Source organism: Betaproteobacteria bacterium (assembly GCA_016720925.1).
Classification (GTDB): domain Bacteria; phylum Pseudomonadota; class Gammaproteobacteria; order Burkholderiales; family Usitatibacteraceae; genus UKL13-2.
In genome coordinates this window covers 115,344-230,686 of sequence record JADKJR010000004.1, presented here as the reverse complement: position 1 = coordinate 230,686, position 115,343 = coordinate 115,344, and the positions used below count along the sequence as shown (strand labels likewise).

Here is a 115,343-nt window from a genome sequence, read left to right as displayed (position 1 = left end):
GGGCGCGGCTAACAATTACGCTCATCGCATAATCGAGAAAACTCTTTCGCATCTCCTCTTCGATACTGACAGGAAGGGTTTCTTTGGCGAATTGCGGCAATAGCGGTTCAGTCACGAGGTTGCTCTTCTGTAAGAACTTGATTTATAATGGCTTTTTAGGCCGGATAACACTTAATTTTAGCATAACGTCCGTCAAAAGAACATTCCTTCGTGCAAAACCACAAGGCGTTTGGTCATGTCACCGCTAACGCACACCACAGGTTGTGTTTCCGCGTCAAATTGCACCAATGTCACTTTTCTTGTTGTTTATTTGCAACTTCGACACCATGCGCGTTGCAAATCCACCAACGTAAGGTTGTGTCTGGCAAATCGATTCGTGTATGATTTCGTCAGTAATTTATAAAGATTCGCCCCCAAATCCGCTTTTAACGACAATAATTCCTTCAATCCTCTTGGGAGTACGAAATGAAGAGTTCCCTGTTCGCCAAATTCCTCGCAGCCGCTTCGGTTGCTGTCGTTAGCGTCGCGTACGCAAACGACCTGCCGGTCGTGACTGATTCTTCGGGTGCCCCGATACGAGACGCCTCCGGAAATTGTGTATTGTCCAGTGGCATCAATCACCCGGATTGCACCACAAAGAAAGCGGAACCGGCAAAACCCGCTGTGCCAGCAAAGCCTGCTGAGCCGGCGAAACCCGCAGCCCCGGCCGCTCCCGCTACTCCGGCCGCACCGGCTGCTCCTGCTTCCGTCAAGAAGGCCATCACCATCCAGGCAGAAGCCCTGTTCGATTTCGACAAGTCCGTACTGAAGCCTGCTGGCAAGAAGTCGATCGACGACGCCGTGGCGAAGATGGCGGGAATTGACGTGGAAATCGTTATCGCAACAGGTCATACAGATTCAATCGGTACTGATTCGTACAACCAGAAACTTTCCGAGCGCCGTGCCACTTCCGTCAAGGAATATATGGTATCCAAGGGAGTTGCGGCAGCGAAGATCACGACGCTGGGCAAAGGTGAAACCCAACCGGTCGCCACCAACAAGACCGGCGAAGGTCGCGCCAAGAATCGCCGTGTGGACATAGAGTTCAAAGGCGTAACATCGAAGTAAGCTATTCAATGTTCGACAAGAGCCCCGCTTCGTGCGGGGCTTTTTGTTTGTAGACGGGATTATGGCAACTACGCGGTAACGACGCGGCAACCACATGGCAACACCATGACAAGCACACAGATCATCGCACCACGTTGGCTGGTTCCCGTCGAACCCCTGGGCAACCATTCTTACTGACCACGCGGTGGTCGTTGACAACGGTCGCATTTCCGCCCTGATGCCGGCCGCACAAGCCCGCAGCCAATTCCAGCATGCCGAAGAGATTTCGCTACCGCATCACGTGTTGATTCCCGGTCTCATCAACCTGCACACCCATGCGGCGATGACGCTGATGCGCGGCCTCGCCGACGACCTGCCACTGATGACATGGCTCAACGATCATATCTGGCCCGCTGAACTCAAGCACCTGTCCGAAGCTTATGTATTCGACGGCACAGAACTGGCTGCGGCTGAAATGATCCGCTCAGGTACGACCTGTTTTGCTGACATGTATTTCTATCACGACGTTGCTGCCCGCGCGGCGCGCAAAGCCGGCATGCGCGCCGCACTTGGCGGAGCGATCATCGACTTTCCGACGCCCTACGCCGGAGATGCTGAAGCGTATATCGCCAAGTGTCTTGCGCCGCGCGACGAATTCGCCAACGATGCGCGCCTGAAACTGATGCTGGCGCCGCATGCGCCCTATACCGTTGGAAACAGGACGCTCGAGCACATCCTGACCATCTCGCAGGAAGCCGATTTCCCGATCGTGATGCACATTCACGAAACGGCGGATGAATTGACACAGAGCGAACGGGACCACGGCTGCCGGCCGATCGCGCGCCTGGAACAACTGGGGATACTTGGGCCGAACCTGATCGCCGTGCATTGCGTTCACCTTACACCGCAAGAAATTGAGTTGTTCGCGCGACGCAGCGTTCACGTCGCCCATTGCCCGGCGTCCAATCTCAAACTCGGAAGCGGAATCGCGCCGATCAAGGCGTTGCTCGACGCCGGCGTAAACGTTGGCGTCGGCACCGATGGCGCCGCCAGTAACAATCGGCTGGACATGCTCGCCGAGACTTGCCTCGCGACCCTGCTGCAGAAAGGTGTTACCGGCGATGCCTCGGCGTTGCCGGTCCATCAGGCATTGGAAATGGCGACACTCAATGCCGCGGCCGCTCTCGGATGGGAAAGTGAAATTGGTTCGATCGTTCCCGGCAAAGCCGCAGACCTGACCGCCATCGATTTGTCATCGGTAGAAACGCAGCCGGTCTATGATCCGGTATCGCACCTGTTCCATGCCGCCAGCCGCGAACACGTTTCGCATGTCTGGGTTGCGGGGGAACTGTTGCTTGACAATCGCGTCCTTACTAAACTTGATCTCAACGAACTCAACGCCAAAGCCGCGATGTGGCAACAGCGGTTTGAAGAACACTGACGAAAAATACTTAAATTATCATGACAACACATACCCACCCACACGATAACGTCGACCCTGCAGAGCTTGCCAAGTTTGGCGCGTTGGCAACCCGCTGGTGGGACCCAAACAGCGAATTCAAACCGCTGCACGAAATCAATCCACTGCGATTGAATTACATCGATCGACTCGTGGGACTCGCCGGCAAGCGCGTCATCGACATCGGTTGCGGCGGCGGCATTCTTGCCGAAAGCATGGCCGCAAAGGGCGCGATCGTGACCGGCATCGACCTTTCTGAAAAACCCCTGAACGTTGCAAAACTGCATTTACTCGAAAGCGGACAAACGGTGGACTACCGATTGATCGCGGCCGAGGATATCGCGCGCGAACAACCGGGCAGCTACGACTGCGTCACGTGCATGGAATTGCTTGAGCATGTTCCGGATCCGGCATCAACGGTACTAGCCTGTGCCAAATTAGCCAAGCCAGGGGCGCAACTGTTCTTTTCTACCCTAAACCGGAATCCAAAATCATTCCTGTTCGCCATCGTCGGCGCTGAATATGTTTTGAACATGCTGCCAAAGGGTACGCACGAGTACCGGCGTTTCATCACACCCGCCGAGTTGGCCGGCATGGCGCGCGATGCCGGTCTGACCGTGAATGAGTTCACCGGAATGACCTACAATCCCATCACCAAACACTACGCGCTGGGCTGTGATGTGTCAGTAAACTACATCGTGGCCTGCCACAAACCCTTGTGAACATGAACCCCCGTCGCCGAAAATTTCTCTCGCTCGCCTCCGCGGCGCCGCTGCTGGGAATGCCGTGGCAGTTTGCGAGCGCAGCCACTCCTGCTACGCATGCCGAATCCCGCTTGCTGGTTTTGATCTATCTCAAAGGCGGCAACGATTCGTACAACACGTTCGTGCCATACACCAACGAGCGATACGCGAAGCTGCGACCAACACTCGCATTGAAGCGCGATCAGGTCATCAAGATCACTGACCGGCACGGTTTTCACCCTGGCATGAGCGCGATCATGCCGCTATGGGAATCGCGTGAACTGGCGCTTGTTCAGGGCATCGGTCAGCAGGAAGTCACCAACCAGCACTATCGGGACCTGGAAATGCAGTTCACCGTGGCAAGCATCGACCAGTACCTTACCGATGTCTGGCTGACCCGCGCGCTGACCGCGAATTCCACCGCCCGCCATATGCCGTTGGCAACGACCGGCACCTGACGCAATTGGCTTCGGTGACCTCGATATTCGCGAAGGCGATCCAATGGGCCCTTTCCGCGGCAACAAAGTCCGCGTTGTAAACATGCAGCATCCGTCAGAATGGCTCGCGCTTCAGAAGGTGGAAGGTACGCAGTATTTGACGTCCACACCTGCTCGCGAGGTGGCAAAATCATTCATGCAAAGCAAACGTGTTTCACTGAAAACGCCATTTCCGGTCGGCGAGTTCGGCGATGCATTAAGAGCCACGGTACAACTCGCTGCCGCCGGCATGGCGCCGCCCGTGGTCCATATCACGATCAATGCGGCAAACGGCGATCAACACGACGCCTTCGACACTCACTGGAACCAGCTCAAGTTTCATGGTGCAGCGCTTGAACGTCTCGCAACCGGTCTCGCCGCATTTCGACATGGCATGCAGGAAATCGGCCGATGGGACAGGACGTTGGTCGCCACCTATGATGAGTTTGGCCGCAGCCCGAAAGAAAACGCAGAAAGAGGAACGCACCACGGCTGGTCTTCCGTGCACATGGTTACAGGGGGCCGCGTCAACGGCGGGCTGTATGGCGAGGCGATACCGGTGATCGATGTCTTTTCCATCGATGGACCGGCACCGGTCATCGACTATCGCTCGCTTTACACGACCATGATCGAAAATTGGTGGGGCGGGTCGGCTCGCGGAATATTCGACCGCGATTTCAAACCGCTCAACCTGCTGCGCGCCTGATTTCACACCATGCAGTTGGCGTCCAGCGCGACGGTCCGCGCGGTTCTGTTTGACCTGGATGGCACTTTCGCGGACACCGCACCGGATTTGGCGCGGGCACTGAATGCCGTCCGCCACCAGCGCCGTCTTGAACCGCTACCGCTGTCGATACTACGGCCACATGTATCCAACGGTGCGCGCGGCATGCTTGAGGCGGGATTCAATATCAGACCCGCCGACGCTGATTTCCTTACCTTGCGCGATGCATTTCACGAAGAATACGCGCGCAATCTCTGCATCGACAGCCGATGGTTCGACGGTATCGCCGATGTCATCGATGACCTTGAGCAGCGCGACATTGCCTGGGGAATCGTTACTAACAAGGCGACGCGATTTACCGTTCCCCTGCTCGACGCACTGGGGATTTCGCCACGCGCTGCCTGCGTGGTTTGCGGTGACACCTGTGCGCGCGCCAAACCTCATCCTGACCCACTTTTGCACGCTGCCGGGCTGATCAAGATCGATCCCGCAAATTGCCTTTATGTTGGTGACGATGTACGCGATATCGATGCCGCGAATGCGGCCGGCATGCGTGGAATCGTTGCGTTGTATGGCTACCTGGGTGTAACGTCCGCGCCGCATAACTGGCCGGCCGCCGCGTGGATGAACTCACCCGCCGATATCACGGCATTTATCCAGGCGTCACGTGCCGGCTGATCCGGCGCTTGGCGATATTTGGCTACATAGCGCTACACACGCGCACTTTTCCCCACGTATCCTTGATAATTGCACAATCCTGTCGGAGACAGCCATGCTGCAAGGATACGCAATGCCATCCCCCACGACCCCCACTTCCCTTGCATCCTCCCCACGCCGCGAACACGATCCCGATAGCCTTCATACAGCTACCGGGCAAGCCTATCGCGTACTGGTCATTGAAGACGATGTCGAACTTGCGCGCCTTACTGCTGAATATCTCGGCAAGCGCAACATTCAGGTAACCATTGAGCATCGCGGCGACGCGGCCCTGGCGCGCATCGCCGCGGAACAGCCACATCTGATTGTGCTCGATGTGATGCTCCCGGGCATGGATGGTTTTGACATCTGCCGTGCGTTGCGAACCCAAGGGTCGGAAGTACCGATCATCATGCTTACCGCGCGCGACGAGGACATCGACCAGGTGCTTGGCCTTGAGATGGGCGCCGACGACTATCTCGCCAAGCCGGTTCAACCGCGGGTACTGCTGGCGCATATCAAGGCAATCCTGCGCCGTTCAGCCACGCAGGAAAAAATTGCCGCCAATGGCGACGTACTACAGTTTGGCCAGCTACGCATCAGCAAGAGTTCGCGCGACGTGAAGATCGGCGACAATAAAGTGGACCTCACCACGGCGGAGTTCGACTTGCTCTGGCTGCTGGCCTGTAACGCCGGACGCGTGTTGCCACGCAACGAGATCCTCAAATCGCTGCGCGGACTGGACTACGATGGAATCGATCGATCCATCGATTCGCGCGTCTCGCGCCTGCGCCGCAAGCTCGGCGACGATGCGATCGGCTCAGCGCACATCAAGACGGTTCGTCCACACGGGTATCTTTTCAGCCCGTCTGCCTGGTAAATATTGCGCGCCGTGGGTAAGCTATTTCTCAAGCTGTGGGTGTTCATCCTGCTCACGTCGCTGACGTCGTTCCTGATCCAGAAACAGGTATTCGACCACACCACTCGTGAAACCGCCGCGAACGCGAGCCAGGAGCGCGTGCGGCGGACGTTTGTCTTTCTCGAAGAAGCCCTGCGCCCATATCCACAAGCCGAGTGGTCCGCGCGCGTCGAAGTGCTGCAGAAACGTATCGGCGCCCCGGCGCACCTGCAAAAGCTGGATAGCCTCAGATCCAGCGGCGAACTCCCCAGCGGCGCCATTGAGCAGATTGCCAGTGGCAGCGTACATTTGCATACGCTCCCCGACAATGGCGGGCTCATCATGTACCGCACGCTTTTTGACACCGATTTTGTCGCGGTGCTGGTCGCACCCGCGCCGCCCATGCCACTCATCTTCGGCGTTTTCCGTCCCATTGTATTTACCTGGATGGTGGAATCGTCCCTTTATGCGATCGCCCTGCTTCTTTGGTTGAGGCTGTTCTGGCGCGACATGAAAAAACTGGAGTCCGCTGCCGAAAAAGTCGGCGAAGGCAACTTCGCAATCGACCTGCAAATGCGCGCAAGCTCTGCCCTGCGACCGATCGCAAACTCCTTCAACCGCATGACGGAACGCATCGGCCGCCTCGTCGATTCGCACCGAGATCTCACCAACGCCGTCTCGCACGAACTGAAAACGCCACTGGCGAGATTGCGTTTTGCCATCACGCTGGCCGAGGATGCACAGACCACGGGCGAGCGCGAACAACTTCTAAAGAAAATGCATCAGGACGTGGACGAACTGGATGCACTGGTCCAGGAAATGCTGCTGTACTCGCGCCTGGAACGCAACACCGCCGCACCCGACATGATCCTTGCACCCGTACCGGTCGAGAGTTGGTTGCCAAACGCAATTGAAGACGAAATCGAAGCTGCGCAGGCAAGCGACATCAGCATTCCCGTCGCGGTGGAGTCGCACGTGACCGATGCCGCGTGCGAGCCAAAGTTTATGGCACGGGCCGTACAGAATCTGGTGCGTAATGCGCTGCGGTTTGCGAAATCGCGCGTCGAAGTCCAGGTCGATGCACGCAACAACCGCTATTTCATTCATGTCGATGACGATGGCCCCGGGATTCCGGTAGCCGATCACGCGAAGCTGTTCGTCCCGTTTGCGCGCCTCGACGAAAGCCGCACCCGGAATACTACTGGCGGTGGCACCGGACTTGGGCTTGCCATCGTGCAACGCATCGCCGAATGGCACGGCGGAAAGGCGGTAATCTCCAAGTCCACTATGGGCGGTGCCCGAATTACGATCGAATGGCCCCAAGGCGCTATTGTGGCACCTGCCGCCGTGCCCGCTTGAAATCCCAGCCAAAGTCCCCATATCCACGTAGAATCACACCACATATCGAATTCGGGGCCGACCTGGTTTCGACGTGGGCTACAAAGCAGAACCGTGCATACCGAGGGGTGGTCACCTCGTAAATACAACCGCAAATCAATAGTCGCAAACGACGAAAACTACGCTCTAGCCGCTTAATACCGGCTGGACTCTGCACCGGTGGGCCTCAACGCCGGGTGTAGCAATACACAGCAGAGTCATTAACGAGGATCGCTACCGGTCGGGTCACTTGGCCGGCGGTTAAATCAAGGTGACCCGCTGCACATAAGCCCGCCCCTTGGCGTGTGTGTGGTCAGAATCAAATATGGGGATCTAAGTATGTAGAGCGGCCTGTAGAGGGCTTGCGGACGCGGGTTCGATTCCCGCCGGCTCCACCAGCAAAAGGAAATGCCACCCAGCTTTATCGGGTGGCATTTCTTTTTGATATTGCAGTTTGCGGGAATCGAATCCGCGTCCGGACCGGACGCGGGATGAGCGTGGACACTCGACATGCCCTGCGGCATGTCGAGTGCCTCGCGAATCCGAGGCGCCTGCAAGTGCCGAGGCGGCTTTTTCGGCTCCGCCGAAAAGGGATTCCCGCTTCCTACCTCTGACACAAAGTCAAAACTCAAGAACCCGCGCGCCTCTCCGGGCTATTTCGCCCGAAAATCCGCACCAGTGCTGGAGTTTTCGTCGCAATACTCTATGATCCGCCGTCTCAAAACTTCTCCCGCACCCGCCAATAACTCGCAAATCGCGGCACACCGGTTCGCGTGAGCCCGCGATAGGTGTAGGTAATCGTCGACCCCACCGGCGGCGGATCCCTGCGCACGGCATCCGTAAACCCCGTACCGATCGTGAAGCGTTTGCCATCGGGCGCCTCCACCCGCAATGCGCCAAGCATTCCCGCGTACTTGCCCTTGCCGGGAATGTGCTCGACGACGATCGCTTCGGTATCGTCGAGTGGTTTCAACTTGAGCAATACATCACTGCGCCCGGTCACATACAGCGCGTCGGCACGATGCAACATCAGGCCCTCTCCTCCTGCTTTCACCACCCCATCAAACTTGCGCTTCAGTTCTGCGCGGTCGCTCACTCGAAATTGGTGAACCGCCACCAACTGTGGCCAAGCGGCTTGTTTGACGATGGCCTGAATTCGCGCATAGCGTTCTTCAAATCGACCGGGCGCGCCAGGCAATTCGAAAATCTGGTACTTGATCTGGCGCCACTCCTCGTCGACCGGATCGGTCTTGCGCACGTAGCCGGATAGGACTTCAAATGTTTCGCGCGCGAGCCAAAGTTCGCCATCGAGCGATTGCTTTGGCAATTTGGCGATGAACCACGCCGGCGCATTGACTACATTGCCGCTGCGGAATCGCAGCACCTCGCCATCCCAGATGGCGCGCACGCCATCAAATTTTTCGCTGACGAAATAGTCCGCCGGGTCGACGGATGGGTCAAGGACCTTGGCGAGAACAATGGCGGGCGGCGAGGCGGCAGCCGCCGCAGTCTGCGCCGTTTCGATGCCATTGAGGCCCAGGCTGAACATCATTACGACGAATACCCTGAATATGTTTGCTCGCATGCGCTGCCTTCAAAACACCGATTTTGAGAGGGCCAGTATATCGATCACGCGCGACAGGACAAACTCCAGCACTGGTGCGGTGCTTCAGGCATTTTTGCCCTGAGAAGCCCGCCAGTGCTGGCGTTCATCCACAAATTGCGAGAGACGCGCGATCATCACGCGACAGCTTTAGAGTAAACTTCGTGCGACAACACTTGGGCGCTCACTCGATAAACCGCATTCGCGCTGGGAGGCACGGTTGATGCTGAAGAATCCAAAAGGTCGCATTTTTCATGCGGGATTTCACCTGCGCAATCGCGCGGCCCGATCTGCTGAATACCAAACTTTTCCATGAATAAACTCTCGGCGCTGTGGACCAAGTATTTTTCTTCGATCAACGCGATTATTCGCGCGAGTCTGGGTTTGGGAATTGTCGTGCTGTTTGTTTTCTATTACGTCCTGGATTTCAGCTACAAGTTTTACAGTACGCAAAGCAGCCCGATTACATTTCTTCAGCGCCTGGAAGAACAGGCCTACGACATTCGCCTCCGCGCCACGATGCCGGAAACAATCGATCCTCGCGTCGTCATCATCGATGTTGATGAACGTACGCTTGCCGCCGAGGGCCGCTGGCCGCTTTCGCGCGACCGCTGGGTGTTATTGCTTAAACAGCTCTTCGACACTTACAAGCTCAAGGTCGTGGGATTTGACGTTTTGTTTACGGAACCCGACAACAGCTCAGGCCTCGACACACTTGAAATGCTGGGCAAGACTGCATTCAAGTCGAACGCGGAATACCAGGCGAAGTTAAGCGATCTGCGACCTTCGCTGGACTATGACTCACAGTTTGCCGAGGCCATCAAGAAATATCCGGTCGTCCTCGCTTTCGCCGGCATGAATGAACGATCCGGAGAAGGCCTGGAAAAATTGCAGCTTGGAAGCCTCCCGGTACCTGTATTTCGCCTGGCCCCTGACAAGAAGCCAATCGCGAGCATGGAGATCGAGGGTTACAGCGGCAATTTGAAAATGTTGCAGGACGCAGCGTCGGCAACCGGGCACATCCTTCCCCAGATTGATTTTGATGGTGTTTTGCGACGTATCCCCATGCTGGTCAAGTTCAAGGACGGATACTACGAATCGCTTTCACTGGCGACATTCCGTACCTTTATCGACAACGAACCGCTGAAGGTGGTGTTTCGTGATGAAGAGGGTGATGGCATTCCAAAATTCAAGTTTGCGCAAGTTCGAGACATTGTTATCCCAATCGACAGTTCTGGCGCCGCATATATCCCTTATCGCGGTCGCAATCCGATGTTCCGGTACATCTCAGCAACCGACGTCATGCGCGGCAAGCTCACTCCCGGCGAACTCGAAGGCAAGATCGCGTTTGTCGGGTCTTCTGCGCAAGGACTCCTCGATCTTCGGAATACACCAGTCAACGAGGCGTATCCAGGCGTAGAAACACACGCCACCATGGTCTCCGCATATCTGGATGGGAGCCTGAAGCGCCGGCCACCCTATGAAGTGGCGATCAGCAGTTACATTATCCTGCTATTGGGCATTCCGTTGGCGTTGGCTCTCGTTAAATTAAGTCCACTCTGGGCGACGGTCACCGCCATTGCAACCGCATTGGCGTACACCGCATTTAATATGTATTGGTGGTCATCCTATTACGTCTTGCCGATCGCCATGCCGCTATTGATGATCGGCGTCCTTTACCTACTTAATATGACCTATGGCTTCTTCATTGAAGCGCGATCCAAACGCCAGATCACCGGCATCTTCGGCACCTATGTGCCAAAAGAACTGGTCGAGGAAATGGCCAAGGATCCGGGCACCTACACGACCAAAGGTGAAAGCCGCGACATGACGGTGCTGTTTTCCGACGTGCGTAACTTCACCACGATCTCCGAAGGACTGGCGCCAACCGAATTGACAGCGTTGATGAACGCCTACCTCACGGCGATGACCGAAGTCATTCAGCGTGACCGCGGTACCATCGACAAGTACATCGGCGACGCCATCATGGCATTCTGGGGTGCGCCATTGAAGGACGAAAAGCACGCCGAACATGCGCTGTTTTCGGCGATGGCGATGCAGAAGAAGGGCAAGGAGATCGGGCCGGATTTCATCAAGCGCGGCTGGCCCAAGCTGGAATTCGGCGTCGGCCTGAATTGCGGGATGATGAGCGTCGGCGACATGGGCTCGTCATTCCGCCGCGCGTACACGGTGATGGGTGATACGGTGAATCTGGCGGCACGCCTCGAGGGGCTCACCAAGGAATATGGCGTGGGCATTCTGGTGACGGAAAATATTGTCCAAGCTGTGACCAGCGTGGTCTACCGTGAACTCGACCGCGTGCGCGTCAAAGGCAAGCTCGAACCGATTTCAATTTATGAGCCGGTGGGAAAGAAAGGCGAAGTCGCCGACCAGATACTCGACGAGATCGACCGCTTCCACCGCGCGATAGAACGGTATCGCGCGCAACGCTGGGACGACGCAGAAACCGCGCTCGTCAAACTTGCCCAGGCAGACCCGCATCGCAAGGCGTATCAACTCTATATTGATCGCGTGGCCAATCTGCGCATGAAGCCCCCCGGTGCCAACTGGGATGGCGTGTTTACGTTCACGACCAAATAAACCGCGCCACTGACACACATTCGAATTGCCCGTGCCAATGAGCGGCAATTCTTCACTGCTTTCCCACTCCAATCACCCATGATCTCCTACCCACACGAAACACCGCCCGCTCCCGGCGAATCGATCCGCGTTGCCGACGGCATTTTCTGGATTCGCATGCCGCTGCCATTCGCGCTCGACCATATCAATCTTTGGCTGCTTGAAGATGACGATGAGTCAGGACCCGGCTGGACACTTGTCGACACCGGCTACGGCGTACCGGAGACGCATGCGCTGTGGGAACAGCATTTTCGGGAAACCATGCAGGGCAAGCCGGTCAAGCGCATCATTGTCACGCACTACCATCCTGACCATGTCGGTTGCGCCGCATGGTTGCACGAAAACACCGGCGCGCCGGTATGGATGACGGCTGCCGAGTATTTATCCGCCCACGCCGCCGCTGAAGATGTCGCCGGATTCGATCGCGAAAATTCCGCGCGCCTGTTCCTGGAACATGGCCTCGCCAAGGCACGTCCGGATTTTGCCGACGCGCAGAAAGCGCGAACCGGCGCCTACAAGCGTGGCGTGCCGACAGTACCCAAACAGTATTTCCGCATGATGGAAGGTGATGTCATCCGCATCGGCAAGCGCGACTGGCGCGTCATGACAGCGTTCGGCCATGCGCCCGAACACGCAACCCTGTTTTCATCGGACGCAGATATTCTGATCTCCGGTGATCAGGTACTGCCGCGCATCACCACCAATGTCGGCGTATGGGGCAATCAACCCGAGGCGAATCCGTTGAAACTGTTTCTCGATGGGATGGGCAAGTTCGAGGCGCTGCCGGACAATACGCTGGTGTTGCCTTCGCACGACCGGGTATTTTCCGGCCTGCACGCACGCATTGCCGAGCTTCGCGCGCATCACGCGACGCGCCTCGCGGAACTTGAAGCAGCGCTCGATACCCCGAAATGCGCGGCAGAAATTCTGCCGGTGTTGTTCCGCCGCCCGTTGAATGATCACCAGCTAATTTTCGCCATCGGCGAAGCCATTGCCCATTTGCACTATCTCTGGCGCGCCGGGCGCGCAGTGCGTTCACGCGGGGAGGATGGGATCTACCTGTTTCAGCGACGCTAATCGGCCGGCGCCACGACCGCGTCCAGGGTAAGCGTAAAGGTGGTGCCGTGCGTATCGCCATCCGAGGCAGCCACTTTGCTTTGCACACCGATTGCACCGCCGTGGCGTTCCACCACCGTCTTGACGAACACCAGCCCCAATCCGATGCCATCCTCTTCCGGCTGTGTGTTGTGCTTCAGACGAGTGAAGCGCGTAAACAGCTTGGGCAAATCCGTCTCGGCGATTCCGTAGCCCTGATCGGCGATGCGCACGCACCACGTCTGCAATCCAGCAGAAAGCGTGCAGCGAATCGTGGTTCGTGGCGGGCTATATTTGATTGCATTGGAAAGCAGATTCATCATTGCGCGTGTCAGCAGATCGCGATCGCCTGACACCCACGATTCTTCCTGCGCAATATCGAGCTCGATGCTGATTTCCTTGGCCGTTGCGGTCGACCAGGCCTCATCCACGGCGTCGCGCAGGAGTTCGCACAGGTTCAGCGGCTCAAAATCCCTGCTGTTGACGCGTTCCGCCTTGGCGAGCCTCAGGAAATCATCGGCGAGATTCAAGGTCCGCCGCGCATATTTACCAATCCGGTCGGTCAATTTGGGAATTGGCATGCCGGCGGGATCGTCGTGATACATGTCCAGCAAGGTGATAATCGACGCCTGTGGCGAGCGCATATCGTGCGACAGGAAACGCAGCGCTTCGTCGCGGCGGCGCTCGGTTTCCCGCAAGGGTGAAATGTCAGTCAATGTCACGATCGAGCCGGTTTGCGTGCCGCGCGCGGAAAACGCCGGCGCAATTTGCACCAGGTATTCGCGGTCGTCCGGCCCCTTGGCCTCGAGCGACATCATGCGCGTTTCATCGTGCACATCCATCCAGATGTCACGCCAGCTGCGCGCGGCCTCATGCCGGAATGCGGTCAATTGCTCAAACAGGTCGCGGCCCTCCAATGGGCGATCGACTGCCCGCTCGGTTGCTTTGCGGCGCGATTTGAAAATGCGATCTGCCGACGAGTTTGCCAGCAAGATGCGGCCTTCGGCATCGGTCACCAGTGCCGCGTCTGGCAGGCTTTCCAGACTATCGGCCACGAAGCGGTTCAGATTCCTGAACCTCTCGGTGGTGGCCTGCAAGGCAGCAATTCGGTTCTCAATTACGTCCGGAACAAATGTGTTCGCCATCGAGCGCGGCGAGATCGAACGGGCAGTTTCCTCCGGCACGATACTGGGTTCGCGCTCCAGCCGCGCCAATTCCGCATCGAAATAGCGCTGGGTCGCTTCGAGCTTCCGCCAACTCCACAACGGGTACGCCAGCAGCAGGCCAAGGAGTGGCACCGCCGGCGACAGCCACAGCAACTGATAGCGGAAAAGCAACGCCGGCCCGGCGAACACGGCAACACACATCAGGCCGGTCGCGGCCAATGCGCGACGAGGTGTCAGCCACAGGTAGCTGAACATCAACAACAGGATCAGTGCGCATGCCACGAGAACGGACGCGGTCATCGACACGAGCCGAATATCAATTCCTTCGCGCAGGCCCTGCAAAATATTGGCCTGCACCTCGATCCCCGACATCGCCCGCGTGCGCCCGGATACCGGTGTCGGGTATTCGTCCCGCAATCCGGAGGCCGTGACGCCCACCAGCACGATTTTGTCCTTGAAGGCGGCGGCGGGAACGTCCCCGCGCAATACATCGACATAGGCAATGGTTCTGAAATGTCCGGGCGGCCCGGCGAAGGGGACGTGGTACCAGTTATCGCGTACCCATGCTCGGCTGAATGCAGTCCGTCGGGGATTGGATTCGCCCGGCAAGACCACTGTTGCCGGCCATCTGGCCGGCTCCGCAATCCGCAATGCCGCCAGCGATGAAATATCATGCCGCGCCTCGCCGATGCCGCTACGCAGATAAACGGAGCGCAGCACGCCGTCAGGATCCAGTTCAAGACTGATGTGGGAGAGCCCCGCAGCGGCGGTGGCAAATTCCGGCGCCGGAGGCGCCTCGCCGGTGCTCACGCCATCCACCGCATCCGTGGCAATCGGCAGGATTACCCGGCCGTTGGCTTTTATCGCCGCGGCCAGAACGCGATCCCCCATTGGGTCAAGCCTGTCGGCTTCACTGAGGATCACGTCAAACATCACGACCTTGGCACCCGCCTCGGTCAGCCGATTCAGAATCGTCGCGTGAATGCCGCGCTTCCAGGGCCAGCGACCAATCTGCTTCAGGCTCTGTTCGTCCACGCCGACGATAACGATTTCGGACTGGGCGGGCCGCTGTATAAGACCGATGGACGAATCGTAGAGCGTTTGATCGACGCGCCAGAACCATTCGCCGCGTTGCGCAAAAAACGCCAGCAGGCACAGTGCAAGCAGAATGGCCAGCCATTCGCGAATGACCGGATGGCGCAACCGCGCGACAATTTTCAATTGACCCCTCACGCAACCCCGGTCACACCGCCAGAGGCCTTATCCTGCGGCGGCAAAAGTCACACGCCGGGTCACTACTGCGTGACCTTTTCGAGGCGATATCCGAAGTTGTAGACTGGCGTCAATCGCAGCCCGCGCTCGGGACCGAAATCGAGCTTCTTGCGTACGCGACTGACGTGCGTGTCCACGGTCCTCGACTGGATATCGGCGGAGCGCCCCCAGACACTTTCGGACATATGGCCTCGCGACAAAAGCCGGCCGAGGTTGTTAAACAGGAAAAGTGTCAGTTCGTATTCCTTGTCGGTCATCTCAATGGCCGCGTTGTCCATCTTGACGACGCGGTTGACAAGATCAATGTGATACGGCGGCAGGTCAATGGCCTCGGCTTCCGGCTGGCGGGGGCGCACGCGGCGCACCAGCGCCTCGACGCGGGCCAACAGCTCCATACGCCGCACCGGCTTGATCATGTAGTCGTCCGCGCCCGCAGTCAGTGCCGCGACGATGTCTTGCTCCGAATCGCGGCTGGTGGCGAACAACACTGGCACCGTTGATTGCTGCTTTTCGCGCAGAAATTTCAGTACCTCCGCGCCCGACAAGTCCGGCACGTGCCAATCGAGAAGGAACAGATCAAAACTCTCCCGCGCCGCTTCGCGAACAATAGCCTTGCCCGACGCGAAATTGTGCACGGTATGTCCACCTGCCTCAAGCCATTGCTGCATGGCCGCGCCCACATCCAGATCATCTTCCAGCATGGCTATTCGCACTCTTACCTCCGATTGTTTACTATTTTGTCGTCATTGTAATCGAACGATTCGATCCGACTGGGCATTGCTCGAAGTTGCGTCGCGCGCTCTGCTGCTGGTTCGAAAACGCAGATCGCCATTGGGCGCGGTTTCCCGGGCAATAATGCCCTGCGAGGCTCGCCAATGCTGGTGTTTTTGCTTCCTGCCGAATGAAGTTAACCACCGAGACCACGGAGAACACGGAGGAAAGGCAGAACAAATTAAGGGTTTCTCCGTGGTCTCGGTGGTCTCGGTGGTTCAAGTTTTTTTTGTTTGATGCGACGCGGACTTTTCAGCAAAGCTCGCGCATCGCCTTTTCCAGCCCAGCGACCGTCATTGGGAACATACGGTCCTCCATGAGTTCGCGTGCAATCTTGATCGATTGCGTCCACGGCCAGTGCGCTTCCGGCGTGGGATTGACCCATACCGAGTGGCGATAAAAGTCCGTCATGCGTTTAAGCCAGACGACACCGGTTTCTTCGTTCCAGTGCTCAACACTGCCACCCGGCTGCAAGATTTCGTAGGGGCTCATGGTGGCATCGCCAACGATAATCAACTTGTAGTCCGGCCCGTACTTGTGGAGCACGTCAAAGGTCGATAATTTTTCGGCGTGCCGCAGGCGGTTATTGCGCCACACGCCTTCATAGATGAAGTTGTGAAAATAGAAGTACTCAAGATGCTTGAATTCGGTCTTGCACGCCGAGAACAATTCCTCGCAACGATGCACATAATCATCCATTGAGCCGCCGACATCCAGAAACAGCAATACCTTGACTTTGTTGTGGCGCTCGGCGACCAGTTTCAGGTCGAGATAACCTGCGTTGTTGGCGGTCGCGCGGATGGTGCCGTCCATATCAAGTTCTTCCTCGGCGCCCTCACGCGCGAACTTTCGCAGCCGCCGAAGCGCCAGCTGGATATTGCGGATGCCCAGTTCGACATTGTCATCGTAATCGCGAAAGGCGCGCTGGTCCCAGACTTTCACCGCGCTGCGATTGCGGGAACCTTCCTGGCCGATGCGGATGCCTTCCGGGTTGTAACCGTACGCGCCGAACGGCGACGTGCCTGCCGTGCCGATCCATTTCGAGCCGCCCTGATGTCGGCCCTTCTGCTCTTCCAGGCGTTTCTTCAGCGTCTCCATCAACTTGTCCCAACCGCCGAGCGCCTCGACTTGCGCTTTCTCTTCCTCGCTCAGTAATTTTTCGGCGAGTTTTCGCAGCCACTCCTCAGGAATATCGGCCGGCAGAACCGCGTCCAGCGCCTCAACGCCCTTGAAGTAGGCCGCGAAGGCGCGGTCGAAGCGATCGAAGTTGGCTTCGTCCTTGACCAGGCAGGTGCGCGAAAGGTAGTAGAAGTCGTCGACACTGCCGTGAATCACGCCCTTGTCCATCGCTTCGCAAAGCGTCAGGTACTCGGTCACCGAAACCGGCAAGCCGCCCTGCTTCAACGCAAGGAAAAGTCGATCAGCATGTCTGAAAACTAGCGGTTCCGCTTCGACAGGAAGACCAATTTCTCGAACAAATGCACATCCTGCTCATTCTTCAGCAGCGCGCCGTATAGCGGTGGAATCAACTTCGCGCTGTCGCCGGACTTGAGCGCCTCCGGCGGAATATCTTCCGCGACAAGCAACTTGATCCAGTCAAGTAATTCGGACGTCGAGGGTTTCTTTTTCAAACCCGGCATCTGGCGAATGTCGAAGAACACTTCCAGTGCTTGCCGCAACAGGTTTTTTTTCAACTCCGGGAAGTGTACATCGACGATACGCTGCATCGTGTCCGCATCCGGAAAGCGGATGTAATGAAAGAAACACCGCCGCAGGAACGCGTCCGGCAACTCTTTCTCATTGTTGCTGGTGATGAAGATAATCGGCCGGTGCCGGGCGACAATCGTTTCGCGTGTCTCGTAGCAATAAAATTCCATGCGATCGAGTTCGCGCAAAAGGTCGTTGGGAAATTCAATGTCGGCCTTGTCAATCTCGTCGATGAGCAACACCACTTGTTCATCGGAATCAAAAGCCTGCCAGAGCGTTCCCTTGGAAATGTAGTTCCTGATGTCCTTGACCTTCTCCTCGCCCAACTGCGAATCGCGCAGGCGCGAAACCGCGTCATACTCGTACAGGCCCTGTTGCGCTTTGGTGGTCGATTTGATGTGCCATTGCAGAAGCCGCTTGCCGAGCGCGGTGGCGACTTCCTCGGCCAGCATGGTTTTGCCGGTACCCGGTTCGCCTTTGATCAACAACGGCCGCTGCAAGGTAACGGCGGCGTTAACCGCCAGCATCAGGTCGTCGGTCGCAATATAGTTTTGACTGCCGGTAAACTTCATGATTAACCCGAATTGAGAATTGAAACGTTAAAGCAATTATACGTTCCCACCAAAGGAGTCATTCATGCCCTACCGCCCCTCCCCCGTCACTGCAATTGCCCTCGTTGTCGTCGGCCTGTTTGCACCGCTTGCTACCGGCCAGACCAGCGTCACCATATACTCCAGCGCTCAGCCGGGGACCTTGTCGACCGCGACCTTTCAGACGGGCGGCGAAGGAATGGCCGTGCCCGGATACGCCATGGTCAAGCAGCAGCGCGATGTCATGCTCGGCAAGGGCCGCACGGTCATTCGTGTCTCGGATGTTCCGGCACTGATCGATCCGACCACGGTCGCGTTCGAGTCCCTGCTCGACCCGGCCGGGACGCGCGTGGTCGAACAGAGTTTTGAGTTCGACCTTACCAACACCAATAAATTGCTGCAGAAGTATCTCGATCGCGAAGTCACCGTGGAGCAGGTCCGCGGCCAGAGCATGGAATCGATCACCGGCACTCTGATTGGCACGCAAGGCGGGTTGATCCTGCGTGCAGCCGATGGCTCGATACGCACCATCAGCAACTACGTCGGCGTGCGGTTGAGCAGCCTGCCCGGCGGCCTGATCAGCAAACCGACGCTCGTCTGGGATATCGCCGCCGAACGCGCTGGCACACACCCCTCACGCATGAGTTTCCAGACCGGCGGAATCACCTGGTGGACCGATTACAACCTGACCTTGAGCGACGCAACTGGCCTGGGCGCCAATGCGTGCAAGCTGGATGTAGGCGCGTGGGTGACGATCATCAATCAGAGCGGCGCGACATTCGATGATGCCAAACTGAAACTGGTGGCCGGCGATGTGCAACGCGCCAAACCCCAGCCACAGTACGCACCGGCGATGCTTCAGCGCAGTGTCGGGGCGATGGCAGAAAAGGTGGAAGGTTTTGCCGAGAAGGCGTTCTTCGAATACCACCTCTACACGCTTGGCAGACCCACGACATTGCGAAATAACGCCACCAAACAAATTGAGCTATTCCCGGTGGCACGCGGCGTGGTGCGAAAAAAACCTTGCTGTACTACGGCCAGGCCGGCCAGTACTTCGGCAACTACGGTAGCCCGATGACCGATCGCAATTTCGGCAACCAGTCGAACAAAAAGGTGGATGTATATCTGCGCTTCAAGAATCGTGAAGACAATCGGCTGGGCATTCCACTTCCCGCGGGCAAGGTACGCGTGGCCAAGCTCGACACCGCCGATCAATCGCTGGAGTTTATCGGCGAGGACCTTATCGACCACACCGCGAAAAACGAAACCATCCAGATCAAGCTCGGCAGCGCATTCGATGTCGTCGGCGAGCGCCGCCAAGTGGATTTTCGCTACGACAGCACCGGCAAGGTGATGGAAGAGGAAATTGAAATCAAGTTGCGTAACCAGAAAGACGAAGCGGTCACCGTTATTGCGAAAGAAAATCCCTATCGCTGGACGACCTGGGCAGTCACGAAGAAATCACAGGATTTCGAGAAGGTCGATGCACGGACCATTCACTTTCCGGTGCGGTTGGCCAAGGGCGCCGAGGCGGTAATACGCTATACCGTCCGGTACACCTGGTAGCCCGCGTAGGTAAGGCAAACACTAGCACTGGTGCGCATTTCCGGCAATAAATGCCTGGAAAGGCGCGCCAGCGCTTGTGTTTATATGTCGCGAAGCGTGTCCTGTCCCATCATTTTCGCGCGGGCGGGAATGACGGATTCAGCATCATTATTTCGGCTTTACGGGCTGTACCGCGACCGGCTTGATCTCGCCCATTTCCACAATCGGCAGCGCCTCACCGACACCGCGCGCCACGGATTTTTCGACGAAAGTAGTGAAAATCTGTGCAAGTTTTGCGACCGGTATGCTATTGGCCACATTCAGCGCGGTCGACTCCTGGTCAAAGATTTTCTGAAACTCATACCGCGCGCTTGTCTCCAGCACCTTCAGCGTCTTGGCATCGAATACCCAAGTTTGCGTGTAATTGTAAGGCGCGACAAACGTACTGGATCGCCTGCCTGGCTTTCCATCCGGCGTGATGGTTTCTTCGCCCTCGTCACCGAGAAAGTCGACGCCGGCATCGTCGGTCAGTTTTCCGCTCTCAAGCGGTTGAACATAGACGCCGATGCCTTCCAGCTTGCTGCCCATTCCCTTGCGCTCGGAAAACTGGAATTTTGGCGTCACAACGATGATCGTGTCCCATTCCTGACGCTGCGGAAATCTCTCGAGCGTTGCAATCAACTTGCCCATCGCGATCTTTTCGCGATCAGCCGGGCGCACGCCGTCCATTTCCAGCGGATTCAACCGGGCCAGAATTCGCGTGCTGCCGGGATCGCGCTGCGCAATGGCGTTGTCCAGGCCCTTCAACACCGACGCGTTGATCGCGTCATTCGGAATCTTAATGACCTTGCGATCATAGTGATCAAGAACATTTGAGCCCACCGATTGTTTTTGCGTGACGTAGGTGAATTGATCGCCGACCGCGGAAATCAGGGCATAGACCTTTTGCTTTGGTACCGCGGCGGCATCGCTTGGGGTCTGAGCGAATGCGCCCGCGCCCGACAACGTCAGGCAAGTGACCACCAGAATTTTCATGCCAATTTTCATGGGGAAGTCCTTTTCATTTTTGGAAACGATTCTCCTGCTATGGATCGCGCAGTCGCCTGGTTCCATCGCGACACTCGACAATCTGCCAACTGAAACCGGATATCGCGGTTATGGCCTTGCGGCAACTTTTCCGGCGTCCGTACTGCGAATTCTCGGCAGGCCGTCCTGCCGGCGCCAGCGGATTGCGACCAATCGCAGGAAAAGCGTCGTGAATCGACAGTCACCATTGACCGCCATCTGGAAAGCCGAATGGGAAAAACTGTGCAACACCGCTCAACGCCACGTAACCGCATTCTCCAGGGTTTCCTGTGTAAATAGCTGTAGCAGTTTGTCACCGCCAATACTCTCTTGGTCAATCTGTAAAGGGGCGATGTGGACAACTGATGTCGGTAGCTGCGGAGTACCGCGATTCTCGCGTCTCGCAACGTCAGGCGCGCACCGCAGGTTCGAGCAGGGTCAGCGTTTGCTCGGCCGTATTCAGCCGGGCGCGGACTCCGATCGGGAGCGTGATTTGATGTGCGACGTGGCCAAACGAGTATCCATACACCGTCGGGATCGGCAGATTTCCCAATTGTTCATCGATCACTTCGCCGAGCGTCAGGGATGCATCACCATCCCGTGCGCGGACCTTGCTGAACACGCCCAGCATCACGCCTGCTGCAAGCCGGAGGCCATCCGGCTGGCCTAATTCCCCCACGCTTTGCTGCAATTGCGTGAGCATGCGATCAATACGATAAGGGGGCTCACTGACGTCTTCCAGAAAAAGGAGACTGTTCCTGATCGGCGCGGCGAACGGCGTACCGATCAAGGCGCTCATGACGCTGAGATTACCACCGATCAACCTGCCTTCAGCAATGCCGTGGCGCAAGGTGCGCAGCGCAAATTCTGACTGCGCAATCGCCTTCCTGCTGTTCTCGACGGACATGTTGATCTCGGTTTCCGGCCGGGGCGACATTAAAACCGCCATCATCTGGCTGACCGAGTAATCTGAAAATGTCGACCACGCCGGTCCATGAAACGTGACCAGCCCCGCTTTGCGGTATAGCGCGAGATGCAGCGCGGTGATGTCCGAATATCCGACGAGAATTTTCGGATGCGCACGAATGAGCGGATATCGAACATGAGGCAATAGCGCAGTGCAGCCCGAACCACCACGCGCGGTCCAGATGGCTTTGACTTCATTGTCGAGAAACATGTCGTGCAGGTCAGCAAGGCGCTGTGCCACGGAGCCTGCATAGCCACCGTGCGCGGCGCGGATATTTTTCCCGAGCTTGACGGCAAACCCCACCGATTCGAGGTTGCGCACGGATTTCTCGATGATAGCATCGTCGACGACGCCGCCAGGGGCGATCAAACCGACGACCGCGCCGCTGCCCAGCGCATGCGGCTTGATGAGCGGGAGCGCTTTGACGCGAACCGAAAGATCATGCTCACGCGACACCATATCGGGCGCCTGCGCCTTTGCCTGTGTATCGCCGGGCACACCCATTGCCGTAGCCGCAAGTGCGCCCAATACCATGCCAAATTCACGGCGATTGCCATTGATGTTCATGCGTCAATCCGAAAATATTCGAAATATCACGACGAACGGTCCGAAGCCAGTCACGTTGGTGATATGACAAAAAAGGCCCCTGATTTCAGGGGCCTTGATTGTTGTGGCGTAAACAGAAACTCAAGAATTCACGTTTTACAGATTAAAAGAAAGTGTATTTGACCAGCAGAGTAAACGAACGGCCGCGCGGATCGGCAACACGTGGCTCCCACGAACTACCGGCGCCGGTATTGGTGTCATATGCCGCGCTGAATGGTGGATCCTGGTCAAACAAATTCTTGATACCACCGGTGAGGCTCAGGTTCTTGATTCCGGTGTAGGTCACACTGGCGTGATACGTCGTGTAACTCTTGACGTTCGGATCCCAGTTCGGGGGCACCACACTACCGTTGGCGACGCCAGGCAATACCGCATCCTTATAGCCAGAACGGTAGAACTGATAAAGCGAACCGCTCCAGTCCCCTTCCGTGTAAGTGAAGGAAGCGGCATGCTTCCAGCGCAGCCCCAAATCGCCGGCGCGCGTGAAATTGGCAATTTCGCTGGCGCCAAACGCAGCGCTCGCCACCAGTTTCGACTTCTTCTCGAGAAGGTAGGTGCCATCGATCGTTGCCGAGTATTTTCCAGTCAGAATCTTACCGTTGAGCTTCGCGCCAACGTCCACACCTTTGGTAATGGTCTCACCGGCGTTTACCCAACGGGTGTCAATAAAGGCAATATTTCCTGCTGCATCACGAATGAAGTTCGACGTGAACAGTTCGTAATTCGCAATCAAAGTTGCCACAGGGAGAGCCTGAATCGTGCCCGTCTTGCGAATCTGCCACCAATCGATATTGGCACTTAAGTCGCGCGTCGGCGCCAATACTATCCCCAGCCGCCTTGCTTGGATTCCTCCGGCCCCAGATCTGGCCTCCCGCCAACAGCGTATTCGGCAAGATTGATTCGCAGCCTGGCGTTGCACTGACAAGCTTTGCCGGACACTTGACGGGATCAACAATCGTCGCGCCGGATGTTGGCGACTCCGTGATTCCGTTGAACAACTGGTTGAATGTTGGCACGCGGAAGCCGGTACTGTAAGAACCTCGGACCAGCACTTCGTCCATTGGGACGTAGCGCATCGAAATCTTTGGATTAAAGGTGTTGCCAAAACCCGTGTAGTTATCCTGGCGCCCGGCGACCGTGATATCCAGCGATTTGAATACCGGCACCAGCACCTCTGCATAAACCGCCTTGATATCCCGTTTCACGCCGCTCAGCGCATTGCCATTGTCGAATGGGACATTGAAGATGGCGCGCTGGTTGGCGAGGTCGCGCTCGTCACCCTGGAACGTCCACTTTTCCGACCGGAAGTCTGCGCCGACGGCCGCCATGACATCGCCGGCCGGCAGTTTGTAGACTGATCCTGATGCAGACGCATCCACTTGGTCAAGTGTGAATTTGCCGCCATAGAGCGTCACGCCGCGAGCCGATGCGGCTTCCAACGCCGCCAAGGCTGCCGGTGTTTGCGATTGGCCGGGTAGCAGGAACGGGTTGAGCGTTCCGGACCTGAGCAGAGGGAAAAACAAGTCATTGTAGTAATAACCCCCGCCAATCTTCGACCGCGTATCGCTGTAAGCTTGCGACGCACCGACTCGATAGTCCCATGAACCAATACTACCTTCCGCACCAATCAAAAGGCGTGCCGTCTCCGAAGTCGTCGTCAACTCACGGCGACCGCATTCCATACAGCGCCAGCGAAATGCGATGCCCTGACCGCGGTTTTCTTCGATTGAGGGAAACACGGCCACGAGTTTGTTGAACACATAGTCGTAGCTTGAGCCTGTGCTGGGATAGGTCAGATTGAATAGCGCGCTCGTTGAAGCGGTGCTGCTCGAGATTTGGTTATTTGAAAACGACTTGGCGGAGTCTGCTTTCGAACCAGTGAATTCGCCATACACCACGTGATTGCCGACGTTAAAGGTCGCTTTGGCAACCACGTTGGTATTCTTGATTGGTTGTTGCAATGCAGCGGCGCGTCCGGTGTCCCATGCGCAGGCATATTTTGCCGCTGGAGTCGCCCACAGGACTTCGTCGTAAGCACCCATGCCATCAATTGAGTTGCAGCCTGTCCCGCCTGGCAAGTCCAGTATGTTAATACCACCATTGATTCGCAAGGTGGTCCCCGGCTGAATTGGCGAAAGGGTGTTGTTGATCGGACCGGTCGGTGTCGCCCGCGAACTCAGAACGGTCCGAACAACTGCCGCATTGGTCGAGGAAAGTGGAAAAATTGTCGCGAATGGCGTCCCTCGCGTATCCACCGATAAGCCGCGATCGGGCTGGAAGGTATTGACGAAATCACGTTCATCGCCACGCAGAATTTTGCTGTCGCTGTGCGCCAGCGAAACCATCACGTTGTAACCATCCTTTGCAAGATCGCCCATGCCGCCGACCATCGCAAAGCGGTTAATATCGCCACCACCCGCCTGCGTCTTGTCCGTTGACGCCTGCATGGTAAGGCCAGTGAAGTCCTTGCGCAGAATGAAGTTAATAACGCCGCCAATGGCGTCCGTACCGTAGATCGCGGACGCGCCGTCCTTGAGAATTTCGACGCGATCAACTGCCGCGAGCGGGATGGAACTCAGGTCGACTATTCCGCCGTTCAATCCGTGCGACGCAACACGCCGTCCGTTCAGCAATATCAGGTGGCAGCAGATCCCTGTCCGCGCAGGTTTGCGGAGCTTGCGCCATTGTTGCCGCGCGACGCGCCATCGACGACGTCCGAATTGCTGGCCAGATTATCTAGACCGTTGCCGTTGCTATTCAGAGTCGCAATGAGTTGCTCGGTAGTGGCAATGCCCTGGCGGTCAATATCGGCGCGCGTGATGATCTGGATTGGCAGTGCGCCCTCGGTCTCAACGCGTTTGATACTACTTCCTGTGATGACCACGCGCTCAACTGACTGCGGCTTCCTGGGCTCATCAGTGGTCTGGGCGGCTGCCTGTTGTGAAACAACCGGTCCAGCAACGCAAATGAGTGAGATAACCTGAGCTAGCTTCTTTATTTTCACGGCGAGTTCTCCCTGTCTTGACGTTAAGTGATTCTCACAACAAAGGGAGCGCAGACCAAGCTGCATCGTCAACCTCGCCGACTCATGCGGCGCGGAAACGTTGCAAAGGTACTCTCCCCAAAAAAAACGCTTGTCCGAATATTGGCCAAGCGGCTTTAATACCCATAAACTATTATTGATGTGCCCTACTGTGCTACCGGTTTGGGATAAATGCAATATCCCAGCGCAATTTTTGGCATGTTTACAACAGAAAAGGCACTGCAGAAGGTAGCCGTCCACTGACGTGCGCTTGTTGCTGCGCCATCTTTCCGTCATTTTCCCAAGGCTTCGACATGCTCCGATGCAGCATCATCGCCAGTTCAGCCCTGTTGTTTTTAGGCGCCTGCGTTTCGCCCACGACCGTGCAGCGAGCAGAACACGCGCCACTTGGCTTGCCCACTGAGGTGGTTAACATGCTGAACACCGCCAACATTCCAGTCAATGCCATGGGCGCGCTGGTCGTCCGTGTGTCAGACGGAGCTACGCTCCTTTCGCACCAGTCTGGCATTCCCCTGCAACCGGCCTCAACACTGAAATTGCTCACCGCAATCGTCAGTCTGGAGCGCTTGGGGCCGACCTATCGTGGTCGAACCGAGTTGCGTACCGACGCCGTGCTCGTAGATGGCGTTCTGGCAGGAAACCTGGTCCTTCGTGGCCTTGGCGACCCTGACCTCGACTGGGAGGCCTTTCAGGCGATGCTGCAAATGCTTCGGAATAAAGGAATCCGCGACATTCAAGGAGATCTTATCGTTGATCGTCTTGCGTTTAACCCTCCGCGCATGGACATTGGCGTTCCTCCTTTCGACGAGGCACCGGAATTTCACTACAACGTCATCCCCGACGCGTTGTTGCTTAATACCAATCTGCTGAAATTCGACTTTGAATCCAGTGACAACATCATTGCCATGAGAATGACACCGGCACTCGACGGCATAACTGTTGATTCGAAAATGACAATGATTGATCGCTCGTGCGACCAATGGGAGGATGGCTGGAAAATACCCACCACCATCAGAAATGGAGATGGTTCGATCGGCATTCAACTGACGGGAGAGTTTCCAAGAAATTGTTCGATTTCAACCAGGCTTAACGTGATTGACCGAGCCGATTTCACCGATCGAATGTTCCGCACCTTGTGGCGCAGCCTCGGCGGCACGATCCGCGGCGTCACGCGTGATGGCGCGATGCCTGCCGATGCGCGACTGCTGGCTGAGCACAAGTCGCGAACATTGGCAGAAGTTGTGCGCGACATCAACAAGCGGTCGGATAATCCGATAACGCGATTGGTATACCTTACGCTGGGAAGATTGGGAACACAGAATACCGATGTCCCCGTCGCGGCGCTCGCGAACGAACATACCGCGATGCGTTCGGAAAAAGAAGTGCGCGCCTGGCTACAGATGCGCGGAATCGATGATGCCGGACTGATACTGGAAAATGGCTCTGGCCTGTCAAGAAAGGAACGTATTCGTCCACAGCAACTTGCGGCCGTCCTGAGGGCGGCAGCCAGTAGCGATTGGGCACCCGAGTTCATGGCCAGCCTTCCGATTGTCGGCGTCGATGGCGCGATGAAAACCCGTTTGCGGGACAGCCCTGGCGCGCAACATGCGCGGATCAAGACAGGCACGCTCAACAATACCGCGGCGGTGGCGGGCTATGTGACCAATGCGGCGAAGGAGCCCTGTATCGTCGTGGCGATGATCAATCACGCGTCTCCCAATGGGCCGGTTAGCCCGATCGCCAAGCCGATACTGGATGCAATGATCGACTGGGCGGCACGCTCCGGTACCGCACTTTATTAGCGCGGAAACATTTCCGCGTTAGTAAATTGTTACATGACACGGGGATATGTCGCGCGAACCAGATTGCGATCGCCGCAATCGAAATGCCACCACTCTGTGTTAATGCCGGCAAAGCCTCCGTGTTTCATTGCATCGCGAAGTAAACGGCGATTGTCGACTTGCTGCATGGTCAATCTACCACTCGTCAGGAACTCACTTTCACTGGCGGGATGCGACAACCCGCTAAGGTCATCAAACGGCGTACCCATATCAAGCTCGCGTCCTTGGTGATCAACAAGCGTAACATCGACAGCCATCCCAAATGAATGGATCGAGCCACGCGCGGGGCTCGCCAAATACATCTGCAAATCGGTGCCTTGCAACGCGGCCCAAAGCTGTTCCTGTACTCGCTGGGGACGAAGCGCATCGAGCACCAACAGACTCAAGTCGGCGCGTTGCGAGAAAAGCCACGCGAGCGATTTTTCCAGCCCTTGCGCCGCGTCTCGATGCAGCCAGGCACAGTCAAGCGGCGAATACAGATCCCGGCCAATGAAATTTTTCGGACTTGCGTAACGCAAATCAACCTGAATGCGCGCAATGCTGCCAAGGCACCGAAAATCCGGATTGCCTGGCACAGTTTCACATGGGATGGCCGTGATCATGATTCAACATATTAAATCAATCCGATCCGACTTTTGATCCGCGAAGGCACTGATCGCGTCACTTTGCTTCAGTCAATTGGCTGCACCTGCCGTGACCACATAGTCTGGTCGTACAACGTCGGTAACTTTGGTATCGGTCGTAGCGCATTACAATGAAAAAAGCCTCGCAAAACCGCGAGGCTTCTTGTATTGGCGGAGTGGACGGGACTCGAACCCGCGACCCCCGGCGTGACAGGCCGGTATTCTAACCAACTGAACTACCACTCCATGAACCGGTCTGCACTTAAAGCAAAACCAACTTACTGCTTGAAACTATCTGGTGGGTGCTGAGGGGCTCGAACCCCGACATTCGCCTTGTAAGGGCGACGCTCTACCAGCTGAGCTAAGCACCCGAAGCCGACTAGTTTAGCGCATCTTTCAGCGCTTTACCAGCTCTGAACTTCGGGACTTTTGCCGCGGAAATCTTGATCGCGTCACCAGTACGTGGATTGCGTCCGGCGCGGGCTTTGCGCTTGCCTACATAGAACGTGCCGAATCCCACCAAGGTCACCATTTGTCCGCGTTTCAGGGAAACCCTGATTGCGGTGACCATTGAATCCAACGCTCGCTGTGCTGCGGCTTTCGAAATATCGGCGGATTTTGCTACTGATTCAATTAATTCGGATTTGTTCACGTGAAGGACCCTTCCTCAAAGATTTTCTTGATGACGCCTGTTCAAAACACGCACAGACGGATTGACGCTTGAAACTGATTGCAATGGCAAGATTCTAATCCATAGAGACCGCAAATGAATGCTTGGGCTGATTTGTTTTTATAGCAATTTGCAAATCAATGTGTCAAGCACGGAAATCAAGACCCAACGCGATTGGCCCGATCAGGAGCGATGATTGACAACACACCCGCCTACCATCACCGAAAAGGCGCGCTCAATGTTTGGTAACCGCCGCTGCATCTTTCACCGGTGCGACTGATGCACCAGGCACCTCGACAGATTCAACAAGCGGAACCGGCAGGCGTTCGAGCGCCATTTCGAGTACTTTGTCAATCCAGCGTACCGGCACAATCGTAAGGTCCTTGGTGATTTCGTTCGGTATTTCCACCAGGTCTTTCTGATTTTCTTCCGGAATCAGAACTGTCTTGATGCCCCCACGTGCAGCTGCCAGCAATTTTTCCTTCAGGCCGCCAATTGGCAATACCTCTCCCCGCAAGGTGATCTCGCCCGTCATCGCCACATCGCATCGAACCGGTATGCCCGTCAATACGGATACCAGCGCTGTCGTGATGGCGACGCCCGCGCTCGGACCATCCTTCGGGGTCGCGCCCTCCGGCAGGTGGATGTGAAGATCATTTTTTTCGTAAAAATCTTCCGCAATACCCAACCCCTTGGCACGCGAGCGTACGACCGAGATCGCGGCCTTGATGGATTCCTGCATAACTTCGCCGAGTTTGCCTGTCGTATCCACTTTGCCTTTCCCCGGCAATTTGGCCGCTTCCACGGTCAACAATTCGCCACCTACTTCAGTCCATGCGAGTCCTGTTACCTGTCCGATCTGATTGGCCTTCTCAGCGATGCCATATGAATAGCGACGCACACCAAGATATTTGTCGAGATTCTTGATCGTGACCTGCACCTTGCCTTCTTTTTTCTTGGTGAGTTGCGATTTCACCACTTTGCGGCAAATTCTTGCAATTTCCCGATCCATTCCACGCACACCTGCCTCGCGGGTGTAATAGCGGGTGATGTCGCGAAGCGCGTGATCGGCAATATTCAGCTCTTCTTCTTTGACGCCATTGGCCTTCATTTGCTTTGGCAGCAAATACTGGCGGGAAATATGCACCTTTTCGTCTTCCGTATATCCGGAAAGGCGGATGACTTCCATGCGATCAAGCAAAGCCGGCGGAATATTGAAAGAATTCGACGTAGCCACGAACATTACGTCAGATAAATCAAAATCCACTTCGACATAATGATCCTGAAACGTATGATTTTGTTCCGGATCGAGCACTTCGAGCAACGCGCTCGCGGGGTCGCCGCGGAAGTCCATTCCCATCTTGTCCACTTCATCAAGTAGAAATAACGGGTTTCTGACCCCCACCTTGCTCATGTTCTGCAAAATCTTCCCCGGCATTGAGCCGATGTAGGTGCGTCGGTGACCGCGAATCTCGGCTTCATCACGCACACCACCCAACGACATGCGTACAAACTTTCGATTGGTGGCTTTGGCGATTGACTGACCGAGCGAGGTTTTGCCGACGCCGGGCGGCCCGACAAGGCAGAGGATTGGGGCCTTCAGCTTTTCAACGCGGCTCTGCACTGCAAGATACTCAACGATCCTCTCCTTCACCTTTTCAAGCCCATAGTGATCGGCATCGAGGACTTTCTCGGCGTTTGCCAGATCCGAACTCACTTTCGTTTTTTTCTTCCACGGCAACGCAACGACAGTATCGATGTAGTTCCGCACGACGGTCGCTTCCGCAGACATCGGCGACATCAACTTGAGTTTTTTCAATTCCGCCTCGGCCTTGGCACGTGCCTCCTTGGGCATGTGCGCCGCCTTTATCTTCTTTTCCAACTCATCGATGTCGGCACCTTCCTCGGTTTCGCCAAGCTCCTTCTGGATGGCCTTCACCTGTTCGTTCAGGTAGTACTCACGTTGCGACTTCTCCATTTGGCGCTTGACGCGACCGCGGATGCGCTTTTCGACCTGCAGAATGTCGATTTCCGTTTCAAGCAGGCCAAGCAGTTGTTCCAGACGCGAAGGCACATCGAAATTCTCCAGGATCTGTTGCTTCTGTTCGAGCTTCAACGGAAGATGCGCGGCGATAGTATCGGACAGGCGGCTCGCGCTCTCAATTCCAGACAGGGAGGTCAATACTTCCGGTGGAATCTTCTTATTGAGCTTGACGTACTGATCGAATTGGGCAAACAAACTGCGTCGCATCGCCTCGACTTCGTTGTTGTCGCCATCTCCCTGCAGTATCGGCGTAACCTCGGCCTCGTAGTTCTCCTTCACATTCAACACCTGCTTGATGCGGGCGCGATGGACGCCCTCCACCAGCACCTTGACCGTACCATCCGGCAGCTTCAGCATTTGAAGGATGCTTGCGACTGAACCTACATCGTATAAATCCTCTGGCGTCGGGTCGTCGTTTGCCGCCGACTTCTGGGCAATCAGAACGACGTTTTTCCCCTCCTCCATTGCGGCTTCAAGCGCCTTGATTGACTTTGGGCGCCCGACAAACAGCGGAATTACCATATGCGGAAACACGACGACATCTCGCAATGGCAATAGCGGCAGGATTATGGATGCGTCGGATTCAGGGATAGGGCTCATGATTGCGTCCTTGGAAAAACAAAGTGAAAGACAATAATCCGGTAGATGGAGGCGACGCGACAATTCACAAGGGTTTTGCCCGAGGCAGGGAGAATCCGGATCTGCTGCGCCATGGATGGCTGCTCCGCGAGGCTTGGCGCGCAATCGCCCTGCAGTGGAAATTCGCACTTTGATGACTGGGGCGCGAACAATCCATCGCGCATTTGCGTGAAGTGCGCTCGGCTAGGACTGCGCACCCGCCACCTTGTGCTTGTCCGAATAGATGAGCAGCGGCTGTTGCTCGCCCTTGATGGTTCCCTCGTCGACAACAACTTTTTCGACGTTACTCAAGGAGGGCAATTCAAACATCACATCCAGCAAAGCGTGTTCAATGATAGAGCGCAGGCCACGTGCACCAGTTTTGCGCTCAAGCGCGCGCTTGGCGATGGCGCCCAAAGCCCCCTCACGGAACTCCAGATTGACATTTTCCATCGCAAACAGCTTTTCATATTGTTTGGTCAGCGCATTTTTCGGCTCAGTCAGGATTCGCACCAGCGCCTTGATATCCAACTCTTCAAGCGTCGCCACAACCGGCAGGCGGCCCACAAATTCAGGAATCAGACCGTACTTGATCAGGTCTTCCGGTTCAACATCGCGAAGCAACTGGTTGCGGGCCTCGCGGTCTTTTCCGCTGCGAACATCCGCGCCAAAACCGATCCCGACTTTGTCCGTGCGGTTCTGAATCACCTTTTCCAGACCACCGAACGCCCCACCACAGATAAACAAAATGTTGGTGGTGTCAATCTGCACAAATTCCTGATTGGGGTGCTTCCGCCCACCCTGAGGGGGAACCGATGCGATCGTGCCCTCGATCAACTTCAATAATGCTTGTTGCACGCCCTCGCCACTCACATCCCGCGTAATAGAAGGGTTATCTGACTTACGTGAGATTTTGTCGATTTCATCGATATATACAATGCCCCGTTGCGCTTTATCGACGTCGTAATCGCACTTTTGCAGCAGCTTCTGAATGATGTTTTCGACATCTTCGCCGACGTAACCGGCTTCGGTCAGCGTCGTCGCATCGGCGATAACGAACGGTACATTCAGCAAACGCGCCAATGTCTGCGCGAGCAAGGTTTTGCCTGAACCAGTGGGTCCGATCAGCAAAATATTTGATTTCGCCAGCTCCACTTCACCATCTTTGGCGCCGGTTTTCAGTCGTTTGTAGTGGTTGTATACCGCTACCGACAATATTTTCTTGGCCTGAACCTGATCGATTACGTATTGATCGAGGATATCGCAAATTTCCAGCGGTGTCGGCAGATCGCTCTTGGTGGATTTCGTGTTCGGATCGCTTTGTGCTTCCTCGCGAATGATGTCATTGCACAGGTCGATGCATTCGTCGCATATGAATACAGATGGACCGGCAATCAGCTTCCTGACCTCGTGCTGGCTCTTGCCGCAAAAGGAACAATAAAGCAGTTTTTCGCCAACTTTTTCCGTCATTGATGCGCCCGTTTCAACCCATGCCAATCTATTGCCACGCTGTTCGCTCTGTCCGTTCGATTACATCTCAACGAGAAAGCAAAAAACGCGCTTGTTTCACGACTGGAACCCGTCACAACTGGTGGCGACTTTCCAGGATTTTATCGATGATACCGTATTTCAACGAATCCTCCGCGGACAGGAAATTGTCTCGATCTGTATCCCGTTCCACCACCTCAATCGACTGGCCCGTATGCTTGGCCATGATCTCATTGAGGCGATTCTTCAGGAACAGAGTCTCCTTGGCATGAATCGCAATATCCGACGCCTGCCCACGAAAGCCACCCGAGACCTGATGAATCATTACACGCGAATTCGGCAGGCAATAGCGTTTGCCCTTTGTACCGGCTGCCAGCAAGAACGCACCCATGCTTGCTGCAAATCCTGTACAAAGCGTTGCGACGTCGGGCTTGATGAACTGCATGGTGTCGTAGATCGCCAAGCCTGCGGTGACAGAGCCACCCGGGGAATTGATGTAGAGCGAAATTTCCTTGTCCGGGTTGTCGGATTCCAGGAAAAGCATTTGCGCAACAATCAAGTTGGCCGTGGCGTCATTGACTTCGCCCACCAAAAAAACCACGCGCTCCTTCAGGAGGCGCGAATAAATATCAAACGCCCGCTCGCCCCGTCCCGACTGCTCAATGACCATCGGGATGTAACCAAGTCCACGTGTCTCGGCAAAATCACCGTCACCCGGTGCCATCCCGGTCAAGTCATAGGCGTGAGACTGGAAGTCGCTGAATCCTCTGTTGCGCTTCATGTGCGGATGATCTCCATGATTTCGTCGAACGATTGCGTAACCGTTGCCACATCCATGGATTGCGCGGCCCACTCCACGACATTGTCTTCAAGCACCATCGCCTCAACCTCAGCCAATCGCGATTGGTCGCTGTAATACCAGCGAACCATCTGCTTCGGATCCTCAAAACTTTCAGCGTGCTCTTCGACAATCGCCCGGATTTGTTCCGGCTTGGCTTTGAGATCATTCTGCTTGACCACTTCACTCAGCACCAACCCCAGCTTTACGCGCTTTTCAGCCCGCTCGACAAACAATTCCGGAGGCAACTGCAAATCCTTGGTGGTCATGCCGCGAGATTCAAGATCCTTGACCGCCTGCTCTTGCAGACGCCCGACTTCCATGTCCACCAATGAACGCGGCAACTCCAATTCGGAAACAGATGCCAAGGCCTCCATCACCTGGTCCTTAGTTTTGGACTGAATACGTTTTTTCAACTCGCGTTCGAGATTTGCCTTGATTTCGGCGCGCATCGTCGCGATATTGCCATCCGTCACGCCAAGCGTTTTCGCGAAATCCGCATCCACCGGGGGGAGTTTTGGTGCATTGACCACTTTCACCGTCACCGAAAACTGCACGGTTTTGCCGGCGAGTTCTTCCTGGTAATCAGCGGGAAAAGTCAGGTCAAATGTTTTCGCATCATCACCCTTCATGCCGAGCAAGGCGGCTTCAAAATCGGGCAACATCCGGCCTTCACCCAATACCACACCGAAATTCTCAGCCTCGCCGCCCTTGAACGGTTCGTCATTCAGGGTGCCGCGAAAATCGACCACCAGGAAGTCGCCTTTTTCGGCAGCGCGATCGGTCTTGTCGTAACTCGCTCGCTGTTTACGCAGCGTTTCAAGCGTGTTGTCGACGTCCTTGTCCATCACCTCGGCCACCGGGCGATTGAGCTTCAAGCCGGAAAGCGACCCCAGTTTCACATCGGGATAGACTTCAAACGTCGCCGTGAATTCAAACTTGTCCGCGGAGTCCCCGGAATTGGCAGGTGCAAAGCGCGGATAACCAGCGACCCGAAGATTTTGTCCCCTGACTGCATCAGCAAAGCACTTCTGCACCGCATCCGACATGACTTCCTGCCTGACCTGGAAACCGTATTGGTTGGCGACAATATTGAATGGGACCTTGCCGGGACGAAAGCCTGACATCTTGGCGGTACGCGCAATCTGCCTGAGCCGCGTCGTGATCTGTGATTCGATCTCAACCGCCGGCAACGATAGGATCAGATTCCGCTCAAGGCGACTCGCTGTTGTGGCGATGGGGGTATTGGCTTGTGCTTGCATGAAATTCCTTAGTACATTGGCACCTTGCGCGGTGGCAGGAATTGCAGGCCTTATCGACCGCAATCGTGATATGCGCTGAGAGGTGAAAGATTGTTCGTGGTGCGAAAGAAGGGACTCGAACCCCCACGCCGTAAGGCGCTGGAACCTAAATCCAGTGCGTCTACCAATTCCGCCACTTTCGCCCAGATTTACGAATTGCTTTTTACCGCTTTTTTGCAGCATTAACGCGCGCATTTTACCGCAAACCACCCCCGTTCGCGTATAAGAGCCGCCTTTTTTGTTCCCAATTGCGGCGCGAAAGTGCTTGTTTTGCAAATATAATTCGCCAACTCATCCAACTCTGCCCGCAAGTGCCTGTCGACCATTACGAGAACTTCCCGGTAGCGTCCTGGCTCCTGCCTCGGCATCTACGGCCTTCTGTCGAGATCATTTATGCGTTTGCGCGCTCCGCGGATGATTTTGCAGACGAGGGATCGTTGACAATTCCTGAGCGCCAGGCAATGCTCAATGATTACCACCGCGAGCTGGATCTGATCGCCACAGGTGTTGAGTCCTCGAATTCGCTGTTTGTGCAACTTGCGGAGATCATCCGCGAGCATGCATTGCCGATTCAACTATTTCGCGATCTCATTGATGCATTTCTTCAGGACGTTACCAAGACGCGATACGCCGATTTTGCGGAGTTGATGGACTACTGCCGCCGGTCTGCGAATCCGATTGGCCGGCTATTACTGCACCTGTATCGACTGGCGGCCCCGCAAAACCTGATTTGGAGCGATTCAATTTGTTCCGCGCTGCAACTCATCAATCATTGGCAGGATGTGGGCATCGACTGGAAAAAAAATGCCGGTGGTCGCGTCTATTTGCCACAGGAAGACCTGGCCCGGTTTGGATTGAGCGACCACGACATTGCGGCGCAATGCAGCAGTGAGTCATGGCAACGCATGATGGCATTTCAATGTGAACGGGCACGCGGCATGATGGACGACGGTCGCCCGCTTGGCCGAACTCTTCCGGGTCGCATGGGCGCAGAATTGCGAATGATCATCGCCGGCGGCAGGACGATTCTCGACAAGATTGACGAGGCACACGGGGACGTATTCAGACACCGACCACAACTCACCAAGTGGGACTGGCTAAAAATTGCGCCACGCGCACTGGTTTTACAGTGACAACCGACGAGTACCGCCGAATATCAGAATATTCGCGAAGCAGCGCGCGTTTCGAGCGCGCGCAAAGTTTTGGCGGAAGCACCGCGCCATGACGCCACACGAATACTGCCGTGCAAACGAAAGATCACAAAGCCATGCGCGTGGCGCGCAAGAGCCTTTTTTTGGCGGACGAACCAAACCATGACGCCAGACGAGTACTGCCAAAACAAAGCCGCCAAAAGCGGCTCCAGCTTCTACTACAGCTTTCGTTTTCTGACGGCGGATCGAAGACGAGCGATCACGGCGCTTTATGCGTTTTGCCGCGAGGTCGACGATATTGCCGATGAAGTCGCCGACATCGACGTGGCACGCGCGAAGCTTGGCTGGTGGCGCGCCGAAGTGGCCAATTTATTCGCGGGTCATCCGCAACATCCCGTTACCCAGGCGCTCGAGTCGGCAACCCGACTATTTGGCGTTGATCAGAATCGCCTGAACGAGATCATCGATGGCATGGAAATGGACTTGACCTGGCATCGATACAACGATTACGAATCACTAAAGCTGTATTGTCATCGCGTTGCCGGCGTCGTTGGGCAACTTTCGGCAAGTATTTTCGGATATTCAAATCCACAGACTTTGGACTACGCAGAGAACCTGGGCCTCGCATTTCAATTGACCAATATCATCCGCGATGTCGGCGAAGATGCACGCCGCGATCGAATTTATTTGCCTGCCGAAGAACTACACCGGTTCGGCGTCACAGTGGAAGACATCCTTCGCGCACGCCACTCGGCGAACTTTGAGCAATTGATGGCATTTCAGGCCGAGCGGGCAAAGTCCTTGTACGACGAGGCTTTCCGGGTACTTTTGCCTGAAGAACGGCGTCCACAGCGGCCCGGACTAATAATGGCCGCGATTTACAGAACATTGCTAAACGAAATTGAACGCGATGGTTTTAAGGTTCTCACTCAGCGCACATCACTCACCCCACTTCGCAAATTCTGGATCGCATGGCGCACCTGGATGACGCCGTGACGGCAGTTGCGTCGTCAAGGGTAGCGATCATTGGTGGCGGATACGCGGGAATCGCGGCCGCTGTTTCACTCGCCGAACGCGGCGTCCGGGCAACTCTGTTTGAAGCCGGAAAAGAGTTGGGTGGCCGAGCCAGGCGCATCGAGTACCGCGGCGAGACTATCGATAACGGGCAGCATATCCTGTCCGGTGCGTACACGGAGTTGCTGCGCATGATGGCGCTGGTCGGTGTGCCGGATACCGCAAAATCGCGAATTCCGCTGACGCTTGTCATGCCCCCGGATTTTTCCTTGCAGGCTCCGAGGTGGGTCGCGCCGTTCCACCTGGCCTGGGCGCTGCTGTCCGCAAAAGGGCTTGGCCTCGCAGACCGGCTTGCGGCCATTCGTTTCATGCAAACACTGAAGCGGTTGAAATTTCAGGTCAACGCCGCTGACACGGTAGCAACGTTGCTTGCGGCACACACCCAACCGGAAAAACTCGTCCGATATTTGTGGCAGCCGCTGACCATTTCCGCGCTGAACACACCCATCGCCACGGCATCCGGGCAAGTGTTCGCCAATGTGCTGAGGGACGCGCTCGCATCCTCGCGCGAAGCGAGCGATTTGATACTGCCACGCATCGACCTTTCGGCGCTCTTTCCGGATATCGCCGCCAACTGGCTTGTCGCCCGCGGTAGCGTGGTCAATCGCGGCCTGCGCGTCGACAGCGCGATGGTAACGCAGGGCACGTTTCAACTCGCCACGAATGAGGGTCAGGCGACTTTCGCCGCGATGATTGTTGCGGTCGGCCCCCACCAGTTCCACGCGATCTCGCTGCCCGCGGGTTGCAACCCTGTCGTGCCCTTCACCTATGAGCCAATAGTGACGATTTATCTGAAGTTCGACCAGCGCGTGCGCTTGCCACGGCCGATGCTCGGGCAGGTTGACGGCATGGTGCAATGGTTTTTTGACCGGCGCCCGCCTGGCGTAAGCGCTGCCGGCAGCACTCCTGACGATGGCCTGATTGCAGCGGTCATCTCCGCATCCGGCCCGCACGATTGTTTGTCACACGAAGAACTGGCGGCACACGCGTTGGCAGAATTGGGCAGACACACCGGCCCATTGCCAGTGCCAGCGTGGTACAAGGTCATTGCCGAAAAATTTGCAACGTTTGCCTGTACTTCCTCCATCCAGGCGAGACGGCCTTCGTGCCTGACGACCACGCCGGGCCTCTTCCTGGCAGGGGACTACACGTCCGGTCCCTATCCGGCCACTTTGGAAGGCGCGGTGCGTAGTGGTATTTGTGCCGCCGATCAAGTCCTGCACTACGTATCCAGGCCGAAACCATGAACCAAACCACCATCAACTTACCGATTGATTACCAGCCTGCAACGGACTTGCTCAAAGATCGCGTCATCCTCGTCACCGGGGCAGGACAAGGCTTGGGCAGGGTCGCCGCACTCGCGTACGCGCGGCGCGGCGCCACGGTCATTCTTCATGGCCGCAATATCCCGAAGCTTGAGGCGGTCTACGACAAGATCGAGGTAGAGGGGTTGCCGCAACCGGCGATTCTGCCGCTGGATTTCGCCAAGGCCACGCAGACGGATCTTGATGGTTTTGCGCAGGCGATACATAGCAGCATGCCGCGGCTGGACGGGATCTTTCACGGTGCCAGCCATTTCGTCTCGCCGATGCCGATGGGGCTTCACGATCTTGACGTGTGGATGCAGCACGCCAGAGTGAATTTGGTCGTGCCGGCAGCGCTTACCAAGACATGCACGCCGATGCTGAAGCGCTCCGATGATGCCTCTGTGATCTTCCTCACCGAAACCCATGCATTGCAACCCAAGGCATATTGGGGGCCTTTCGCCGTCGTGAAAGGCGCGCTGACAGTTTTGACGGCAATTTTGGCCGACGAATCCGACGCTGTCCCCAATCCGCGCTTCAATCTCTGCCTTCCCGGACCGGTCGCCAGCCCAATGCGCGGGCAGAGTCATCCAGGGGAATTGGCTTCCAGCTTGCCTCTGCCGGAGTCGCTGGCGGCGAGTTTCCTGTACCTGATGGGCCCGGACAGCGCCGGGATTACCGGACAATTACTCGATTGCCAACCGCGCGCTGCCGGACTTTGAAAAGATTGAATTCCTTGATCCTGTTTCTCGCCATAGACCGGCAGGACGCAATATGTTCCGAATCTCCCTCAGTTTTCGGTAACATATGGAAAAAGATCAATAACATCCGAGACAAACCTCCAATCGTACGCAAGAGAATCGGCAATCATTCATCGTGAGCACCATGCTTGATCAGGGAAATCGAACTTTTATCGGCAGCGTCGTATTTGTCGATATCGTCGGTTATTCAAAGAAATCGGTGTCAGAGCAGATCGCTTTCAAGGATCGTTTTACCGAGCTGCTTTCTGACTCCCTAACTGATATTCCACCCGAACAACGGCTGATCCTCGATACGGGCGACGGTGCCGCGTTAAGCTTCCTTGGCGATCCTGAAGATGCTTTGTTTGTCAGCATGAATCTGCGGGACATGGTCAATCGCGCCGATGCGGCAGCGGGTAACCCTCAACCTTCCGGCATCGAAGCCGTAGATGCAATCAGCGCCGATACATCAGGCGCATCAGGTGGATTGCCCCTGCGAATTGGCATCAATCTCGGGCCAGTCAAACTGGTGCGCGATATCAATGGACACCCGAATATCGTCGGCGACGGAATCAATGTTGCGCAGCGCATCATGAGTTTTGCGCGCCCCGGGCAGATTGTCGTGTCGCGATCGTTTTTCGATGTCGTGTCGGTGATCTCGGAAGAGTATTCAAAGCTCTTCAAGTACGAGGGCTCCCGCACCGACAAACATGTCCGCGAACACGAAATCTATATCGTGGGCGACTCGGATGAAGCGTTCAAGACCGCCAAGGCAGGGACGGTCGATCGGGCAGCGGCGACAAACCCGAACGCGCGCGCACAACGGCAGGCAGGCATTGACACCGGCACTTACGGCGCCAGACAGCTCGGCGAAACGGGCTCGGTCCCATTTTTGCAGGATCGAAGGAAGCTGACGATTGCCAGCGGCGCACTCGCGGCGGTCGTCCTCGCGCTAGCGCTGACATTGATTCTGAAGCAGCCCGCCGTAAAGCCGACGGGCGCGAACCTTGCCGCAAAGATCAGTGCGCCTACACAATCGGTCACGACCGCGCTGCCACCTGACACGCCGGCTCGCGCGCCTGCCGATTCATCCAAATTCGCCGATGGGCCGGCCTCTGTCGCCGCCGTGCCGGCAGCCGCTTCCTCTTCAGCGCCGATCAGCCCGCCTTTCATCAGTGCCGCCACGGGTAAGCCGGACACCACCAAGGCGGACACGGCGAAGCTTGCATTGTCCGAGGGACGCCTGAATCTGAGTATCCAGCCGTGGGGAGATGTATTCGTCAATGGCAAGTCGATCGGTGTCTCACCCCCCTTGAAGCAGCATAAACTGCCAACGGGAAAATATCGCATTGAAGTAAAAAACACTTCGTTCACTCCATTTGTCCAGAACGTAGAGGTCAAGCCGAAGGAAGATGTCAGCATCAAACACAAGTTCCAGTAATTTTCGCGGCAGACCTGCGCGATTATGCATAAAACTTTCCCGCTATTGCCGCAATCAGGGTCAATTCATGTCGTTCTTCTGTTCTCGGGCAATCATTCGGCATCTCTGCGCGTATATCCGCAACAGCGTGACGCTTGGGCTCATCGCAATATTGGCCGGCTGCGCGGTCAACCCGCCCGCACCTGCCGTATCCGCACCGGTCGTCTCTGCACCGGAAGAACTGGTGAGGGTGCATCGTATCGCGCGCATCCAGGCCAACCTCAATGAGGGATTGAAGCAATATGAAGCGGGCAGCTACGAAGAGGCCTTCAAGAATCTGCTCATCGCGCTCGACAGCGGGATATTGACGGTGCCCGAACAGTTGCGTGCCCGCAAGCATGTGGCATTCATACAATGCGTCAACAACCGGGAACTGGTCTGCAAGGAAGAGTTTGAAAAGGCCTTCGTCCTCGATCCCGCATTCGACTTGACGCCAGCCGAAGCCGGACACCCGACATGGGGTCCGATTTTTCGGCTCGTCAAAACGGAAATTGAATCACGAAAATCGGGCAAACCGCTGCCGGCTCCGGTTGTTCGCCTCCCGCTGCCAGGCGAAAAACTGTTCACGGAGGCAATGAAATCGTACGACGACGCCGACTATCCCAAAGCCGTCAGACTCTTTCAGGAGAGTTTGAAAGTGACGCACGCACCTGCGGAACAAATACTTATCCACAAATTTACGGCATTCAGCTATTGCCTGACAAACCGCCAGACCTTGTGCCGCGCCGAGTTTGAAAAAATCCTGCAGCTGAATCCGGCATTCGAACTCGATGCCGCCGAGGCGGGCCATCCTTCCTGGGGCCCGCCGTTCCGCACGGTCAAGGCCAAACAAAAACCGGCGTCCGCAAAGAAATAACATGATCGAAACACTCGGCCGCTACAAGATTCTCTCCATCATTGGCCAGGGCGCAATGGGCGTGGTCTATAAAGCCGTCGACCCGATGATTGACCGCACAGTCGCCATCAAAACGGTCAATTTGCATCTCAACAAGGACGAACTGGCCGAATACGAACTACGCTTCCGCCAGGAGATCAAGGCGGCTGGCCGTCTAAACCACCCCAACATCGTGACGATTTATGACGTCGGCCGCAACGACGACATGGCGTATATGGCGATGGAGTTCCTTGAAGGCAAGGAACTCAAAGACATCCTTGCCGATGATGGACGCCCCGCCGTGGCGATGTCGGTTGACTGGATCGCGCAAATTGCGCAAGGGCTATCGTTTGCACATGATAACGACGTCGTTCATCGCGACGTGAAGCCTTCAAATATCATGATTGTGCGCGGCGGGCTGGCAAAAATTACCGATTTCGGCATTGCCCGCATGCCCGCCTCGGCCGTCAAGACCATGACGGGATTGATCCTCGGCAGTCCTCGCTACATGTCGCCGGAGCAGGTGATCGGGCGCAATCTCGATCACCGCACCGATATTTTTTCGCTCGGCGTTGTCCTTTACGAATCACTTACCGGCCTGCCGCCTTTTGATGGCGACAACGTAAACGCCATCATGTATGCGACGGTAAATACCATTCCACCCGCGCCCTCGAATGCCAACGCCGGCATACCCACCATGCTCGACCTGGTCGTCGCCAAGGCGCTGGCAAAAACGGTTGACGAGCGCTATCAGACGATGCGCGAATTTGCCGATGATCTTGCGCAGGTCAAGCGCCTGCTGCATGCAAAACAGCCGGCTGGCGACGTGCTGGCCAAGCAGGCGCCTCCGTCGGCAAAACCACCGGTGCTGGATGCGCTGGGCATTGGCCGGTTTCAAAAAGCGGGCGGCGCGGAAGAAGAGTCCAAGCCACTCAAGCTCTCCAAGGCATTTGACTCCTTCGATGCCACCGTGAAACTCGCCGCGATGACCAACCAGATCAGCGATTTCGGCGATTACATTTCCGAAACCCAGAAAATGCGTGCCTACCAAGGCAGCATTACCGGCGCGCTGGCGGATCAGACAATGCAGTCGAACGCTGGTAACAATCGAGGTGGCACCTCAACGCCTGGCATGTCCCCGGAAGATTCCGGCACTTCAGGCACGTCCATTACCCTCGGCCAAATGCGCAGGATGGAAGCAGAGAGGGTCGCCGAGGAAAACCTGCCCAGCAATCTGTTGCCAATCGTAATCATCGTGCTACTGGCTGCGCTCGCGGTGGGCCTCTCGGTGGCGCTAATCATTCGCTAGCCTTTCCACTCGGCCAGAAATACAAAAACAAGCACTGGCGCGGATCTTCAGGCATTATTGGCCTGAAAGGCGCGCCGGTGCTATGGTTTTCCTGAAAAACAATCAACTTTTCCGTGCCGCGCGCGGAGTCAATGGATTGCCGCAATACCCAAATGAACCGCACACGTTTTTTTCGCGTCGCCAGCATCGCCGTCCTCATTGCCGTCTGGGCGCTTTCGTTGCTGCCCGGTCCCGACGTACCGGCTGTACCCGGCGGTGACAAATTGCACCACGCACTCGCCTATTTCGCGTGCATGTTCTGCTGGGGCCAGTTATACCGGCGTCCGGTGCAGCGGCTGAAACTCGCTATTGGATTTGTCGCCATGGGCGCGCTGATCGAATGCATCCAGTATTTGACGCCGACACGATCCTTCGAATTTCTCGATATGTTGGCCGACGCACTCGGTGTCATTGCCGGGTGGTTTGTTGTGACCGTGCAACTGTCGGTTGAACGGCGGTTGGCCAGTCGGGCGCTGTCCTCTCATCCGGCGGATTGATTTGCGTTGGTGACGACACTCGATCACCTGGTCCTTGGCACCTCCGACCTTGTCAAGGGCGGCGCCTGGCTGGAGCGATTCCTGGGTGTCAAGCTGTCGCCTCGAGGCACGCACCCGCGTATGGGGACACACAACCGCCTGCTATCGCTTGGTCCGCAAAGCTACCTCGAGCTGATTGCCATCGATATCGACGCGGAACCTCCATTCAAGCCGCGCTGGTTCGGGCTTGACACCCGAGACGTGCAGGAACGTATCGCCGCGCGTCCGCGCTTGATCGGCTGGGTGGCCCGAACCGGCGACGTCGATCAGCTAATGCAGAAAACCGGTGGCCTGCTGGGCGGCATATATTCGATGGAACGCGGCAACGAACCGGAAAAGTACCGATGGCGCATTACGATTCCGGAAGACGGTCATCCGGTCGAAGGCGGTTTGGTGCCGCATCTGATTCAATGGGACGTGCCGTTTCACCCATGCGATCGGCTCCCTGACCAGCAATGCCGCTTCGAGTGGATGGAGGCAGCGCACCCTAACCCAGCCAAGGTGAACTATCTGCTCGCGGAACTGGGACTGCAAAACACGCTAACCTTGACATCGACTCCACCTTATTCCGGCATGACCCTGTGCGCATATATCCGCACGCCACAGGGCGTGAAAACATTGATGAGCTAAACTGAAAGCCAAACATGAAGATACTTGCGTTGCGCATTTTCTACATCTTGCTTGTGCTCATTGCCTTGGTGGCGGCGATCGTCGGCATTGAATACCTTGGAGGACAACCCATGGGTCTGTTTTCTGGTTCGCGTCCAGCCAACCTCGGCTTCTCGGCGGGGAAATTCGCGCCTCTGTCCTGGAAACCAAATAGCGTCTCGTCGACCGTGGAAAATAGCGACGCCCACTTCATCGCCCCACTCGCGTTCAGTGCCCCGTCCGCTGACGCATGGAAGAAGCTTCAAGTCATCGTCAAGAGTTCGCCAGGGATCAATGTGGTCACAAACAGCGCCAATTACCTGTACGCCGAATTCAAGAGTGCCGGCATGGGTTTTGTCGATGACGTGGAATTCGCGCTGGACGAAAGCGCGAGCACGATCCACGTGCGATCGGCGTCGCGCCTGGGTGTGCGCGACTTCGGCGTGAACCGCGCACGTATCGAATCCCTTCGCGCACAATTCGCAAAATAGCGGGGAGTATCGACGTGAAGTGGCTTGCCTGGCTGTGGGCTGCGCCGGTCAGCATGTTCGGCCTGATGTTCGCGGCAGTCATTCGCGCCACCGGAGGTCAACTGTGCCGCCACGGTAACGCCTGCGAAGCCACGGGCGGTTGTGCGCCCCGGCTACTTTGGCTGATGAATCCGTGGATGCACATCGAGGCCATCACATTCGGTCACGTCATCATTGCCGGCGATGCAATGATTGCCCGGCGCCTGCGCGCGCATGAGCAAATTCACGTGCGACAGTACGAGCGCTGGGGAATGTTGTTTCCGGTCGCGTATCTTGCCGCCAGCGCCATGGCAATTCTGCGCGGCGAATGCCCATATCGCGGAAACCGGTTCGAGCAGGAAGCCTTTTCAGGGAAGAACGGCAGGGGCCACTAGCGCCATCGCCACGATCACTGCCTGCCGATCCGCATTGAAAAAGCTGGTGGGCGAGGCCTCCGCATCGATTATGCCCAAGAGTTTTCCATCCGCATCCAGAATCGGCACGCAGAACTCCGATTGCACCATATCGTCGCACGTATAAAAACCACCGCCCTGCGCGGTGTACGCAGCTACATCGTCGATCAGTTTTGCTTGCCCCGACAATCCGACAGTGCTGTTGGTACTGCCCTTGGCGAACTCTGCATTGAGCGGAAACTCCGCCCGACTGGGACGGCCGCGATAGGCAAGCTTGACCAGCACATCGGAACCCGCCGCGTTTGTGCGGCGCTGATATATGCCGACCCAGTCCGCTCCGGTCACCATCGTGGCACGTGTGACAAGAATGTTGAGCAGCTTGAGTTTTCGCGTCACGGGATCGCTTTCACCGCCCAGCACCGGCGCAAGATCAAACAGGACCGGATCCATTTCATCGTTAAGTGAACAAGCACCACCCTCCGCCGTGACCGGCACCTGATAGCGATACAACGCGTCGTTCGACACCTCCATCGGCGTGGCCAATTGCGCGATGAAATCATGAATCGCCTTTTCGACGACCGGCGCGTGGTCAGCCAATGCATCCAGACCGGCGCCGAACAGATAACTGCGAATTTTCTCCGGTGTGCTCATCCATGGCCCCGAATCAATGCCTGATCGAGATCGTCGATCAGATCATCGACGTTTTCGATTCCGGCCGACAACCGCAACAAATCGCCCGGCACCGGAGATCCCGCACCTTCAACACTGGCACGATGCTCAATCAGGCTTTCCACCCCACCCAGCGAAGTCGCACGCTTCCAGACCTCCACGTTGGCTGCGGTTGCAATCGCTGCAGCTTCGCCACCCGCATTGCCACCTTTAACGCGGATCGACAACATGCCGCCAAAGCCGCCCAGCATTTGCCTTGCGGCAATGTCGTGACCCGGGAAACTCTTGAGCCCGGGATAAAGCACTTCCGAAACCAATGAGTGGTTGCAGAAGAAATCGGCAATGCGCTGCGCCGAGCGGCACGCCGCATCTACCCGCAAAAACAGGGTACGCATTCCGCGCAATAACAGCCACGCCTCGAACGAACCGAGCGTGCCGCCCATTTGCGCGCGCACCGCCTTCACTCGCGTCCAGTAATCCGAATCCGCGCGCGCCACCAGTGCTCCGGCGATCAGATCCGAATGTCCATTCAGATACTTGGTTGCGGAGTGCATGACGATATCAGCACCGAGAGTGAGCGGGCGGGTGAGGACGGGCGAGGCAGTCGTGGAATCCACCGCCAGCATCGCGCCACCGGCGCGCGTGATTTCCGCCGCGGCGGCAATATCGGTGATGGTCCACAACGGATTGGCGGGGGTTTCAATCCACACCAGCTTGGTCTTGCCGAAACGCAGGCTGCGTTTCAGTTCATCGAGATTTGACATGTCGATAAACTCGACCTGCAGTCCCCATTGCGTCGCAAAACCTGCCAGCCAGTTGCGAAGCGACCAATACATGACCTTGGGCACGATGACGTGATTGCCCGGCTTTAACGCCAAAAATGCCGCGGTCGCCGCTGCCATGCCGGACGCAAACAGGGCCGCATGTGCCCCTTTTTCCAGCGCGCAGAGAACCGCTTCTGCCTGATCGAAGGCGGGATTGTGATCCCGCGCATAGACGCGACCGCTACGATACTGATTGTCCGGGTCACGCACGAAAGTTGTTGCCGTGTGAATCGGCGGGGAAATCGCCTTGGTCGCCTCGTCTACCCAGCCCAGTGCCTGCGCGGCGACGGTTTCCGGCATTACTCTCTTGGCATCCATATCAACCCTTCCGGTCAGGCGAGGCGGCTACATTGATGGGCGGCAGATCCCGGAAGATCACTTCCAGCCCGCGAGATTTCATCCAGTCCGCCACGGCGAATCCCGTGGCGCGCGGCCAGGGCCGTAGTTCGTGCGGCTGGTAGCGCCGGTAATCGACCAGTTCCGGGCTCAAGCGGATTTCGCCGGTTGCGATCACGTGGTAGCACAGCATGATCTCGTTCTTGCGCTCAAAGATGTAATTGCCGATGAGATTCGTTTCAACGACATCGAGATTGAGTTCTTCCTTGACCTCACGCGCAACCCCGAGCTTCGGATCCTCATGTTTCTCAAGATAGCCCGTCACCAGCGCATAGGCGCCCTCTGGCCAACCCGCGCCGCGCGCGAGAACAATGGCGCCGTCATGCTCAACCAGTGCGCCGACCGCGGGCGTCGGGTTTTGCCATTGCACAAAACCACAGGCTTCGACAGGGCAAGCGCGACGTATTCGCGTTCCGCCGTCATCCGCGATTTCGCGGTCAATCAGCTCAGTTGCGCAACGCGGACAATGTTTGAAAATTTCGAACATGTGTACCGGGGCGCCCTACTTGCTGGCGACCCAGTCCTTGACGCTGGCCAGCGCCGACGGCAAGGCCGCCGCATTGGTTCCCCCCGCCATCGCCATGTCCGGCTTGCCGCCGCCTTTTCCGCCGACCTGTTGTGCAACATGGTTGACCAACTCACCCGCCTTGTATTTGGCGATCAGATCATTCGTTACGCCCGCAGCCAGGCTGACCTTTTCGCCATCGGCGACGGCGAGCACGATGATGCCGGACTTGAGCTTGTTCTTCAATTGATCCATCGTCTCGCGCAAGGTCTTGGCATCCGCGCCGTCGAGTTTGGCCGCCAGCACTTTGACGCCGTTGACTTCAGTGGCCAGATTCACAAGGTCATCTCCCTGCGACGCGGCGAGTTTGGACTTCCACTGCGCCAACTGCTTTTCCAGCACCTTGACGTGGTCCATCAACTGCTCAATTTTCGTCTCCACGTCTTGCGGCTGTGCTTTCAGCAAGGCCGCCGCATGATTGAGCTGTGATTCCATGTTCCGGACATAGTCGAACGCGACCGAACCAGCCACCGCTTCGACGCGACGCACACCGGCGGCAACACCACCCTCGGCAGTGATCTTGAAAAAACCGATATCGCCGGTGCGAGTTACGTGGGTACCCCCACAGAATTCGCGCGATGTGCCGATATCGAGCACACGCACGATGTCGCCATACTTCTCGCCAAACAGCATCGCCGCGCCCGTTTTCTGCGCGTCTTCAATCGGCATCACGCGCGATTGCGCGGCCTCATTCTTCAATATCTCCGCGTTGACGATTCGTTCCACCCTGGCGATTTCTTCCGTCGTCATCGGCGCATTGTGCGCGAAGTCAAAGCGCGTCTTGTCGGCGTCGACGAGCGAACCTTTTTGCTGTACGTGTGAGCCGAGGACGTCGCGCAAGGCCTTGTGCATGATATGCGTCACTGAATGGTGGCGCATCGTGCGATTGCGTTTGTGAATGTCGACATTGGCGGCGACGGTGTCACCCACCGCAAGTTCGCCGGTCGTGAGCGTGCCGTAATGACCGAACACGTCGGACTGGATTTTTTGCGTATCCTGCACCTGGAACAATGTGAGGCAGGTTCCACCTTTGGTCAGCTCACCCGAGTCGCCCACCTGTCCGCCCGACTCCGCATAGAACGGCGTCTTGTCGAGCACCACGATGCCCTCGTCACCGGCGCCGAGCCGTTCGACCGGCGACCCACCACGATACAAGGCCACCACACGGCCCTCTTCCGAAAGTGTGTCGTAGCCACGAAATTGCGTCTTGGGCCCGTTGTATTCAAGTGTGGCACCGGCCTTGAACCGGGAGCCCGCACGTGAACGTTCCTGCTGCTCGGCCATCGCCTTGTCGAAACCCGCCATATCGACGTCAAATCCGCGTTCGCGACCGATGTCGGCGGTCAGGTCAATCGGGAATCCGTAGGTGTCGGAAAGTTTGAACGCGGTCACGCCATCGAGCCGCTTGGGATTGGCTTTCAACGCTGTTTCGAGGATTTCCATGCCCTTTTCCAGCGTCTCGCCAAAGCGTTCCTCTTCCTGTTTCAACACGGCCTTCACGCGATCTTTCGATTGCGCGATTTCCGGGAATGCATCACCCATCACGTTGGAAAGTTCGTCCACAAGCTTGTAGAAAAATGGCTTCTTCTGGCCAAGCTTGTAACCGTGCCGCATGGCGCGACGCGCAATGCGGCGCAGTACATAGCCACGACCGGCATTTTCGGGAATCACCCCGTCGCATACCAGAAACGCGCAGGCGCGAATGTGGTCGGCAATCACACGCAAACTTGGCAATGTCAGATCTTTCACGCCCGTCTCGCGCGCGGCCGCCTTGATCAGCGCCTGGAATAAATCAATCTCGTAATTGGCATGCACATGCTGCAATACCGCCGACAGTCGCTCCAACCCCATGCCGGTATCCACTGACGGTTTAGGCAGCGGAATCATCGGGCCATCCGCCACTTCGCGGTTGTACTGCATGAATACGAGATTCCAGATCTCGATGAAACGGTCACCGTCTTCTTCCGGTGAGCCGGGTGGTCCGCCCGGAATATGCACGCCGTGATCGTAGAAAATCTCGCTGCATGGCCCGCAGGGGCCGGTGTCGCCCATCATCCAGAAGTTATCGGACGCAAATTTGCTTCCCTTGTTGTCGCCGATACGCACGATGCGTTCCCTGGGCACGCCGATTTCGTTGGCCCATATGTCGTAGGCCTCGTCGTCGTCCGCATAGACCGTTACCAGCAGCTTTTCCTTCGGCAGCTTGTAGACCTCGGTCAGCAATTCCCAGGCGTACTGGATGGCCTCGTGCTTGAAGTAATCACCGAAGCTGAAGTTACCCAGCATTTCGAAAAAAGTGTGATGACGCGCGGTGTAGCCGACATTTTCAAGGTCGTTGTGCTTACCGCCGGCGCGCACGCAACGCTGGGACGTCACCGCGCGGACGTAGGCTCGCTTTTCCTTGCCGAGGAAGCATTCCTTGAACTGATTCATCCCGGCGTTGGTGAACAACAGCGTTGGATCGTCCCCCGGCACCAGTGAACTGGAGGCCACATGAGTGTGACCTTTGGAGACAAAATAATCGATAAAAGCCTGGCGAATGCCGGTTACGGTGGTGAGATTCATGGTGTCTTTTGCGGAGTGGCCCGACGATGGGGCATGTGTGGCGGCGGAGAACCGGCATTTTACCTCAGACACCCACTCAACACGAGCGCCAATGTCCCGCCAATGACGCAGCAAGGGTCAAGCTGGAGGTTCGATCGAGGAACCCGACTAACCGGTTTCAAACCCAAGCATTTGCTTGACCACTTGATACTTGTCTAGCAGGTTTTCGTCGGATTGCCCGCCCATATTCAGCGTCGCATAGCGATGGCTCCCAAGCCATTTCATCTCGCGCTTCAGTCCGCCACCGGTCTTGATGAACAGCGCCAGAAATGCGTCCGGGTCGAATTCCCTAAGCCAACTGAGCTTTTCATGCGTGGGCGGGTTGGCAAGCGGCGTGCCATCGAACTTGCGGAACACAAAGCTGGTGGCCAACTTGTACTTGCCATGCCCGCGCGTCAGGTCCGGCTCGTCGCCAACAGCAATTTTCAGCGCGATATCGTGCAAATTGATGCCATCGACCTTTTCATAAAGGTCCGAAAATTGCGCGGCCATGCGCGGGTTGACTTCAATCATGCGGCATTCGCCTGTCGCCGGGCAGACACGCATTTCAACATTGAACATTCCATGATCGAGCCCTAACGCCTCGATGATCTTGCCCGCTGTTGTGCGTGCCCGCTCGGCATGCGCCTGTGGCAGGCGGGTCGGATATTCAAAGCGCATGAACTGGTCGGTTCCCGGATACATCACCGCATCGACAATGCCCAGCACATGGATTTCGCCATCGATCACCACGCCATCGACGTTGATCTGCTTCCCGTCGATCAGTTCCTCCGCAATCATCCAGTGCGCATCGACATCAAAGTCGGTGAGCTTGCACACGACGTCGTTGAATGGACGCACCAGGCGCTTGATGATGTATTGCTCCCACGGATGGAACGTCATGTGCTGCTGAAGTTCTTCAAAGTTATCGACCCGTCGCGCCAGCACGGAATAGGCCGCCTTGACCGGCTTCACGTAAAACGGAAATCTGAGCGGAATTTCATCCGCCGACTTAAACGTATAGGGAAAGGCATGAAACGCCACATTTGCTTCCGGCAATGCCTTTTCCAGAATTCGCCGCGCAATGTATTTGTGCTGCGACGCGATCAGCGCCTTGGGATTGGCGCCCGGCAAGTCAAGCCGTTCCGCGAGCAATGCCGCGACCAGCGCGCCAAATTGTTCATTGCTGGAGGTGATTCCATGCAGCGGCAGTGAGCCGTACGTTTTCGCCAGCTTGTCGACGAACTTGAAGATATCAAAAGTGAGCAGCCGGGCATTGCTGGGGAAACTGAAGAGATCAAACCCGTCATAGAAAAACCGGTAGCCCTTTGCGCCATTGAGATCAGCAGCTTTTTGCAGTTGCAAGCGGTCCCAGTCGGCGTCAAACAGCACGAGAATGTTTTTCAACAGTGAAATACCCTATTGTTGTTTTGTCCCGGAATATACGCGCACGCCGGATGACTGGATTCTAGCAGCCGATCAACGAAGGATTCCGAATGGATCCAACTGCGAGCACGCCGCGCACACGACCTTGTATAACGGGCCAAGTTTACTTACCAGTATGAAACCACCATTTTCGTCGCCAGCAAAACCATCAAAACGGCAAAGATCCTCTTCAAGGTCGACACCGGCAAGCGATGCGCCGCGCGCGCGCCCATAGGCGCCGTGATGATGCTGCCGGCCACCAATGCGATGAGTGCGGGTAGAAAAACAAAACCCAGGTGATATTCCGGCAGATCGCGGACACGCCATCCAGCCGCGATGTAACCGAGCGTCCCGATGAGAGTTACCGGAATGCCGATCGCGGCACCGGTACCGATAGCGCGATGCATGGCGATACCGCAATAAAGCATCACCGGCATGACGAGAAATGTGCCGCCCGCCGATACCAGTCCGGATAGAACGCCAATGAACATACCGACCAGAAACAGCGGCCCGGCGGAGGGTAAGGACCGCGAGGCGTGCGGTCTCTTGCCGAGCAGCATCTGGATGGCGGCGAGAAATACGATGAGCGAAAACGCCATCGCCAGCGTGCGCTGCGAAATCCATCCGGACGCAAAGGTCGAGAGCAACGAGCCGGCCATCATGCCGGGTACCATGCGCTTGACCACGTCCCAGTCAACCGCGCCATGCCGGTGATGTTCGCGTACGCTCGCGCTCGAGGTAAAAGCTGCGGATGCCATCGCGGTGGCCAGCGCCATGTGCACGTTATGGTCAGTCGTGAGGCCCTGCGCGGTGAACAGTGCCGCCAGAATCGGCACCAGCGTCATGCCGCCGCCGATTCCAAGCAGGCCCGCAAGGAACCCGACCAGTGCGCCAGTCAGCACGTAAGTGGCGAGCCAGATCATGACACCATGAATCTCCGTATTAAGAACAATTAGCGCATCTTTCAAATGCCCTTCAATGTACCGCAATTCAGCCGGGAGGCACGTTCACTTTTCCGGCTTCGGCATTGTGTCCATCATGAAGGCGCGACGTGTTTCAGGCTTCAGATCCTTGGACTCTTCCATGGCCTGCTGACGCTCTTTGCAGCCGGCTTTCATTTTTTTCGCTGCAAGACCGAATTTGTAACAAAATTGTTGCCTCTGTCATGCCCCATAAGATCGTCAACATGTATCGAGACAAAATAAAATCCCTTATCCGTACGATTCCCGACTTCCCCAGGCCAGGAATCCAGTTCCGCGATATCACGACGCTATTGAAGGATGCTGAAGGCCTGCGCCTGACCATCGATGCGTTCGCGGCCCGCTGCCGCGGCAAAACGATCGATGTCGTCGCCGGCATCGAATCGCGCGGCTTCATCGTCGGCGCACCCCTGGCGCTCAAGCTCGGCGTGGGATTTGTGCCCATTCGAAAACCGGGCAAATTGCCAGCCGGCAAGGTCGGCATCGACTACCAACTGGAGTACGGCAGCGACCGCGTCGAGTTGCACGTGGACGCCATCGCGTCGGGAAGCAACGTCCTGTTGGTCGATGATCTCGTCGCAACGGGCGGGACGGCACTGGCCTCGGCGGCGCTCATTGAGAAAGTCGGCAGCCGGATAGCGGAATGTCTGTTCGTGATCGATCTGCCTGACCTGGGGGGACGCAAACGACTGGAAACCCAGGGCTATCGCACGTTTGCGCTCTGCGAATTTGAGGGCGACTGAAAATCAAGGCCGCTGACTGCGTTTGCCGATTGCCTCGGGATTAAGCACGTTGACTGGCGTGCCCGCGGCGAATCCCAGGATGCTTTCAATCGCCCCGCCATAAAAACTTTCCAGCGCCTGCGTCTCAACATAGCCCAGATGCGGCGTGCACACTACATTCGGCATGGCGAGCAGAGGATGACCACCACCCAGCACTGGCTCGTCTTCAAACACATCAATTGCTGCCGAGCCGGGCCGGCCCTGCCGAAGTGCCGCGACCAGCGCGCCATCTTCGATCAATTGTGCGCGGCTGGTGTTGACGATCAAGGCGGTCGATTTCATGCACGCCAGATCGGCGCCGGTGACGATTCCGCGCGTGTCCTTGTTCAGCGGAATATGCAGCGAGATTACATCGCAAGACTCAAAAAATTCCTCGCGCGAATCGGCCACTGCAAAACCCGCCCCGCGCGCCTTCGCGAGCGACCCTTCGCGCCCCCAGCACAGCACTTGCATGCCAAACGCGCGGCCAATACCGGCCACCAGACTGCCGATGCGGCCGAACGCATAGACACCCAAGGTCTTGCCATGGAGCCCGGTGCCCACGGTGGTTTGCCACTTGCCCGCCTTCAGCGCCGCTACCTCCCGCGGAATATGGCGAACGCTGGAGAGTATCAATCCCCACGCCAGTTCTGCCGTGGCATGCGGACTGCCGCTTCCCGCCGCCGCGACGACAATGCCGTGTTCAGTGCAGGCCACCACGTCAATATGCGCAGTATGCCGGCCCGTCTGGCTGACCAGTTTCAGGCGGGGCAGCCGCTCAATGACGGCGCGTGGAAAGTGCGAACGTTGCTGGGTCAGTATCACCGCATCGGCATCGTGCAAACGCTCCGCCAACTCCACCGGGTCTTTCTCGGTATCGCGAAAAACCGTGACGCGATGTTCCTTCAGCCGGGTAAAGCAGTCCAGCGACCACAGCGCATCCGGGTAATCGTCAATGGCGATGATATGCATGAGTTTCGACGAAGCCTTTCAACAATTCAGTCATTCATTTTGCATCTGTAAACGATGGCGACGTAAGCATTTTGGCGCATTTTGGTGCATCTTGGCCCGGCGGTCATGAAACCCTTTTTTTATCGCGTGCGCCCGGATGCCGTGGATTTCAGGGGTGCCATTCTGATGTGCACCACCTGAATCCGAACGCCGCCCGTCACAACTTGCCGCTGACCTGAAGATAGGCCCGGTCGATGCCGGGAATCGCGACATAGCTGTTGAAGAGCATGCTTCGCATTGCGCTCCCGCCCGAAAATGCGTTGCGGAATTCGCCCAGGTTCACGCTCTTGCGCGCCTGTTCGGCAGTCTCGCCACGCGCAAACGCGGCACGCGTTTGCGATTCGATCGACTTCAGCAGCGCCAGCATTTGTCTGACGTAGGCATCATCCCGCATGACCGGCCCGTGGCCCGGCACCAGAACTGCGGGCTTCATCGCCAGCAATTTTTCCAGCGTGGCAATGTAATCGATCGGAAATGACGTACTGCCAAACAACGGAATCGGCCACACGACCACATCGCCCGCGATGACGATATTCTCTTTCGGCAAATGAACAACGATATCCGCCGCCGTGTGTGCCCGGCCAAGATAGCGGATATCGATGACTCGATCGCCGCGCACCAGTGTCAACTGTTCTTCAAAAGTTATCGTTGGCGCAATCAGTGAAAAGCCGGGCGCCTCGGCGAAATAGCGCTCGGCCCATGCAAGATCGCTCCGGTAGGCGAGGCGCTCCTCATGTGAAATCGGTTTGCCGGCAAGATTTTCGTTCTTTGCGATGGCATCTCGAATCTGCCGGGCAAATGCCGGCCCCTGATCGAGAAGCTGCTTGCGATTGACGATACCCGTGGACATCATCCCGGCGCTGGATTGCGCATGACCAATGAATTCCACCCCCGGGAAAGCGGCACGATAGGACGCGTTGCCCATCACGTGATCATCGTGCCAGTGTGTATTGATCACGAACTTGACCGGTTTGGCGGTCAATTTCCGCAGCGCGGCAATCGTCGCGCGCGCCGTCGACGGACCGACGCCTGTATCGACCACCACCACGTCCTCGTCGTTGACGATGAATACCGTGTTCGACACAAAGGTGAGGCCCGGTGGCTCGCCGCGTATGCCCACGTAAACACCATCGGCCACCCTGGAAAGGCCAAATTCCGCCTCCTGCGCCGGCACTGTCAGGGAAATCGACACCAGCATGCTCAGAAGGGTTTGGACGCAGTATCGCAACATGACGCGACCTCAATGGGAATAACCTGGAAGACGTTAACCCACGCACGGGAAACCATGTGTAACCAAAGGTACCTGCGCGGCATCACGTTAACGCGCAATTGCAAACTCAAGCACTGGCGCGGCTAAACTGGCAATATCGCCTGTAACACCGCGCCAGTGCTAGAGTTTGCATGTATGATCGATACCACTTACGCAACTCACTCCGCAACCCGCTCCATAACACGCTCCAGAACCGGCACGCAGTTTGCGCAAGGTCAACAATTGCGCCATTGCCATTGCTAGACTGATCCTGTCACCCGGAGATGAACGCCCATGAATCACCCAAATACTTTTACCTCCATCGACGCCGCCATCGACGCACTGATCGCGCATGTTGGCAGCCGGATCGTGATCGCCATTCCGCTCGCCATTGGCAAGCCCAATCCCTTCGTCAATGCACTGTACCGGCGAGTGAAAGAGTCGCCGGTGCTGCATTTGAAAATTCTGACCGCGCTGTCGTTTGAAAGACCGCGCGGCCACAGCGATCTCGAGCAGCGCTTTCTTGGTCCATTCGTCGAGCGCGTGTTCGGCGACTACCCCGATCTCGACTACGTGGCCGATTCGCGCCACGGTCGGCTGCCGCCAAACATCGAGATCTACGAATTTTTCATGAAGACCGGCGACTATCTCGGCAACGCGGTCGCGCAACAACACTATATCTACTCCAATTATTCGCACGTTGCCCGCGACATGGTGGTACACGGCGTGAACGTACTGGCACAGGCCATTGCCGTCGATGAAACCGGGCCGGAGAGACGTTACTCGCTGTCCAGCAATCCGGATGTGACGATCGATTTACTCGAGCTGTACCGCAGCCAGCCGGAGCGGGGCGCCATTTCCGTCGGCGTGATCAATCGCAAGATGCCGTTCATGCCAAACGACGCCGAGGTCGCCGCGGATCTGTTCGACATCATGATCGACGACCCCGCCAGCACCCACGACCCGTTCGCGCCGCCGAACATGAAGGTCGACCTCCAGGACTATGCGATCGCCTTGTGGGCGAGCACCATGGTTCCGGATGGCGGCACGTTGCAGATCGGAATTGGCTCCCTGGGCGATGGTGTCGCGCACGCGCTGATTGTGCGCGAGCGCCACAACGCTGAATTTCGCCGCATCATCTCCGGCCTGGCGAGGGCGGATCAACCCACGCTGCCCGCGTTCTGCCATGTCGACACCTTCCGCAAGGGGCTGTATGGCTGTTCGGAGATGTTCGTCAACGGTTTTCTCTGGCTCATCGACGCGGGCATAGTGCGGCGCGATGTCTACCCTGACATCGCTCTGCAGCGACTGCTCAATCTGGGGACAATCACCAAGGAAATCACGCCGGCGACACTTACTGCGTTGCATGCGGCCGGCCGGATTTCCGATCCGCTGACAACCAATGATGTCGCCTTCCTCCAGCGCTTCGGCATTCTGCGGGCCGACGTGAAATGGCAGGCGGGCATGCTCGCCAGGGACGGCCTCACCTTCAGTGCGACACTGGCGCCGGGCGCCATGTTCGATACGATGTGCGCGAACTGCCTGGGAACCACGCTTGCCGGAGGCGTTTTTTTGCACGGCGGATTCTTCCTCGGGCCTCGACGCTTCTACCAGGCCCTGCGCGACATGCCGCCGGAACGCCTGGCCCACATCAATATGAGCCGCATCCGCTACATCAACGAACTGCTGGGCCACGAAGAAATTGCCGCGCTTCAGCGCACCGATGCGCGCTTCATCAACACCACCATGATGGTCACGCTGCTGGGGGCCGCCGTGTCCGACGGCCTCGACTCGGGCCAATTGGTCAGTGGCGTCGGCGGGCAATACAACTTCGTCGCCATGGGGCACGCCCTGCCCGACGCGCGCTCGATTCTGCTGATGCGCGCCTGGCGCACCAAGAAGGACAAGGTTCATTCCAACATTGTCTGGAGCTATGGCCACACCACCATTCCGCGGCATCTGCGCGACATCGTCATCACCGAATACGGCATCGCCGACCTGCGCGGACACGCCGACGAGGAAGTGATCAAGCGCCTGCTGGCGATTACCGATTCACGATTCCAGGCGGAACTTGCCGCCCTGGCGAAAGCCAATGGAAAGCTCAACGCCAGCTATGAAATCCCCGACGCGCAGCGCCACAATCTTCCCGAGCGCATCGAGAAATCCCTTACGCCCTGGCACGATGAGGGCCTGCTGCCGGACTTTCCGCTCGGCACCGATTTCACCGACGACGAGCTGGTCATTGTCCGCGCGCTCGCCCGCCTCAAGCGTTCATCCGAGCATCCGTTGGAACTGGTGAAAATGCTCATTGAAAGCACGGTGGAACAAGTATTCGATCAGAAAGACGTGCCCGATCGCTATCTGGATCGCATGGGCTTTCATGAAGCGCATGGGTTGAAAGACAAACTGATGCGGACGTTGTTTGTGGGGAATATTTAGGCCGTCAGCCTCTTTCGGTTCTCAAACCATCGAAACCACAATGGGCGCTGAACAGTCCAAATTGCATCGGCAACTCCCGCGTAGCTTAAGACTTTTGTGGTTCACTCGGCGGGACGAAGCCGCGCACGATATATAGGCCATTGACATCGCGAATCGTGTAATGGCGTCCCGGTTTGCGAATCGATAAGGGTCATGCCCGTGCGAGCGCACGCATAACCCGGCAATCGGTACGATCTGTGTACTTACTTGCATTCGCATCTTTCCATTGGCCATGCGCGCAAGGTCGCGCGCATGCGCGTACCTCGTTCCTGAAAGGGATTTCCAGACAAGACTCCTTGACAACATCTTTCGTCGCGCTCACAATATAGTTCTAATGCGAACTATCTTCATCCCATGACAACCCGACACAAGCAATTCATGCCGCTGGTGCGAGAGCTGATCGAATGCGCACGCGCGTTCGAGCTTTGCTCCAATGCCCACATTCGCGAACTTGATATCACGCCGGCGCAATTCGACATCATTGCCACGCTCGGCAATACCCGCGGCATGACCTGCAAGGAGTTGGGCGAGAAGACCTTGATTACCAAAGGCACCATGACCGGCGTGCTGGACCGGCTGGAACAAAAAGGCCTGCTTGTGCGCAAACCGTCGACCGAAGATGGCCGCAGCTGGATCACGCAACTGACGGGCAAGGGGCAGGCGCTGTTTGAAGAAATTTTCCCCGCGCACCTTGAACATCTTGATCCGCTCTTCGACAGCATCAGCAATGCCGAGCTGAACACCATGCGCACGCAGCTCCGGCGCCTGCGCGAGGCCTTTGAACTTCATGCCGAGCAGGATCACGCGAGCGCCGCATGAAAACCGAGCGCTTTACCTCGACCGCGATTACCCTGCATTGGCTGGTTGCCGCGATGATGGTGATTTCTGTTGCGATCGGTTTGTACATGACCGGGCTGAAGTTGTCACCCGACAAGCTGAAACTCTACAGCTGGCACAAATGGGTAGGCGTGACAATTTTCATGCTGGTTGCGATTCGCGCCGCTTGGCGACTTTCTCATGCGTCTCCTCCAATGCCCGCATCAATGCCCGCCTGGCAGCGGCACACCGCCAACGCTGCACACATCCTGCTCTATGTTTTGATGTTCGCCATTCCCCTGAGTGGCTGGCTGATGAGCTCGGCGAAAGGATTCCAGACCGTCTATTTCGGCGTGATTCCGCTCCCGGATCTGCTCGGCAAGAACGAGGCTCTCGGCGAATTACTGCAGGAAGTTCACCGCTTGCTCAACTACACGTTTATCGCGATCGTCGCCGTACATGTCGCGGCGGCACTCAAACACCACTTCATTGACAAAGATGATGTGATGCAGCGCATGTTGCCGCACAAGGCTCCACAAAAGGAAACACACAAGCGCGCCTGATTTCTGGTCCGCCCTGCTTACAAATACTTTTGAACATATGAAAACATTGCCTTCCTCTCTGATTGCTGCACTGATTGCCTTCGTCGCATTCGTGTCGACAAACGCAAGCGCCACCGAGTATTCAGCCGTGCAGGCCGAAAAATCCAGCCTGACCTTCATCGGCAAACAGATGGGTGTCGCGGTCACCGGGCGCTTTCCAAAGTTCACCGCGCAGGTGGCGTTCGATCCCGCCCGGCCCGAGTCCGGCAAGGTCAGCATCAGCATTGACCTCGCCAGCATCGACGCCGGCTCCAAGGACGCCAACGATGAAGTCGTCGGCAAGGAGTGGTTCAACGCGCGCATGTTTCCGACAGCGACGTTTGTTTCGTCGAGCCTGAGATCGCTGGGCGGCGGCAAGTATGAAGTCGCCGGGCCACTGACCATCAAGGGCAAATCGCAGCCGGTCGCCGCCACATTCGCGTTCAAGGCTGAAGGCAACAGCGGAATATTTGACGGCGGCTTTATCGTGAAGCGCATCGATTTTTCCGTCGGCGAAGGCGCATGGACCGATGTATCGATGGTCGCCAACGATGTCCAGATCAATTTTCACGTCGTGGCGGCGGCATCCGCCACACCCGCGAGCACGAAAGCGGTCGCAGCACCGAAGTCGAAGTAATTTTTCCCCAATCCAAGCAACCAAGGAGCACCATCAACATGAAACGTATCGCCATCCTCGCCGTTACTGCCCTCACCGCCGGCCTCAGCATTCCGGCATTTGCCGCCCCGGACACTTACGTGATCGATGGCGGACACACCTTTCCGAAATTCGAGTACAGCCACTTTGGCTATTCGCTGCAGCAAAGCCGCTTCGACAAGACCAGCGGCAAGATCACGCTAGACCGTGCGGCCAAAACCGGTTCCGTCGATATCACCATCGACACCAAGTCGGTCAACACTGGCTATGACGTATTCAACGGCCACTTGAAGGGCGATGGCTTCTTTGATGTCGAGAAATTCCCGACCATTACCTACAAATCGACGGGTGTCAAATTCGTCGGTGACAAACCAGTCGCCATCGACGGCAACCTGACCGTCAAAGGCATCACCAAGCCGGTAACGCTGACGGTGACCGCATTCAATTGCATGCCGCATCCCATGCTGAAAAAAGATGCGTGCGGCGCCAACGCAAGCGCCAAGGTCAAGCGTTCGGAATTCGATCTCGCCAAATACGTGCCGAATGTCGGCGATGAAGTCACGCTCAGCATCGCGGTTGAGGCGATCCGCGAATAAGCATTCGCGGCAACTCAAGGTAGTAAACTCCAGCACTGGCGCGGCGGTCCGGGCCTTTTCGCCTGGTGATGCCCGTCAATGCTGGGGTTTTATTCGCGAAATTGGACACTCGCGGCTACGGCAAAGCACACGGCGCCCCTTATCCCAGCCCTTTTCCCGAGGGACAAGTGTAGTAGGCCTATAAACCTGCGCATGGGACTATTTTCGTTCGAACTTGAAACTCGCCGAAATCGGCACCTCGGTATTGTCAAGACAGCTTCCGTTCTTGCCCACGCTCACCAACGAATTCTTGCCGAGCCGGATCGTGTACGACGGATCCTTCGCCGTTGCCAACGGACGAAAGGTGAACAACACCAGCACCTGATTCGCAGACGGCTTTAGCGGGTTGTCGCGCGTGCCGCCGAAATCATTTGGCGAGGGCGGCTGGGTGATGGCAATCGGCGCCGGGAATTTATCCAGCGTCGGATCCGGATAGTGCTCGCCCATCTTGTGCGTAACGACCAGGATTTGACCGCTGGCCGCGACTGATTCCGCCTCGAGCTGGATGGAGTGTCCGCAAATGGATTCCTCGGTGGCGCTCATGCACAAGGTCACATTTGCGTCCGGCCCACCCGCGCTGAACGAGGCGACCGGTTTACCCGCGCAGGTTTTCCCGGCCGCGAAATGGGCGGTGACCGCGGCGCTCGCGGGTGCGCAAGCAAGCATGGCGCACCCGGCAAATGCCATCATTGGCAACAGGCGGCGAAATCTCATGCAAATCTCCCTGTGGTTGTTTCCATCGGTTGCTTCCAACGGTTGCAGTGAGATGATGATATACGCGCCGCTGCGAAAAAACACTGTTCACATCTGAACGCAATAGATCAAAACTCCAGCTTGTCGCCAGGATTGATGGGAAACACTTTGGTCGCCGTTTTGCCCAGCGCGTCCATGTATTCCGCTGGCGTGCCCTTCAGCAGGGGAAACGTGCCGTAGTGAATCGGAATCGCGAACTTCGGCTTCAGAAATTCGCGCGTCGCGAACGCGGCATCTTTCGGGTCCATGGTGAAATTGCCACCGATCGGAATCAGGATGAGATCGGGTTTGTAGTATTCGCCGATCAGCTTCATGTCACCGAACAGGCCGGTGTCGCCCATGTGATAAATCTTGAATCCGTTCTCCAGCTCGATGATGAATCCCAGCGGCTCGCCGCCGACATGCATTTCATCCTTGCCGGTGGCCGGGTTTTTCCACGACAGTTCGGAAGAGTGCTCGGCGCGCACGGCGATCACTTTCACGCCGGGGCCAACGGGCGTCAGCGTGCCGCTCTTGTTGAAGCCCGGCATCGCATCACCGGGCACGATGCCCAAACGCGTCGCGGATGCGCCCAATCCCGCCGGGCCATAAATCTTCGCGCCGGTCTTTGCCGCCAGCGCCGGCGCATCGGCCCAATGATCGAAATGCGCATGCGTCACGAGGATGGCATCGGCCTTGCCGAGTGCATCGAGATCCTTGTACGCCGCCGGTGTTTTCGGATTGCTCGTCACCCACGGATCAATGACGATAATTTTTCCGCCGGGCGTGGTAATTTTGACCGTCGCCTGACCGAGCCACTGCACTTCAACTTTCTTGGCGGGCGCGGTCTGCGCGATTGCGCCGGTCAGCAGGCACGCGAACGCGGCGCAGGCAATTCTTGAAATCAGTTTCATGGTTGGGCTCCTCTTGGTTGATGTTGAAACGATGTCGGGTCGGAACAACAAGCCATCGCGTGTGGCTGGCGCGAGTATGACATTGCCACGAAAAGTGATCCAAGCACTTGGATGAAGAATGGTTTTCGATCTTTATGGGGCGGCGTATGTCGGCCGTTTGATGCGGCGGGCAGTATCGGCAACCGACCTCCTGCCGCCTTGCCATACCCTTACCCTAACCCTTTCCCTTACCCTTACCCTTACCCTGCACGCCTCAACAAATTGATGGCCAATCCCCCATGACCAGCGCCATGGCGATGAACTTCCATGCCGGCATCGATTCGCCCAGCCACCAGCTCGACGCCGCCATGCCGAACACGGGCACGAGTAACGCCATCGGCGTCACCGTCGCCGCCGGATAGCGGCCCAGCAACCAACCCCAGACCGCATAACCGAACAGCGAATTTCCGATCGTTTGCCAAAGCACGGCGGCCCACGTACCGAGGTCGGCTTCCTGCAATCCGGCGGAAATGGCCGGCCAGCCCTCAAACATCAACGACAGCGCAAATAAAGGTGGCGCGGCAAACAGGCTGGACCACGCCACATAAGCCACCATGTTCACCCTGCCCGCCTGCTTGTTGACCATGTTCCCGCCCGCCCAACTGGCGGCCGCGATCAGGATCAGGGCCAGCCCGGCAATGGTGGTGGTGCCGTCGGTGTGTGCTCCGATGACACCGATTCCCGTCATCGCCAATGCCAGCGCCACCCACTGCATCGGTTTCACGTGCTCATGAGAAATGCGCATCGACAGGAAAATGGTGAACAACACTTGCGTCTGGATTACCAGCGAGGCGAGTCCCGGAGAAATACGGCCGTTCATGGCGATAAATAACAGGCCAAATTGGCCAACGCCGATCAAGAGTCCGTATGCCGCCAGATTGCGCCACGACGCCGCCGGTCGCGGCAGAAAAAATACGATCGGCAATGCGGCAAGCGTGAATCGCAATGCACCAAACAGCAGCGGCGGCAGGTGGCCAAGCGCCAGTTTGATGACGACAAAATTGGTGCCCCAGATGGCGACCACCGCAAGCGCCAGCAGGAAATGACGCAGTGGGAGGACGTGGGCAGGCATCGGCAAATTATAAGGCGTGGACGTGAGTGCGACGGTTGCCGCGCTTTCCCATCGCCGCGAAAAAGTCGAAAAAACTATCAGCCCCGCCCGAAAAACTCGCGGATCAGAAACGCTTCCAGGCCCGCCGTATCTTCCATGCGCGCCGACAACACGATGACGCGGCCGAGCCGGTGAGACTCCCAGTTGAAATTGCCCTGGTAATGCTGGCGGATCAATTCAATCATCTTGCGCACGATGGCTAACTCGATATCCCCCTGCGGGCCGGCGTCAACCTCGATGACCTCTTTCCAGTCGCCGCGCGCACCGGTCGTCCATCCACGAAACGCGAATTGACCGGAGCGATGACCTTTCTGCAGGATCTGGAAGACACCGCTGGTGCCGCCCTTTCCGGACAGCGATTGCAGGTTGCGACTGATATTCGCAATCGCCGCATCGCCACTCGAAGGATTTTCGCGTCCGCGCATTTCCGAAGTGTACTGACGCAGGGCTTCTTCTTCGGCGCGACGCCGTGCGCGCGCCGCCTCCACCATCGCCATCATGCTGGGTGGCTCAACCTTGTCAGGTGGAACCTGCGCTTCCTCGCGTGGCGGCTGCAGCGGCACCACGGGATTCTGCGGGACCGGTTTGGGTACTGCCATCATGGTCGGGGCAGCGGGTGGGCGCCGGGGCGGCGAGCGTGCAGGCTCCTTGAGGGCGTCTTGCACGGTCGGCAACGATTTGGACGCGGCCGCCGGGGGCGTGAGGCGCACGACCATTGGCCCTTTTACCGTCGACGCCACTTCGTCAGGCGGGTTTCCTGTCTCCAGCTTTCTCGGCATGAACACAAACAGCAGCGTATGACAAAGTACCGATAGAACGATTCCGACATAAAACCGCCGCATTGAGCGAGCACGCTTCTCCTCGACATCAGAGGTCTTCCACAGAATCGGAATTGGCGTGTTGGAGATAGTTATGTCTTGCATCGAGTAAAGGTGAAATGGCGTGTCCGACCGTGGCGCTTGCCGGATTCAAGCGCCAAGGTGTCGCCGCTACGGCCACAAGCGGTGAGCGTGACGTTCACCACGCTGTAAATACTTTGACCTTCGTCCGGCCCAAACGTTACATTTTACGCGAGCGATCTTGTGCACGTACCTCGTTCCGACGCAGGCTTCAAATTTCATCACCAACATTTTCAGTTCGTCGCATTGCCGCTATACTCCTTTGATCTCATTGCTTATTTTTCGTCATGTCCGAACAATCCTCGGCAAACCTCGTCCGCTCGCCCTTAGCCTGGCTCACTTTGCTCGCCGTTATAGTGATTTCTGTGGGACTTTTTTGGCAGAACGAACGCGAATTGGCGAAGCAGCGGTTTGAGCAGGCGCGTGTGGCCAGCGAGCAGGCGGAACTTCGCCGGGTCAAGGAGTCCGAGGAACGACGCGAGAAAGAACGTCTGCAGGTGTTACAAGACATCCGCGCGCAAAAAGAAGCGGAAGATACGCAGCGTGAAAAAGCGATCGCCATCCGCCAATCAGAAGTGCAAAACAAGAAATTTGTCGCGGACGAGCGGTACGTTTCGCCACAACAGACGGCCTACCAGAGTTATCAAATGCTGGTGGATCAGCGGCGGCGTGATTACGATGACCGCAGGCAGCGCTTTGAGGACGAATACAACCTGCAGAAAGCCCGCCAGGAAGTTGAACGGCAAAAGCGATATCTCCAGGAACGGGAACGCGAAGAACAGGTGGCGCGCTTGCGTCGCGATGAAACGGCAAGGTATGGCCGCTAGGCGTTTTCCGGCAGCCCGTATATCCGGCGCCTGGCGGGCATCATAACTTCAGCTTGTCCCAGCCTGCCTTTCCCAAGCCGCGCATCGTCAGAATATTTTTCTCGAAAATATCCTCCGCCTCCGGAAAAGCCGCAACCGCGCGGTCCACGCTTGCCTCGCGCAACAAGTGCAACGTTGGGAATGGCGAACGATTGGTGAAATTAGTGATGTCTTCCGCGTCCGTATTGGCAAACTGATACCGCGGATGCAGACTGGCGATCTGCAATTCGCCTTCCAGACCCAGTTCACCTATCACCGCGTCGAAAACGTCCAGATAATCGTTGTACTCGAGAAAATCCGCGAACACGAAAGGATGTATGAGCAACGTGGTGTCGATCAGCGCAGGATCGGCGTCCGCCAGAAACTGAAGTTCGCGGACCAGGGTCTCCAGCAATTCATCGGGTGTTTCGGCGCGGCAGACGGCATAGCGAATCTGCTTTTTTACATGCACGGCCTTGGCGAATGGGCAGAGGTTGAGACCGATCACGGCGCGCTCCAGCCAGGCGGTCGTGGCGGCAATGATGCTCGTGTTGTTCAACGTATCGGGTTGCATCGGGATTCCGGACTTGCAATGCAGGTAAATCGCATCTGATTTGTCGCGACGCTAACAGCCGTGACGCGAAATCGTGAACCTGTGACTTGTGATACGCCAAACTATTCGACGACCTTGATGCCGACAATCAGAGGCACCGTTTCGGTTTTCTTGCACTTGGGATCGCCGTAGCATGACGCCGCCTGGATGGTCTCGACGCTGTACGCCAATGCCACCTTCTTGCCTTTCAGGGGTGGCTTCAGGCTGCAGAGTTCAAACCTGCCGAGTTCAATGAATTCAGCACCCTTTTCATCCTTGAACGTGACGTAGCAGCCATTGTCACCCTTGTCGGTATCCGTCAAAACGCCCAATGATTGTTTCATCTCGGTACCGACCTTGATGACCCCTTCTTTGTAGACAATTGCGGGCGGCGCCGGTGGCACCGCGGCTGCTCCCGGTACACCGGGCGCGGGAACTGCATTCGGCACGGTGGCGGCGGCGGGGGCAGCAGGCGCGGGCGGAGTCGCCGGCGTTTGCGCGACGACTTGCAATGCCGCGGTCAACGTTGAAAGAGCGCATGCAAACAGCAACGGGCGGATTTTCATGGTGAGTTCCTCACACGTTTTTTTGATTTGATTATATTTACGCGCTTAGTGCGAGCGTGACCATTTTCAGCTCATTTCAGAAACGTTCTTTGATTTACCTCAAACCCTCAACTACTCAGGCGCCAAACCCTCACGCCCAGTTGAGAATGACCTTTCCCGATTGCCCGGAAAGCATGGCGGCAAAGCCCTTTTCGAAGTCTTCGACCGCAAATTCGTGGGTGAGAATCGGGGCGAGATTGAGTCCGCTCTGTAACATCGCCACCATCTTGTACCAGGTCTCAAACATTTCACGGCCATACACGCCCTTGATCTCGAGTCCCTTGAAAATGACCTGGTTCCAGTCGATGGGCGTATTCGACGGCGGAATGCCGAGCAGCGCGACCTTGCCCCCGTGGTTCATATTCTCGAGCAGGCTCTGAAACGCCGATGGCACGCCGGACATCTCCATGCCAACGTCGAATCCCTCGACCATGCCCAGTTCGGCCATCACATCCTTCAGCGGCGTCTTGGTGACGTTCACAGCGCGCGTCGCGCCCATCCTTGTTGCCAAACCCAGACGATAATCGTTGACATCCGTGATCACCACATGGCGCGCACCGACATGACGGGCAATGGCCGCGGCCATTATGCCGATTGGTCCTGCACCCGTGATCAGCACATCCTCGCCGACGAGATTGAAAGACAACGCGGTATGGGTGGCATTGCCATAGGGATCGAAAATTGCGGCAAGATCGTCGCTGATGCCCTCGGGAATCTTGAAAGCGTTGAAGGCGGGGATCACCAGAAAGTCGGCGAAGCACCCCTCGCGATTGACGCCCACACCAGTCGTGTTGCGGCAAAGATGCCGGCGACCCGCGCGACAATTACGGCAATGGCCGCAGGTGATGTGACCTTCTCCGGATACCCTGTCGCCAATCTCGAAGCCGCGAACCTCCTGTCCCATCTCGACGATCTCACCGACGTATTCGTGGCCGACGTGCATCGGCACCGGAATCGTCTTCTGCGCCCACTCATCCCATTTCCAGATGTGAATGTCAGTGCCGCAGATGGCGGTTTTCCGGATACGGATCATGACGTCGTTGTGGCCGACGGTCGGCTTTTTTACCTTGGTCATCGTGAGGCCGGGACCGCGTTCGAGTTTCGCAAGTGCTCTCATTTCATGTTCCTCTAGATTGCACCAAGTGATTTGCCCACCTTGGCAAAGGCTGCCACCGCGCGATCAATCTGCTCCGACGTATGCGCAGCCGACATTTGCGTGCGGATGCGTGCCTTGCCTTTTGGCACCACGGGAAAGCTGAAACCGATGACATAGATTCCTTCCTCCAGCAGCGCGTCCGCCATTCGACTCGCGAGTTGCGCATCACCGAGCATGACCGGCACGATGGGATGTTGCCCGGGCACCAGCTTAAAGCCCAGCCGCGACATCTCGCGGCGAAAATGAGCGCCGTTGGCATTGACGCGCGTTCGCAGTTCAGCGCCTTCATCGGATCGCAACAACTTCAGCACCGCGAGCGACGCCGCCACAATCGATGGCGCCAGTGAATTGGAAAACAGGTACGGTCGTGAGCGCTGCCGCAGCAAGTCAATGGCCGGCTGCCGGCCGGCAATGTAGCCGCCCGATGCGCCGCCCAGCGCCTTGCCGAGCGTACCGGTATAGATATCGATGCGATCCGCCACGCCACAGAACTCCGGCGTGCCACGTCCGTGCGCACCGATGAAGCCGACCGCATGAGAATCATCGACCATCACCCGCGCGTCGTATTTGTCTGCGAGATCGCAAATGCCTTTCACGTTGGCGATGATGCCGTCCATGGAAAAGACGCCATCGGTGGCGATAAGCTTGAAGCGCGCGCCAGCGGCATCGGCCGCCTGTAACTGCGTTTCGAGATCGGCCATGTCGTTGTTGCGATAGCGGAAGCGCTTGGCTTTGCACAGACGCACGCCATCGATGATGCTGGCGTGATTGAGTTCATCACTGATCACGGCATCTTCTTCACCGAGCAGCGTCTCGAACAGGCCGGCGTTGGCATCGAAGCAGGATGAATACAGAATCCCATCCTCGGTTCCCAGGAACGCCGCGATGGCGCCTTCCAGCTCGCGATGACTGGTCTGCGTGCCGCAAATGAAACGAACCGACGCCATCCCGAAACCGTATTCGTCAAGCCCCCGCTTCGCGGCGGCAATCAGGCGCGCGTCATCTGCCAGGCCCAGGTAATTGTTGGCGCAGAAATTGATGACCTCGGCTCCCGATGCCAGTTTGATGGTCGAGTTTTGAGGCGTGGCGATCTGGCGCTCATTTTTGAAAAATCCGTCACTGCGAATTTGTTCAAGCGTTGCGGCCAGATGCTGATAAAACAAGTCGCTCATGCGTGCACCTTTTGGAGGCGTTATATGGAGGCGCTATGTGGAAACGTATTGTGAAGACGTAATGTGAAGGCCGGATGGGACCCGCAATGGGAAAGTGCGCAGCCAAGCGGCATGCGATTACACATTTTAGGCGCAATCACATCGTCCGGGCACTGCTGCTAGCGTGGAATTTCAGTGCCGCCATTCGTATGCTTCGCAAATGGGACGGCCCTGCAGCGGCAATATATCGGTGGTTTCGGCGCCATTGCCTAATTCCACTTTTGACAACGCCAACAGCTCGATTGCCTCGGGGTGCTGACGCGCCGGCTATCGCCCCATTGCCGCGCGGATTTGCGCTGTTGTAATTAACGCTGAGCCGAAAGGGATCCCGGGCCCGCCACGGAAATCCCACCGGCTGCACATTTGGAACGACGTTGGTTGGCGTTGGGCAATCGATACAGACGATTTCAAACCGGAACATCGGGCGCGGTACCTGCCATCGATGGGCGCTGGCTTGCCGCGTCAAACCACGATGCCATTGCCGGCCAACTCGCACGCCAGGCGATGGCCGGATGGCGAAAATCCAGGTACCCGAGCAGGCACGCGAGACTCACATCGCCGAGGTCGAACCGATTCGCCGGCCGCGGCCATGCGGCAACGACGTCCAGCCCGCGCTCGACCGCGCGCTGCTGGCGTGCAATCAAGTCGGCCGACTGTTGCGAAGCCGGGCGGCGTAATTCAATGACCGCATCGAACGCGGAATCGATCATGCCTTGCATCAGCCCCATGCGCGAAACGACCTCGGTGCGTTCGGCGAAATCCTGGGGCAGCATTAGTGGCGCGGGGAATCGCTCGTCGAGATAGCGGCTGATGGCGTCGCTCTCGGTGAGCACCTGGCTCTCGTCTGTCACCAGCACCGGCACCCTCGACAGCGGTGAAATCTCGCGCAGCGCCGCCGGCGCCTTCCATGGATCGACATCAAATAGCTTGACGCGGGTATCGAGTCGCTTTTCTTTTACCACCACCCGCACTTTTCGCGCATAGGGAGAAGTCTGATTGATGTATAGCTTCATGGCCAAATTTCCACTCCTGTAAACAACAATACTCCAGCACTGGTGCGCTTTTCCGGGCATAACTGCTCCAAACGCCGCGCCAGTGCTTGATTGTCATTCGCCTGTCGTCGCATTGACAGCGGTTTTGTCAACAAGTGTGTCACAGGGCCATTTTGTGCAGCAAGTCACAGCTTATGGCCGGCTGGAGGAAGAAGATGAAGTCGTTGCAGAACACGCGACAAATGAGAAAAAGCAGCGAAAGCAACATGGCATTTTCAAACACTAGGCGCACTCCTAGGATCTCTGGCTTGGGATAGTTTTCACCCGAGAGGAAAGTCGAGACTGAACCGACGCAGGTCAGACCTGCTCCTCGATGCCAGAAAATCAAAAGGGCACCATTCGGTGCCCTTTTTTTTTGCGCATGCGGCGCGCAGGAACGGCACATAGCCGCTTACATGAAGCCGGTGAATGGCATGCCCGTCGAAACACGCTGGTGCGATTGGCCGATTCCTCAAAGTAGGCGTATTTGTGGTGGCGATTGTCACGACTGGAAAACGCCGTGCGGGAAGCCGCGCGCGCATGCTCGGCGACCAATTCCAGCGCTCTCTGTTTCAACAGGACGCATTCCGCCGCCGGCACAAAATCTTCGCGCACAATCACCCCGTCGCGGTCAAAGGCTTCGCGAACCTCGATGGCAAGGCTGTTTACGGCGTCAAATCTGGAGCGATGTACCATGTATTTTCCCGATGAGATCGGGCCGGTAGCTAACGCCGTGTTGCAAGGTTCGCGCTAACCCGCTGCTGGAAGTAGCCATTTTCCAGATAGCGATACAGATTCTTTCCCGGACAGACGGTTTGAGTCGAAAAATCCTTGTGGCCCTTGATGGCGTCGACGGGAATGGCATATTTTGCCGCAAGCAAGGTCATTAGTTCGACGATCGCATCAAGCTGAAATTGACTCGGCTCCGCCTCCTCATAATTGCCGACCAATTCGATGAGGGCATGACCGGTCGGGTCATATTCGGTGTTGGTGTCACCCGCAAACCGGATGTCGCGGCCCGCGTAAATATTGCCGTCGAGATCGATGACGTAATGGTACGGAATGTCCAGCCATTTCTGCGTGTTGCGGGACCACAACTGCAAATTTCGCAAATACTGCGCGGCGTCACGTCCGCGCGGGAACGCCTCACCCTGATGATGCAGCGTGATACGGGTAACGGAATGTTTGCGCGCCACCGATTCATCCGCCGGTGTTCCGCCCCACTGGCTAACCGTGATTATTCTGTTTTCAACCTTGGCCGCGTGGAATTCCGCGCGCGCAGCACAACCCGCCAACGCACACACAGAGATGAACAGCACGAGCCGCGCACGCAATGCATTTGATCGGCTCATTGCAGGGGTGAGCATTCGGTCTCGGCATTCAATTTACGATCCCGCCCACCCGATTTTGAAATCATCCACAAACCCGCAAAGGTGATTGCGCCATTGATGATCAGCAATTCAAGCCCGACCCGATAGTTGCCGAAGAGTGCTGCCTGCCATGTATCGATGCCCAAACAGATTAGCGGTGCCGCCAGCGCAACCCCCGGCGCCAGCCGGTCATTGATCGTGCGGCGGGTGAGGATGCCGAACGCAAACAAACCAAGTAGCGGGCCATAGGTGTAGCTGGCGAGTTTCAGGATGAGCCCGATCATGCTTGGATTGTCGGCCCACTTGAAGACCATGATCAGCAGCAGGAACAGCGCCGCAAAGGTGAGATGGACGCGCTGACGCAATGTCTTCTTTTGCGCTTCGTTCATGTCCTCACGGCGCTTCATGCCGAGTATGTCGATACAAAAACTCGAGGTAAGCGCGGTGATGGCGCCATCCGCGCTGGGAAACAGGGCCGAGATCAACGCGATGATGAAAATCACCTGCACAAACGCGGGAAGGTGACCAAGCACGATGGCCGGGAAGATTTTGTCGCCTGTCGCGGCGACGCCCACCGCCGGGGCGTACAGATAAAGCAATCCGCCCAGAAACAGGAACAGCAACACCACGCCGAGCATGATGATGGAAAGCGTGATGATGTTCTTCTGCGAATCCCCAAGGGTTTTCACGGAAATATTCTTCTGCATCATCTCCTGATCCATCCCGGTCATGGCGATCGCGATAAACATGCCGGCAAGAATCTGCTTCAGCCAGAACTGTTTGCTGTTGATGTCGGTGACGAAAACGGTTGAAAGGCCGCGGCTGTCCATCTGCGCAAGACTCTCCAGGAACGACAGCTTCATGCCGTCCAGCAAATAGATCACGCAGATCACCAGTCCGAGCAGCATGCAAGTAGTCTGCAGCGTGTCGGTCCAGACAATGGTCTTCACGCCGCCCTCGTAGGTGTAGAGCAGAATCATGACGATGATGATCAGAGCGGTCAGCCAGAACGGCACATGCAAGCCATCGAGGATGGCGTCCTGCAAAATCTTTACCACCAAGTAAAGCCGCGCGGTCGCACCCAGCGTGCGTGACAATATGAAGAACGCCGCACCGGTCTTGTAAGCACGACGTCCGAGGCGCGTATCGAGATAATGATAGATCGACGTCACATTGAGCCGGTAGTAAATCGGCAGCAGCACAAACGCAATCACGCAATAGCCCAGCGACTGCCCAAGGACGATCTGGAAATAGGTGAATGCGGTCGTGCCCACGGCGCCCGGCACGCTGATAAAGGTCACGCCACTCAGCGACGTGCCCACCATTCCGAACGCAACCAGCATCCAGTTGCTGTTCCGGTTGCCGATGAAGAAGCTGTCGTTGTTCGAATTCCGCGACGTTACCCACGCCACGGCGAGCAGGAGCAGGAAATAGGCGATGACGAAGAAAAACAGGAGGTGCGGTGACATTACATCGCCCCGCGCCAGGACTCGTCAGCGTTCACGGCGCAATTGTCGCGGCGCTGCCGATGAGCACAAGATTTTCATGTTCATTACCGCCAAGCGAAAAGTAGGCAACGCCAATTCTGTTATAGCCACGCCGCGCATAAAACGCGATTGCCTTGTTGTTTCTGGCATTGACCTTGAGCCAGAGCGGATGGCCCGTCCGCTGAACCGCCACCGCTTCGGCGTGCTTGAGTAGCGCAGAACCCGCGCCCTTGCCGATGAAGTGCGCCTGTACATAAAGCGTTGCAAGTTCTGCCGTGGCGCTTGCCGCCTCCGCGCACGACGCGCCGACATCCACAACCGCATAGCCGACGAGACTGACACCCATCTCGGCAACGAGAATGTTCGCGGCAGGCCGCGTGAGCATCGCCCGAAATCTCTCGGGCGTGAACTCGGCAAGCACATATTGTGCAATCGTGGAAGAAATTCCGTCGGTCGCATAGGTGTGCAACCATACCTGAATGGCCAGCGCCGCGAGCTTCTCAGCGTCCTCTGGCTTGCCTTGACGAATAAGCCACTCAGATTGCATTGCGCGTCACGATCATCGGCGCGCAAGCCCCATTGAGCGGCTGATCACTTCCTTCATGATCTCGTTGGTACCCCCGTAAATGCGCTGCACGCGAGCGTCGGCGTACGCGCGCGCAATCGGGTACTCCCACATGTAGCCATAGCCGCCGTGAAGCTGCACGCATTCGTCGATCACCTTGCATTGCAGGTCGGTGGTCCAATACTTGGCCATTGAGGCGCTGGCGGTATCGAGTTTGTCCACCATCAGCAGCTCGATGCACTTGTCGAGAAACACTTGCGCGATCTGCACTTCGGTCTGCATCTCGGCCAGTTTGAATCGCGTGTTCTGGAAGTTCGCCACGGCCTGGCCAAAGGCTTTTCGCTCCTTCACGTAGGCGCTGGTCCAGTCGATGGCGGCTTGCGCACTCGCGACCGCCGTGATGGCGATTTGCAGGCGCTCCCAAGGCAGCTGTTCCATCAGGCAGATGAATCCCCGGTTCTCAAATGCCTCGCCACCCAGCAAATTTTCGACCGGCACCTTGACGTCGTTGAAAAACAATTCTGCCGTGTCCTGGGCTTTCAAGCCAACTTTCTTCAGCCGCTTTCCAGTCTCAAACCCGGGCATGCCGCGCTCCACCAGAAACAGACTGGTGCCTTTCGACCCCTCGGCCGGGTTGGTTTTCGCGACAACAACCACGAGGTCGGCGTGCCACCCGTTGGTAATGAACGTTTTGGAGCCGTTCAGCAAATAAGTGTCGCCCTTCCTGATTGCACTCGTTTTTACGCCCTGCAAATCCGATCCGGCTGCCGGCTCGCTCATGGCAATTGCACTCACCATCTCGCCGCTGGCAAGCTTCGGCAGATACTTTTTCTTCTGCGATTCCGTTCCGTAATGCAGGATATAGGGCGCGACTATTTCGCTATGCAGCGAGTAGCCGATCCCCGAAAAGCCCGAGCGCCCGAGTTCTTCCATTTCGATCACGGAGAACAATTTGTCGGCACCGGCACCGCCGTATTCCTCCGGCATGCTCGTGCACAGGAAGCCATTCTCACCTGCCTTGTTCCAGACCGCGCGATCCACATAGCCCTGCTCTTCCCAATCTGCATGAAAGGGCGCCACCTCGCGGTCCAGGAAACGGCGAAAGCTGTCGCGAAACGCTTCGTGCTCGGTGGTGAAAAGTGTTCGTTCAATCATGTAGCGCCTTTATTCAAGTAAATGGTTTGTTGATGCGTCCAGGAAATTGATGAGTCGGCTAGCGGTAGACCAGTGAGAACGCAGAATCCGTGCCCGCCGGGACCGTCTTAATCTGCTCGAGCCGCATGCTCGCCGGAATTGTTGCCTCGCGAGCGCCGGCACCGGTAATCAGGATGTCGCCCGCCTTGGCGATATCTTCGCCCAGTTTGCACGCCGCGTTGACCTCTGCCCCGAATATGTCCGTGTCACCAATTCGCAGCACTTCACCATAGCCGATGCCAACACACAGCAGCACCTGCTCGGCGTCAACGCGGGTTGCATTGTATTCGTGCGTACAGCGTTGCATTGCCAATGCGCAGCGCACGGCATCGCTGACATGACGAAACATGACAATAAGGCTATCGCCTTCGGTCTTAAGCAGAATGCCATTGTTGTTCTCGATGATCGGCACCAGCAGTCGATGGGATTCGTAAATCGTCTGCAGGAAGTGGACGATGCCAAACTCCGCGACGTTGCGCGAAAAACCCGCCAGATCGGAATATAGCACCGCCCAGGTTTCGCCGAACAGGCGCCAGATACGCCGATCGATCGCCTTTTTATCCGCACCGGCGACAAGCCGTTCCGCGATGAGATTTTCCAGCCGGTCGGCCGAGGCGCCGGAGACGACATTGTAGGTAAATGGCATGATTTTGTTCCGTGATTGGATTGCACACTGACTTAAACGCACTGCCCTAAACGCACCGCCATAAACGCACCGCCATAAACGCACCACCTTAAACGCACCACCTTAAACATTGATCGCGCGCGGATTTTGCCTCAGAACGCGCCCAACCGCATCGCGGTTTCAAACTCGCGTTGCTGACCCGTAACGGGGTCGCGCAACGCAATGAATTCAGCCAGCAACTGCAAGGGTTGACTGAAATCATCTTGCTCGATTTGCGCTTTCGTCAGATGATCCGGGTAGATCTTGTCGTTAAGAATGGGCATGCCCAGCGCGGCCATTTGTACCCTCAACTGGTGTCGCTTTCCGGTCAGCGGCAGCAGGCGATAGCGCGCCAGGTTACCTCGGGCCTCAATCAGCTCGATGCGCGTCTCGGCATTCGGCTCGCCTTCGATTTCGCGCATGCGCATGAAGTGCTCAGTGCCGACAAGCCGGCTGCGATACGTCATCGGCAATGCAAGACCCTCGCGCAGAGGTGCGATCGCCTGATAACGCTTGATCACCTCACGCTGGGAAAAAAGTGCCTGGTACCTGCCGCGCGTGTGCGGCTGCTTGGTGAACAACACCAGCCCCGCCGTCTCACGATCGATGCGGTGCATAGGCGCCAGCGTATCCAGACCCAGTTTTCGCTTGAGGCGAACCAGCAGTGTTTCCTGCAAGTATCGCCCGCCCGGCGTGACCGGCAGGAAGTGCGGCTTGTCGACCACGACGATGAACTCATCTTCAAACCGCACCACTTCGTCAAACGGAATGCGCGCCTCGGCCTCGATGGCGCGGTAATAGTAGAGCTTGGCGTGCGGCTGGTAGGTTCGGCCGGGCAAGACAAATTCCCCTGTCGCATCTAGCACGTCACCGCGCAACATGCGCGCTTCAATCTCAGCGAAGGGAATGGTATCGAAACGCTCCGCGAGGAAATCAATCACCCGTGGCCATGGACCGGGAGGGAGTGCGATGCAACTGGCGCCGACGCCGTTTTTGGTCGGCAGCCGCAGGCTATCGCGAGCCTTCAAGCTCTTTTGCCCGGTTCAATCGCCACTCGCCGTCCGGCTCACCGGCGTAGACATCTTCAACCGTCGTATTGGTCTCGCGCAACTTTGTATCGAGCGCAACGCGATTGTCAAACACAAAGCACTCGCCTTCCCAATCCTTCTCCGCGTCGGGCATTTGCAGGAAATAATTGAGGATACCGCCTTCCAGTTGAAACACAGGGATGTTCATGTCGCGCATCCATGCGGTCGTTTTCTCGCAGCGAATGCCGCCGGTGCAATACATCGCCACGCGCTTGCCCTCGGCCTGCCATTCGGGAAGGTGTTGCATGACGTAATTGGGGAAATCGCGAAAATTCGTGACTTGTGGATCGATGGCGTTCTTGAATCGCCCCAGCTTGTATTCAAAACTGTTGCGGTTATCCAGCAGCACCACATCCTCGTCGGCAATCAGTTTCCGCCACTCTACCGGGCTGACATTGGTACCGGTTTGCGTCCCATCCACGCCGGCAATCCCCAGCGGGACGATCTCCGGTTTTCGATAGACCTTCATTTTGCCAAATGGTGCCGTCTTGCACGGGCTGCGCTTGAAGATGATGCCGGCAAATTTGCCGGTGAAGTATGAATCGTTCCGCAGGGCTTCCTGAAAAGCATCAAGTTGGGCTGCCGAACCCGCCACCATGCCATTGATGCCTTCGCTGGCCACAAGAATGCTGCCCAGGATGTCTTTGGTCAGCGCGCGCAGGTGCGTGATCACCCCTTCCGGATCTTCGAGGGTGACGAATTTGTAGAAGGCGATGTGATAGATGGGTTGCATGGGTATTTCGGTTGCGAGGCGGGTGGGTGTTGGCGTCATGGGATACATTTTCTCATGAACGGCACGCAAGATCGCCAAGGCCAATAGCACCAAACGCTAGCACTGGAGCAGCTTTACAAGGATATTTGACCTGTGAGTGGCTCTGGTTCTTGAGTTTGAAGGATTGGAACATCGCGGTTTTTGCGCGCGCCTCGGTGAGGCGAACCAATCGGCGCGGGCGAGCGAGGTAGTGCCCCGGATGCGACGACACCGTCAGAGGCTTGCCCGGAGTTCGCTTATTTTCCTGGCCGCTGCAAGTGCCGACACTTTCACGGGCGCATCCAGCTCCGCCGCCAGTGCCGCCATGGCTTTCGCAGCCGGGGAACCGGGCATGCTCACGAACAGGAGCTGGCGCTTGCGAATCGCATCACTCACCGCAGAATCGCTCGGAATTTCGCCCATGTATTCCAGCTTCATGCTGATGTCGGTCTGGACATTGATGAAACGGTCGACCACGACCTGCAACTGCTCAGCGAGCTTGCGGCCTTCGGCGGCACTGCGTACCTGATTGAATACCAGCCGCACCGACGTGCGCTTCTGCATCTGCGCGAGCACCTTGATGGTGGCATAGGCATCGGCCAGCGCCGTCGGGTCTGGTGTCGCGACGACCAGCACTTCGCTCGCGAGCGACGCGGTGTAGAGAACAATATCGGAAATACCGGCGCCGGTGTCGAGCAGCAGATAGTCGTATTGGACCCTGAGCGTTTCGATGATTTTTTGCAGTTCGCCTTGCACGTCGCGGGTCAGGCGCGAGTATTCCACCAGGCCCGATGCGGCGGGCAGTACCGAGAACCCGCCGGGCGCCTTGAGCACGGTTTCTTCGATGGTGGATGTGCCCGTAAGCACGTCGTGCAATGTTGTCTTGGGGTAGAGCTTGAGCATGATGTCAAGGTTCGCGAGGCCGAGGTCGGCGTCGAGCACCAGCACTTTTTTCCCCCGCTTGGATAGCGCCGCGGCAAGGTTGGCGGCCACGAACGTTTTTCCGACACCGCCTTTGCCACTGGTAATCGCGAGAATCCTCGCGCCGGAAACACTGCCACTCACGATTGCTGCCCCATCGCATCGAGCAGGAGTCGCTTTTCGTCGGCCGTGACCTGTGTCGCTTCCGGCATTTCGATGGAAATAAGGTTACGGCCCGCTGCCTTGGCTGAATAGAGATTTTGATCCGCTCGCGCAATGACCTCTGCCGGCGTCACTTGCTGCCAGACCGGAATGAACGCGCCACCGATCGTTACCGTTACCTGCAGGGCGGTTCCGTCCGCAAGCATGGCCGTCGCAAGCGCCACTTCCTCGCGTATCCGCTCGGCGATGACGCGACCGACTTCCGGCGGGCAGTTGGGGAGGATTACCGCAAACTCGTCGCCGCCGTAACGCGCGGCAGTGTCCATCGGGCGAATATTTCGTGTCAGCACGTTGGCCACGGTGCGCAATACTTCGTCACCCGCGAGGTGTCCATGCGTGTCATTGATCGATTTGAAACGATCGAGGTCAATCAGCAGCAGCAATGCGGTTTCGCCGGAGCGGGACACGCGGTCCACTTCCTGCTCGAGGGACGACATGAAGTGTCGCGCATTGCCCAATCCGGTAAGACCGTCATGAACCGAGAGTTCGCACAGCGCGTCGATGATTTCCTGCAGTTCGCGCATGCCGCACGCCGCACTATCGAAACGATCCGGATGACCGGCCTGCCGAAGCAACCGCAGGGCAACATCCAGATCCATGCCTGCCGGCGCGGACTTTCCGCGTTGGGAACGGGGATGCGCAGCCGCCTGAAGGGTCGTACCCATTTCCAGGCTAACAACGGATGCCGACTTGGGCATCGCATCGACTCCGCGTGATTATTGTGCCGCTGAACTCCGGGTGGCCAAAAACGGGCGTTATTATTTTCATCGCTTGTTATCCAGGTTTGACGGTGACCTTGTAGAGCAAGTCTAGTGCCCCGCCGGCAAGCGTTGCCAATGGATAAGAGGGGTGAATACGGGTCAAATCGGCGGCTGATGGTGTGGAACCACATGGAAGCCTGCAGCGATCCACCAGCGTGGATGCCACCGCACTGCTACGCCGACAGCCCTCCATCAATCACGAGGTGGTGTCCCACCACATAGGACGATTCGTCGGAACAAAGCCAGAGTATCCCCGCCGCTACTTCATCCGCCCGCCCGACGCGGCCCGCGGGAACCTGTTCGGCAAGCGCCGCGTAATGCGCGGTAATCTGCTCGGCCGTGAAGCCGGTGAGCCGTCTTTGCCGGCGCGGCGTTTCAATGGCGCCCGGGCAAACGCTGTTGATGCGAATACCCTTAGAGATATATTCCCGCGCCGCAGCAGTGGTCAACCCATTCATGCCGTGCTTGGTGGCACTGTACATCGCCGCGTTGGGCGAACTCGCAAATCCGTTAACTGACGAAACATTCACAATCGCGCCTCCGCCTGCCTTCAGCATGACGTCAATCTCGTGCTTCATGCACAGCCACGTGCCGCGCAGATCGACCGCGATACTCTGATCGACCGATTCCAGCGGAATATCCGCCGTGAGCACCAGTGGGAATTCGGCCGCGGCATTGTTGACGGCAAAATCCAGCCGACCGAACGCATCGACACAGGTCGCGACCATTTTTTCGACTTGCGCGGGTTCACTCACATCTACCGGCAGGAAGCGCATGTTGTTGCCGATTCCACTGGCGGCAACCAGTTCATCCAGGGCCCTTTGCCCTCGCTCGGGATTCCTGCCGGCCACCAGAACTTTCGCACCTGCCGTGACAAAGGCTCTAGCGGTGGCAAGTCCGATCCCGTCGGTGCCGCCCGTGATCAGTGCGACCTTGCCGTTGAAGTTGTACATGCCCTGGCCCTGGTTACTCGCCTAGCGGTTCGCGAACTTCTGGTCAAACCGCTCAATCAGCAGCGCATTCTTTGATTGCCAGCGTCCGAGCGCCCCGGAATCGCCGGCAAACAACGCGTTCAGAAATGCGACCGCGAGATCGCGGGTCGCTGCCTTCACTTTCGGATTGAGCTCTATTCCGCCGGTGCCCATGCGATCCGTAAAAATGCTGTGCGAGCCGCCTTTGAAAACGGCCAGCGCCTTGGGCGCGGCATGGCCGTTGCCCATGGCTTGATAAACATCAAGCCGGTCGGTCAGTCCGGAACGATAGCCCGGAATGACAATCTCATCGTCAGTAGCGGTAATGTGCAAGGTGGGAATATTGATGGCTCCCAGAATCCGGCCGGTATTGTCCGCGCCATAGAACGGCGGCGCGGATAGCAGGATTGCCGCTTTGATGCGCGCATCACGCAGCGGCAACATGCGGCCATCGCGTTCAACCTGCGCCCCCGCTGCCAACATGGTGGTGTTTGCCCCGTATGAATGTCCGGCAGCGATGATCCTCTCGCGATCAACGCGTGCACCGATATCGCTGGCGAGCAACTGATCCAGCGCAAAACTCAGATCCCGCACGCGATTGATGGCTTCGCTTTCCTGCGCCGCACCATTGAGGCGGCTCAGCAAACTGAACGGATTGCCGAACCACAGTTGTCGATCGCTGCCAACGTGCTGCAAATGCAGGCTCGCATAGCCGTTGGCGGCAAAGAAGCGGCCGAGATACTTGTAGCCCTCGCGAGAGCCGCCGATGCCGTGCGAAAACACCACCAGCGGGACCGGGTGGGCCGCGATGCCGTTGCCGATCACAGGCAGGTAGAGCCGGGCGGGAACGCTTCGATCGCGCGAGCCATCCTGCCAGTCAAAAGTTTGTGTGGTGTATAGCGCCGAGTCGGGAGCCAGGTCCGCTGCCGCGCGCGCTGCATCGAAGTCCGGCGCGGATTGCAGTGCCTGTACGCCATCCTCCGTCTGGTTGGTCGAAACCTGGACCACGCAGCTGGAAAGCGTGAGGCAACCAATGACAGCAAAAAAAACCGAACGGGACTTCATGAAATATCTGCCTTGAACCATTTGAATTACGCGACCCATGATAGACCGGCCGAACCCGAAAAGTTCAGGCCCGAACCGTGAATATCAGTAGCTGGATGCGGACAATGCCATTTTCAAGCGGGCGGCGGCTCTTCGTGCCGGGGTTCCACCACCACTTTTCGCGGGGCCGGAGACTGAAGTGGGATGAAAATCCACAACAAAATATAGACCAGCACGCCGAGCCCGTGCAGCAAGATCGTCAGCAAGAACAGGATGCGCCAGGTCCAGGACGGCAGATTGCTCATCTCGGCCAGCCCGCCGCATACGCCGCCAATCCAGCGGTCGCTCGTCGACCGCTTGAGCTGGTGAAGAAAGGACGCTGACTTGGGCATGGCCTGCTCACCTGTTGGCGTCGCCCTGTCATCGAGTACACGCCGTTTGGCCTGCGTGAATTCCTCCTCCGTCAATGCACCCTGCTCGCGCAGCGTTTGCAGTTTTTGCAGTTGGTCGGCCACATTCATGACGATGCTCCTTTGTTGATCCTCTATGAGAAACTTGTGCCGGCCTCGGCGGGCTTCAAGTGGTCACAGCATATTCCAATGCGCGGACACCGTGAATGCGATTGCGACGAAGCGCAGAACTCCGCGCATGAGCCGATGAAACACCACGGTATTCTGCCGCTTTCAATCCTGCTGCGCGCCAAGTATGGGAGAAGCCTTGGTGCACAACGCCTTGAAAATGCTACCCTCCCTCCTTTGCTGATGGCTCGTTAACAATAATAATGCCCAATCCGCTGAATGATTCTCAATGGAAGGCCTTGCCCAAGGTCTTGCTTCATGAACATCTCGACGGCGGCCTGCGGCCGCAAACCCTGCTGGAACTGTGCAAGCAAAATGCACTGGAAGTCCCCGCGCGCAATGCCATCGAACTGGCCGCCTGGATGCAAACCAATGCCCACTCCGGCAGCCTGGAGCGCTACCTTCAGGGGTTTGGCCTTACGGTAGCTGCGATGGCGTCCGCCGAGGCGTGTAAACGAGTGGCATTCGAAGCCGCCGAGGACGCGCGGCTCGACGGCTGCGTGCTGGCGGAATTTCGCATGGCGCCGCTGCTGCTCGAGTCCAATGGCATGCGAGGTGAGGCGGTAATCGAGGCATTGATCAGCGGCCTGAAAAAAAGTGCCCTGCCCTGCGGGTTTATTGTTTGCGCCATGCGCACCGATAGCCCCGAGCAAACCATGCGCAGCGCATGCCTTGCCACCAAATACAAAGATCAGGGCGTGATCGGGTTCGATCTCGCTGGCGCGGAACGCGGATTCCTGCCCGCCATGCATGCCAAAGCGTTTGCCGTCGTGCGCGATGCCGGCCTCGGCATCACCTGTCATGCCGGCGAAGCAGACCTTGGTTCGCGGGTACTGGAAGCGGGCGCCTTGGGGGCAACACGTATTGGCCACGGCGTGAAAATCATGCATGCGATTAGCCTCGCACAGCAATCCAGATGGCTGGATGACGCGCGCAAGCTTGGCCTGCATTTTGAGGTTTGCCCGACCAGCAATGTGCATACCGGCACCGCCGCGTCCATGGCTGCACACCCCCTTCGCGAAATGGTCACGGCAGGACTGTCGGTCTCGGTCTCGACGGACAACCGGCTGATGTCCGGGGTCAACTTGAGCGGCGAAATACAGGCGGTGCACGAGCAGAACGGCGTCACGCTGGCGGAGCTCGGGCGTATGATGCATGATGCGGTCCGCGCATCTTTTTTGCCCGCAGCAGTCCGCGATGCGGCGCTGCAAGCCCTCAACGGATGGCCTGCGGAGGCAAGCTGAGAGCATTGTCCAGCCGCCGCCGATGCTGTATTGCATTGGTCGCTCATACATTCCACGCATTCAAGAAGGAAAACCACATGAAACGATTCGCGAAAATCGCTATTTTCCAGTTGGTCGCCGCGACCTCCTGCATCGCGTTGCCGCAGACTGCGGGAGCCGCCGGACTCGCCCCCATTAACGTGACGTCCGCCTTGGGCCAGCCGTTTTCGGCCGAGATCGAGATTACCGGCTTGCCGAGCGAGGAATTCGAGTTTGAACTCGCGAAAGGAAGAGTTGCCAGTCCCGAAGCGTACCAGGACGCCCGGCTTGTCTATCCTCCGCTGGTTCGGCAATTGCGCATTTCCACCGAGCGGCGTGCCGATGGCAAGCCTGTACTCAAAGTTGTCAGCAGCGCGCCTATCAACGAGCCGGCGCTGAATCTGCTGGTGGAGTTCAATTGGCGGAGTGGGCGACTGACCCAAAAATACTCGATCCTGCTGGATCCGCCAAAATAGCGCGAAATCGACTTCACATGAGTCAACCCGAACCGCTTAAGTCATCGGGCGCGTGCGCACCAGTCATGTACTCGTCATGAATAAAATCCGCTACGTAGATTCGCACACCGGTGGTGAACCCACGCGAGTGGTGCTTGACGGGTTCCCCGATTTAGGGGCTGTTTCCCTTGCGGACCGCGTGAATGCCCTGCGCGAAAATCATGATCATTTTCGCGCGGCCGTTGCGACCGAGCCAAGAGCTTCAGACGTGATGGTCGGCGCCCTCCTGATGCCGCCGGTCGACCCGGCCTCCGTGGCGTCCGTCATCTATTTCAACAATGTCGGCTACCTCGGCATGTGCGGCCACGGAACCATCGGCGTGATCGCAACCCTGCAATACCTTGGCCGGATTTCACCGGGTATCCATCGCGTCGATACGCCAGTAGGCACCGTGAGTTGTACGCTGCATTCAAATGGAAAAGTTTCGATTGAGAATATCGCGTCGTGGCGCTATCGCCGGGCAGTCGAAATCAACGTCGAAGGACACGGACCGATGAGCGGGGATGTCGCCTGGGGCGGCAACTGGTTTTATCTGGTGGACGCCCGCAATCAGCACTTGCACCTCGACAACATCGACTCGCTGCTCAGCCTCAGCCGCGCTATTCGCCATGCGCTCGCCCGTGAAAAGGTCACCGGACCGCATGGTGAGGAAATTGACCACATCGAACTCTTCGGCGAGCCCTCCAACCCTTCCCTCGACAGCCGAAATTTTGTGTTGTGTCCTGGCAGTGCCTATGATCGCTCGCCCTGTGGCACGGGGACCAGCGCGAAGCTGGCTTGCCTGGCTGCCGATGGGAAACTTGCCGAAGGCGCTGTCTGGCAACAGGAGAGTATCGTCGGCAGCGTATTTGAAGGCAGCTATCGGCGAGTCGATGGCGCAATCGTACCGACGATCACCGGTCAGGCATTCATCTGCGGAGAAGGTACGCTGCTGATGGACCCATCCGACCCGTTTTGCTGGGGCATTAACTGATCAAATCGGAATTCACGCCCATGGCAAATGAGGCTCCTGATGTACTGGTAATCGGCGCGGGTGTCATCGGATTGGCCTGTGCATTCCGTCTCGTGCAGGCAGGAAAGCGCGTTTTGCTGCTAGATCGCGATCAGCCGCGCCTTGCCGCTTCTTTCGGCAACGCCGGTCACATCGCCACCGAGCAGATATTTCCGCTCGCCTCACCTGAAGTGATGCGCGACATATTTCGCTACGTTTTCGATAGCGAAAGTCCGTTGCGCATTCGGCCTGCCTATCTGCGATCAATTCTTCCATGGTTGCTGCGATTCGCATGGTCATCGCGCCAGGGCGCTTTCGATCGCGGCGTGACGGCTTTGTCCTCGCTGCAGCACACCGCAATGGCGGATATGGCAAACCTCCTGAGGGACGCAAGTGCCCTCCACCTGTTGAAGACCGCTGGTCACTTGGTGCTGGTTGAGAATGCTGCGTCGGTTTCCGGCGCGCAAAAAGAAATTGTCCGGTTAGGCGCATTCGGCATCCATGCGGATTGGCTGTCGCCATCACAGGCGGGCGAACTCGCGCCGGATATCACGGCGCCCATCAAAGGGGCGATGCAATTCACCGGCTCCGGTCACGTCAATGATCCGCACCTTGTTTGCGAGGCATTATGCGATGCATTCCTCGCAGCCGGCGGACAGTTTGCCGCTGCGGAAATCATCGCGGTGGAAAGCATTGCCGCCGGATTTACCGCCCACACCTCAACCGGCGCACGTTTTCGGGGGAAGCAACTGGTCCTCTGTGGTGGTGCCTGGTCGAAGTCGCTCGCCGCGCAACTGGGCTATCCGGTGCCGCTCGACACGGAACGCGGCTATCACATCGAGCTTCCGGGTATTTTCCCGCGATTCAATATTCCAGTTGCGTCGCTCGAGCGCAAAATCATCATGATGCCTTTGTCCGGCGGCCTGCGAATGACCGGCACGGTCGAGTTCGGCGGCATGCAACTTGCGCCCGATCCCAAGCGATATGCAATGTTGAAGCGCCACATGAACGCGCTGGTTGCAAATATCCCGACGGACAACATGACGACCTGGATGGGGTTTCGCCCTTCGTTGCCCGATCATTTGCCAGTGCTGGGCCGCGCGCCCGATGGCAGAAACCTGTTTTTCGCCTTTGGTCACCAGCATCTCGGCTTGACGCTTGCAGGCGTCACCGCGCGCATCATCGCCGCACAAGTCATGGGCCGCGAACTTGACATCAGCCTCGCCCCGTTTGCGCCGGATCGGTTCTAGTGTATCGACATTCGTAAGTCGCGACACTAATCAGCCTGCCCGCGAACCATCTGCAGCAGCCGGTCCACGATCGCCTCACCATCCGCACGCAGCCCATTGTGTTCGTATTGATTGGTCACCCAGAGCCTCATGTTCGGCACGACCCGCGCGGTTTCTTCGCCAAATTCGCGATGGACATACATGTCGTCAAAGTAGACGGCAGCGGCCACCGGCACGCGGTTCTGTTTCAGCTTTTCCATGTTGTATAGCATTGGCCAGTTAGCATCTTTGGCGATGATGTCGGCGGCTTGCTTGAGCGGCTGCAACTGCGGGTAGGTATCAAACATCCACGGATAAATCATTTCACCGGTGAAGAGGATGGCGCCGTCGTGCGCCACGCTGAACTCGGGAAACTCGGTGAGCAGGCGATCGGCGGACCAGTTGCTGGCGGCCTGCTGCGTGTAGCACGCTTCCTGCATGAGCGCGAAGATCGGATTGGTGTCGAACGACTGAAGCTGCTCGAGATGAAACAGGAAATTCCAGTTCATTTCCTGTTTATTGTTGCCATCAACGCCATCGACAAAAGCCTCTTCAACGAGATAGTGGATCGCTTCGAAGCCATCGCTCATGCCGAATTGCAAACCAAGTTGAAGGAAACGTTGCGCGGTGAGGCGCCCGCCACTGGGCATCATTACGTCGTGATCCAGCAGATGGCGCACGATGGCGCGCACCCTGGCCACGTCATCGGGGTAGCGCTGGTAGAACTGCCGGTTCTTGTCGATCACGCGCCGGTAGGTGGCGCGATAGACATCATCAACCGGCCGGGTCAGCGACGGGATTCCGCCGGTGATCAGCACTTCCTTCAAGCCTTCCGGCGCGGCGGAAAGATAGCGCATGGCACAGAATCCGCCGTAGCTCTGCCCCAGAATGCTCCACGGCGTGTCGCCGATCAATTGCTTGCGAATAGCTTCGGCATCGCGAACGATATTGTCGGTGCGGAAATGTTTCAGGTAGTCTGCCTGCGCCTGCGCCAGTGGCGAGGCGAATCCACGCATGGTTTGCGCGGTGATCGGCGTCGAGAGGCCGGTGCCGCGTTGATCGAGCAAAACAAGTTTGTATTCCTTCAGGACGCGTTTGATCCAGCCGCCATTGCTGGTCGGCCGCGGCGAACCGGAACCTGGCCCGCCCTGAAAAAAAACCATGTACGGCAGATCGGCATTTTCTTTGCCGGCAGCGGCAACGATGCGCGCGAACACGCCCGTTTTCTTTTCAGGATTCTCGTAGTCGAGGGGCAACTTGAACATGCAACTCTTGAGTACCAGGCCCGGCAGGGATTCGATGGTATGTTTCATCATTGCTCCGAGTGAAGAGGCGAAAGTCTAGCACTAGAGCGCGTTCTGGAGCATTTGTGGCCTGAAAAGCCCGCCAATGCTGGGGTTTTCCCCGCCATTGGCGATATCATGCCCTTAACCCAAACGGATCATCCACCGAGTGCGACGGCGCGGTAAACCATTTCGGCCCCGTCGACGTCATATAAAAATGATCCTCCAGTCGAATGCCAAATTCGCCCGGCACGCAGATCATCGGTTCATTGCTGAAGCACATGCCTTCTGCCAGCGGTGTGTCGTCACTGCCGACCAGGTACGGCCACTCGTGAATATCCAGGCCGATGCCGTGGCCGGTGCGGTGCGGCAGGCCAGGCAGTTTGTAGCCCGGGCCAAATCCGCTTGCCTCGAGTGAACGCCGGGCCGCCGCGTCGACTTCCTTGCACGGCACGCCCAGTTGCGCCGCGTTGAAGGCGGCGGCCTGCGCAGTCTTTTCCGCGTTCCAGACCGCGCGCTGGCGCGTATTCGCTTCGCCAAAGACGTAGGTGCGGGTGATGTCGGAAATGTAACCCTCAACCTGGCAACCCGTATCGATCAGCACGATGTCGTTTTGTTTCAGGATTTGCGGGTTCTTGACGCCATGCGGAAACGCGGTCGCCTCGCCAAACAGCACAATACAGAAATACGAACCCGGCGCGCCGATCTTCTTGTGCGCGTCGTTGATGAATGCAGTGACTTCCGTTGTCGTGATGCCTTCGCAAAGAATGCTCGCTGCCGCCTTGTGAACTTCCAGCGTCATGTTCTTGGCACGTTGCATCAGCGCAATCTCACCGGCCGATTTCCTGGATCGGCAATGCGCGGTCACCGGCTTCGCGTTGATGAACTGAAAGCCCATCGCGAGTTGCGCAATCCCATCGACAACGAAATACGGCGCATCTTCACTCACCCCGATACGCGGGGGCATGTCCTTGTCGCCAGCAATCCCCATGCGCTTGAGCGTGCTCACAAACAACTGATACGGGCTTTCATGCTCATGCCAGACGTTGACGTTACCCTCGATCACCATGTAATCGCGCAGCGTATTCTGCTCAAAATACGGCGCGATGTATTCAATGGCCCCCGTGGCCGGAATGATGGCGCCGACCATGCGTTCACTCGGGCCCCATTTGGTGCCCGAAAAATAAGTCATGTTCGATCCCGCGTGCACCCACATGGCGGCGATCGATTGCTCGCGCATGGCTGTCTGTGCGCGGGTAATGCGCTGCAAGTACTCATCGCGGGCAATCGGTAGAACGCCTTGCGTCATGTCCGATAGCACTGCCAACGTCGCCAATGCTTCTTCGATTGATTTGCCACCTACGCCGATGGTCATCTTGAATTTTCCGATCGTGAAAATGTTGAATTAGGCGAGGTACCGCGCTTCAAGGTGACGCCGATAGTGAGACGGGTCAAGCGGTCCGCCCGTCGCGCGCGTCACCAGTTCATCAGTGGTCCAGCGGCTACCCTGCAGCCAGATATTCTCACGCAGCCAGTCGAATGCCGGCGCCAGGTCACCTGCCGCCATGCGTGCATCAAGGTCGGGAACCTTCGCACGAATCGCCGCGAACCACTGCGCCGCATACATCGCACCGAGCGTATAGCTGGGGAAGTAGCCGAACAGTCCACTGCCCCAGTGCACGTCCTGCATGCAGCCATTGGTGAAATTTCCGCGGGTATCGGTATCCAGTAGATCCGCCATGGCGGCATCCCAGCGCGCAGGAATATCCTCTGCTTCAATACGGCCTTCGATCAGGTCGCGTTCAATCCGGTAGCGCAGGATGATATGCAAGGGGTAGGTGAGCTCATCGGCTTCCACGCGAATGAAGCTTGGCTGCACGCGGGTGAGCCAGCGATAGAGATTGTCAGCCTCAAAGGCGGGCTGGCTGCCAAACTCCGCAGCCAGGCGTGGTGCCAGCAACCCGACAAACGGCCGGCTCAAGCCGATCTGCATTTCAAAACTCAGGCTCTGGCTTTCGTGAATGGCCGCACTCCTTGCCCAGCCCACCGGCTGGCCCAGCCATTCGCGCGGCAGGTTCTGCTCATAACGCCCATGACCGGTTTCGTGAATGGTGCCCCAGAGGCTGCCCACGAAACTATCCTCGCGATAGCGCGTGGTCAGACGGGTATCTTCCGGCACGCCGCCGCAGAAAGGATGCGCGCTTTCATCGAGCCGGCCGGCGCCGAAATCAAAGCCCAGCAGTTTCATCGCTTCCAGGCCGATAGCATATTGCCCCGCGCGCGGGAACGGGCCGACCGGCACCTGCACCGATTCGCGCGACTGCTTCTCTCGCACTTTCCGCACCAAGCCTGGCAACCACTGCTGCAAATCGCCGAACAATCGATCCACCATCTCACCCGTCATGCCGGGTTCGTAGACATCCATCAGCGCATCGTGCGGACCGAGGCCGGTGCGGTCGGCCAGGTACTTCGCCTGCTGGCGGGCAAGCTTCAATACCTCACGGAAATTCATCAGGAATCCCGGCCAGTCATTGGCGGGCCGCTGGGTGCGCCATGCATGTTCGCAGCGCGACGTCGCCAGCGATTGAGCTTGCACCAGCGACGCGGGTAGCGCGTTGGCGGCACGCCAATCACGGCGGATCTCGCGCAAATTCGCGCGCTGGATTTCGTCGAGCGACTCCGCCTTCGCATTGTCGAGATTTGCTGCCAGTTGCGAGTCCGTGCGAATGCTGTGCAGCAAACCGTCCATCTCGGCCATGGCATCGGCACGTGCCACGTTGCCGTTGGCGGGCATCAACGCCGAGCGGTCCCAGGACGCGATCGCCTGCAGGTGGCCAAAATGATGCAGGCGGCGCCAGGTAGCGGACAGCGCGTCGTAGGCGGGGTGATTCATTCTGAAAACTCCTGTCGATTCCGGATTTTTGTCGTGTTGCGAACGACATTGTGCCTGATGGTTTCGCGATCAGTTTTGCGCGGGAACCTTTTGTGGTGCTTGCGGCAATTGCAGATGGGTGATCGAAAACGATCATCAACGCCTCGCTGCCGTCACTCACAAAATGACCGGCGGCACCATCTCTTGCATCGGAGAGCCCCGTATGAAGCTATTGCCAGGCATTACCGCAGTCACTATCGGATTACTTGCATCTTGTGCGTCCGTCGAAACATCCACCAATGGGCAATCCGGTCAAAACCCGGTCTCGAACGCGATGTACTGCTGGAAAAGCCGGCTGAACAGCGAAGGCAGTGATCTTGTCTGCAATTGGGCGAATAGCGCGTACGAAGCGTGCAAGGAAACCATGAGCAGCAAACTTGACAAGTCCTCACTCGTGTCGGAGCCCGTGAATGCAAAACGCTGCGACAACGGCCAGTGGCTGGTTCAAGTGGCACGGAGGTAAGCAAGTCCCGCCCGCGGGGACGGCTGGCCCTGAATGCCAGTTGTCCACCGGCGGGGTCAACGTAAGCGATGGTCGCCATCTGCAGCCAACTCTGCAGAAACCACTTCTTCAGGTGCTATGTTTGCGACGCCGCCTGAATCAGGGTTTACCTGACTGCTATTCCATCTTTCCGGAATCCGACTGACGCGCGGAATCAATTGCCTCCTGCGGCGACTCGTAGATGTGCGCCGCCAATCCTCGCTTCTCCAGCGCCTCACCAAGCTTCATGCGCATGAAGGCACTGGTGGTATACCGCGAGACGTGTGTGTAGTACTGGTCGCTCAATCGCTTCACCATCGCCGAGTAGTCATCGACAACGCTTTCGTCGATCTGGAAATTGTCGTAATTGACCACCACGCCGATCTTCTTGCCGATGGGCCTGCACAGCTCGTCGGCGGCACGTCCAATGTCATCGACATCCTTCCTGCTGTGCACGTTCAGCCCCTCGAAGTTGAAAAAGGCCGTGCCCTTGGCGGGCTCATATTGCATCCGGTCCACCAGGCTGATCGACAACAATGCGTCCTTGAGCTGCATCGGTTCCGGCAGAAAGATACGCGCGTCCATCGGCTGCGGATCATTGATGATCGGCTTGAAATCCATCTGCGCGAGGATGTCTTTTTCAATATCGATGCCGGGCGCCACTTCGATCAACTCGAGCCCCTGCGGCGTCAGCCGGAACACGCAGCGCTCAGTGACGTACAGGACATTCTGGCCGCTGCTGGCCGCATACGGGCCGCTGAACGTAACCTGCTCGATGCGGTTGACGAACTTGCGGGCGCGCCCTTCCTGCAGGATGTTCAGCCGCCCGTTTTCGATGACTATTTTCAGTCCGCCGGCGGTAAAGGTGCCGACGAACACCACCGTGTGGCTGTTCTGCGTGATGTTGATAAAGCCGCCCGCGCCCGCCAGCTTAGGCCCGAAGCGGCTGACGTTGATACTGCCCGACGGATCGCATTCGGCCAGCCCGAGGCATGCAAGGTCAAGCCCGCCACCATCGTAGAAATCGAATTGCTGATTCATGTCGATGACCGCATCCGGATTGGTCGCCGCACCGAAATTCACGCCGGATGCGGGCATGCCGCCGATCACGCCGGGCTCGGCGGTCAGCGTCATGTACTTCAGAATTTTCTCTTCATTAGCGACCGCTGCAACACCTTCCGGCATGCCGATGCCAAGATTGACCACCGCGTTGGGCAGCAGCTCAAAGGCCGCGCGCCGCGCGATCACTTTGCGTTCATCCAGTGGCATGGGCGCAAACGCATCGAGCGGCACCCGCACTTCGGCGGAAAACGCGGCGTTGTACGCGCCGTTGAGATTCTGTGGATGATTTTCCGGCTGCGCAACCACCACGCAATCAACCAGGATTCCCGGCACTTTCACCCGTCGCGGATTGAGCGAACCGCGCTCGCCAATACGCTCCACCTGCGCGATCACGAAGCCGCCGCTGTTCTTGGTCGCGGTCGCAATTGCGAGCGCGTCTTGCGTCAGCGTTTCACGCTCCATCGTAATGTTGCCTTCCGGGTCAGCGGTTGTGCCACGAATGAACGCCACCGAAATCGGGAAGGTCTTGTAGTAGAGCAGTTCCTTGCCGCCAAGTTGAACCACTTCGACCAGATCCTCGTGGGTCTTGCTGCCGATCTTGCCACCTTCAAGGCGCGGGTCGACAAATGTGCCCAGCCCCACTTTGGACGCGGTGCCCGGCAGTCCGCAGGCGATATCGCGGTACAAGTGCGAAATCACGCCCAGCGGCAGGTTGTACGCCTCGATCTTGCTCGCCATCGCCAGCTTGCCGATCTGCGGGACCAGTCCAAAGTGCCCGCCGATCACGCGCTTGAGCATGCCCTCGTGCCCGAGATGATTGACGCCGCCCGTGGCGCCGTCGCCGGGGCCGCCCCCAAACAGCAGCGTCAGGTTCGTCGGCGCCCCGGTTTCCAGAAAGCGTTTTTCGAGTGCCAGGATCAGCTCAACCGGCACGCCATTGCTGCCGAACCCGGAGCAGCACAGGGTGTCACCGTCCCGGAGGATGGCAATCGCCTCGGCAGCCGAAACAACCTTCTTTCTCATGAATCGTCCTTACATGATTTGAAAAACATTGCGCGGGGCGTAATCATGCGGCAGCGCGCGTGCGGACCTTGTGTTTGACAGCGACAGGTGTCTTCTTTGCCACGGACGCCAATGGTTGTTCCAGCGCTTCAGTCAGCTTACGCGCCATTGCGATGACGCGTTGCGGATTCACACCCAGCGTATCGATCAGGAACTCGATGATTTCCGAACGCGGATGCGCCAGCGTCGGTTCAATCATCATTACCGCCGCCGACACGGCCAGCGCGTGCTCGCGGCTGCTGGTATCTGGCAGCATTTGCGCAAGCGCATTGAGCGCCTCCACCGGCGCGACGGCAGTAATGCGCGCCTGTTCCTTTAGCAGCCGCACCCAATCGGTTTGACCCGTGCCTTCGCTGATCGCGTTGGCGGGCAGGTGCGCGAGGAGGCGTGCGAGGCGAAAACTTCGTCTCTCGAATGCGCCGATCGACACCATCCCGGCAAGCACGATCCGGCAGACAGCTTCGGCAAAGCCGCCTTCGTCAATGTGCGCCATGACCGATTCTCGCGCGCGTTCAAGTTCCTTTTGCGCGCGGGCGTGCGCGATATCGGCGTCCGTTCCATCGGGCTTGAACCACGCACCCAGTCCCTGCGGGCCGTACATCTGGCGTGTCAAGGTCACGGTCTGGTCATTGCGCCTGTCGCGGAATTGATTGAGGCTGTGGGTAATCTGTTCCGACATCAGTTTTTCCAGTTGACGCAACGGATGATCTTCCTTGACCTTGACCCGACTGGCGCGGGCCTGTTTCGCCTGCTCGCGAATAACCGGCGCCAGCGCGAATTTGTCCGAGAATAACTGCCGCTGCATTCGCAGCGGATGCAGCTTGCCCATGGCGTCCGCGATCGGCCGCGTCGCGAGCATGCGCACCCACGGTCGGAACCACGTCTTGTACATCGTTGCGTTGAAATCGGAAACTTTGCTGATGGTGGAAAACATTGCCTCCTCGTCGCGGCCCTCCGGGTTGAGCGCGCGAATGTCGTCCATGGTGCGATGCTCGTAGTGCACGGTGTAGTCGCCCGGCTCCAGTTGCTCCCAGCGCTGATGCTCCATCCCGGCCTTGGCCACCAGCTTCATTTCATACAGGCCGGGCGGCAGGCTCTCGATGACGTCCAGCGAGGTAACGAGCTGGTCATGTTCCTTGCGTGCGACGTCGCCACCGACAAAAATGCCGAGGTGGCCCACGCTCTCGTGCAGCACATAGATGATGGTGCGCCCTGCCGCGGCAATGGCGCGTTCATCACCCCAGGTATCGATGATCCAGTTGAGCGCTTGCGGCGGCGGCGTGATGTTATCGCCCCAGGAGGCAAACACCACGATGGGCGCGGTGATATTGCGCAAGTCAATTGCGCGTTCGCCGGCCTTCATCGTGCCGCGCGCCAGACGATTGCCGACAAACAGGTTTTCGACGATGGCCTCGATCTCGCTGCCGGTCATGCGAAAAAAGCCGCCCCACCAACGCTCGAATTCCAGGAACCGCCCCGATTCGGTATCGACGTTCGACCACAAGTTGTAATACTTGCTCCACATGGTGTTAGCCGGATTGAGGCGCTCGAAATTATCGACGAGGTGCGCACCATCGAAACGGTCCGCCCCCATATCCGCGGTCAATGACGATAGCCACGACCCGCCCAGCATGGCGCCGGCGTATCGCATCGGATTCAGCGTCGAGCTGCCAGCCCAGTATGACAAGGGCGCCCCCATCACCATCAGCGGGCCGAACAGTTCGGGCCGCACGGCGTTCAAGGCCATCATCGCCCAGCCCGCCTGGCAATTACCGATGACGACTGGCCGTGCCCGGCATTGCGGGTGGCGGGCGATGACTTCCTCAATGAAGCGGGCTTCCGCGTCCATCACCGTAAACAGGCTTTGCCCTTCTTCCGGTTGCGGGCGAAAGGTAACGAAGTAGACCGTATGGCCCGCATGCATGGCCATGCCCACCTCGGAATCAAACTTGAAGCCGCCGATACCTGGCCCGTGCCCGGCACGTGGATCAACCACCACCACCGGCCGCGCCTGCAAATTCACCGGCATGCTCGCCGGCGGCAATAGTCGCAGCAGCGCGTAATTGCAGGGGTTGGGCATATCGTGCCCGTCCAGCACCAATTCATGTTCGAACTTCAGCAGCGGCGGCGTGCCCTTGTCGAGATGTTCAACGTAGTTGTTGCCCCGATCGAGCAACGTTTCCCAGAACAGGAACGTGCGTTGTTTGGCATCGACAAAGTAGGCGTTGGCATCGCTATCGGAGTGCGCCATTGCCGCGGAAGATGTTGTTGCTTTTTTTGGACCCGGTTTGCGACGCATTGCCATGACGGCACTCCTTAGAATGAGACTTCAGGAACTGCAATCAATTTAAGCATCCACGCAGCGGCGAAGGCAGTTCGCGCCCACGAGATCGACGCCGCGTCCCGCGCAACGCCCTTTTGAACAATATGGAATCTGCCATAATCAAATGCAGTCACAATCTATATCGACAAAAACAACAAAAAATGAAGGTAAGCGAAGACATGGAACTCAAAAGCCTGCTGGACCAGCCCAACAAACTGCCGACGATCCCCAAGGTCGCGCAGCAGGTGATCGAAAGCTTCAGCAATGAAGACGTTTCGATCGATGAAATCGCGCGCCAGTTGACCGCCGATCCGGCATTGAGCGCCAAGCTGTTGCGGCTGGCCAACTCCGCCTATTTCCATGTATCGCGATCTATCGGCACAGTTGACGACGCAATACGCATGCTCGGGTTCGTGATGGTAAGAAACCTGGTCGTTGGTAACGGCATGGTGGCGGCGTTTCGCAATACTCCCGGCATGGATCTGAAGCAGTTCTGGCGCTACAACCTCTACACTGCCTGCGCGTCACGCTGGCTGGCCGAAACGGCGGGCACCAATGCCGACCAGGCATTTACGGTGGGGCTGATGCATGGTATTGGCCAATTGCAGATGCACGCCGGGATGCCGGCGGCGATGGCTCCCCTCGACAAGAAAATGCATGTGCTCGATGCCGGCCGTGCCGAACTGGAAAAACAGACACTTGGTTTCCACCATGGCGACGTCGCGGCCGAACTGGCGAAGATATGGAACTTCCCGGCGCCGATTATTTTGTCGCTACGGGATATGTCTGCTCCGCTGGCTGCGGAGGAGTTCACCGAGGCCGCGGCCTGCGTGCATTTGGGTGCATGGCGCGCGCGCGCCGAGGTCCTTGCAATGACCGACGATGCGCTGGCCGCGAGTTATCCCGCCGAGGTCGGCAAGCGGCTGGGCCTCGCGCCGGCCTGGGTGCCCGCACTGGCGGCGCAATCTTCGTCCGCGCTAACGCCAAGCATGCCCATCATGCCGCCACTCTCGGAATTGGCCGAGGGGCTGGATGCTATGCTCGACTGAGTCGGGTTGGGTGTTGGGTTGGAGCCGTGCGGCTGCGGTCGCAAATGCGTTTGCGCGAATTTATTCATAAAGTCAAGCACTGGTGCGGCTTTCCACGTCTTTATGTCCTGAAAGGTGCGCCAGTGCTAGCGTTTCGGCTTCAGGTACGGCGGTTTCCCTTTTGCCCGGATTTCGAACGGCTCTCGCACTGTCGGCCAAACCAAATAGTATTCGCCGCTGTATCGCAAGTACCAAGCTCGCCGTAAACTCCGATCGAAACCCTTTCGGGTATCTTTCAAGTCCACGAGTGGAGGCAAACGATGAACAACAAGTTGGCCGCGCAGCTAAACACGCCAAAGCTTTACCCACACCAGTTGGAGCAGGCGTTCCCGCATATCGTCGAAAAATCACCGAACATTGGGACGCGCGGTCGCTTGACGGCTATCTGGATAGCCTCTTGTTTGACAGCCGCGGCAATCGCAGCGGTTTTTCGACAGCCGTGCTGAGCGAAATGTTTGCGATTCAGAACTACTATCGCGCGCTGCAGCCGCCGAAGCCGCGATCCATCGATACGTGGAGTGAATTGATCTCGCTTTAGAAAAACGGGATCTTGGAAATATTTGCCAGGGTCAGCGTGCGCAAGCGGTTTCTACCGGAAATTTTCAGCGGCTCACCGCACGTCACAACGCCGCGCCCTTTCGTCCCAACGCCGCACCGGTGATCCCGCGCGAGATGAAGACCATGAACGAATGTGACAGTTTGCCGAACGGCAGCCACAGGAACAGCAATTCGACGCTAAGCAGATGGATGGCGATCGGCAGTGGATACAGGGGCGCGCCACCTGCCGACACCTGAGTGGCCCAGCCGGTCACCGCCCCCATGCCGGTAACCAGTGGCAGGAACACCACGAACCAGCTGAAGTAATCATCGAATCCCGACAGCAATCGCAATACCGGGTCGGTCAGCCGCTCAAACATCACCACCAGCAAGCCAATGATGGCGGGGCCGACAGCAACATAGATCACGGGTCCCGGCAGCGAAGGCCACGCGAAGCCGGTGAGGCGCTCAACGAAAAGTATGTGCGGCAGAAAGCCAAACACGATGACCGCGAGACCGATGTGATACAGGTAGCCGTTCAACGCGCCTAATTTGCCCCAGCGCCGGAATTCTTTCCGCTGGATCATCCGTGAAAAGATGCCATGCATCGCGCCGGCGAACCACTTTGTGCTGCGCGGCTCGGAAAGGTCCGTCTTTGTCCCAAACCGGAAAATGGTGATGATGCGCCACGCGCTGCCGGCGAACAGCACCAGAAGGGAAAACCACAGCGCCGGCCCACGCGCGAACTCAAGCAGGTTCATGGCCGTCATGGCGAAGGCACATCCGGATCAGGTTCAAGGTACTGTGCGACCAGCTCGGTCAGGCCGAGCACCGGAAGCGTCATGTTGTGGGCCTCGATGGCTTCCTCGAGGACATTGCGGCAGTTGGCGCATGCCGTGACCAGCGCCTCGGCACCGGTCGCGGCAACTTGCTGCTTCTTCAGTTCGAACACGGCAAACCGCAGTTTCTCGGCGCGGTGGATTGCGCTCACGCCGCCCCCTCCGCCGCAACAAAAATTGGCGTCGCCCGCGGAAGGCATCTCGACATTGTGTTCGCTCACGCCATCCAGCAACCGGCGCGGCGCTTCGGTGATTCCGCCACGGCGCACCAGCTGGCATGGGTCGTGGAAAGTAAGGTGCCGGGTGTCCTTGCCGCGCGTACGCAGCCGGCCCTCGCGAACCAGTTGATCGAGAAGCTCGGCTATCTGTATCACTTTGAACGCAAAGGGCCGGCCAAGCAGATTCGGCCCCTCCCAGCGCAGCGCCGAATAGGCGTGGCCGCACTCCGGGCTGATGACGTATTTCACCTTCAGTCGCTCCGCGACATCGACGACGCGCGCAACCAGCGTCGCGGCGATATCGCGCGAACCGATTTGCACACCGATATTCGTCGCCTCGAACCCGACGCTGGGAATGGTCCAGGAAACTTTCGCCTGCTTGAAGATTCGCGCCAGTGCGCCGATCGTTTCCGGAAAGGCAATGATCTCGATCGACGAAAGAATGACCAGGTAATCCGCGCCCTCGACATCCACCGGGATCTTCAGCCCCGTTTCCGTTTCCTGAATTTCGATATGGCGCCTCAGCGCCGGCCAGGCCACGCCGATCGGGCTGCCGCTATCGAGCGCCCGCCCTGCCGCCTTGTAGTGATCCGCCGGTGCAAAGCCGCCCGCCGACATCCCTTCGCGCGCGCGGCGCACGAGGCCCGCGATATCGAGCCCCATCGGACAAGCCAACGTGCACCGCCCGCACATGTTGCAGCCGTCGTACATCAATTCCGACCACTCCATGAGCTCCGCTGCCGTGACTTCGGATGGCGCCAGGCCCAGCCACCGCTTTATCGTGGAAAACGGCGCACGCTCACGCTGGAAAGCGCGGAGCAGCGGGCGCAGCTTGTACACCGGCGTATAGCGCGGATCGCGCGTGACAAGATAGAAGTGGCAGGCATCGGCGCATTGGCCACAGCGTACGCAGGCATCGAGCTGGGCCGACACGTCTCGGCCCATCTGGGCAAGGAACTCATTGACGGCCTTGCGCGCATCGGGCGCCGCCACCGACGCGACGACCGCGCGGGCGCGTTGCTCAACAGCGGTTGACGAGGGGGCAGAGTTAACCATAGCCTGATTCTCGACCTGCCGGTGCGGCGCGTGTTGACGTGTATCAACCGGGCGGCAAAAGCGACGCTCGACTCGGAAGCCCCGTCATTTTTGAGCCCAACCCACTACCACTCACTACGATACTGGGTCGGCCACCCGAAACTGCGCCGGATCGTAGTAGAAGCGCTCCGCCACGATCTTGTCGTTTTCCCACCGCTGCAAGCTGATTTCGTCCAGCGCAAATCTTCTGCCATCGAGGGTCGTGAAATCAAAGATCCAGTGAATGACGACGCGGTCGCCGTCGATGGCATAAAAATCCACCGGTCGCGTGGCGATTTCCTTCTGGCGCGCCAGGGCGGCACGCTCATTCGCGACGAGATCTTCCAATCCTCGACGCGGTGGATTCAGGTTTTCCTGCATCGTTGCGTGCGGCGCGTAGAAGCGCTCAATAGCTTCGACGTGTTTGCCGCTGACCACGGTGGCGATGAAGGCGTCAACGATTTTCTTGCTTGGCATGGAATGTTGTCTTCAGGTTATGGATTGATGCAGGATGCGCACTGCTGTCGGGGCGACGTGCAACCGAAGCGAGCATGTCATTTGAGCGCCGAGTGGGCGAACGACCACGCGCGTTGCATCCGTTAGGCCGCAAGATACCCATGCTTGGTTGATGCAAATCACTGTGGTGCAGGCTGGGAAACCATGTGGAGCAGCCCCCACCCATGACCATCCGGGTCGACGAAGCTGTGTGTGTACATGAACCCGAAATCCTCGGGCTTATCGTAGGTTGAACCACCAGCCGCAAGGGCTTTGGCGACCAATTCATCTACCTGTTCACGGCTCTCACAGCTGAGAGATATCAAGACTTCGACGGCCTGACTGGTATCGCAGACAGCTTTGGGCGTGAACTCACGGAACTTGGCATGGGTACCCAGCATGACAGAAATTGCATCATTAATGACGATGCACGCAGCCGTGTCGTCGCTGAACTGTGGGTTGTGAATAAATCCAAGCGCCTGGAAAAAGCTAACCGACCTCTGGAGATCAGCGACCGGAAGGGTGAGGAAAATCTGGTTGATCATGCCAATCTCCTTTGAACTGGTAGTTGCGACGATTGGATTGCGGCCTAGCGACCAAGGTAAAAGGCGCAGCGCTTTTGCGGCGTCCAGCGACCAAAGGGAGCGACCTTGAGCTATGAGTTAGAGGGCTGCATAGACGTCCGGCGGGCAGTTTAACTTCATGGTGTCGATGGCTTCCTTTACATCTGTCGACATATGTTCGATCAAAACGACCGATTGCGAATCACTTTCAGGCGCGCCTCCGACCGTCGTCTCCGAAGAATAGCGAAGCGCAAGAGCCAGGGTGCGCTTCGCCTTTGGATTTACCCACATGTGAAGCTGCTGATGGATGGTGCGTTTTTGTCCGCCGGTAAAGTCCTTGAAAGACTGCCATTCCTTGCCTCCCCAGGTGCAATAGCGCCAAGGCTGTCCAATCACCCGCGAATAATGCTCGAAGGCTACAGCGGAGGGATAAGTGGCGTGCAGGATGAAATCAGTTTGGTACGCCCGCCCCGGTAAAAGGGTTGTTTGAGTTATGTCCGTGGCTCCCGTTGGTATAGGAAATGTGGTCGGCTGGTCATCCGAAGTACATGACACGAGGAATGCAACAAGCAGTGGTGCAACTAGTGTGCGCATGCTAGTCATCTCTGAGCTCTAACGGCTGAGGTAAGGGGCCGCGCGCTTTTGCGCGGTCCCAGTGAGCGAAGCGAACGGCTTGAACGAAATGTTGGGCATAAACGAACGCGCCCTATCCATGAGCATTTCCACTTTTAGTTGATAGGGCCTCTTCACCGAAACGCTCGACAACGGCAACTTCTGCCTCTTCTCGACGAGCGCGCCATGTTTTGACATGGCGTTTCAACTCCGCTAGTTGCTCACGCTGCTTGCAATACGCGATGTCTTGAAGAAGCTCTGACAGCGCTCCTGACTGAAGGCGCTGCGGTCTGTCTTTAAGCCAATTCCAGCGACTCATCTTGATGCCCAACGTGCAGCTAAGGGGCGCGCCGAAGGCGCGTCCCAGCGACCGGAGGGAGCGAACTTGAGCGTATGGTTAGGTGCTTTACTCATAGAGCGAGATCGTACTCTTTAGGTGAATTTGCACCGATGGTTAGCCTGCAACCAGATGCCATAGCAGACTTGGCATTGGTGCCCACATAGAAAGACTTGATACGGGTAAAGTACTTTTCAATTGCAGAAGATAAGGCACGCTGAAGTTTCAATGCTCCTGGCGAATCAGACACTGTAGAAACGCAACCGTATAGTAAAACCCCCGCGTTCCAGAAGCCACCATGTTGAAAGATGATGCTGTCTGGGTTGGCCAATTGATCTAGTGCGTAAAGAGACCCTCCACTGCGTTGAGGAACCGCCCGAATTTGAGGGGTTAAATCCGCGAGGGTTACCAAGTAACAATAGCCACTAGCCGCAGATTCTGCAGGTGCTTGGCTATGCAATGTAGGTAATTCACCGCCATGGGCAAAGGCGATAATTGAAGTATTGTCAAATAGACCCACCGGCCTATAAGCCACGGCGAGCTTGCTTTCGAATTGCTCAAGCACAGGGAGTAAATCTTCTGGCGTTGCGTAGAAATGCCGTCGCTTCGTCATACCACACCTAACGTTTGAATTAAGGGGCTGGCTTTAGCCAGTCCCGCTTGAATGATGGGTTAGGGCTTGGGTGGAACATTGATGACACGCCAACCTTTCTCGCTTTTAAATACGTGGATGTCTTGAATAGATGTACCTCCGTCAGGAAAAGTGCATGTTTCCGTGAGTTTAACTAATGAAGATGCAACGTTCTGCGCTTTGCCGAGTGAGCACTTGAAATTTGAAAAGTCAGAATCCTGCTTCTTTCATTTCTTTACGAAACGATAGCTCTAAAACCTCAGTTGTTTGTTTTAGTATTTCAGGGTCATTAGCAAACTCGGGGTTAATGTTTTTCAGCATAAGCTTTGCTTCATTTAAAAAATCCCTAGCCGCGACAGCGGCTTCGAGGTCTTTTTTGATATACGCGGCTTCTAAGGTTTTTATAGCATTTTCGGGAGTGCTGAAACTTGCAGCGAAAGAAGACATGCTGAAAAAGCTCCCAAATAAAATTGAACCCAAATTTCGAATGAATTTCATGTTGCCCTAACGATCAAGCTAATGGGCGCCGCGCTTTTGCGGCGTCCAGCGACCAAAGGGAGCGACCTTGAGCGACGTGTTAGCGATGTAATCGGCCCGCAGCCGCAAATCGCGCCGAAGAAACACGGCGTGCCGTCGTTGTGGCAAGGTGACATGCGGCGGCGGAAGACCGATATGGCATTGGTGCAGTTTGCCTGAGTGTTAGCGTGGTCATGGGTCACGTCATCGACATTGGTGAATGGGCTTGGCGGTGTAATGCCATCGAACCGATATCCCGTTTAAGAGAGTGAGCAAGACGACGTACCCGGATGCGGCGCCACATTTCATAACGAATGATGGAGCAATCGATGGCGCAACGCAAACGCAGCATCAACCTCAAGACAGTCAAATCGCGGGTCGCCCTGACGATCACGCACCCCAACACCGCCGGCATCGACATCGGCAGCGCGTCCCACTTTGTGGCCGTGCCGCCTGACCGGACGATGAACCTGTGCGCGAGTTTCCCAGCTTCACGGTCGATCTCAACGCTCTGGCTGATTGGCTTAAAGCCTGTGGTGTCGACACCGTCGCCATGGAATCCACCGGCGTGTATTGATCCCACTGTTCGAGTTGCTGGAGTCGCGTGGTTTCCAAGGTGCTGCTGGTCAATGCCCGTCACGTCAAGAACGTGGCGGGGCGCAAGTCCGATGTGCTGGACTGCCAATGGCTGCAGCAATTGATGACCTACGGTCTGCTCAGTGGTGCGTTTCGTCCGGCCGAGCAAGTTTGTGTGCTGCGCGCGTTGTGGCGTCAGCGCGGAGCGCTGCTCAAGAGCCAGTCCCGTGATGTGCAGCATATGCAAAAGGCGCTCACGCAAATGAACGTCCAACTGGCCAATGTCATCTCCGACGTGGTGGGCGAGATGGGGCTGAAGATACTGCGCGCCATCGTGGCGCGCGAGCGTGATGGCCGGGGTGCTGGGTGCCATGAAGAACGCACGCATCCACGCCAGCGTCGATGAGATCGCCAAGAGTCTGGAAGGCAACTGGCGGGCCGAACACTTGTTCGCACTCAAGCAGGCGCTGGACGCGTTCGACTTCATCGGCACGCAATTGGCCGAATGCGACCGAGCAATCGAAGCGCAGTTGCGACTTCTACAGACGCATGACGGCGAGCCAGCCAAAGGCAAGAAGCGCGGTCGGGCGCGCAATGCGCCAAAGTTCGATCTGCGCACACAGCTATTCAAGATGTGCGGCGTGGACTTGACGCGCATTGATGGCATCGATGTGACCACCGCGCTCGCGGTCATCAGCGAGACCGGCACGGACATGTCGCGTTTTCCCGCCGTCGGGAATTTCCACCAGCTGGATGGGCTTGTGCCCGGGCACCAAGATCACCGGCGGAAAAGTGATGAGTGGCAAGACCAAGCGGTGCGCCAACCGCGCGGCCCGGCCCTGCGCATGGCCGCCGCGTCGCTGCGAACCAGCCAGTCGGCGCTGGGTGCGTACTACCGTCGCATGTGCGCGCGCATGGACAAACCCAAGGCCATCGCCGCGGCCGCCCACAAACTCGCGCGGTTGATCTACACGATGCTCACCAAAGGCGAGGAGTACACCGACAAAGGCCAGGCCTATTACGAGGAGCGCTACCGCGATCGCGTACTGCACCATCTGGCAAAGCGCGCCGAAAAAATGGGTATGCAACTCATCGCCGCCGAACAACCCACATGAAACCCGAATTACAAATCAATCACTTGGGAGGTGTTTCTTAAGAGACCTCAACTCCTCAAAATGGGACTGATGCATTTTCGGACGCCCCTCCTTCAGTAAGAATGTCAAGGCTAAGCACAAGACACTCGTTGCAGATGCACACACCATTGCGGCTCAGTAGGCGCTTGACTTCGGTCCCTGGCTTTCCACAGAAGGAGCAGTAAAACAATTCACTACTTTTTGATTGTGTGGTCGCTAGTTTCTCAGACGTTGCGGGCTGGTCAGTAACAAGAGAACTAAGCGCTTTACCCACGCAATCGTTGCAGATAAAGACGCTCGGCCCCGCAACAATTTTGCGCACCTCGTGCTGGGAGGCACCGCAGTACGAGCAATGGAGTAGCGTGGTATCTGACATTGAGGTCTAACTCAATGTAGGGAGCACCGCGTCTGCATACCGTTCCGCGCTGCTCCCTATCATTCCTGAAAAAATGCGGAAAACACGCTTGCAATCAAAGACTTTGGCCCATAAACTGTATGTATATACAGCCATAACAGAATCCCTTTTTCCGTCACTCACTTTAACGAAGTTTTTCGCCTGCGCGGTATTAACAAAAGGACAGTCTAGCAACCCAATCTTGGCACGGCAATCGATAAAATTATTCGCGCCCAAGTGGGGCTTGAGTGACAACTGGCAAGGCCCTGGTTGATCCACCCAGATGCACTTCGCTTACCGTGGTGGCGGGTACCTGCGCCGCGAAATGGGCGTGGAAGATGCATGGCGGCGACCGTCGAATGCAAGCCACGGCTCGCCGCCCTCAATTCACGCTCACTTGCCAACGCAAGCGCCGCAGCCGAATTCCGCATCGTGAAGAAACGCTGATGCGTTCATCAAACACCAGCACTGGCGCGGCGTTTGTGGCATTTTTGCCTGTAACGGCGCGCCAGTGCTGGTGTTTGATGTTGTGGCAACCCAGAAACGGGCATTCCCGCGCCCCACAGGGACTTCCGACAGTTGCGGCGGGAATCCAGGTTCGCTGAGGTGTCTGTCTTTTGGCGATGCGCCCGCCAAACAGCTTACAATTCCTGACGGAACACTTTGCTTGCGCACTCAAGCTTGGCGCACACCCAAATAGACGAGGAGAACACTCCCATGTTTTTCCGCCTGACCCGCGCGACACCCGCCCTCGCCTGATTCGAGCGATTGCGCATGGGCACGCACAACACCAAACCCCCGCAACGTCCGCCGCCACGCAAACTCAGCGTTTTCGGCACGCCGTGGCCGCTCGATCCGCCAGTGCTGCGCGTTCGCCTGCGTTACATCACGGCGCGCTTTCTGCAGATGCCGGAACCGCGCATGTCGCTGCGCAATACCAATGAAATTCTGCGCTGGGTGCAGCAGATGCAGGACGATGGCCTGCCGCGTTCCGCGACCGAACTGGTGCGGCTCGCCATCGAGGAGGATCCCGAGCAGCGGCCGCTATGGCTGTTTCTGATTGGGCGCGCTTGCGAAGATGACAACGCCACCGAATTCGGCGAACTGGTGCAGGCCTTCGCCCTTCAATTTCCGAACGACGCAGCGATGCCGCAGATTGACGCGATGGCACGGCGCTTTGCCCGCGCGCCGGGAACCGCCGTGACAACAGGAACATTCGCGGCGCCGGCCGACTGGAGCGCCTCCGCATTGCTGGGGCGCGACGATTCGGGACAGCGGACGATGCACGCCTCGCTGGTGCGGGCCACGCAGGCCATTCTCGGATTGGCGCCGCGTTAGCGCCGCCACGATGAATAATGACGCTGGCGACAAACCGATGAACACACTCCATTCCACCTGGACCGGCCCGGCATATGGCGTATCGAATGCCGCGCACGACGAGATCACCGCCCGGCACCGTGCGCTTGAAAAAACCCTCGCCGGGCTCACGCCGACCGAGGCCGCGAAGTTATTGACGCAGACCTTGCGCAACTTCGATGAAGTCAGTCGCGTGGATCGCGAACAGTTGCTCAAAACCGGACTTCTCAAGACCCGGCCGGAACAGGCGACCTGCGCATGGATCGCGGGGCGCTATGGACATTTGCTGCGGCTGGCGCGCGAATGTGTCCTGCGCACGTTCGCCGACGACAATCCGGATATTCAGCCGCGCGCAGCAATCTGTGCGCTGGCGATCGTACTCTCCGGGCACGCAATCAAATGGCGAACCACTGCGGGCAGCCGGCCTGACACGACTGCGCGCGAATGGCTGCATGAAATTTTTCGCACCGCTGTCGCGTTCGGCGTCGATGCGACCGTGCTGAGCGTGCGCATCGAAGACCGGCAGATTGATGCCAACGTCGAGGCGCTGTATGTACGCGCGTTGCTGCTGGATCGTTTTTCGAGCGGCAATTTGCCGCCGAAGCGCCTTGAAATCCTCGACACCTGGCTAATCGAATGGATGGGCGCGCTGTGGCTCACGCGGGTACCGGTTGCCGGTGAGCCGACGCTGGGCGTCAATACCAACGTTCCGCAGCGCGGCCTCACGCCCTATGCGCCGGGAGATGGCGCGCATCTGTTCCTGAGCCTGCGTCCCTTGCAGCGGCAGTTGGCGCGCTCGCTTCGGGAATTTCATCACGGCGTGATTTTTCCCGGGTGGGGCATCGGCATGGGTGCGGCGATGGAAGACCACGTCGCGGTCATCGATTTCCTGGAACGTGAATTCACGTTGATCGAAGCCGCGCGCAAGCAGCGCAGCAAACGCATGGCCATCGGATTGAATTCACCGGTGGGCGTATTTTTCGGCTTTGAAGAGATTTGCCGCATGGCGTTCTCGCCGGAAAAACTGCATTCGCTCGCCGGTGGCGGGACCGAAATTGGTATCCGCAACGCCATTCAATTGATCGACATCAGCGAAGGCGGATTGGGACTGGACATGGTCGAGGACGATGCCCGGCATGTGCATGTCGATGACCTGCTCGCCATTCGCCTCGAAAAGGGCCGCCCGTGCGTGCTGGGCGTGGTGGTCCGCAAATCGAGTTTGCAGAAGCCGTCTGCGACCCTCATCGGCGTAAAGGTACTTTCCAAGGCGCCTGTCTTCGTCGCGATGGACCGGGTGGATGAAGCCACCAACATGTGGCAGCCGACCGAAGGCATCCTGATCACGGGAACCGCCGACGACGGCTTCGCCGACTCGGTGATTGTCAGCGACAAGACCTATGTTGCGAATTCCCTGCTGGCAGTCACGCTGGAAGCCCGCACTTATGAGCTGTACTTGCGGCGCGTCCGTCAGCAAGGCATCGGCTGGCGCATGGCCGCGTTTGACGCGACCCTGGCGCCATAACGGCGCGCGCCATACCCTGCCCCTGTCGCCCGTATGCGCGGGCGATTTCCGCGTCGCCGTTCCCCCTCACTGCCACGCCGGCATGTAAACCTTTGTGACTTTGCACGGGATTGTCGGAAAACGTGAAATTGCTCATAGAGAATACTCACGTGGAGCGAAGATCATGGCGGGAATGATGGCTGAACCCAATGCAAATCTACTTCGGCGAGAGCGGGAAAATGCACGTCCACTCTTGATGGAAAGCCGGCAAAGCGGGAAAATGGTGGTGTTTTGCCGGTTATATCGCGAGGTGACCGGCACGCCGGGCCTGTTATCCTCCCATCCGAAGCTAGAGGTTATTGCAAGTCAGGGGAACGAACAGGCGGCGTTTTTAGTGAATATTTCTGTCGACTAACTGATTTTTGAAGCGTGATTTCTGCCACATGAATACATGCCGAATCAGGATTCATTGCAACCAACAATCGATTAACCAAGTCAAAAGAATGTGATGCAAATCGGGCCTTTTCGATTCAACCAATCCGCGGTGACGGCGCTCCCGTCCGTGCCCGCGCACGCCCATCGGGTTGCGTCCCCTGCACCTGTCAACTCGCGCTTCGCGTCACGGGTAACATCGCGCGGCGCATTGCGCATCGCGATGCTGGTCGCCGCGCTCGTTGGCTCACCCGCCAGTTACGCCCAGAATACTCATTCGCGCCTCGGTATGCCCGAGGTGCTTTCGTTGCTTGGCAGCCCGCTGTGGGTAAAAATCCCCATCGAGGCAACCGACGCCACCGAGGAAGTCACGCCTTCGCGTTTCACGATGGGCACACGGCCCACCAACGCCGGCATTCCGTTCCTGGAAAATGCGGAGATCAGTTTTGAACGGCTGGACAAGAAATACTTCCTGGTGATTCGCTCGCGTTTGCCGGTGAACGAACCGGCCATCGGCATTGTTATCCGCGAACAGGTCCAACACGGGGTGCGCAGCCGCGAATTCAGCCTGCTGCTGGATCCTCCACCCGCGGGCGTTGGAAGAACCGATGGCCGCGCAAGCGATGCGGCACTGATTCTTGACGCGTCACTGGCCCAAACGGTGCAATCGATCACCGCGCCGCCCGCCGTTATTTTGCCGCCTGTCGTGGGTGAAGCCGACGCGCCGCTCGCACTTGACGCTTCCCGAATCGGCAAGGCGCGCCCACCGCGTACGAAACGATCTGCGGCGTCCGGCTCGGCGCGAACCTCTGCACGCGCCGATCTCCCCGTCAACGTTCCGCCGGGGATTGCACCGATTGCCAAACCCGCTCCTTCCGCCGCCGCGCCGCGAAGTAAACGTGCGGACAGGCCGGCGCCGCGCACCGATACAACGGATGTTGCAAAGAAAGGCCGATCGGATGGGCCAAAACTGAGGCTTTCGCTCGACGCCGAAAGCGTGAACAACCTGCCGGTGGCAAGCGAGGAAATGCGCGCTGACCTGCGGCGGCGGCAACTGATACTCGACACCGACGATCTCACGTCCGCGTTGCTCGAACGCCATCACCGGATCACGTTGCTGGAAAAGGAGCTGGTCAGCCTTGCCGCACGCGTCAGCGCTGCCGAGCGCACGCTTAATGTCAATCGTCCCACACCCGCGCCGGACGGCCAAACGGCGAATCCCGCCGTACCGGCGCCCGAGGTCACCAGCGCTCCCGTGGCTACCGTCGTTCCCCCGGTAATCGAGCCCGCGAAGCCATCCCCGAAAATCGTGGCTCCCGCAAAACCCGTTGAATCGCCGCTTTCATTGTCGAAGATTTTGTTGATCGCTGCGGCCGCGATGCTGCTTGCCGGCGCCGCGTTCTGGTTCGTGCGGCGTCATCTGCGCGCGCGCGCGGAAACATTCCGCATCTTGCCGCAACAGGCCGATGACTACGTGGCGGAAGTAATGGCGGAGTCGCACAAACCGCGTGCGGCGCCACGCGCCAGCAGCGTGACCAATGCCGATTTCACCGCGAAAACGGTCGAGATGAAAGCGCCCGCGTTTTCAGCCCGGCATAGCGCTGAAGTCGATACTAACGCGGCCACCGCGCCCAACGCGCCAGAAATTCATTTCGAATTGCCGCCGACCGCCTCCCAGCAGCTCAAGGTCGCGCCCGGTAATCCTGGCGTGGAGCTCGATTTTGCCTCGCCGGCACCCAAGGAAGAAACAAGCGCTCCCGCCAATGACTTGCGAGCCCGCCGCATGCGTTATCTGGAGAGCCGCTATCAGGACATCGCGATCCTGAAGCCGGCGCTGGATGCGCCCCAGCGTTTGTTGAGCCAGGCTGGCAGGGTCCATGACGAAGGTGCCGCCGAGTTCGCGAAACGGCTCCTGAAATATGCCGCCTACAGCCGGCCACATACGGAAGAGTTCTGGCTTGGGTTGCTGGAGATCCTGTATCGCGAGAAATTTGCCAACGACTATCTCGTCAACGCGAAGTGGTTCCGCAAGTACCACCCTCAATCAAAGAATTGGGACGAAGTACAGCGCATTGGCTATTTGCTCGATCCGGCCGAACCGCTCTTTGCCAGTGCGGCGGCCTGGTCACATGAAGCGCCCGCCGTCGGTATCTGGCTGCCGGTCCATGAAGCGGAAGAAAAGCCGTTGCTTTCGCGTACGCACATGAAGCTTGAACTTGCGAATTAGTCCATCCAACTCTGCCCCGCACAGATGAGAGAAAGTTCAATCAAAACCGATTTTGCCCTCGAGACCACGGAGGACCGTGTCGAGGCCGTCATGCGCATGGAAACGCTGCTGGGGCCGCATTCGCTTGAACGCTATCGCAAGGTCTGTTTTGCCTTTGCCGACGAGCAGCGCGAACTGTCTGTCGGCCAGTTGCGCCTGACGTTGCAACTTGAGGATCATCTCGATTGGCTGTTGCGCAACGATATGTCCCGGCTTCAATTGTGGCGCCTCGATTCGCGGCGGGCGGACGCGCTGGCGATCAGCCGGCAGATTGCCGACTTGTGGCAGGCCTTGGGGGTTTGCCTGGGCCGGTATGCATTGGGGGCAACTGAATGGCTAAAGTCCCGCGAGGATGAAACCGGACTGTTGCCGCTGACCATTGCCGTCGCCCTGCACTGTCATGTCAATGAATTGCGCTGGCGCGCGCGCGCCGAGTTGCCGTGTGACGTACCGTTGAAGGCACTGCATCGGCTCTATGCCATTGCCGAGGCGCGCAATATTGCCGAACAGGAAGTGTATCCCTACGAATCCGATGTGGACTTCTCCATTACACCCAAAGGCCAGTATGTATTGATGCTGCTGATGGCGGATCTTGCCGAACGCGACCTGCAGCCAGTGCAGCGACTAATTGCGCAGAATTGGCTAAGCAGCTGGGCACACGATGTCGGACTCAGCCAGGCACCGGTACCGGGCAACCACAGCATGCTGGTGAACCTCGATTCCGACCAGGGCATCCAGCGCATTGCCGAGAAAACTGAACCAACTTATCGCTATATCAATATTCACGTCGTTGCCAGACGCATTGAAGAGACAGATGCATGGCTGGCCAACAGCAACTACGATGATGACACGACCAAGGAGCTTACGGAGGCAACCGAATCCGATTTCTCGGACACGCTCGCCTCCCTCGAGAAGTTGTATCACGATCGTTCCGCCGCATTCCAGGCGGCCCGCGAACGGCAACCGGCGCCGCCGGATCGCTTCGCGCAGGTCATCGTCGGCTGGAACCTGATTCAGGATTTTCTTGAAGCATCAAGTTGGGAAGCCAAGTCAGGGCGCGGCACGTTTCCGGCTAAATGCCCATCGCCGCAAAAATTTGGTGCCGCTGGTGAAGCGCTTGCCCGTTCCTCGACTGACCTGCCACTCATCGATGCGCACTTCGGGCCCGAACCTGAGCATCGCAATAGCAACAATTTCCTGCTCTGGCGGATTCGTGACCTGAGCGCCGGCGGAATTGGTCTGGCCTCGGCGCGCACGGCCGATGCGGATATCTCTGTCGGGACGCTGATCCTGGTGGCCGTCGAAGGCGAAGCGTCGTGGAGCCTTGGCCGCATTGTCCGGAAATTCAAGGGCCTTGATGAAAACGATACACGGTTTGGCATACAGCTGATTGGCCAGGACGCGGTCCCGGTTCATTTGATTCCGCGTCAGTCGGAAGATCAGGCCAAGCGCACACTGATGAGCGCGGTATCCGGCCTGTTTCTCTGCCGCCCCGACGAGACCGAGCGACAGGACCTGATGCTGGTGTCCAGTGGTGCGCTCGCCCACACCCGCCGGTTTGAACTAAAGACCGGCAATAAACGTTTACCGATCCGCGCCTCGTTGCCGGTGCAGAGCGCGGGCGCGTGGGTGATGATCCAGTTTGAGGAAGATGTCTGAAGCCGACGACTGGCGGCCCAAAGAATTTTTTCCTTAGTCCAGCAACTCCAAGTCGTCTGACCCGGGATCGGACTTGGCAATTTTTGCCGGCTTCGGCGCAGGCTCAGCAATCATCTCATCCGCCGGAAACGTCTGGCACATGCGCCGCGCCACTTCCGGGTCAACGCCAAGCCAGCGATCGTAATCTTCCTGACGAATGATGACCGGCATGCGCTTTTCGTCACCCGGGCGGTGCATGCGCTTCATGATCGCGTGATCGTCCGCATTGACTGTCAGCATCGAAAAGCTCATGACTTCCTTGCCATCGCGATACCAGCGCTCCCAGATGCCGGCGAGCGCGAACACGTGCCCGTCGCGCAAGGTCATTTTCCAGCGCACCGCCTTGCCGGTTTCCCAGCACGGCTCAAAAAACGCTTCGACCGGGATCAGGCAGCGCTGGGAATTGTGCCAGGCGTGTTTGTAGCTTGGTAACTGGCCGACTGTTTCAAGGCGCGCGTTATGCGTGGCAAAACGCTTCGTGGGTTTTTCCACATCCTCCGGCCTGGACCACGATGGCACAAGGCCGAAGCGCGCCGCGATACACTCGCGCCGCGGCGGCTCTTCACCGCTCTGGCGGATAATATTGCGCACGATCGGCGCGCCATATCCTGGATAGGCCTCGGGATGAAACTCGAAATCGGGAATATCCACACCGAACATGCTGCGCAGGTATTTCAGTTGAACGGCAGGGAGAAAATTGGTGCACATAAGCTCGATACCAGGTCCGGGTAAACGCGGAATCCATTTCTTGCTACGCGAGACGACGGGCGCCAAACGATCGGCGCCCTGTTACACGAATCAACAGGCGGGCATCGCTAATTCGCGTCGTAGAAGCAGGTCTTCACCACGCCATATGCCGGATCCTTGCCAAAGCCTCCCGGCGAACACGAAATGCTGCCGACCGCCACCTTGTGCGCCCATTTGTTGCCCGCGCCGTAGCTGACTCGGCGCCGGCCTTCGAATTTGCAGGTGCCGCCCTCGTTGGAGCATTTCACCCACTTTGGTGGATCAATAAACTCATTGCGGCGGTCGGCATTTTGTGGATAAACAATATAACAAGCCTTGTTTACACCCACCGCCGGATCGCCGAACGCCGCTGGCGAGCATTTTATGCCGCCCGTGACACGCCGGGTCGACCATGTTTTGAACGCGCCGTATTTGACAATGGCGGTGCCATTGACCTTGCAGTAACCCTCCTCGACCGCGCACTTGACCCACTCGTCGGCAGCCCATGCGGGCAGGCCCACGAGCATGGCGAGAGGCAGTAACATTGATGCGATTTTCATCCCTTTTGTCCCTTTCATTCATTCTTCCAAGATGTGCTTTTTTTGCGCCCGGCACCCGGCGCGCGGCTTCCAGAACCTTCGACCAATCAACAATGCACATCCGGCGGCCACGGCAGGCACGCCAAGGTTTACAAGCCCGGTCTGCACGATAGAGAATACCGTGCTTTCGCGTCGAATAGCAGCCCCAACAATCCGCAAGAGCATATTTTTCAGGGACGTCCATGCATGAAGCCATGAGCACCACGGAAATATTCCTGATCGCCATGGCGATCATCTTTACTGTCCCGTACCTGATTTGGCGCGTGGGCAAGACTGAGTACTACGCGCCGCTGGTAGTGGTGCAGATCATCACCGGAATATTGTTGGGCCCCGGTATTCTGGGCAAGGTTTTCCCGGACTATTACGCATTTGTTTTCAGTCCGCCCGTCGTCCAGTCATTGAATGGCATCGCCTGGTGGGCAGTGATGATATTCGTGTGGATTGCGGGTATTGAACTGGATCTGAAACAAGCCTGGGAACATCGGCGCGAGGGCGTTGTGACCGCGGGGTTGGCGCTTGGCACGCCGCTGTTATTTGGCTGTGCGGCGGCGGCCGGCATGCTGATCTACGATGGCTGGATCGGCCCCAAGGCGATGACCTGGCAATTTATACTCGGCGTGGGTATGGCCTGCGCCGTCACCGCGCTGCCGATCCTGATCCTGCTGATGGAAAAGCTCGATATTTTGCGGCAGCCGATCGGCCAACGCATCCTCCGCTATGCGAGTCTTGATGATGTCGCGATCTGGGGCGTACTTGCGCTGATCCTGATGGACTGGCAGCGCGTCGGCAAGCAAGTCGCGTTCTTGCTGATTTTTGTGGTGCTTTGTTATGTGTTCCGCAAATTAATGTTGTGGCTGCCCGAGCGCGATCGCTGGTATGTCGGCCTGATCTGGCTGGCGGTATGCGCCTTTGGCGCGGATTGGGCGGGGCTGCATTTCATGGTCGGCGCATTTCTGTCCGGCGCGGTGATGGATGGCGAGTGGTTCAACCAGAAGCAGATGGATATGCTGCGCCACAACGTGTTGCTGGTGATCATGCCGGTGTTTTTCCTGAGCACGGGGCTCCGGACCAACTGGACGCTGGGTGGTGCGACGGTTTTCCTCGCAGCCGGCGTGCTGCTAATCGCCGCAGTGACCGGAAAATTAATGGCCACTCACCTCGCCGGAAAAATTCTCAGGTGGGTGCCGGGCGAGGCATCGATCATCGGCTGGTTGCTTCAAACGAAAGCGCTGATCATGATCATCTTCGTGAACATCCTGCTGGACAAAGGCATCATCACCAGCGAAACCTTTACCGCGCTGCTGCTGATGGCCATTGCCAGCACCATGCTCACGGTGCCGATGGTGTCGCCAAAACTGGCGCGCATGAAGGAAATTATTTTCCGGTCGAAGTGAAGCAAAATTCCGAGGATCTCAAAACCGCTCGTCGGCCGGCAGATATCGCCACTGACCCGGCGGCAATTTGGCCATCGAAACCTTGCCGATGCGTAGCCGCTTCATGGACTTCACCTGAAGCCCGACGCTCCGACACATGTGCGCAATCTGGCCGGGCTTTGCGCCCTTGAGTGCAAAGCGCAGGCGCGTTTCGTTTTGCCAGCTCACCTTTGCCGGCGGTAACGCGCGTCCATTGAGACTGAGCCCGTGATTCAATTGCTTGAGACCATGCGGGCCGAGCTCCCCCTCGACTTCAACGACGTACTCCTGCTCGACGGTGGCGGCATCATCGACAAGTTTGCGCACGACGCGCCAGTCCTGCGTCAGCACCAGCAGGCCGCTGGCATTCGCCTCGAGCGGGAGGGTTTCGCTCAATCGGGAAAAGTGCCGCTTGAGTGGACGTATGCCGGATGGATCATCGGTCGCGTGCGACTCAAGCGAAACTTGCGCCAGCGTATCCGCACCAGGCGTTCGGTGAAACAGGATGGTCACCATCTCGACCGGCGCGAGTGATGCATCGGGATGCAGTTCGATTTTCTGCTCTTGCCCCGCAACGCGAAATTGCGGCTCCTGCACCACCTTGCCATCGACCTTGACCCAGCCACCTTCGATATATAACTCCGCCTCACGGCGCGAACATGAAACCATTTCGGCGAGGCGTTTTGCGAGGCGGACGGGTTCCGTCATGAGACTGCATTCCATCGGGATGAAAATACATTGTAAGCGCACACGGTAAAATGCCCGTCATGCCATCGCAAACAAAAACACCCAGCCTTGACGGAATCACGCTTGAGGCAATCGTCACCACGTTGTCCGACGCGATCGGCTGGAACGCGATGGGAGAAGCAGTTCCGGTGCGTTGCTTTACCCATGACCCTAGCATCAAATCGAGTTTGACTTTCCTTCGGCGCACGCCATGGGCGCGCCAGAAAGTGGAAGAACTATATTTGCATTACCTGCAGGACCACTGCGCAGCACGGGCACAGAACAAATAGCATTTTTCCGTCAAACTCAAGCACTGGCGCGGCTTCGCGAGGAAAAATGACTCGGGACGCCCATGTATGCTAGGGTTTGGCAACTTCCCGGCGTCCGCTGCCATTTCGGCCTGCCATCCGAAGCAAGACCAAAATTCCAAACAGCCTCCCGCTCGGATCCCAACTATGCAGGTTTGTTTTTTCCGGATGACTCGATCGATACACGCATCGATTCTGATCGCCGGCCTCGCCACTTTGAACATCCCGGTCAACGGCGCGTTTGCCACCGACTTGCAAGCGAATCCCTCGCCCGTTGACGCCAGCAAACCGAACCCGCCCGACGCGCCAGCCGACCCAAACGCCAAACCCGCAAAGCCATCCGCGAAGCCCGTGCAAACGGTCGAAAAGATCGAAGTGAAAAGTTCGCAGGAGAATTACGATGCGCGCCGTGAGGATACGGCGACAAAAATCGTCGTCACCGAAGAGGAAATCGCCAAATACGGCGACACGCAATTGGTGGATGTGCTGAAACGCCTGCCGGGCATCACCGTCACAGGGGACAGTGTCCGTATGCGCGGACTCGGCAGTGGTTACACGCAGATATTGCTCAATGGCGAACGCGCGCCGCCGGGGTTTCAACTCGATACCTTGTCGCCGGGAATGGTCGAACGCATCGAAATCCTGCGTGCCGCGACGGCCGAATTCAGCACGCAATCGATCGCTGGCACCATCAACATCATCCTGAAGAAAAAAGTCAC

At 57.6% G+C, this 115,343-nt stretch carries 109 protein-coding genes, 3 tRNA genes, 1 other RNA gene and 3 pseudogenes (2 of these 116 cut by a window edge); 51 read left to right on the top strand and 65 right to left on the bottom strand.

All coding sequences use genetic code 11. The features are described from left to right. Positions 1-100, bottom strand: the 5' portion of a protein-coding gene (gene gyrA / locus IPP88_07375; GenBank protein MBL0122548.1) for a DNA gyrase subunit A. The gene continues 2,450 nt to the left of window position 1, outside the view; the window shows 100 of its 2,550 coding nt (coding positions 1-100); it begins with the start codon at positions 98-100; the stop codon falls past the left edge of the window. A 365-nt stretch (positions 101-465) separates the two neighbouring features. On the opposite strand from gyrA, the gene IPP88_07370 reads away from it, so the two are divergent. The 9 genes and pseudogenes from IPP88_07370 (at position 466) to ssrA (ending at position 7,857) form a co-directional block, all read left to right on the top strand. Beyond that, a complete protein-coding gene (locus IPP88_07370) occupies positions 466-1,107 on the top strand; it encodes an OmpA family protein (GenBank protein MBL0122547.1) in 642 nt (213 codons plus the stop codon). A gap of 105 nt (positions 1,108-1,212) precedes the next feature. Continuing rightward, positions 1,213-2,527 (top strand): annotated as a pseudogene (locus tag IPP88_07365) (TRZ/ATZ family hydrolase). A 20-nt stretch (positions 2,528-2,547) separates the two neighbouring features. Continuing rightward, positions 2,548-3,267: a bifunctional 2-polyprenyl-6-hydroxyphenol methylase/3-demethylubiquinol 3-O-methyltransferase UbiG gene (gene ubiG / locus IPP88_07360; GenBank protein ID MBL0122546.1), complete on the top strand. Its 720-nt coding sequence runs from the start codon at positions 2,548-2,550 to the stop codon at positions 3,265-3,267. Between the two features lie 2 nt (positions 3,268-3,269). Next, positions 3,270-3,746 carry a hypothetical protein gene (locus IPP88_07355; GenBank protein ID MBL0122545.1) on the top strand — a complete coding sequence of 159 codons (477 nt, stop codon included), beginning with the start codon at positions 3,270-3,272 and terminating at the stop codon, positions 3,744-3,746. Positions 3,747-3,789: 43 nt separating this feature from the next. After that, positions 3,790-4,470, top strand: a complete 681-nt coding sequence (locus IPP88_07350; protein ID MBL0122544.1) for a DUF1501 domain-containing protein — start codon at positions 3,790-3,792, stop codon at positions 4,468-4,470. Between the two features lie 9 nt (positions 4,471-4,479). Next, complete coding sequence (locus tag IPP88_07345; GenBank protein ID MBL0122543.1) at positions 4,480-5,166, top strand: HAD-IA family hydrolase; 687 nt, start codon at positions 4,480-4,482, stop codon at positions 5,164-5,166. A 112-nt stretch (positions 5,167-5,278) separates the two neighbouring features. Then, positions 5,279-6,064, top strand: coding sequence for a response regulator (locus tag IPP88_07340; protein MBL0122542.1), 786 nt, complete (start codon positions 5,279-5,281; stop codon positions 6,062-6,064). Positions 6,065-6,076: 12 nt separating this feature from the next. Continuing rightward, complete coding sequence (locus IPP88_07335) at positions 6,077-7,441, top strand: ATP-binding protein (protein MBL0122541.1); 1,365 nt, start codon at positions 6,077-6,079, stop codon at positions 7,439-7,441. Between the two features lie 53 nt (positions 7,442-7,494). Then, positions 7,495-7,857: a transfer-messenger RNA gene (ssrA, locus tag IPP88_07330) on the top strand. A 320-nt stretch (positions 7,858-8,177) separates the two neighbouring features. Here the strand turns inward: ssrA and IPP88_07325 are convergent. Beyond that, a complete protein-coding gene (locus IPP88_07325; GenBank protein MBL0122540.1) occupies positions 8,178-9,008 on the bottom strand; it encodes a DNA ligase in 831 nt (276 codons plus the stop codon). A gap of 191 nt (positions 9,009-9,199) precedes the next feature. Continuing rightward, complete coding sequence (locus IPP88_07320; protein ID MBL0122539.1) at positions 9,200-9,376, bottom strand: hypothetical protein; 177 nt, start codon at positions 9,374-9,376, stop codon at positions 9,200-9,202. On the opposite strand from IPP88_07320, the gene IPP88_07315 reads away from it, so the two are divergent. Beyond that, on the top strand, positions 9,375-11,663 hold the full coding sequence (locus tag IPP88_07315; GenBank protein MBL0122538.1) for an adenylate/guanylate cyclase domain-containing protein: 2,289 nt from the start codon (positions 9,375-9,377) through the stop codon (positions 11,661-11,663). The genes IPP88_07320 and IPP88_07315 overlap by 2 nt on opposite strands. Positions 11,664-11,741: 78 nt before the next feature. Next, positions 11,742-12,779: an MBL fold metallo-hydrolase gene (locus IPP88_07310; protein MBL0122537.1), complete on the top strand. Its 1,038-nt coding sequence runs from the start codon at positions 11,742-11,744 to the stop codon at positions 12,777-12,779. Here IPP88_07310 and IPP88_07305 read toward each other — a convergent pair. The 4 genes from IPP88_07305 to IPP88_07290 form a co-directional block, all read right to left on the bottom strand. Beyond that, positions 12,776-15,184, bottom strand: coding sequence for a CHASE2 domain-containing protein (locus tag IPP88_07305; GenBank protein MBL0122536.1), 2,409 nt, complete (start codon positions 15,182-15,184; stop codon positions 12,776-12,778). The two genes, IPP88_07310 and IPP88_07305, sit on opposite strands and share 4 nt — an antisense overlap. A 74-nt stretch (positions 15,185-15,258) precedes the next feature. Next, positions 15,259-15,936 carry a response regulator transcription factor gene (locus IPP88_07300; GenBank protein MBL0122535.1) on the bottom strand — a complete coding sequence of 226 codons (678 nt, stop codon included), beginning with the start codon at positions 15,934-15,936 and terminating at the stop codon, positions 15,259-15,261. Between the two features lie 322 nt (positions 15,937-16,258). After that, positions 16,259-17,353, bottom strand: a complete 1,095-nt coding sequence (locus IPP88_07295) for a VWA domain-containing protein (protein ID MBL0122534.1) — start codon at positions 17,351-17,353, stop codon at positions 16,259-16,261. 89 nt (positions 17,354-17,442) lie between these two features. Beyond that, a complete protein-coding gene (locus IPP88_07290) occupies positions 17,443-18,285 on the bottom strand; it encodes a MoxR family ATPase (GenBank protein ID MBL0122533.1) in 843 nt (280 codons plus the stop codon). Positions 18,286-18,349: 64 nt separating this feature from the next. Here IPP88_07290 and IPP88_07285 point away from each other — a divergent pair, with 64 nt between their 5' ends. Beyond that, positions 18,350-19,381, top strand: coding sequence for a hypothetical protein (locus tag IPP88_07285; protein MBL0122532.1), 1,032 nt, complete (start codon positions 18,350-18,352; stop codon positions 19,379-19,381). After that, positions 19,378-19,869, top strand: coding sequence for a hypothetical protein (locus IPP88_07280; protein ID MBL0122531.1), 492 nt, complete (start codon positions 19,378-19,380; stop codon positions 19,867-19,869). Before IPP88_07285 ends, IPP88_07280 begins: the two co-directional genes overlap by 4 nt. A gap of 147 nt (positions 19,870-20,016) precedes the next feature. Here IPP88_07280 and IPP88_07275 read toward each other — a convergent pair whose 3' ends face one another. The 3 genes and pseudogenes from IPP88_07275 to IPP88_07265 all read right to left on the bottom strand — a co-directional run bounded on the left by IPP88_07275 (position 20,017) and on the right by IPP88_07265 (position 25,490). Then, positions 20,017-20,895, bottom strand: coding sequence for a hypothetical protein (locus IPP88_07275; protein MBL0122530.1), 879 nt, complete (start codon positions 20,893-20,895; stop codon positions 20,017-20,019). 427 nt (positions 20,896-21,322) lie between these two features. Next, positions 21,323-22,441 (bottom strand): LD-carboxypeptidase, encoded by a 1,119-nt coding sequence (locus IPP88_07270; GenBank protein ID MBL0122529.1) that lies wholly within the window; start codon positions 22,439-22,441, stop codon positions 21,323-21,325. Between the two features lie 148 nt (positions 22,442-22,589). Beyond that, positions 22,590-25,490, bottom strand: a pseudogene (locus tag IPP88_07265) (TonB-dependent receptor). Between the two features lie 332 nt (positions 25,491-25,822). Here IPP88_07265 and dacB point away from each other — a divergent pair. Further along, positions 25,823-27,331 carry a D-alanyl-D-alanine carboxypeptidase/D-alanyl-D-alanine-endopeptidase gene (gene dacB, locus IPP88_07260; protein ID MBL0122528.1) on the top strand — a complete coding sequence of 503 codons (1,509 nt, stop codon included), beginning with the start codon at positions 25,823-25,825 and terminating at the stop codon, positions 27,329-27,331. A 29-nt stretch (positions 27,332-27,360) separates the two neighbouring features. Here dacB and IPP88_07255 read toward each other — a convergent pair whose 3' ends face one another. The 9 genes from IPP88_07255 to IPP88_07215 all read right to left on the bottom strand — a co-directional run bounded on the left by IPP88_07255 (position 27,361) and on the right by IPP88_07215 (position 35,095). Continuing rightward, entirely contained in the window at positions 27,361-27,972 is a 612-nt protein-coding gene (locus IPP88_07255) for a M15 family metallopeptidase (protein MBL0122527.1), read from the bottom strand. Positions 27,973-28,162: 190 nt separating this feature from the next. Next, positions 28,163-28,239 (bottom strand) — tRNA-Asp (locus IPP88_07250). A 50-nt stretch (positions 28,240-28,289) separates the two neighbouring features. Continuing rightward, a tRNA-Val gene (locus IPP88_07245) sits at positions 28,290-28,364 on the bottom strand. 8 nt (positions 28,365-28,372) lie between these two features. Then, positions 28,373-28,645 carry an HU family DNA-binding protein gene (locus IPP88_07240; protein MBL0122526.1) on the bottom strand — a complete coding sequence of 91 codons (273 nt, stop codon included), beginning with the start codon at positions 28,643-28,645 and terminating at the stop codon, positions 28,373-28,375. Positions 28,646-28,898: 253 nt separating this feature from the next. After that, positions 28,899-31,307 (bottom strand): endopeptidase La, encoded by a 2,409-nt coding sequence (gene lon, locus IPP88_07235; protein MBL0122525.1) that lies wholly within the window; start codon positions 31,305-31,307, stop codon positions 28,899-28,901. 222 nt (positions 31,308-31,529) lie between these two features. Continuing rightward, complete coding sequence (clpX, locus tag IPP88_07230) at positions 31,530-32,795, bottom strand: ATP-dependent Clp protease ATP-binding subunit ClpX (protein MBL0122524.1); 1,266 nt, start codon at positions 32,793-32,795, stop codon at positions 31,530-31,532. A gap of 112 nt (positions 32,796-32,907) precedes the next feature. Beyond that, a complete protein-coding gene (clpP, locus tag IPP88_07225; GenBank protein ID MBL0122523.1) occupies positions 32,908-33,594 on the bottom strand; it encodes an ATP-dependent Clp endopeptidase proteolytic subunit ClpP in 687 nt (228 codons plus the stop codon). Next, positions 33,591-34,913, bottom strand: a complete 1,323-nt coding sequence (locus IPP88_07220) for a trigger factor (protein MBL0122522.1) — start codon at positions 34,911-34,913, stop codon at positions 33,591-33,593. The genes clpP and IPP88_07220 overlap by 4 nt, the downstream gene beginning before the upstream one ends. 97 nt (positions 34,914-35,010) lie before the next feature. Next, positions 35,011-35,095 (bottom strand) — tRNA-Leu (locus IPP88_07215). A gap of 168 nt (positions 35,096-35,263) precedes the next feature. Here IPP88_07215 and hpnC point away from each other — a divergent pair. The 11 genes from hpnC to IPP88_07160 all read left to right on the top strand — a co-directional run bounded on the left by hpnC (position 35,264) and on the right by IPP88_07160 (position 45,011). Then, complete coding sequence (gene hpnC, locus IPP88_07210; GenBank protein ID MBL0122521.1) at positions 35,264-36,085, top strand: squalene synthase HpnC; 822 nt, start codon at positions 35,264-35,266, stop codon at positions 36,083-36,085. A gap of 180 nt (positions 36,086-36,265) precedes the next feature. Continuing rightward, positions 36,266-37,099: a presqualene diphosphate synthase HpnD gene (hpnD, locus tag IPP88_07205; protein MBL0122520.1), complete on the top strand. Its 834-nt coding sequence runs from the start codon at positions 36,266-36,268 to the stop codon at positions 37,097-37,099. After that, entirely contained in the window at positions 37,075-38,424 is a 1,350-nt protein-coding gene (locus IPP88_07200; GenBank protein ID MBL0122519.1) for an FAD-dependent oxidoreductase, read from the top strand. The genes hpnD and IPP88_07200 overlap by 25 nt, the downstream gene beginning before the upstream one ends. Next, positions 38,421-39,203 (top strand): SDR family NAD(P)-dependent oxidoreductase, encoded by a 783-nt coding sequence (locus tag IPP88_07195; GenBank protein MBL0122518.1) that lies wholly within the window; start codon positions 38,421-38,423, stop codon positions 39,201-39,203. Before IPP88_07200 ends, IPP88_07195 begins: the two co-directional genes overlap by 4 nt. A gap of 154 nt (positions 39,204-39,357) precedes the next feature. Then, the gene (locus IPP88_07190) at positions 39,358-40,662 is read left to right on the top strand and encodes a PEGA domain-containing protein (protein ID MBL0122517.1); all 1,305 of its coding nucleotides are present in this window, start codon (positions 39,358-39,360) and stop codon (positions 40,660-40,662) included. Between the two features lie 67 nt (positions 40,663-40,729). Beyond that, the gene (locus IPP88_07185; GenBank protein ID MBL0122516.1) at positions 40,730-41,557 is read left to right on the top strand and encodes a TssQ family T6SS-associated lipoprotein; all 828 of its coding nucleotides are present in this window, start codon (positions 40,730-40,732) and stop codon (positions 41,555-41,557) included. 1 nt (position 41,558) lies between these two features. Then, positions 41,559-42,884 (top strand): serine/threonine protein kinase, encoded by a 1,326-nt coding sequence (locus IPP88_07180; GenBank protein ID MBL0122515.1) that lies wholly within the window; start codon positions 41,559-41,561, stop codon positions 42,882-42,884. Positions 42,885-43,036: 152 nt separating this feature from the next. Further along, positions 43,037-43,420, top strand: coding sequence for a VanZ family protein (locus IPP88_07175; GenBank protein ID MBL0122514.1), 384 nt, complete (start codon positions 43,037-43,039; stop codon positions 43,418-43,420). Positions 43,421-43,429: 9 nt separating this feature from the next. Next, positions 43,430-44,089, top strand: coding sequence for a VOC family protein (locus tag IPP88_07170; GenBank protein ID MBL0122513.1), 660 nt, complete (start codon positions 43,430-43,432; stop codon positions 44,087-44,089). Between the two features lie 110 nt (positions 44,090-44,199). Then, positions 44,200-44,598 (top strand): DUF1499 domain-containing protein, encoded by a 399-nt coding sequence (locus IPP88_07165; protein MBL0122512.1) that lies wholly within the window; start codon positions 44,200-44,202, stop codon positions 44,596-44,598. Positions 44,599-44,612: 14 nt separating this feature from the next. Continuing rightward, positions 44,613-45,011, top strand: coding sequence for a hypothetical protein (locus tag IPP88_07160; protein ID MBL0122511.1), 399 nt, complete (start codon positions 44,613-44,615; stop codon positions 45,009-45,011). Here IPP88_07160 and IPP88_07155 read toward each other — a convergent pair. The 6 genes from IPP88_07155 to IPP88_07130 all read right to left on the bottom strand — a co-directional run bounded on the left by IPP88_07155 (position 44,985) and on the right by IPP88_07130 (position 52,414). Further along, positions 44,985-45,680 (bottom strand): GAF domain-containing protein, encoded by a 696-nt coding sequence (locus IPP88_07155; GenBank protein MBL0122510.1) that lies wholly within the window; start codon positions 45,678-45,680, stop codon positions 44,985-44,987. The genes IPP88_07160 and IPP88_07155 overlap by 27 nt on opposite strands. Then, positions 45,677-46,840, bottom strand: a complete 1,164-nt coding sequence (locus tag IPP88_07150) for a PLP-dependent transferase (GenBank protein ID MBL0122509.1) — start codon at positions 46,838-46,840, stop codon at positions 45,677-45,679. Before IPP88_07150 ends, IPP88_07155 begins: the two co-directional genes overlap by 4 nt. Before the next feature lies 1 nt (position 46,841). Then, positions 46,842-47,405, bottom strand: a complete 564-nt coding sequence (locus IPP88_07145; protein MBL0122508.1) for an NUDIX domain-containing protein — start codon at positions 47,403-47,405, stop codon at positions 46,842-46,844. Positions 47,406-47,420: 15 nt separating this feature from the next. After that, positions 47,421-50,048: an alanine--tRNA ligase gene (alaS, locus tag IPP88_07140; protein MBL0122507.1), complete on the bottom strand. Its 2,628-nt coding sequence runs from the start codon at positions 50,046-50,048 to the stop codon at positions 47,421-47,423. A 147-nt stretch (positions 50,049-50,195) separates the two neighbouring features. After that, positions 50,196-51,473, bottom strand: coding sequence for an ATP-grasp domain-containing protein (locus tag IPP88_07135; GenBank protein MBL0122506.1), 1,278 nt, complete (start codon positions 51,471-51,473; stop codon positions 50,196-50,198). Between the two features lie 146 nt (positions 51,474-51,619). After that, entirely contained in the window at positions 51,620-52,414 is a 795-nt protein-coding gene (locus IPP88_07130) for a sulfite exporter TauE/SafE family protein (protein ID MBL0122505.1), read from the bottom strand. Positions 52,415-52,677: 263 nt separating this feature from the next. On the opposite strand from IPP88_07130, the gene IPP88_07125 reads away from it, so the two are divergent. Further along, complete coding sequence (locus tag IPP88_07125) at positions 52,678-53,214, top strand: adenine phosphoribosyltransferase (GenBank protein MBL0122504.1); 537 nt, start codon at positions 52,678-52,680, stop codon at positions 53,212-53,214. 3 nt (positions 53,215-53,217) lie between these two features. Here IPP88_07125 and IPP88_07120 read toward each other — a convergent pair whose 3' ends face one another. Beyond that, positions 53,218-54,204: a D-2-hydroxyacid dehydrogenase family protein gene (locus tag IPP88_07120; protein ID MBL0122503.1), complete on the bottom strand. Its 987-nt coding sequence runs from the start codon at positions 54,202-54,204 to the stop codon at positions 53,218-53,220. A 196-nt stretch (positions 54,205-54,400) separates the two neighbouring features. Continuing rightward, positions 54,401-55,474 carry an MBL fold metallo-hydrolase gene (locus IPP88_07115; GenBank protein ID MBL0122502.1) on the bottom strand — a complete coding sequence of 358 codons (1,074 nt, stop codon included), beginning with the start codon at positions 55,472-55,474 and terminating at the stop codon, positions 54,401-54,403. A 312-nt stretch (positions 55,475-55,786) separates the two neighbouring features. Here IPP88_07115 and IPP88_07110 point away from each other — a divergent pair, with 312 nt between their 5' ends. The 5 genes from IPP88_07110 to IPP88_07090 all read left to right on the top strand — a co-directional run bounded on the left by IPP88_07110 (position 55,787) and on the right by IPP88_07090 (position 60,618). Then, positions 55,787-57,931 carry an acetyl-CoA hydrolase gene (locus tag IPP88_07110; protein ID MBL0122501.1) on the top strand — a complete coding sequence of 715 codons (2,145 nt, stop codon included), beginning with the start codon at positions 55,787-55,789 and terminating at the stop codon, positions 57,929-57,931. A gap of 393 nt (positions 57,932-58,324) precedes the next feature. Beyond that, complete coding sequence (locus IPP88_07105; protein ID MBL0122500.1) at positions 58,325-58,789, top strand: MarR family transcriptional regulator; 465 nt, start codon at positions 58,325-58,327, stop codon at positions 58,787-58,789. After that, a complete protein-coding gene (locus IPP88_07100) occupies positions 58,786-59,349 on the top strand; it encodes a cytochrome b (protein ID MBL0122499.1) in 564 nt (187 codons plus the stop codon). Before IPP88_07105 ends, IPP88_07100 begins: the two co-directional genes overlap by 4 nt. A 37-nt stretch (positions 59,350-59,386) precedes the next feature. Then, positions 59,387-60,004, top strand: coding sequence for a YceI family protein (locus IPP88_07095; protein MBL0122498.1), 618 nt, complete (start codon positions 59,387-59,389; stop codon positions 60,002-60,004). Between the two features lie 38 nt (positions 60,005-60,042). Next, complete coding sequence (locus IPP88_07090; GenBank protein ID MBL0122497.1) at positions 60,043-60,618, top strand: polyisoprenoid-binding protein; 576 nt, start codon at positions 60,043-60,045, stop codon at positions 60,616-60,618. Positions 60,619-60,816: 198 nt separating this feature from the next. Here IPP88_07090 and IPP88_07085 read toward each other — a convergent pair whose 3' ends face one another. The 4 genes from IPP88_07085 to IPP88_07070 all read right to left on the bottom strand — a co-directional run bounded on the left by IPP88_07085 (position 60,817) and on the right by IPP88_07070 (position 64,376). After that, positions 60,817-61,371, bottom strand: coding sequence for a hypothetical protein (locus IPP88_07085; GenBank protein ID MBL0122496.1), 555 nt, complete (start codon positions 61,369-61,371; stop codon positions 60,817-60,819). A 107-nt stretch (positions 61,372-61,478) separates the two neighbouring features. Then, entirely contained in the window at positions 61,479-62,303 is an 825-nt protein-coding gene (locus tag IPP88_07080; GenBank protein MBL0122495.1) for a metal-dependent hydrolase, read from the bottom strand. A gap of 253 nt (positions 62,304-62,556) precedes the next feature. Next, a complete protein-coding gene (locus tag IPP88_07075; GenBank protein MBL0122494.1) occupies positions 62,557-63,414 on the bottom strand; it encodes an EamA family transporter in 858 nt (285 codons plus the stop codon). 77 nt (positions 63,415-63,491) lie between these two features. Next, positions 63,492-64,376 (bottom strand): hypothetical protein, encoded by an 885-nt coding sequence (locus IPP88_07070; GenBank protein ID MBL0122493.1) that lies wholly within the window; start codon positions 64,374-64,376, stop codon positions 63,492-63,494. A gap of 263 nt (positions 64,377-64,639) precedes the next feature. Here IPP88_07070 and IPP88_07065 point away from each other — a divergent pair, with 263 nt between their 5' ends. Then, positions 64,640-65,179 (top strand): hypothetical protein, encoded by a 540-nt coding sequence (locus tag IPP88_07065; protein ID MBL0122492.1) that lies wholly within the window; start codon positions 64,640-64,642, stop codon positions 65,177-65,179. A 40-nt stretch (positions 65,180-65,219) separates the two neighbouring features. Here IPP88_07065 and IPP88_07060 read toward each other — a convergent pair whose 3' ends face one another. From IPP88_07060 to IPP88_07035, 6 genes are all read right to left on the bottom strand, one after another. Then, on the bottom strand, positions 65,220-65,771 hold the full coding sequence (locus IPP88_07060; GenBank protein ID MBL0122491.1) for a DUF1415 domain-containing protein: 552 nt from the start codon (positions 65,769-65,771) through the stop codon (positions 65,220-65,222). Between the two features lie 101 nt (positions 65,772-65,872). After that, positions 65,873-66,355, bottom strand: a complete 483-nt coding sequence (locus IPP88_07055) for a hypothetical protein (GenBank protein MBL0122490.1) — start codon at positions 66,353-66,355, stop codon at positions 65,873-65,875. Between the two features lie 130 nt (positions 66,356-66,485). Next, positions 66,486-67,511 carry an L-threonine 3-dehydrogenase gene (gene tdh / locus IPP88_07050; protein ID MBL0122489.1) on the bottom strand — a complete coding sequence of 342 codons (1,026 nt, stop codon included), beginning with the start codon at positions 67,509-67,511 and terminating at the stop codon, positions 66,486-66,488. Between the two features lie 11 nt (positions 67,512-67,522). Further along, on the bottom strand, positions 67,523-68,722 hold the full coding sequence (locus IPP88_07045) for a glycine C-acetyltransferase (GenBank protein MBL0122488.1): 1,200 nt from the start codon (positions 68,720-68,722) through the stop codon (positions 67,523-67,525). 446 nt (positions 68,723-69,168) lie between these two features. Beyond that, positions 69,169-69,774 carry a glutathione S-transferase N-terminal domain-containing protein gene (locus IPP88_07040; protein ID MBL0122487.1) on the bottom strand — a complete coding sequence of 202 codons (606 nt, stop codon included), beginning with the start codon at positions 69,772-69,774 and terminating at the stop codon, positions 69,169-69,171. Positions 69,775-69,913: 139 nt separating this feature from the next. Beyond that, entirely contained in the window at positions 69,914-70,198 is a 285-nt protein-coding gene (locus IPP88_07035; GenBank protein MBL0122486.1) for a hypothetical protein, read from the bottom strand. Positions 70,199-70,221: 23 nt separating this feature from the next. On the opposite strand from IPP88_07035, the gene IPP88_07030 reads away from it, so the two are divergent. Beyond that, complete coding sequence (locus tag IPP88_07030) at positions 70,222-70,503, top strand: hypothetical protein (GenBank protein ID MBL0122485.1); 282 nt, start codon at positions 70,222-70,224, stop codon at positions 70,501-70,503. 14 nt (positions 70,504-70,517) lie between these two features. Here IPP88_07030 and IPP88_07025 read toward each other — a convergent pair whose 3' ends face one another. The 12 genes from IPP88_07025 to IPP88_06970 all read right to left on the bottom strand — a co-directional run bounded on the left by IPP88_07025 (position 70,518) and on the right by IPP88_06970 (position 81,351). Next, a complete protein-coding gene (locus IPP88_07025; protein MBL0122484.1) occupies positions 70,518-71,159 on the bottom strand; it encodes an N-acetylmuramoyl-L-alanine amidase in 642 nt (213 codons plus the stop codon). Further along, the gene (locus IPP88_07020; GenBank protein MBL0122483.1) at positions 71,141-72,631 is read right to left on the bottom strand and encodes a sodium:solute symporter; all 1,491 of its coding nucleotides are present in this window, start codon (positions 72,629-72,631) and stop codon (positions 71,141-71,143) included. The genes IPP88_07025 and IPP88_07020 overlap by 19 nt, the downstream gene beginning before the upstream one ends. Before the next feature lie 31 nt (positions 72,632-72,662). Next, positions 72,663-73,136, bottom strand: a complete 474-nt coding sequence (locus IPP88_07015; GenBank protein ID MBL0122482.1) for a GNAT family N-acetyltransferase — start codon at positions 73,134-73,136, stop codon at positions 72,663-72,665. Positions 73,137-73,208: 72 nt separating this feature from the next. Next, the gene (locus IPP88_07010) at positions 73,209-74,369 is read right to left on the bottom strand and encodes an acyl-CoA dehydrogenase family protein (GenBank protein MBL0122481.1); all 1,161 of its coding nucleotides are present in this window, start codon (positions 74,367-74,369) and stop codon (positions 73,209-73,211) included. A 58-nt stretch (positions 74,370-74,427) separates the two neighbouring features. Continuing rightward, positions 74,428-75,054, bottom strand: coding sequence for an adenylate/guanylate cyclase domain-containing protein (locus IPP88_07005; GenBank protein MBL0122480.1), 627 nt, complete (start codon positions 75,052-75,054; stop codon positions 74,428-74,430). Positions 75,055-75,185: 131 nt separating this feature from the next. Continuing rightward, complete coding sequence (locus IPP88_07000) at positions 75,186-76,100, bottom strand: pseudouridine synthase (GenBank protein MBL0122479.1); 915 nt, start codon at positions 76,098-76,100, stop codon at positions 75,186-75,188. Continuing rightward, complete coding sequence (locus IPP88_06995; GenBank protein ID MBL0122478.1) at positions 76,084-76,893, bottom strand: hypothetical protein; 810 nt, start codon at positions 76,891-76,893, stop codon at positions 76,084-76,086. The genes IPP88_07000 and IPP88_06995 overlap by 17 nt, the downstream gene beginning before the upstream one ends. A 252-nt stretch (positions 76,894-77,145) precedes the next feature. Next, positions 77,146-77,979 (bottom strand): MinD/ParA family protein, encoded by an 834-nt coding sequence (locus tag IPP88_06990; GenBank protein MBL0122477.1) that lies wholly within the window; start codon positions 77,977-77,979, stop codon positions 77,146-77,148. Continuing rightward, the gene (locus tag IPP88_06985; GenBank protein ID MBL0122476.1) at positions 77,973-78,719 is read right to left on the bottom strand and encodes a GGDEF domain-containing protein; all 747 of its coding nucleotides are present in this window, start codon (positions 78,717-78,719) and stop codon (positions 77,973-77,975) included. Before IPP88_06985 ends, IPP88_06990 begins: the two co-directional genes overlap by 7 nt. 269 nt (positions 78,720-78,988) lie before the next feature. After that, positions 78,989-79,768: an SDR family oxidoreductase gene (locus tag IPP88_06980; protein MBL0122475.1), complete on the bottom strand. Its 780-nt coding sequence runs from the start codon at positions 79,766-79,768 to the stop codon at positions 78,989-78,991. A 21-nt stretch (positions 79,769-79,789) separates the two neighbouring features. Continuing rightward, positions 79,790-80,851, bottom strand: a complete 1,062-nt coding sequence (locus IPP88_06975) for an alpha/beta fold hydrolase (GenBank protein ID MBL0122474.1) — start codon at positions 80,849-80,851, stop codon at positions 79,790-79,792. A gap of 113 nt (positions 80,852-80,964) precedes the next feature. Continuing rightward, on the bottom strand, positions 80,965-81,351 hold the full coding sequence (locus tag IPP88_06970; protein ID MBL0122473.1) for a PspC domain-containing protein: 387 nt from the start codon (positions 81,349-81,351) through the stop codon (positions 80,965-80,967). A 12-nt stretch (positions 81,352-81,363) separates the two neighbouring features. Here IPP88_06970 and IPP88_06965 point away from each other — a divergent pair, with 12 nt between their 5' ends. The 5 genes from IPP88_06965 (at position 81,364) to IPP88_06945 (ending at position 85,426) form a co-directional block, all read left to right on the top strand. Further along, positions 81,364-81,603, top strand: a complete 240-nt coding sequence (locus tag IPP88_06965; GenBank protein MBL0122472.1) for a hypothetical protein — start codon at positions 81,364-81,366, stop codon at positions 81,601-81,603. An 8-nt stretch (positions 81,604-81,611) separates the two neighbouring features. After that, positions 81,612-82,652 (top strand): adenosine deaminase, encoded by a 1,041-nt coding sequence (gene add / locus IPP88_06960; GenBank protein ID MBL0122471.1) that lies wholly within the window; start codon positions 81,612-81,614, stop codon positions 82,650-82,652. A gap of 77 nt (positions 82,653-82,729) precedes the next feature. After that, entirely contained in the window at positions 82,730-83,146 is a 417-nt protein-coding gene (locus IPP88_06955; protein MBL0122470.1) for a hypothetical protein, read from the top strand. A 76-nt stretch (positions 83,147-83,222) separates the two neighbouring features. Further along, positions 83,223-84,158 carry a proline racemase family protein gene (locus IPP88_06950; protein ID MBL0122469.1) on the top strand — a complete coding sequence of 312 codons (936 nt, stop codon included), beginning with the start codon at positions 83,223-83,225 and terminating at the stop codon, positions 84,156-84,158. Positions 84,159-84,178: 20 nt separating this feature from the next. Next, positions 84,179-85,426 (top strand): FAD-binding oxidoreductase, encoded by a 1,248-nt coding sequence (locus IPP88_06945; GenBank protein ID MBL0122468.1) that lies wholly within the window; start codon positions 84,179-84,181, stop codon positions 85,424-85,426. Between the two features lie 26 nt (positions 85,427-85,452). Here IPP88_06945 and IPP88_06940 read toward each other — a convergent pair whose 3' ends face one another. From IPP88_06940 to IPP88_06930, 3 genes are all read right to left on the bottom strand, one after another. Beyond that, positions 85,453-86,757 (bottom strand): alpha/beta fold hydrolase, encoded by a 1,305-nt coding sequence (locus tag IPP88_06940; GenBank protein MBL0122467.1) that lies wholly within the window; start codon positions 86,755-86,757, stop codon positions 85,453-85,455. A 106-nt stretch (positions 86,758-86,863) separates the two neighbouring features. Continuing rightward, positions 86,864-88,102 (bottom strand): aminopeptidase P family protein, encoded by a 1,239-nt coding sequence (locus IPP88_06935; protein ID MBL0122466.1) that lies wholly within the window; start codon positions 88,100-88,102, stop codon positions 86,864-86,866. A 30-nt stretch (positions 88,103-88,132) separates the two neighbouring features. Further along, a complete protein-coding gene (locus IPP88_06930; protein ID MBL0122465.1) occupies positions 88,133-89,620 on the bottom strand; it encodes a carboxypeptidase M32 in 1,488 nt (495 codons plus the stop codon). 118 nt (positions 89,621-89,738) lie between these two features. On the opposite strand from IPP88_06930, the gene IPP88_06925 reads away from it, so the two are divergent. Then, positions 89,739-90,122, top strand: coding sequence for a hypothetical protein (locus IPP88_06925; GenBank protein ID MBL0122464.1), 384 nt, complete (start codon positions 89,739-89,741; stop codon positions 90,120-90,122). Between the two features lie 156 nt (positions 90,123-90,278). On the opposite strand, the gene IPP88_06920 is transcribed toward IPP88_06925, so the two are convergent. Both IPP88_06920 and IPP88_06915 read right to left on the bottom strand, forming a co-directional pair. After that, a complete protein-coding gene (locus IPP88_06920; GenBank protein MBL0122463.1) occupies positions 90,279-92,225 on the bottom strand; it encodes an acyl CoA:acetate/3-ketoacid CoA transferase in 1,947 nt (648 codons plus the stop codon). Between the two features lie 43 nt (positions 92,226-92,268). Continuing rightward, positions 92,269-94,569 carry a DUF3141 domain-containing protein gene (locus tag IPP88_06915; protein MBL0122462.1) on the bottom strand — a complete coding sequence of 767 codons (2,301 nt, stop codon included), beginning with the start codon at positions 94,567-94,569 and terminating at the stop codon, positions 92,269-92,271. A gap of 197 nt (positions 94,570-94,766) precedes the next feature. On the opposite strand from IPP88_06915, the gene IPP88_06910 reads away from it, so the two are divergent. Both IPP88_06910 and IPP88_06905 read left to right on the top strand, forming a co-directional pair. Beyond that, on the top strand, positions 94,767-95,636 hold the full coding sequence (locus tag IPP88_06910; GenBank protein MBL0122461.1) for an HDOD domain-containing protein: 870 nt from the start codon (positions 94,767-94,769) through the stop codon (positions 95,634-95,636). Between the two features lie 436 nt (positions 95,637-96,072). Continuing rightward, on the top strand, positions 96,073-96,213 hold the full coding sequence (locus IPP88_06905; protein MBL0122460.1) for a hypothetical protein: 141 nt from the start codon (positions 96,073-96,075) through the stop codon (positions 96,211-96,213). Between the two features lie 82 nt (positions 96,214-96,295). Here IPP88_06905 and IPP88_06900 read toward each other — a convergent pair whose 3' ends face one another. From IPP88_06900 to IPP88_06870, 7 genes are all read right to left on the bottom strand, one after another. Further along, complete coding sequence (locus IPP88_06900) at positions 96,296-96,973, bottom strand: nitrate reductase (protein ID MBL0122459.1); 678 nt, start codon at positions 96,971-96,973, stop codon at positions 96,296-96,298. Between the two features lie 5 nt (positions 96,974-96,978). After that, a complete protein-coding gene (locus IPP88_06895; protein MBL0122458.1) occupies positions 96,979-98,214 on the bottom strand; it encodes a (Fe-S)-binding protein in 1,236 nt (411 codons plus the stop codon). Between the two features lie 225 nt (positions 98,215-98,439). After that, positions 98,440-98,820 carry a nuclear transport factor 2 family protein gene (locus IPP88_06890; GenBank protein ID MBL0122457.1) on the bottom strand — a complete coding sequence of 127 codons (381 nt, stop codon included), beginning with the start codon at positions 98,818-98,820 and terminating at the stop codon, positions 98,440-98,442. 158 nt (positions 98,821-98,978) lie between these two features. Beyond that, positions 98,979-99,383, bottom strand: a complete 405-nt coding sequence (locus IPP88_06885; GenBank protein ID MBL0122456.1) for a glyoxalase/bleomycin resistance/extradiol dioxygenase family protein — start codon at positions 99,381-99,383, stop codon at positions 98,979-98,981. Positions 99,384-99,500: 117 nt separating this feature from the next. Beyond that, positions 99,501-99,995 (bottom strand): hypothetical protein, encoded by a 495-nt coding sequence (locus IPP88_06880; GenBank protein MBL0122455.1) that lies wholly within the window; start codon positions 99,993-99,995, stop codon positions 99,501-99,503. A 428-nt stretch (positions 99,996-100,423) separates the two neighbouring features. Then, positions 100,424-100,915: a hypothetical protein gene (locus IPP88_06875; GenBank protein ID MBL0122454.1), complete on the bottom strand. Its 492-nt coding sequence runs from the start codon at positions 100,913-100,915 to the stop codon at positions 100,424-100,426. 276 nt (positions 100,916-101,191) lie between these two features. Continuing rightward, a complete protein-coding gene (locus IPP88_06870; protein MBL0122453.1) occupies positions 101,192-101,479 on the bottom strand; it encodes a hypothetical protein in 288 nt (95 codons plus the stop codon). A 21-nt stretch (positions 101,480-101,500) separates the two neighbouring features. Between IPP88_06870 and IPP88_06865 the strand changes: the two genes are divergently transcribed. Both IPP88_06865 and IPP88_06860 read left to right on the top strand, forming a co-directional pair. After that, complete coding sequence (locus tag IPP88_06865; protein ID MBL0122452.1) at positions 101,501-101,677, top strand: hypothetical protein; 177 nt, start codon at positions 101,501-101,503, stop codon at positions 101,675-101,677. Between the two features lie 149 nt (positions 101,678-101,826). Continuing rightward, positions 101,827-103,188 (top strand): annotated as a pseudogene (locus IPP88_06860) (IS110 family transposase). Positions 103,189-103,243: 55 nt separating this feature from the next. On the opposite strand, the gene IPP88_06855 reads toward IPP88_06860, so the two are convergent. Beyond that, positions 103,244-103,582: a hypothetical protein gene (locus tag IPP88_06855; protein MBL0122451.1), complete on the bottom strand. Its 339-nt coding sequence runs from the start codon at positions 103,580-103,582 to the stop codon at positions 103,244-103,246. Positions 103,583-104,374: 792 nt separating this feature from the next. Here IPP88_06855 and IPP88_06850 point away from each other — a divergent pair. From IPP88_06850 to IPP88_06830, 5 genes are all read left to right on the top strand, one after another. Beyond that, on the top strand, positions 104,375-104,938 hold the full coding sequence (locus IPP88_06850) for a hypothetical protein (protein MBL0122450.1): 564 nt from the start codon (positions 104,375-104,377) through the stop codon (positions 104,936-104,938). Positions 104,939-104,975: 37 nt separating this feature from the next. Further along, complete coding sequence (locus IPP88_06845) at positions 104,976-106,478, top strand: hypothetical protein (protein ID MBL0122449.1); 1,503 nt, start codon at positions 104,976-104,978, stop codon at positions 106,476-106,478. Between the two features lie 163 nt (positions 106,479-106,641). Further along, entirely contained in the window at positions 106,642-106,872 is a 231-nt protein-coding gene (locus tag IPP88_06840) for a hypothetical protein (GenBank protein MBL0122448.1), read from the top strand. A 93-nt stretch (positions 106,873-106,965) separates the two neighbouring features. Then, on the top strand, positions 106,966-109,116 hold the full coding sequence (locus IPP88_06835) for a hypothetical protein (protein MBL0122447.1): 2,151 nt from the start codon (positions 106,966-106,968) through the stop codon (positions 109,114-109,116). A 24-nt stretch (positions 109,117-109,140) separates the two neighbouring features. Next, a complete protein-coding gene (locus tag IPP88_06830; protein MBL0122446.1) occupies positions 109,141-110,814 on the top strand; it encodes a hypothetical protein in 1,674 nt (557 codons plus the stop codon). 33 nt (positions 110,815-110,847) lie between these two features. On the opposite strand, the gene IPP88_06825 is transcribed toward IPP88_06830, so the two are convergent. Beyond that, positions 110,848-111,561 (bottom strand): SOS response-associated peptidase, encoded by a 714-nt coding sequence (locus tag IPP88_06825; GenBank protein MBL0122445.1) that lies wholly within the window; start codon positions 111,559-111,561, stop codon positions 110,848-110,850. A 107-nt stretch (positions 111,562-111,668) separates the two neighbouring features. Further along, complete coding sequence (locus tag IPP88_06820) at positions 111,669-112,124, bottom strand: hypothetical protein (protein MBL0122444.1); 456 nt, start codon at positions 112,122-112,124, stop codon at positions 111,669-111,671. Between the two features lie 236 nt (positions 112,125-112,360). On the opposite strand from IPP88_06820, the gene IPP88_06815 reads away from it, so the two are divergent. Beyond that, complete coding sequence (locus tag IPP88_06815) at positions 112,361-113,572, top strand: cation:proton antiporter (protein MBL0122443.1); 1,212 nt, start codon at positions 112,361-112,363, stop codon at positions 113,570-113,572. 18 nt (positions 113,573-113,590) lie between these two features. On the opposite strand, the gene IPP88_06810 is transcribed toward IPP88_06815, so the two are convergent. Then, positions 113,591-114,298 (bottom strand): RNA-binding protein, encoded by a 708-nt coding sequence (locus IPP88_06810; GenBank protein MBL0122442.1) that lies wholly within the window; start codon positions 114,296-114,298, stop codon positions 113,591-113,593. A 50-nt stretch (positions 114,299-114,348) separates the two neighbouring features. Between IPP88_06810 and IPP88_06805 the strand changes: the two genes are divergently transcribed. After that, entirely contained in the window at positions 114,349-114,606 is a 258-nt protein-coding gene (locus IPP88_06805) for a DUF2132 domain-containing protein (protein ID MBL0122441.1), read from the top strand. 186 nt (positions 114,607-114,792) lie between these two features. Further along, positions 114,793-115,343, top strand: partial view of a TonB-dependent receptor gene (locus IPP88_06800; GenBank protein ID MBL0122440.1) — the 5' portion only. Its footprint extends 1,699 nt past the window's final position; 551 of the gene's 2,250 nt are visible here — the first part of the coding sequence; its start codon is at positions 114,793-114,795; its stop codon lies off the right edge, out of view.

What these genes read in the sequence shown, in the direction of transcription:
- IPP88_07310 (MBL0122537.1), top strand. Translation starts at nt 11,742, where the DNA reads ATGATCTCCTACCCACACGAAACACCGCCCGCTCCCGGCGAATCGATC.
- IPP88_07325 (MBL0122540.1), bottom strand. Translation starts at nt 9,008, where the DNA reads ATGTTCAGCCTGGGCCTCAATGGCATCGAAACGGCGCAGACTGCGGCG.
- IPP88_06980 (MBL0122475.1), bottom strand. Translation starts at nt 79,768, where the DNA reads ATGTACAACTTCAACGGCAAGGTCGCACTGATCACGGGCGGCACCGAC.
- IPP88_07320 (MBL0122539.1), bottom strand. Translation starts at nt 9,376, where the DNA reads ATGGAAAAGTTTGGTATTCAGCAGATCGGGCCGCGCGATTGCGCAGGT.
- IPP88_06985 (MBL0122476.1), bottom strand. Translation starts at nt 78,719, where the DNA reads ATGGGTACGACCCTTCAGGCGGCTGCGCATCCCCGTTCCCAACGCGGA.
- IPP88_07035 (MBL0122486.1), bottom strand. Translation starts at nt 70,198, where the DNA reads ATGTGCCGTTCCTGCGCGCCGCATGCGCAAAAAAAAAGGGCACCGAAT.
- IPP88_06865 (MBL0122452.1), top strand. Translation starts at nt 101,501, where the DNA reads ATGGGCGCCGCGCTTTTGCGGCGTCCAGCGACCAAAGGGAGCGACCTT.
- IPP88_07340 (MBL0122542.1), top strand. Translation starts at nt 5,279, where the DNA reads ATGCCATCCCCCACGACCCCCACTTCCCTTGCATCCTCCCCACGCCGC.
- IPP88_07095 (MBL0122498.1), top strand. Translation starts at nt 59,387, where the DNA reads ATGAAAACATTGCCTTCCTCTCTGATTGCTGCACTGATTGCCTTCGTC.
- IPP88_07180 (MBL0122515.1), top strand. Translation starts at nt 41,559, where the DNA reads ATGATCGAAACACTCGGCCGCTACAAGATTCTCTCCATCATTGGCCAG.
- IPP88_07255 (MBL0122527.1), bottom strand. Translation starts at nt 27,972, where the DNA reads ATGATCACGGCCATCCCATGTGAAACTGTGCCAGGCAATCCGGATTTT.
- IPP88_07370 (MBL0122547.1), top strand. Translation starts at nt 466, where the DNA reads ATGAAGAGTTCCCTGTTCGCCAAATTCCTCGCAGCCGCTTCGGTTGCT.
- IPP88_06885 (MBL0122456.1), bottom strand. Translation starts at nt 99,383, where the DNA reads ATGATCAACCAGATTTTCCTCACCCTTCCGGTCGCTGATCTCCAGAGG.
- IPP88_07090 (MBL0122497.1), top strand. Translation starts at nt 60,043, where the DNA reads ATGAAACGTATCGCCATCCTCGCCGTTACTGCCCTCACCGCCGGCCTC.
- IPP88_07100 (MBL0122499.1), top strand. Translation starts at nt 58,786, where the DNA reads ATGAAAACCGAGCGCTTTACCTCGACCGCGATTACCCTGCATTGGCTG.
- IPP88_06935 (MBL0122466.1), bottom strand. Translation starts at nt 88,102, where the DNA reads ATGACCATCGGCGTAGGTGGCAAATCAATCGAAGAAGCATTGGCGACG.
- IPP88_07040 (MBL0122487.1), bottom strand. Translation starts at nt 69,774, where the DNA reads ATGAAGCTATACATCAATCAGACTTCTCCCTATGCGCGAAAAGTGCGG.
- IPP88_07315 (MBL0122538.1), top strand. Translation starts at nt 9,375, where the DNA reads ATGAATAAACTCTCGGCGCTGTGGACCAAGTATTTTTCTTCGATCAAC.
- IPP88_07280 (MBL0122531.1), top strand. Translation starts at nt 19,378, where the DNA reads ATGACCGATCGCAATTTCGGCAACCAGTCGAACAAAAAGGTGGATGTA.
- IPP88_07010 (MBL0122481.1), bottom strand. Translation starts at nt 74,369, where the DNA reads ATGATTGAACGAACACTTTTCACCACCGAGCACGAAGCGTTTCGCGAC.
- IPP88_07075 (MBL0122494.1), bottom strand. Translation starts at nt 63,414, where the DNA reads ATGCCTGCCCACGTCCTCCCACTGCGTCATTTCCTGCTGGCGCTTGCG.
- IPP88_07150 (MBL0122509.1), bottom strand. Translation starts at nt 46,840, where the DNA reads ATGGATGCCAAGAGAGTAATGCCGGAAACCGTCGCCGCGCAGGCACTG.
- IPP88_07345 (MBL0122543.1), top strand. Translation starts at nt 4,480, where the DNA reads ATGCAGTTGGCGTCCAGCGCGACGGTCCGCGCGGTTCTGTTTGACCTG.
- IPP88_07355 (MBL0122545.1), top strand. Translation starts at nt 3,270, where the DNA reads ATGAACCCCCGTCGCCGAAAATTTCTCTCGCTCGCCTCCGCGGCGCCG.
- IPP88_06995 (MBL0122478.1), bottom strand. Translation starts at nt 76,893, where the DNA reads ATGCAACCCATCTATCACATCGCCTTCTACAAATTCGTCACCCTCGAA.
- IPP88_07065 (MBL0122492.1), top strand. Translation starts at nt 64,640, where the DNA reads ATGTCCGAACAATCCTCGGCAAACCTCGTCCGCTCGCCCTTAGCCTGG.
- IPP88_07120 (MBL0122503.1), bottom strand. Translation starts at nt 54,204, where the DNA reads ATGCATATCATCGCCATTGACGATTACCCGGATGCGCTGTGGTCGCTG.
- IPP88_06825 (MBL0122445.1), bottom strand. Translation starts at nt 111,561, where the DNA reads ATGTGCACCAATTTTCTCCCTGCCGTTCAACTGAAATACCTGCGCAGC.
- IPP88_06920 (MBL0122463.1), bottom strand. Translation starts at nt 92,225, where the DNA reads ATGAGAAAGAAGGTTGTTTCGGCTGCCGAGGCGATTGCCATCCTCCGG.
- IPP88_07045 (MBL0122488.1), bottom strand. Translation starts at nt 68,722, where the DNA reads ATGAGCGACTTGTTTTATCAGCATCTGGCCGCAACGCTTGAACAAATT.
- tdh (MBL0122489.1), bottom strand. Translation starts at nt 67,511, where the DNA reads ATGAGAGCACTTGCGAAACTCGAACGCGGTCCCGGCCTCACGATGACC.
- IPP88_06895 (MBL0122458.1), bottom strand. Translation starts at nt 98,214, where the DNA reads ATGGGCCGAGACGTGTCGGCCCAGCTCGATGCCTGCGTACGCTGTGGC.
- IPP88_06955 (MBL0122470.1), top strand. Translation starts at nt 82,730, where the DNA reads ATGAAACGATTCGCGAAAATCGCTATTTTCCAGTTGGTCGCCGCGACC.
- IPP88_06915 (MBL0122462.1), bottom strand. Translation starts at nt 94,569, where the DNA reads ATGGCAATGCGTCGCAAACCGGGTCCAAAAAAAGCAACAACATCTTCC.
- IPP88_07175 (MBL0122514.1), top strand. Translation starts at nt 43,037, where the DNA reads ATGAACCGCACACGTTTTTTTCGCGTCGCCAGCATCGCCGTCCTCATT.
- IPP88_07105 (MBL0122500.1), top strand. Translation starts at nt 58,325, where the DNA reads ATGACAACCCGACACAAGCAATTCATGCCGCTGGTGCGAGAGCTGATC.
- IPP88_07295 (MBL0122534.1), bottom strand. Translation starts at nt 17,353, where the DNA reads ATGGACAAGGGCGTGATTCACGGCAGTGTCGACGACTTCTACTACCTT.
- IPP88_07030 (MBL0122485.1), top strand. Translation starts at nt 70,222, where the DNA reads ATGGCATGCCCGTCGAAACACGCTGGTGCGATTGGCCGATTCCTCAAA.
- IPP88_06835 (MBL0122447.1), top strand. Translation starts at nt 106,966, where the DNA reads ATGCAAATCGGGCCTTTTCGATTCAACCAATCCGCGGTGACGGCGCTC.
- IPP88_07200 (MBL0122519.1), top strand. Translation starts at nt 37,075, where the DNA reads ATGGCGCACCTGGATGACGCCGTGACGGCAGTTGCGTCGTCAAGGGTA.
- add (MBL0122471.1), top strand. Translation starts at nt 81,612, where the DNA reads ATGCCCAATCCGCTGAATGATTCTCAATGGAAGGCCTTGCCCAAGGTC.
- hpnD (MBL0122520.1), top strand. Translation starts at nt 36,266, where the DNA reads ATGACGCCAGACGAGTACTGCCAAAACAAAGCCGCCAAAAGCGGCTCC.
- IPP88_06845 (MBL0122449.1), top strand. Translation starts at nt 104,976, where the DNA reads ATGAACACACTCCATTCCACCTGGACCGGCCCGGCATATGGCGTATCG.
- IPP88_07025 (MBL0122484.1), bottom strand. Translation starts at nt 71,159, where the DNA reads ATGCTCACCCCTGCAATGAGCCGATCAAATGCATTGCGTGCGCGGCTC.
- IPP88_07005 (MBL0122480.1), bottom strand. Translation starts at nt 75,054, where the DNA reads ATGCCATTTACCTACAATGTCGTCTCCGGCGCCTCGGCCGACCGGCTG.
- IPP88_06940 (MBL0122467.1), bottom strand. Translation starts at nt 86,757, where the DNA reads ATGAAACATACCATCGAATCCCTGCCGGGCCTGGTACTCAAGAGTTGC.
- IPP88_06970 (MBL0122473.1), bottom strand. Translation starts at nt 81,351, where the DNA reads ATGAATGTGGCCGACCAACTGCAAAAACTGCAAACGCTGCGCGAGCAG.
- IPP88_07070 (MBL0122493.1), bottom strand. Translation starts at nt 64,376, where the DNA reads ATGCAAGACATAACTATCTCCAACACGCCAATTCCGATTCTGTGGAAG.
- IPP88_06910 (MBL0122461.1), top strand. Translation starts at nt 94,767, where the DNA reads ATGGAACTCAAAAGCCTGCTGGACCAGCCCAACAAACTGCCGACGATC.
- IPP88_06850 (MBL0122450.1), top strand. Translation starts at nt 104,375, where the DNA reads ATGGGCACGCACAACACCAAACCCCCGCAACGTCCGCCGCCACGCAAA.
- IPP88_07110 (MBL0122501.1), top strand. Translation starts at nt 55,787, where the DNA reads ATGAATCACCCAAATACTTTTACCTCCATCGACGCCGCCATCGACGCA.
- IPP88_06870 (MBL0122453.1), bottom strand. Translation starts at nt 101,479, where the DNA reads ATGAAATTCATTCGAAATTTGGGTTCAATTTTATTTGGGAGCTTTTTC.
- IPP88_06950 (MBL0122469.1), top strand. Translation starts at nt 83,223, where the DNA reads ATGAATAAAATCCGCTACGTAGATTCGCACACCGGTGGTGAACCCACG.
- IPP88_07055 (MBL0122490.1), bottom strand. Translation starts at nt 66,355, where the DNA reads ATGAAAATCCGCCCGTTGCTGTTTGCATGCGCTCTTTCAACGTTGACC.
- IPP88_06975 (MBL0122474.1), bottom strand. Translation starts at nt 80,851, where the DNA reads ATGAAGTCCCGTTCGGTTTTTTTTGCTGTCATTGGTTGCCTCACGCTT.
- IPP88_06815 (MBL0122443.1), top strand. Translation starts at nt 112,361, where the DNA reads ATGCATGAAGCCATGAGCACCACGGAAATATTCCTGATCGCCATGGCG.
- lon (MBL0122525.1), bottom strand. Translation starts at nt 31,307, where the DNA reads ATGAGCCCTATCCCTGAATCCGACGCATCCATAATCCTGCCGCTATTG.
- IPP88_06945 (MBL0122468.1), top strand. Translation starts at nt 84,179, where the DNA reads ATGGCAAATGAGGCTCCTGATGTACTGGTAATCGGCGCGGGTGTCATC.
- IPP88_06900 (MBL0122459.1), bottom strand. Translation starts at nt 96,973, where the DNA reads ATGAACCTGCTTGAGTTCGCGCGTGGGCCGGCGCTGTGGTTTTCCCTT.
- IPP88_06810 (MBL0122442.1), bottom strand. Translation starts at nt 114,298, where the DNA reads ATGACGGAACCCGTCCGCCTCGCAAAACGCCTCGCCGAAATGGTTTCA.
- IPP88_07285 (MBL0122532.1), top strand. Translation starts at nt 18,350, where the DNA reads ATGCCCTACCGCCCCTCCCCCGTCACTGCAATTGCCCTCGTTGTCGTC.
- IPP88_07220 (MBL0122522.1), bottom strand. Translation starts at nt 34,913, where the DNA reads ATGCAAGCACAAGCCAATACCCCCATCGCCACAACAGCGAGTCGCCTT.
- IPP88_07125 (MBL0122504.1), top strand. Translation starts at nt 52,678, where the DNA reads ATGTATCGAGACAAAATAAAATCCCTTATCCGTACGATTCCCGACTTC.
- IPP88_07130 (MBL0122505.1), bottom strand. Translation starts at nt 52,414, where the DNA reads ATGATCTGGCTCGCCACTTACGTGCTGACTGGCGCACTGGTCGGGTTC.
- IPP88_07195 (MBL0122518.1), top strand. Translation starts at nt 38,421, where the DNA reads ATGAACCAAACCACCATCAACTTACCGATTGATTACCAGCCTGCAACG.
- IPP88_07020 (MBL0122483.1), bottom strand. Translation starts at nt 72,631, where the DNA reads ATGTCACCGCACCTCCTGTTTTTCTTCGTCATCGCCTATTTCCTGCTC.
- alaS (MBL0122507.1), bottom strand. Translation starts at nt 50,048, where the DNA reads ATGAATCTCACCACCGTAACCGGCATTCGCCAGGCTTTTATCGATTAT.
- IPP88_06820 (MBL0122444.1), bottom strand. Translation starts at nt 112,124, where the DNA reads ATGTTACTGCCTCTCGCCATGCTCGTGGGCCTGCCCGCATGGGCTGCC.
- IPP88_07290 (MBL0122533.1), bottom strand. Translation starts at nt 18,285, where the DNA reads ATGAAGTTTACCGGCAGTCAAAACTATATTGCGACCGACGACCTGATG.
- IPP88_07350 (MBL0122544.1), top strand. Translation starts at nt 3,790, where the DNA reads ATGGGCCCTTTCCGCGGCAACAAAGTCCGCGTTGTAAACATGCAGCAT.
- IPP88_07155 (MBL0122510.1), bottom strand. Translation starts at nt 45,680, where the DNA reads ATGAGCACACCGGAGAAAATTCGCAGTTATCTGTTCGGCGCCGGTCTG.
- IPP88_07275 (MBL0122530.1), bottom strand. Translation starts at nt 20,895, where the DNA reads ATGAAAATTGGCATGAAAATTCTGGTGGTCACTTGCCTGACGTTGTCG.
- IPP88_07300 (MBL0122535.1), bottom strand. Translation starts at nt 15,936, where the DNA reads ATGCTGGAAGATGATCTGGATGTGGGCGCGGCCATGCAGCAATGGCTT.
- IPP88_06880 (MBL0122455.1), bottom strand. Translation starts at nt 99,995, where the DNA reads ATGCGCACACTAGTTGCACCACTGCTTGTTGCATTCCTCGTGTCATGT.
- clpX (MBL0122524.1), bottom strand. Translation starts at nt 32,795, where the DNA reads ATGACGGAAAAAGTTGGCGAAAAACTGCTTTATTGTTCCTTTTGCGGC.
- IPP88_07080 (MBL0122495.1), bottom strand. Translation starts at nt 62,303, where the DNA reads ATGAAACTGATTTCAAGAATTGCCTGCGCCGCGTTCGCGTGCCTGCTG.
- IPP88_06805 (MBL0122441.1), top strand. Translation starts at nt 114,349, where the DNA reads ATGCCCGTCATGCCATCGCAAACAAAAACACCCAGCCTTGACGGAATC.
- IPP88_06890 (MBL0122457.1), bottom strand. Translation starts at nt 98,820, where the DNA reads ATGCCAAGCAAGAAAATCGTTGACGCCTTCATCGCCACCGTGGTCAGC.
- IPP88_06855 (MBL0122451.1), bottom strand. Translation starts at nt 103,582, where the DNA reads ATGTCAGATACCACGCTACTCCATTGCTCGTACTGCGGTGCCTCCCAG.
- clpP (MBL0122523.1), bottom strand. Translation starts at nt 33,594, where the DNA reads ATGAAGCGCAACAGAGGATTCAGCGACTTCCAGTCTCACGCCTATGAC.
- dacB (MBL0122528.1), top strand. Translation starts at nt 25,823, where the DNA reads ATGCTCCGATGCAGCATCATCGCCAGTTCAGCCCTGTTGTTTTTAGGC.
- ubiG (MBL0122546.1), top strand. Translation starts at nt 2,548, where the DNA reads ATGACAACACATACCCACCCACACGATAACGTCGACCCTGCAGAGCTT.
- IPP88_06830 (MBL0122446.1), top strand. Translation starts at nt 109,141, where the DNA reads ATGAGAGAAAGTTCAATCAAAACCGATTTTGCCCTCGAGACCACGGAG.
- IPP88_07165 (MBL0122512.1), top strand. Translation starts at nt 44,200, where the DNA reads ATGGGTCTGTTTTCTGGTTCGCGTCCAGCCAACCTCGGCTTCTCGGCG.
- IPP88_07115 (MBL0122502.1), bottom strand. Translation starts at nt 55,474, where the DNA reads ATGTTGCGATACTGCGTCCAAACCCTTCTGAGCATGCTGGTGTCGATT.
- IPP88_07085 (MBL0122496.1), bottom strand. Translation starts at nt 61,371, where the DNA reads ATGAGATTTCGCCGCCTGTTGCCAATGATGGCATTTGCCGGGTGCGCC.
- IPP88_06840 (MBL0122448.1), top strand. Translation starts at nt 106,642, where the DNA reads ATGGCGGGAATGATGGCTGAACCCAATGCAAATCTACTTCGGCGAGAG.
- IPP88_07145 (MBL0122508.1), bottom strand. Translation starts at nt 47,405, where the DNA reads ATGTTCGAAATTTTCAAACATTGTCCGCGTTGCGCAACTGAGCTGATT.
- IPP88_06930 (MBL0122465.1), bottom strand. Translation starts at nt 89,620, where the DNA reads ATGAATCACCCCGCCTACGACGCGCTGTCCGCTACCTGGCGCCGCCTG.
- IPP88_07060 (MBL0122491.1), bottom strand. Translation starts at nt 65,771, where the DNA reads ATGCAACCCGATACGTTGAACAACACGAGCATCATTGCCGCCACGACC.
- IPP88_07185 (MBL0122516.1), top strand. Translation starts at nt 40,730, where the DNA reads ATGTCGTTCTTCTGTTCTCGGGCAATCATTCGGCATCTCTGCGCGTAT.